Source organism: Pseudogemmobacter faecipullorum (assembly GCF_020539525.1).
GTDB lineage: Bacteria > Pseudomonadota > Alphaproteobacteria > Rhodobacterales > Rhodobacteraceae > Pseudogemmobacter > Pseudogemmobacter faecipullorum.
Map to the genome: position 1 here is coordinate 1 of NZ_JACDXX010000004.1, position 114,884 is coordinate 114,884.

102 protein-coding genes and 2 tRNA genes (1 of these 104 running past the window's edge) are annotated in these 114,884 nt (G+C 61.5%); 53 read left to right on the top strand and 51 right to left on the bottom strand.

Annotation, left to right across the window (positions count from 1 at the left end):
* Positions 1–168: 168 nt before the first annotated feature.
* The 15 genes from H0485_RS05230 to H0485_RS05300 all read right to left on the bottom strand — a co-directional run bounded on the left by H0485_RS05230 (position 169) and on the right by H0485_RS05300 (position 16,195).
* A complete protein-coding gene (locus H0485_RS05230) occupies positions 169–708 on the bottom strand; it encodes an ATP-binding protein (RefSeq protein ID WP_226934312.1) in 540 nt (179 codons plus the stop codon).
* A 501-nt stretch (positions 709–1,209) separates the two neighbouring features.
* Positions 1,210–1,286, bottom strand: a tRNA-Pro gene (locus H0485_RS05235).
* An 85-nt stretch (positions 1,287–1,371) separates the two neighbouring features.
* Positions 1,372–2,442, bottom strand: a complete 1,071-nt coding sequence (locus tag H0485_RS05240) for a glycosyltransferase family 87 protein (protein ID WP_226934313.1) — start codon at positions 2,440–2,442, stop codon at positions 1,372–1,374.
* Between the two features lie 15 nt (positions 2,443–2,457).
* Entirely contained in the window at positions 2,458–3,564 is a 1,107-nt protein-coding gene (gene leuB / locus H0485_RS05245) for a 3-isopropylmalate dehydrogenase (RefSeq protein WP_226934314.1), read from the bottom strand.
* Positions 3,565–3,645: 81 nt separating this feature from the next.
* Entirely contained in the window at positions 3,646–6,360 is a 2,715-nt protein-coding gene (gene metH, locus H0485_RS05250) for a methionine synthase (protein ID WP_226934315.1), read from the bottom strand.
* Entirely contained in the window at positions 6,357–7,397 is a 1,041-nt protein-coding gene (locus H0485_RS05255) for a homocysteine S-methyltransferase family protein (RefSeq protein ID WP_226934316.1), read from the bottom strand. The genes metH and H0485_RS05255 overlap by 4 nt, the downstream gene beginning before the upstream one ends.
* Before the next feature lie 99 nt (positions 7,398–7,496).
* A complete protein-coding gene (locus H0485_RS05260) occupies positions 7,497–8,606 on the bottom strand; it encodes a flagellar basal body P-ring protein FlgI (protein ID WP_226934317.1) in 1,110 nt (369 codons plus the stop codon).
* A complete protein-coding gene (locus tag H0485_RS05265; RefSeq protein WP_226934318.1) occupies positions 8,603–9,541 on the bottom strand; it encodes a flagellin family protein in 939 nt (312 codons plus the stop codon). Before H0485_RS05265 ends, H0485_RS05260 begins: the two co-directional genes overlap by 4 nt.
* A 62-nt stretch (positions 9,542–9,603) precedes the next feature.
* On the bottom strand, positions 9,604–11,058 hold the full coding sequence (gene flgK, locus H0485_RS05270) for a flagellar hook-associated protein FlgK (RefSeq protein WP_226934319.1): 1,455 nt from the start codon (positions 11,056–11,058) through the stop codon (positions 9,604–9,606).
* 6 nt (positions 11,059–11,064) lie between these two features.
* Positions 11,065–12,405: a flagellar hook protein FlgE gene (locus tag H0485_RS05275; protein ID WP_226934320.1), complete on the bottom strand. Its 1,341-nt coding sequence runs from the start codon at positions 12,403–12,405 to the stop codon at positions 11,065–11,067.
* A gap of 85 nt (positions 12,406–12,490) precedes the next feature.
* Positions 12,491–13,315, bottom strand: a complete 825-nt coding sequence (locus H0485_RS05280) for a flagellar motor protein MotB (RefSeq protein ID WP_226934321.1) — start codon at positions 13,313–13,315, stop codon at positions 12,491–12,493.
* 119 nt (positions 13,316–13,434) lie between these two features.
* Positions 13,435–14,133: a DNA polymerase III subunit epsilon gene (gene dnaQ, locus H0485_RS05285; protein ID WP_226934322.1), complete on the bottom strand. Its 699-nt coding sequence runs from the start codon at positions 14,131–14,133 to the stop codon at positions 13,435–13,437.
* A 3-nt stretch (positions 14,134–14,136) separates the two neighbouring features.
* Entirely contained in the window at positions 14,137–14,727 is a 591-nt protein-coding gene (coaE, locus tag H0485_RS05290; protein WP_226934323.1) for a dephospho-CoA kinase, read from the bottom strand.
* Positions 14,724–15,563 carry a shikimate dehydrogenase gene (locus H0485_RS05295; RefSeq protein WP_226934324.1) on the bottom strand — a complete coding sequence of 280 codons (840 nt, stop codon included), beginning with the start codon at positions 15,561–15,563 and terminating at the stop codon, positions 14,724–14,726. The genes coaE and H0485_RS05295 overlap by 4 nt, the downstream gene beginning before the upstream one ends.
* Positions 15,560–16,195 carry a Maf family protein gene (locus H0485_RS05300; protein WP_226934325.1) on the bottom strand — a complete coding sequence of 212 codons (636 nt, stop codon included), beginning with the start codon at positions 16,193–16,195 and terminating at the stop codon, positions 15,560–15,562. The genes H0485_RS05295 and H0485_RS05300 overlap by 4 nt, the downstream gene beginning before the upstream one ends.
* Positions 16,196–16,756: 561 nt before the next feature.
* On the opposite strand from H0485_RS05300, the gene rho reads away from it, so the two are divergent.
* The 6 genes from rho to H0485_RS05330 are packed head-to-tail and all read left to right on the top strand — an operon-like array spanning position 16,757 to position 23,561.
* The gene (gene rho / locus H0485_RS05305; RefSeq protein WP_226934326.1) at positions 16,757–18,025 is read left to right on the top strand and encodes a transcription termination factor Rho; all 1,269 of its coding nucleotides are present in this window, start codon (positions 16,757–16,759) and stop codon (positions 18,023–18,025) included.
* A 20-nt stretch (positions 18,026–18,045) separates the two neighbouring features.
* The gene (gene mnmE, locus H0485_RS05310; protein WP_226934327.1) at positions 18,046–19,323 is read left to right on the top strand and encodes a tRNA uridine-5-carboxymethylaminomethyl(34) synthesis GTPase MnmE; all 1,278 of its coding nucleotides are present in this window, start codon (positions 18,046–18,048) and stop codon (positions 19,321–19,323) included.
* An 11-nt stretch (positions 19,324–19,334) separates the two neighbouring features.
* Complete coding sequence (mnmG, locus tag H0485_RS05315; protein WP_226934328.1) at positions 19,335–21,197, top strand: tRNA uridine-5-carboxymethylaminomethyl(34) synthesis enzyme MnmG; 1,863 nt, start codon at positions 19,335–19,337, stop codon at positions 21,195–21,197.
* Positions 21,198–21,199: 2 nt separating this feature from the next.
* The gene (gene rsmG / locus H0485_RS05320) at positions 21,200–21,835 is read left to right on the top strand and encodes a 16S rRNA (guanine(527)-N(7))-methyltransferase RsmG (protein ID WP_226934329.1); all 636 of its coding nucleotides are present in this window, start codon (positions 21,200–21,202) and stop codon (positions 21,833–21,835) included.
* A complete protein-coding gene (locus tag H0485_RS05325) occupies positions 21,822–22,643 on the top strand; it encodes a ParA family protein (RefSeq protein WP_226934572.1) in 822 nt (273 codons plus the stop codon). Before rsmG ends, H0485_RS05325 begins: the two co-directional genes overlap by 14 nt.
* A 6-nt stretch (positions 22,644–22,649) precedes the next feature.
* Positions 22,650–23,561: a ParB/RepB/Spo0J family partition protein gene (locus tag H0485_RS05330; RefSeq protein ID WP_226934330.1), complete on the top strand. Its 912-nt coding sequence runs from the start codon at positions 22,650–22,652 to the stop codon at positions 23,559–23,561.
* 27 nt (positions 23,562–23,588) lie between these two features.
* On the opposite strand, the gene hemW is transcribed toward H0485_RS05330, so the two are convergent.
* The 3 genes from hemW to rph are packed head-to-tail and all read right to left on the bottom strand — an operon-like array spanning position 23,589 to position 26,073.
* Positions 23,589–24,752 (bottom strand): radical SAM family heme chaperone HemW, encoded by a 1,164-nt coding sequence (gene hemW / locus H0485_RS05335; RefSeq protein ID WP_226934331.1) that lies wholly within the window; start codon positions 24,750–24,752, stop codon positions 23,589–23,591.
* On the bottom strand, positions 24,749–25,360 hold the full coding sequence (gene rdgB, locus H0485_RS05340; protein WP_226934332.1) for an RdgB/HAM1 family non-canonical purine NTP pyrophosphatase: 612 nt from the start codon (positions 25,358–25,360) through the stop codon (positions 24,749–24,751). The genes hemW and rdgB overlap by 4 nt, the downstream gene beginning before the upstream one ends.
* The gene (rph, locus tag H0485_RS05345; RefSeq protein ID WP_226934333.1) at positions 25,357–26,073 is read right to left on the bottom strand and encodes a ribonuclease PH; all 717 of its coding nucleotides are present in this window, start codon (positions 26,071–26,073) and stop codon (positions 25,357–25,359) included. The genes rdgB and rph overlap by 4 nt, the downstream gene beginning before the upstream one ends.
* A gap of 141 nt (positions 26,074–26,214) precedes the next feature.
* On the opposite strand from rph, the gene hrcA reads away from it, so the two are divergent.
* Together hrcA and H0485_RS05355 are read left to right on the top strand one after the other, a co-directional pair.
* Positions 26,215–27,285 (top strand): heat-inducible transcriptional repressor HrcA, encoded by a 1,071-nt coding sequence (gene hrcA / locus H0485_RS05350; RefSeq protein ID WP_226934573.1) that lies wholly within the window; start codon positions 26,215–26,217, stop codon positions 27,283–27,285.
* Between the two features lie 23 nt (positions 27,286–27,308).
* Positions 27,309–27,851, top strand: coding sequence for a nucleotide exchange factor GrpE (locus H0485_RS05355; RefSeq protein ID WP_435531482.1), 543 nt, complete (start codon positions 27,309–27,311; stop codon positions 27,849–27,851).
* Positions 27,852–27,901: 50 nt separating this feature from the next.
* Here H0485_RS05355 and mutS read toward each other — a convergent pair whose 3' ends face one another.
* Positions 27,902–30,529: a DNA mismatch repair protein MutS gene (mutS, locus tag H0485_RS05360; RefSeq protein ID WP_226934334.1), complete on the bottom strand. Its 2,628-nt coding sequence runs from the start codon at positions 30,527–30,529 to the stop codon at positions 27,902–27,904.
* Between the two features lie 126 nt (positions 30,530–30,655).
* On the opposite strand from mutS, the gene H0485_RS05365 reads away from it, so the two are divergent.
* Positions 30,656–32,911: an NADP-dependent malic enzyme gene (locus H0485_RS05365; protein WP_226934335.1), complete on the top strand. Its 2,256-nt coding sequence runs from the start codon at positions 30,656–30,658 to the stop codon at positions 32,909–32,911.
* 246 nt (positions 32,912–33,157) lie between these two features.
* Here the strand turns inward: H0485_RS05365 and H0485_RS05370 are convergent, their stop codons facing one another.
* Positions 33,158–34,390, bottom strand: a complete 1,233-nt coding sequence (locus tag H0485_RS05370) for an argininosuccinate synthase (protein ID WP_226934336.1) — start codon at positions 34,388–34,390, stop codon at positions 33,158–33,160.
* 123 nt (positions 34,391–34,513) lie between these two features.
* Here H0485_RS05370 and ilvA point away from each other — a divergent pair, with 123 nt between their 5' ends.
* Positions 34,514–35,761, top strand: coding sequence for a threonine ammonia-lyase IlvA (gene ilvA / locus H0485_RS05375; protein WP_226934337.1), 1,248 nt, complete (start codon positions 34,514–34,516; stop codon positions 35,759–35,761).
* 9 nt (positions 35,762–35,770) lie between these two features.
* Here the strand turns inward: ilvA and H0485_RS05380 are convergent, their stop codons facing one another.
* Positions 35,771–36,373 carry an HD family hydrolase gene (locus H0485_RS05380; RefSeq protein WP_226934338.1) on the bottom strand — a complete coding sequence of 201 codons (603 nt, stop codon included), beginning with the start codon at positions 36,371–36,373 and terminating at the stop codon, positions 35,771–35,773.
* Between the two features lie 152 nt (positions 36,374–36,525).
* Between H0485_RS05380 and ahcY the strand changes: the two genes are divergently transcribed.
* From ahcY to H0485_RS05395, 3 genes are all read left to right on the top strand, one after another.
* Positions 36,526–37,914, top strand: coding sequence for an adenosylhomocysteinase (gene ahcY / locus H0485_RS05385; RefSeq protein ID WP_226934339.1), 1,389 nt, complete (start codon positions 36,526–36,528; stop codon positions 37,912–37,914).
* A 144-nt stretch (positions 37,915–38,058) separates the two neighbouring features.
* On the top strand, positions 38,059–38,400 hold the full coding sequence (locus H0485_RS05390) for a DUF2853 family protein (RefSeq protein ID WP_226934340.1): 342 nt from the start codon (positions 38,059–38,061) through the stop codon (positions 38,398–38,400).
* Positions 38,401–38,502: 102 nt separating this feature from the next.
* Positions 38,503–39,705: an MFS transporter gene (locus H0485_RS05395; protein WP_226934341.1), complete on the top strand. Its 1,203-nt coding sequence runs from the start codon at positions 38,503–38,505 to the stop codon at positions 39,703–39,705.
* Between the two features lie 68 nt (positions 39,706–39,773).
* Here H0485_RS05395 and H0485_RS05400 read toward each other — a convergent pair whose 3' ends face one another.
* Genes H0485_RS05400 through tsaD form a run of 4 tightly spaced genes read right to left on the bottom strand, consistent with a single transcriptional unit; the run spans position 39,774 to position 42,491 of the window.
* Entirely contained in the window at positions 39,774–40,187 is a 414-nt protein-coding gene (locus H0485_RS05400; RefSeq protein WP_226934342.1) for an EVE domain-containing protein, read from the bottom strand.
* On the bottom strand, positions 40,184–40,456 hold the full coding sequence (locus H0485_RS05405; protein WP_226934343.1) for a YciI family protein: 273 nt from the start codon (positions 40,454–40,456) through the stop codon (positions 40,184–40,186). Before H0485_RS05405 ends, H0485_RS05400 begins: the two co-directional genes overlap by 4 nt.
* Before the next feature lie 2 nt (positions 40,457–40,458).
* The gene (locus H0485_RS05410; protein ID WP_226934344.1) at positions 40,459–41,412 is read right to left on the bottom strand and encodes an NAD(P)H-dependent glycerol-3-phosphate dehydrogenase; all 954 of its coding nucleotides are present in this window, start codon (positions 41,410–41,412) and stop codon (positions 40,459–40,461) included.
* Complete coding sequence (gene tsaD / locus H0485_RS05415) at positions 41,409–42,491, bottom strand: tRNA (adenosine(37)-N6)-threonylcarbamoyltransferase complex transferase subunit TsaD (RefSeq protein ID WP_226934345.1); 1,083 nt, start codon at positions 42,489–42,491, stop codon at positions 41,409–41,411. The genes H0485_RS05410 and tsaD overlap by 4 nt, the downstream gene beginning before the upstream one ends.
* Before the next feature lie 150 nt (positions 42,492–42,641).
* Here tsaD and H0485_RS05420 point away from each other — a divergent pair, with 150 nt between their 5' ends.
* The 3 genes from H0485_RS05420 to H0485_RS05430 are packed head-to-tail and all read left to right on the top strand — an operon-like array spanning position 42,642 to position 46,170.
* Entirely contained in the window at positions 42,642–43,361 is a 720-nt protein-coding gene (locus tag H0485_RS05420) for a uroporphyrinogen-III synthase (protein WP_226934346.1), read from the top strand.
* Between the two features lie 56 nt (positions 43,362–43,417).
* Positions 43,418–44,635 carry a COG4223 family protein gene (locus tag H0485_RS05425; protein WP_226934347.1) on the top strand — a complete coding sequence of 406 codons (1,218 nt, stop codon included), beginning with the start codon at positions 43,418–43,420 and terminating at the stop codon, positions 44,633–44,635.
* Positions 44,636–44,646: 11 nt separating this feature from the next.
* Entirely contained in the window at positions 44,647–46,170 is a 1,524-nt protein-coding gene (locus tag H0485_RS05430; RefSeq protein ID WP_226934348.1) for a heme biosynthesis protein HemY, read from the top strand.
* Positions 46,171–46,219: 49 nt separating this feature from the next.
* Here the strand turns inward: H0485_RS05430 and H0485_RS05435 are convergent, their stop codons facing one another.
* Complete coding sequence (locus tag H0485_RS05435; protein ID WP_226934349.1) at positions 46,220–47,248, bottom strand: hypothetical protein; 1,029 nt, start codon at positions 47,246–47,248, stop codon at positions 46,220–46,222.
* Positions 47,249–47,925: 677 nt separating this feature from the next.
* Between H0485_RS05435 and H0485_RS05440 the strand changes: the two genes are divergently transcribed.
* From H0485_RS05440 to H0485_RS05500, 13 genes are all read left to right on the top strand, one after another.
* A complete protein-coding gene (locus H0485_RS05440) occupies positions 47,926–48,756 on the top strand; it encodes a DUF2971 domain-containing protein (protein WP_226934350.1) in 831 nt (276 codons plus the stop codon).
* A gap of 533 nt (positions 48,757–49,289) precedes the next feature.
* On the top strand, positions 49,290–50,534 hold the full coding sequence (locus tag H0485_RS05445) for a tyrosine-type recombinase/integrase (RefSeq protein ID WP_226934351.1): 1,245 nt from the start codon (positions 49,290–49,292) through the stop codon (positions 50,532–50,534).
* A complete protein-coding gene (locus tag H0485_RS05450; protein WP_226934352.1) occupies positions 50,534–51,226 on the top strand; it encodes a hypothetical protein in 693 nt (230 codons plus the stop codon). The genes H0485_RS05445 and H0485_RS05450 overlap by 1 nt, the downstream gene beginning before the upstream one ends.
* A 69-nt stretch (positions 51,227–51,295) precedes the next feature.
* Positions 51,296–51,484, top strand: a complete 189-nt coding sequence (locus tag H0485_RS05455; RefSeq protein ID WP_226934353.1) for a helix-turn-helix transcriptional regulator — start codon at positions 51,296–51,298, stop codon at positions 51,482–51,484.
* Positions 51,481–51,909, top strand: coding sequence for a hypothetical protein (locus H0485_RS05460; RefSeq protein ID WP_226934354.1), 429 nt, complete (start codon positions 51,481–51,483; stop codon positions 51,907–51,909). The genes H0485_RS05455 and H0485_RS05460 overlap by 4 nt, the downstream gene beginning before the upstream one ends.
* Positions 51,906–53,081, top strand: coding sequence for a helicase RepA family protein (locus H0485_RS05465; protein ID WP_226934355.1), 1,176 nt, complete (start codon positions 51,906–51,908; stop codon positions 53,079–53,081). The genes H0485_RS05460 and H0485_RS05465 overlap by 4 nt, the downstream gene beginning before the upstream one ends.
* A gap of 223 nt (positions 53,082–53,304) precedes the next feature.
* A complete protein-coding gene (locus H0485_RS05470) occupies positions 53,305–53,631 on the top strand; it encodes a hypothetical protein (protein WP_226934356.1) in 327 nt (108 codons plus the stop codon).
* Between the two features lie 56 nt (positions 53,632–53,687).
* Positions 53,688–55,283, top strand: coding sequence for a terminase large subunit domain-containing protein (locus H0485_RS05475; protein WP_226934357.1), 1,596 nt, complete (start codon positions 53,688–53,690; stop codon positions 55,281–55,283).
* Complete coding sequence (locus H0485_RS05480; RefSeq protein ID WP_226934358.1) at positions 55,274–55,600, top strand: HNH endonuclease; 327 nt, start codon at positions 55,274–55,276, stop codon at positions 55,598–55,600. The genes H0485_RS05475 and H0485_RS05480 overlap by 10 nt, the downstream gene beginning before the upstream one ends.
* Positions 55,593–56,861 carry a phage major capsid protein gene (locus tag H0485_RS05485; protein WP_226934359.1) on the top strand — a complete coding sequence of 423 codons (1,269 nt, stop codon included), beginning with the start codon at positions 55,593–55,595 and terminating at the stop codon, positions 56,859–56,861. The genes H0485_RS05480 and H0485_RS05485 overlap by 8 nt, the downstream gene beginning before the upstream one ends.
* Complete coding sequence (locus tag H0485_RS05490) at positions 56,861–57,475, top strand: HK97 family phage prohead protease (RefSeq protein ID WP_226934360.1); 615 nt, start codon at positions 56,861–56,863, stop codon at positions 57,473–57,475. The genes H0485_RS05485 and H0485_RS05490 overlap by 1 nt, the downstream gene beginning before the upstream one ends.
* Positions 57,472–58,005, top strand: a complete 534-nt coding sequence (locus H0485_RS05495; protein WP_226934361.1) for a hypothetical protein — start codon at positions 57,472–57,474, stop codon at positions 58,003–58,005. The genes H0485_RS05490 and H0485_RS05495 overlap by 4 nt, the downstream gene beginning before the upstream one ends.
* An 11-nt stretch (positions 58,006–58,016) precedes the next feature.
* Positions 58,017–59,087, top strand: a complete 1,071-nt coding sequence (locus H0485_RS05500) for a phage portal protein (protein ID WP_354002439.1) — start codon at positions 58,017–58,019, stop codon at positions 59,085–59,087.
* Between the two features lie 23 nt (positions 59,088–59,110).
* Here H0485_RS05500 and H0485_RS05505 read toward each other — a convergent pair whose 3' ends face one another.
* Together H0485_RS05505 and H0485_RS05510 are read right to left on the bottom strand one after the other, a co-directional pair.
* Positions 59,111–59,773 carry a hypothetical protein gene (locus H0485_RS05505; protein WP_226934363.1) on the bottom strand — a complete coding sequence of 221 codons (663 nt, stop codon included), beginning with the start codon at positions 59,771–59,773 and terminating at the stop codon, positions 59,111–59,113.
* Between the two features lie 201 nt (positions 59,774–59,974).
* A tRNA-Thr gene (locus tag H0485_RS05510) sits at positions 59,975–60,050 on the bottom strand.
* Between the two features lie 715 nt (positions 60,051–60,765).
* Here H0485_RS05510 and H0485_RS05515 point away from each other — a divergent pair.
* Positions 60,766–62,307 (top strand): TerC family protein, encoded by a 1,542-nt coding sequence (locus H0485_RS05515; protein WP_226934364.1) that lies wholly within the window; start codon positions 60,766–60,768, stop codon positions 62,305–62,307.
* A gap of 178 nt (positions 62,308–62,485) precedes the next feature.
* Positions 62,486–63,556 carry a GlxA family transcriptional regulator gene (locus H0485_RS05520; protein ID WP_226934365.1) on the top strand — a complete coding sequence of 357 codons (1,071 nt, stop codon included), beginning with the start codon at positions 62,486–62,488 and terminating at the stop codon, positions 63,554–63,556.
* Here the strand turns inward: H0485_RS05520 and H0485_RS05525 are convergent, their stop codons facing one another.
* Genes H0485_RS05525 through H0485_RS05535 form a run of 3 tightly spaced genes read right to left on the bottom strand, consistent with a single transcriptional unit; the run spans position 63,557 to position 66,572 of the window.
* Positions 63,557–64,330: a YdcF family protein gene (locus H0485_RS05525; RefSeq protein ID WP_226934366.1), complete on the bottom strand. Its 774-nt coding sequence runs from the start codon at positions 64,328–64,330 to the stop codon at positions 63,557–63,559. It abuts the gene before it with no gap.
* Between the two features lie 48 nt (positions 64,331–64,378).
* Positions 64,379–65,539, bottom strand: coding sequence for an ABC transporter substrate-binding protein (locus tag H0485_RS05530; protein WP_226934367.1), 1,161 nt, complete (start codon positions 65,537–65,539; stop codon positions 64,379–64,381).
* The gene (locus H0485_RS05535; RefSeq protein WP_226934368.1) at positions 65,532–66,572 is read right to left on the bottom strand and encodes a GntR family transcriptional regulator; all 1,041 of its coding nucleotides are present in this window, start codon (positions 66,570–66,572) and stop codon (positions 65,532–65,534) included. Before H0485_RS05535 ends, H0485_RS05530 begins: the two co-directional genes overlap by 8 nt.
* A gap of 246 nt (positions 66,573–66,818) precedes the next feature.
* On the opposite strand from H0485_RS05535, the gene H0485_RS05540 reads away from it, so the two are divergent.
* The 10 genes from H0485_RS05540 (at position 66,819) to H0485_RS05585 (ending at position 76,597) form a co-directional block, all read left to right on the top strand.
* A complete protein-coding gene (locus tag H0485_RS05540) occupies positions 66,819–68,114 on the top strand; it encodes an ABC transporter substrate-binding protein (RefSeq protein WP_226934369.1) in 1,296 nt (431 codons plus the stop codon).
* Between the two features lie 105 nt (positions 68,115–68,219).
* Positions 68,220–69,092 carry an ABC transporter permease gene (locus H0485_RS05545; protein ID WP_226934370.1) on the top strand — a complete coding sequence of 291 codons (873 nt, stop codon included), beginning with the start codon at positions 68,220–68,222 and terminating at the stop codon, positions 69,090–69,092.
* A gap of 9 nt (positions 69,093–69,101) precedes the next feature.
* Positions 69,102–69,938 carry an ABC transporter permease gene (locus H0485_RS05550; protein ID WP_226934371.1) on the top strand — a complete coding sequence of 279 codons (837 nt, stop codon included), beginning with the start codon at positions 69,102–69,104 and terminating at the stop codon, positions 69,936–69,938.
* Between the two features lie 3 nt (positions 69,939–69,941).
* A complete protein-coding gene (locus H0485_RS05555; protein ID WP_226934372.1) occupies positions 69,942–71,057 on the top strand; it encodes an ABC transporter ATP-binding protein in 1,116 nt (371 codons plus the stop codon).
* Positions 71,058–71,086: 29 nt separating this feature from the next.
* Positions 71,087–71,989 (top strand): polysaccharide deacetylase family protein, encoded by a 903-nt coding sequence (locus tag H0485_RS05560; protein ID WP_226934373.1) that lies wholly within the window; start codon positions 71,087–71,089, stop codon positions 71,987–71,989.
* A 4-nt stretch (positions 71,990–71,993) separates the two neighbouring features.
* Positions 71,994–72,287 carry a hypothetical protein gene (locus tag H0485_RS05565; protein WP_226934374.1) on the top strand — a complete coding sequence of 98 codons (294 nt, stop codon included), beginning with the start codon at positions 71,994–71,996 and terminating at the stop codon, positions 72,285–72,287.
* A complete protein-coding gene (locus tag H0485_RS05570; protein ID WP_226934375.1) occupies positions 72,280–73,227 on the top strand; it encodes a CobW family GTP-binding protein in 948 nt (315 codons plus the stop codon). The genes H0485_RS05565 and H0485_RS05570 overlap by 8 nt, the downstream gene beginning before the upstream one ends.
* A gap of 383 nt (positions 73,228–73,610) precedes the next feature.
* Positions 73,611–74,609, top strand: a complete 999-nt coding sequence (locus tag H0485_RS05575; RefSeq protein WP_226934376.1) for a glycine betaine ABC transporter substrate-binding protein — start codon at positions 73,611–73,613, stop codon at positions 74,607–74,609.
* A gap of 88 nt (positions 74,610–74,697) precedes the next feature.
* Positions 74,698–75,585 carry an ABC transporter permease gene (locus H0485_RS05580; protein ID WP_226934377.1) on the top strand — a complete coding sequence of 296 codons (888 nt, stop codon included), beginning with the start codon at positions 74,698–74,700 and terminating at the stop codon, positions 75,583–75,585.
* Positions 75,578–76,597: a quaternary amine ABC transporter ATP-binding protein gene (locus tag H0485_RS05585; RefSeq protein WP_226934378.1), complete on the top strand. Its 1,020-nt coding sequence runs from the start codon at positions 75,578–75,580 to the stop codon at positions 76,595–76,597. Before H0485_RS05580 ends, H0485_RS05585 begins: the two co-directional genes overlap by 8 nt.
* Before the next feature lie 76 nt (positions 76,598–76,673).
* Here H0485_RS05585 and H0485_RS05590 read toward each other — a convergent pair whose 3' ends face one another.
* Both H0485_RS05590 and H0485_RS05595 read right to left on the bottom strand, forming a co-directional pair.
* Positions 76,674–77,753, bottom strand: coding sequence for a DUF475 domain-containing protein (locus H0485_RS05590; protein WP_226934379.1), 1,080 nt, complete (start codon positions 77,751–77,753; stop codon positions 76,674–76,676).
* A gap of 311 nt (positions 77,754–78,064) precedes the next feature.
* Positions 78,065–79,258 (bottom strand): glycosyltransferase family 2 protein, encoded by a 1,194-nt coding sequence (locus H0485_RS05595; RefSeq protein ID WP_226934380.1) that lies wholly within the window; start codon positions 79,256–79,258, stop codon positions 78,065–78,067.
* 246 nt (positions 79,259–79,504) lie between these two features.
* On the opposite strand from H0485_RS05595, the gene H0485_RS05600 reads away from it, so the two are divergent.
* The 4 genes from H0485_RS05600 (at position 79,505) to H0485_RS05615 (ending at position 84,706) form a co-directional block, all read left to right on the top strand.
* Complete coding sequence (locus H0485_RS05600) at positions 79,505–81,310, top strand: hypothetical protein (RefSeq protein WP_226934381.1); 1,806 nt, start codon at positions 79,505–79,507, stop codon at positions 81,308–81,310.
* A complete protein-coding gene (locus H0485_RS05605; protein WP_226934382.1) occupies positions 81,307–81,708 on the top strand; it encodes a GtrA family protein in 402 nt (133 codons plus the stop codon). The genes H0485_RS05600 and H0485_RS05605 overlap by 4 nt, the downstream gene beginning before the upstream one ends.
* Positions 81,709–81,874: 166 nt before the next feature.
* Entirely contained in the window at positions 81,875–83,317 is a 1,443-nt protein-coding gene (locus H0485_RS05610; RefSeq protein ID WP_226934383.1) for a mannose-1-phosphate guanylyltransferase/mannose-6-phosphate isomerase, read from the top strand.
* A gap of 18 nt (positions 83,318–83,335) precedes the next feature.
* A complete protein-coding gene (locus H0485_RS05615; RefSeq protein ID WP_226934384.1) occupies positions 83,336–84,706 on the top strand; it encodes a phosphohexomutase domain-containing protein in 1,371 nt (456 codons plus the stop codon).
* A 4-nt stretch (positions 84,707–84,710) separates the two neighbouring features.
* Here the strand turns inward: H0485_RS05615 and H0485_RS05620 are convergent, their stop codons facing one another.
* From H0485_RS05620 to H0485_RS05655, 8 genes are all read right to left on the bottom strand, one after another.
* The gene (locus H0485_RS05620) at positions 84,711–85,739 is read right to left on the bottom strand and encodes a trans-3-hydroxy-L-proline dehydratase (RefSeq protein WP_226934385.1); all 1,029 of its coding nucleotides are present in this window, start codon (positions 85,737–85,739) and stop codon (positions 84,711–84,713) included.
* 2 nt (positions 85,740–85,741) lie between these two features.
* Positions 85,742–87,409 carry a cis-3-hydroxy-L-proline dehydratase gene (gene lhpI, locus H0485_RS05625; protein ID WP_226934386.1) on the bottom strand — a complete coding sequence of 556 codons (1,668 nt, stop codon included), beginning with the start codon at positions 87,407–87,409 and terminating at the stop codon, positions 85,742–85,744.
* Positions 87,406–88,410 carry a 4-hydroxyproline epimerase gene (locus H0485_RS05630; protein ID WP_226934387.1) on the bottom strand — a complete coding sequence of 335 codons (1,005 nt, stop codon included), beginning with the start codon at positions 88,408–88,410 and terminating at the stop codon, positions 87,406–87,408. Before H0485_RS05630 ends, lhpI begins: the two co-directional genes overlap by 4 nt.
* Before the next feature lie 11 nt (positions 88,411–88,421).
* The gene (locus H0485_RS05635; protein WP_226934575.1) at positions 88,422–89,660 is read right to left on the bottom strand and encodes an NAD(P)/FAD-dependent oxidoreductase; all 1,239 of its coding nucleotides are present in this window, start codon (positions 89,658–89,660) and stop codon (positions 88,422–88,424) included.
* Between the two features lie 19 nt (positions 89,661–89,679).
* On the bottom strand, positions 89,680–90,402 hold the full coding sequence (locus H0485_RS05640) for an amino acid ABC transporter ATP-binding protein (RefSeq protein ID WP_226934388.1): 723 nt from the start codon (positions 90,400–90,402) through the stop codon (positions 89,680–89,682).
* Positions 90,395–91,048 (bottom strand): amino acid ABC transporter permease, encoded by a 654-nt coding sequence (locus H0485_RS05645; RefSeq protein ID WP_226934389.1) that lies wholly within the window; start codon positions 91,046–91,048, stop codon positions 90,395–90,397. The genes H0485_RS05640 and H0485_RS05645 overlap by 8 nt, the downstream gene beginning before the upstream one ends.
* An 11-nt stretch (positions 91,049–91,059) precedes the next feature.
* Positions 91,060–91,725: an amino acid ABC transporter permease gene (locus H0485_RS05650; protein ID WP_226934390.1), complete on the bottom strand. Its 666-nt coding sequence runs from the start codon at positions 91,723–91,725 to the stop codon at positions 91,060–91,062.
* Positions 91,726–91,797: 72 nt separating this feature from the next.
* Complete coding sequence (locus H0485_RS05655) at positions 91,798–92,607, bottom strand: transporter substrate-binding domain-containing protein (RefSeq protein ID WP_226934391.1); 810 nt, start codon at positions 92,605–92,607, stop codon at positions 91,798–91,800.
* A gap of 407 nt (positions 92,608–93,014) precedes the next feature.
* On the opposite strand from H0485_RS05655, the gene H0485_RS05660 reads away from it, so the two are divergent.
* Complete coding sequence (locus H0485_RS05660; protein WP_226934392.1) at positions 93,015–94,046, top strand: Ldh family oxidoreductase; 1,032 nt, start codon at positions 93,015–93,017, stop codon at positions 94,044–94,046.
* A gap of 111 nt (positions 94,047–94,157) precedes the next feature.
* Here H0485_RS05660 and H0485_RS05665 read toward each other — a convergent pair whose 3' ends face one another.
* From H0485_RS05665 to H0485_RS05710, 10 genes are all read right to left on the bottom strand, one after another.
* The gene (locus tag H0485_RS05665; RefSeq protein WP_226934393.1) at positions 94,158–95,114 is read right to left on the bottom strand and encodes a dihydrodipicolinate synthase family protein; all 957 of its coding nucleotides are present in this window, start codon (positions 95,112–95,114) and stop codon (positions 94,158–94,160) included.
* 164 nt (positions 95,115–95,278) lie between these two features.
* Complete coding sequence (locus H0485_RS05670; RefSeq protein ID WP_255613367.1) at positions 95,279–95,929, bottom strand: GntR family transcriptional regulator; 651 nt, start codon at positions 95,927–95,929, stop codon at positions 95,279–95,281.
* A gap of 185 nt (positions 95,930–96,114) precedes the next feature.
* Positions 96,115–97,128, bottom strand: coding sequence for an ABC transporter ATP-binding protein (locus H0485_RS05675; protein ID WP_226934395.1), 1,014 nt, complete (start codon positions 97,126–97,128; stop codon positions 96,115–96,117).
* A 9-nt stretch (positions 97,129–97,137) separates the two neighbouring features.
* Complete coding sequence (locus H0485_RS05680; RefSeq protein ID WP_226934396.1) at positions 97,138–98,697, bottom strand: ABC transporter permease; 1,560 nt, start codon at positions 98,695–98,697, stop codon at positions 97,138–97,140.
* Positions 98,698–98,778: 81 nt separating this feature from the next.
* Positions 98,779–99,765 (bottom strand): iron ABC transporter substrate-binding protein, encoded by a 987-nt coding sequence (locus H0485_RS05685; protein WP_226934397.1) that lies wholly within the window; start codon positions 99,763–99,765, stop codon positions 98,779–98,781.
* A gap of 358 nt (positions 99,766–100,123) precedes the next feature.
* On the bottom strand, positions 100,124–100,795 hold the full coding sequence (locus tag H0485_RS05690) for a response regulator (RefSeq protein WP_226934398.1): 672 nt from the start codon (positions 100,793–100,795) through the stop codon (positions 100,124–100,126).
* Entirely contained in the window at positions 100,773–102,158 is a 1,386-nt protein-coding gene (locus H0485_RS05695; RefSeq protein ID WP_226934399.1) for a sensor histidine kinase, read from the bottom strand. The genes H0485_RS05690 and H0485_RS05695 overlap by 23 nt, the downstream gene beginning before the upstream one ends.
* Entirely contained in the window at positions 102,155–104,146 is a 1,992-nt protein-coding gene (locus tag H0485_RS05700; protein WP_226934400.1) for an amidase, read from the bottom strand. The genes H0485_RS05695 and H0485_RS05700 overlap by 4 nt, the downstream gene beginning before the upstream one ends.
* Positions 104,143–105,171 carry an agmatine deiminase family protein gene (locus H0485_RS05705; protein WP_226934401.1) on the bottom strand — a complete coding sequence of 343 codons (1,029 nt, stop codon included), beginning with the start codon at positions 105,169–105,171 and terminating at the stop codon, positions 104,143–104,145. Before H0485_RS05705 ends, H0485_RS05700 begins: the two co-directional genes overlap by 4 nt.
* A 93-nt stretch (positions 105,172–105,264) precedes the next feature.
* Positions 105,265–106,659 (bottom strand): amidase, encoded by a 1,395-nt coding sequence (locus tag H0485_RS05710; protein WP_226934402.1) that lies wholly within the window; start codon positions 106,657–106,659, stop codon positions 105,265–105,267.
* A gap of 936 nt (positions 106,660–107,595) precedes the next feature.
* On the opposite strand from H0485_RS05710, the gene H0485_RS05715 reads away from it, so the two are divergent.
* From H0485_RS05715 to H0485_RS05745, 7 genes are all read left to right on the top strand, one after another.
* A complete protein-coding gene (locus H0485_RS05715; RefSeq protein WP_226934403.1) occupies positions 107,596–108,360 on the top strand; it encodes a glucose 1-dehydrogenase in 765 nt (254 codons plus the stop codon).
* A 141-nt stretch (positions 108,361–108,501) separates the two neighbouring features.
* Entirely contained in the window at positions 108,502–109,620 is a 1,119-nt protein-coding gene (locus H0485_RS05720) for an ABC transporter ATP-binding protein (protein ID WP_226934404.1), read from the top strand.
* Positions 109,621–109,661: 41 nt separating this feature from the next.
* On the top strand, positions 109,662–110,771 hold the full coding sequence (locus H0485_RS05725) for an ABC transporter substrate-binding protein (protein ID WP_226934405.1): 1,110 nt from the start codon (positions 109,662–109,664) through the stop codon (positions 110,769–110,771).
* 95 nt (positions 110,772–110,866) lie between these two features.
* Positions 110,867–111,808 carry an ABC transporter permease gene (locus H0485_RS05730; protein ID WP_226934406.1) on the top strand — a complete coding sequence of 314 codons (942 nt, stop codon included), beginning with the start codon at positions 110,867–110,869 and terminating at the stop codon, positions 111,806–111,808.
* Complete coding sequence (locus H0485_RS05735) at positions 111,805–112,602, top strand: ABC transporter permease (protein ID WP_226934407.1); 798 nt, start codon at positions 111,805–111,807, stop codon at positions 112,600–112,602. The genes H0485_RS05730 and H0485_RS05735 overlap by 4 nt, the downstream gene beginning before the upstream one ends.
* Before the next feature lie 17 nt (positions 112,603–112,619).
* Positions 112,620–113,945: a histidinol dehydrogenase gene (gene hisD / locus H0485_RS05740; RefSeq protein ID WP_226934408.1), complete on the top strand. Its 1,326-nt coding sequence runs from the start codon at positions 112,620–112,622 to the stop codon at positions 113,943–113,945.
* A 4-nt stretch (positions 113,946–113,949) separates the two neighbouring features.
* Positions 113,950–114,884: the 5' portion of a zinc-dependent alcohol dehydrogenase gene (locus H0485_RS05745; RefSeq protein ID WP_226934409.1), read on the top strand. Its footprint extends 64 nt past the window's final position; 935 of the gene's 999 nt are visible here — the first part of the coding sequence; its start codon is at positions 113,950–113,952; the stop codon falls past the right edge of the window.

Sequence of the window (114,884 nt, forward strand, 5' to 3'; positions counted from 1 at the left end):
TAGCCCCGCTCCGTGATCTGAGCGACCGCATCGCGCTTGAAGTCGTCGCAGAAAGTCCCTGTGCCCATCATGGCCTCCTTGCCTCAAAATTAGCAAAGAAGGCGTCCACGAAACATGGGGCTATTCAAAGCCAACGCGACGCACGTCTGCTCGCCCTCGCTGAGCACATCATGGACCTTGGCGTTGGGGTTGGCATAGAGCTTCACCTCGTATTGCGGTGAACCAAATCTCCCCCCGAGCGCACGACCTCGACCCGCACCCGATTACCAGCCAGCGCGACGATCTCTTGTGGAAACCGGTCATGATCTCGCAGGCATGTCGTGAGCGACAGGCCTTCTTTAGAATTCGCGTATAGCCAGATTTTCCGGTGCCATTCTGCCCGTAAACTATGGTCAGTCCGGACTCTTCGAAGTTCAGGGTCTGGCCGGTTGCGAGCTGGTTGACACCAGAAACATTTGCGATGCCGGACAGGGAAATCGACTCGCCGGCACCAGGATCAGCTGGCAAATGGTCCTTCGAGAGTGGCTTGGCTGCCAGCGTCACCGTCTGATCGCCATGCTCTTTCTTGCAAAGCGCCAATAATTCCTCGAACGCCTCTTCGTCCGGATAGCCGTTCAGGACAATGCGGCGCAGCGCATCGCGTTGCCATAGCGGGCGGTTCTCCGACCATCCCAGAATTCGTTTAGGGACAGTGTCGTCGCTCTTCACAATATTCGTTCTGTCCGACAGCACCGTATTACCCTCTCTCGCAAAACATACTTATCAAAATCAAAAGACTACAAGCGCTGGGTCAATGACAGAAACCTATTCCTTAGTTGGCTGTTGAAAATGTCAAAGGCGCAAGAAGCCTTTGCGCGCGGATGTATGTGCGACGCTAATGTTAACTAACGTTCGAGGCGGCTCGATAGCTTGCGAGTGCCGCGAACGGCAGCTTTCCACCCTGTCGGTCGTTCCCAAGTCCACCTCGCCGCGGCCCACATAAGCGGCTGCTTGGACAAGGTTGCTGCGGTTGCCCTGCCGCACTCCCGCAAGTCCGCTTTCCGCCCATAGCCGTCATCTAGCCTGTACCGCAGAGGCAATTGCGAGGGAGTTAAGTTTGAGGCGCTAAGCATATAGCCAATAACGAAAAAAGCGCCCAAGGGCGCTTTATTTCGTTAGGGAATTCTGACTGAAAAGGCAGAACTATCTGCGTTTTTTCAAGAGATAAAATGGTCGGAGTGAGAGGATTCGAACCTCCGACCCCCTGCTCCCGAAGCAGGTGCGCTACCAGGCTGCGCTACACTCCGACCGTGAGGGGCGGGATAAAGCCAGCGCATTGTTTTGGCAAGAGGGGAAGGCAAGAAAATCGTTCCGGATAATGTAAATCCCCATTCAGTCTGCAATATCCGCTGTGGTGAGCATCCTACGCACCAGATAGAGCCAGGGCAGCAGCAGCATTAAAGGCGCAAGAGGCAAGCCAGCAGCGATCAGAGGCACAGACATAAGCGGTATAAGACAGGCAACCGCTGTCACAGAAGATTCTCCGGCCGGGCGGCTCAGAATGAAAAGCGCAAGGCCACCCGCCACTGGTCCGAAATCATAAACCAGCCAGTAGGGGGTCACAAGAAAAGTAGCCGTAAGCGTCAGGATGGCGCGCTGCCCCGGATCAGAGCCGCGCCAGAGGGCAAAGAGAGTGGCGGCAAAAACTGGCACTGCCAGCAGAAGATGTACCGTCAAAGCGGTGCTGCTGCCAGTTCCCAGCCCGCGCAGACTGCCGAAGACCGAAGGCATCATGCCAAGGAAATAGCCAGTGCCCTGGGTCATAACGGTCGACTGATAGCTCAGTGTCTCAGTCAGATAGCCCTGCCAGGTTGCCGGGCCAAAAATCAGAGCCGAAAGCGCGATCAGCGCTGTAGTCCAGAGCAGTGTCGACAGAATACAGCGGTAATTTCGCTCGGCCAGCAGCAGGAAGGGCAGGATCAGGCCAAGCTGAGGCTTTATCGTCAGCAGCGCAAAGCACAAGCCTGCCCCCCAGGGATGTTCCCGCCGGAATGCGAGGCCCGCGAGAAACAGGGAACCGGTCAGATAGCCATTCTGCGCATGTTCCAGATTGCTCAGCAGAAATGGCAAAACCGCGATTGCCGCAAGCCGGGACACAGAGGCAGCCGGGGCGCAGGCGCGCAAGAAAGCATGCAGCGCCAGAAGATAGAGGCAAAGGGTTGAGGCGAGAAAAAGCCCCATAGCAGGAAGATAGCTGATCAGGCCCAGAGGCCAGATCAGCAGGAGATAATGCGGTGGGTAGCTCCAGTTATGCCAGGGGTAATCCTGGCCAAAAGCAGCCTGCATGTGACGAAAGTAAGTGGCATGATCGGCAAAGAGATCCTGGACAGATCCGTCAAGCACAAGCCTGGCGGCAATCCAGTAATTCGCGAAATCCTTGTTAATCAGCCACTCCCAGTCCATAGAGGCCGACCTGGATCACAGGCTGGCGTCGAGGGCCGCGAGAATGGCATCGCCCATCGCCGAGGTGCTGATCGGGCTGCCGCCTTCAGGGCCCAGCAGATCGGCGGTGCGAACGCCGTCAGCCAGTACTTTCTCAACCGCGCTCTCAACCCGGGTCGCCTCGTCGCCGAGATCGAAGGAATAGCGCAGCGCCATAGCGAAGGAGAGGATGCAGGCGATCGGATTCGCTTTGCCCTGGCCCGCAATATCCGGAGCCGAGCCATGCACCGGCTCATACATGGCTTTCGGACGGCCATTGGCCATCGGCGCACCCAGCGAAGCCGAGGGCAGCATGCCCAGCGAACCGGTCAGCATCGCAGCCGCATCCGAGAGCAGATCGCCGAACAGGTTGTCGGTGACGATCACGTCAAACTGCTTCGGCCAGCGGCAGAGCTGCATCGCGCCCGCATCGGCATACATATGCGACAGCTCTACATCCTGATAGTCTTTCTGATGCACTTCGGTGACGACATCGCGCCACAGAATGCCCGATTCCATCACATTGGCCTTCTCCATCGAGCAGACCTTATTGTTGCGGCGACGGGCCAGCTCAAAGGCCGAACGGGCCACACGGGCAATCTCGCTTTCGGTGTAACGCTGGGTGTTGATGCCCACGCGCTCATTGCCTTCTTTGAAAATGCCGCGTGGCTCGCCGAAATAGACGCCCGAAGTCAGTTCGCGCACGATCATGATGTCGAGACCCGCCACCACATCGCGCTTCAGCGACGAGAAATCGGCCAGCGCGTCGAAGCACTGCGCCGGGCGCAGGTTCGAGAACAGGTCCATCTCTTTGCGCAGGCGCAACAGGCCGCGCTCAGGCTTTACCGAGAAATCCAGCACGTCGTATTTCGGGCCGCCAACCGCGCCGAGCAGAACCGCGTCAACCTCCTGGGCCTTTGCCAGGGTGGCATCGGTCAGCGGCGTGCCATGCGCATCATAGGCTGCGCCACCGACCAGATCTTCGGTGACATCAAAGGGCAGGCCGCGCTTGTCGCCCATCCAGGTGATGATTTTCTTCACCTCGGCCATAACTTCGGGACCAATGCCGTCGCCGGCGAGGATCAGCAGGGAAGGGTTGGCCATCTGGGCGCTCCGTATCGAAAAGGGTCGAGGCGGGACTAGCCCGCCCCGCTGAACGGGTCAAGATTATTGCGGGAATTCCGGCTATTCCGCAGCTTTCAGAACGGCGGAGGCAGGATTGTAGTTCAGAATCGGCGCCAGCCAGCGTTCAGCCTCTTCAGCGGCCATGCCTTTGCGGGCGGCATAATCCTCAACCTGATCGCGCTCGACCCGGGCAACACCAAAATAATAGCTGTCCGGGTGTCCGATATAGAGGCCCGAAACCGAAGAGCCGGGCCACATTGCCATGCTCTCGGTCAGCTCGACCCCGGCGGTGTTCCCGGCATCCAGCAGTTTAAACAGCGTCACCTTTTCGGTGTGATCGGGCTGGGCCGGATAGCCCGGGGCAGGGCGGATACCGGCATAGGGTTCGCCGATCAGCTCCTGCGGGGTGAAGCTCTCCTCCTTCGCATAGCCCCAGAACTCACGGCGCACCCGCATATGCAGCATCTCAGCCATGGCTTCGGCAAAGCGATCCGCCAGCGCCTTTACCATGATCGAGGCATAATCATCATTTGCCCGCTCAAACCTGGCGGCAATCTCAATCTCTTCAGGGCCTGCGGTAACCACAAAACCACCGAGGTAATCAGACTGTCCTTCAGGGGCAACGAAATCAGAGAGGGCGACATTCGGACGGCCCTCGCGCTTGGTGGTTTGCTGGCGCAATGTATGCATCACCGCCAGGGTTTCAGCCCGGTTTTCGCCGGTATAGAGACGAATATCATCCCCGACCGCATTGGCGGGCCAGAAGCCGAGCACCGCCCGCGGCCGGAACCATTTCTCGCCGATAATCTGCGCCAGCATAGCTTTGGCATCGGCAAACAGCTGGCGGGCAGCCGCGCCCTGCTTTTCATCCTCAAGGATGCGCGGATAGACCCCCTTCAGCTCCCAGGTCTGGAAGAAGGGGGTCCAGTCGATAAATCTGGCAATTTCGGCCAGATCCCAGTCGTCAATCACCCGATGGCCGGTGAATTCCGGGGCAGGCACCTGATAGGCGGACCAGTCAATTTTCAGCGCATTGGCCCGCGCCGCCGCCAGCGGCAGCCGCTTTTTCGCCAGCTCTGAGCGTTCATGGCGTTCCGCCACCTCGATATATTCAGCCTGGACAGAGGCGATATATTCGCCCTTGCGCTCGGGACTGAGCAGCTGACTGACCACGCCAACCGCGCGGCTGGCATCAAGCACATAGACCGCCTGGCCCTTGCTGTAGCGCGGCGCAATTTTAACCGCCGTATGCACTTTCGATGTCGTCGCCCCGCCAATCAGCAGCGGGATGTCAAAACCCTCCCGCTCCATCTCGGCAGCAAGATGCGCCATTTCATCCAGCGAGGGGGTGATCAGGCCAGAAAGCCCGATGATATCAACCTTTTCCTGCCGCGCGACCTCAAGGATCTTCTGCGGTGGCACCATCACGCCCAGATCAATAATCTCATAATTATTGCAGGCCAGAACCACGCCGACGATGTTCTTGCCAATGTCATGCACATCGCCCTTCACCGTCGCCATCAGAACCCGCCCGGCCGATTGCCGCGCCTCACCGCCACTGGCAGCCTTTTCAGCCTCCATCCAGGGCAAGAGAACCGCGACAGCCTGTTTCATCACCCGCGCCGATTTCACCACCTGGGGCAGGAACATTTTGCCGGCACCGAACAGATCGCCGACCACATTCATTCCCGCCATCAGCGGGCCCTCAATCACATGAAGGGGCCGCTCAGCGGCCAGGCGCGCCTCCTCGGTATCGGCCTCAATAAACTCGGTAATCCCGTTCACCAGGGCATGTTCGAGACGTTTTTCGATGGACCAGTCACGCCATTTCAGATCGCGCAGCTTTTCCTCTTTCGGGCCACTGCGGTATCTGTCAGCCAGGTCAAGCAAGCGCTCGGTCGCATCGCTGCGTCGGTTGAGAACGACATCCTCGCAGGCCTCGCGCAGCTCCGCATCGATCTGATCATAAACCGCCAGCTGCCCGGCGTTCACGATGCCCATATCCATACCGACCGCGATGGCGTGATAGAGGAAGACAGCATGCATGGCTTCGCGCACCGGCTCATTGCCGCGGAAGCTGAATGACAGGTTAGAGACACCACCCGAAACATGGGCATGCGGCAGGTTTTGCCGGATCCAGCGCGTCGCCTCGATGAAATCGACGCCGTAATTATTATGCTCCTCAATCCCCGTCGCGACAGCGAAGACATTGGGATCAAAGATAATATCTTCGGGCGGGAAGCCGATTTCCTCTGTCAGAATACGGTAGGCCCGGGCGCAGATCTCGGTCTTGCGCGCGAAACTATCCGCCTGGCCCTGCTCGTCAAAGGCCATTACCACCACGGCTGCGCCATAGGCGAGGCAAAGGCCGGCGTGATGGCGGAACTGCTCTTCCCCCTCTTTCAGGCTGATCGAATTCACGATCGGCTTACCCTGAACGCAGCGCAGACCCGCCTCAATCACCTCCCATTTTGAGCTGTCGATCATCACCGGAACCCGGGCAATATCCGGCTCAGAAGCGACAAGGTTCAGGAATTCCACCATCGCCGCTTTGGAATCGATCAGCCCCTCATCCATATTGATATCGATGATCTGGGCGCCATTCTCGACCTGATCACGCGCGACGGCCAGGGCAGCAGCATAGTCACGATTGGTGATCAGTTTACGGAATTTCGCCGAGCCGGTGACATTCGTCCGCTCTCCGACGTTCACGAAAGGAATGTCGGGGGTCAGAATAAAGGGCTCAAGACCTGAAAGGCGAAGATAGCGGCTCATTTGCGGACCTCACGGGGCGAAACACCAGCCACGGCGCTGGCAATGGCCCGGATGTGCTCAGGGGTCGTGCCGCAGCAGCCGCCGAGAATATTGACCAGCCCGGCGCGGGCAAAATCGGCGACCTGGGAAGCGGTCTCCTCCGGGCTTTCGTCATACTGGCCGAAAGCATTGGGCAGACCGGCATTTGGATAGGCGCAGATCAGCGTATCTGCGACGGCGGCAAGCTCGGCGATATGCGGGCGCATCGCCGCCGCGCCAAGCGCGCAGTTCAGACCAACCGAAACCGGCCGGGCATGGCGCACCGAATGCCAGAAGGCGGTGGGCGTCTGACCGGAAAGCGTGCGGCCGGAAGCATCGGTAATCGTGCCGGAAATCATCACCGGCAGCCGCAGTCCAAGCGCGCGAAAGGCCTCTTCACAGGCGAAGATAGCCGCTTTTGCATTCAGCGTGTCAAAGATGGTTTCGATCAGGATGATATCCGCGCCGCCCTGGATGAGGGCACCTATCTGCTGCAGATAGGCGAGGCGAAGATCCTCAAAACTGACGGCCCGGTAGCCCGGATCATTGACATCCGGGCTCATCGAAGCGGTGCGATTGGTGGGGCCGACCGCCCCGGCAACAAAACGCGGCCGCCCGTCGATACTGGTGGCACGGTCAAGGGCCCGCCGCACGATCCGCGCCCCCTCAAAGTTCAGATCATGAACCGCCGCCTCAAGCGCGTAATCAGCCTGTGCGATCGTTGTTGCCGAAAATGTATTGGTTTCAACGATATCAGCGCCGGCCATCGCATAGTTGAAATGAATATCCTCAATCGCCTGGGGCTGAGTCAGGATTAAAAGATCATTATTGCCCTTTTGCGGCCGCTCACTGTGATGACGGCAGGAGCAGCCCGGGCCGCGCCCGTTAAAATCCTCTTCAGCCAGTTCCAGGCTCTGGATCTGCGTCCCCATCGCGCCATCAAGGATGAGAATACGCTCACGCGCAGCCTTTGCCAGCGCGGCAAAGACCGGAGAGGGCGGCAGAATATAGTTTTGCATCACAGTACCACTGGCAGAAACCTGCCTTTCCCCTAGTGCAGGCGCCAGCTGAAGGGAAATTCATAAACATCACAGAGATTATGAATAAATTTGATAATCCTACTGGATTACAAATTCTGCATGCAGCGCCCCGGCAGCGTGGATACTTTTCAGAATATCGATCATGTCATGCGGACGCACCCCGAGCGCATTCAGCCCGCCGATCACTTCTGACAGGCTGGTGCCCCCTGAGACCTCGGCCAGCCTGGTGCCAGATGTCTCAATCTCAGCCGTGCTTCTTGGAACGATAATGGTCTCACCGGCAGAGAAAGGATCTGGCTGCACCACCAGCGGCAGCTCCTCCACCCGCAGGGTCAGGCTGCCCTGCGCCACCGCGACCCGGCTGATGCGTACATCTTCACCGATCACGATTGTGCCCGACCGCTGATCAACCACCACCCGGGCCCGGGTCGCCGGATCGATACGCAAAGTCTCAATCTGTGCCAGGGCATGGGCGGGCGAGCTGGCATTAAGCCGGTCAAGATCCAGCGCAACCGTGCCTGCATCCAGCATCGTGGCCGCGCGGCGGCCAGTCATTTTGTTGATCGCCTGTTCAATCCGGGAGGCGGTGGTGAAATCCGCCGTTTTCAGCGCCAGCCGGATGATCGTGACCTGAGTGAAATCAAAGGGAACCTCACGCTCAACCCTTGCGCCGGAAGGAATCGTCCCCGCGGTCGGAACCCCCTGCACGACGCGGGCGGCCTCCCCCTCGGCCTGTACGCCTCCGGCGATAATCGTTCCCTGGGCAACAGCATAGATCTGACCGTCGGCGCCATTCAGCGGGGTCATGATTAAGGTGCCGCCCAGCAGGCTTTTAGCATCGCCAATCGCCGATACCGTAACATCGATCCGCGCACCGGCCCTGGAAAAAGGCGGCAGGGCTGCGGTCACGAAAACAGCGGCGACATTTTTCGGCCGATATTGCTCGCCGACCACATTCACCCCGAGCCGCTCTAGCAGATTTGCCATAATTTCTTCGGTGAAGGGCGCGTTACGGATACCATCTCCGGTACCATTCAGGCCGACAACCAGGCCGTAACCCACCAGGTCATTGCCCCGAACGCCATCAATTTCGACCAGGTCTTTGATCCGGACCGGCTCAGCAAAGGCCATGCCGCCAGGCGCGAGAAAGAAGCTGAATACCAATGCGAAACCGGCCCGGAACCTCATCGCAGATAATCCGTCAGCGTAAGGCGGGAGAGCCGCGATGTCAGAGTATAGAAAGCGTTGAGCCGGCTTTCGAGATCTTTCAGCCGGACGGCCGTCTCATAGGGATCGGCGGCCAGGATCCCGTTGCGGCGGATCTCATGAGCCGATTTTTCAGCGCTGTTGCGGGCCTGTGCGCGCGACAACTGTTGTTCGATCATGCCTATGCCTGCCGCAATCTGCAACCTTTCCCCGGCAGAATCTACCAGATCACCGGCAGCCGAGAGGCCAACACTGGCACGCATCGCATGATCACCGGCAAAAAGGCCGCGGTCGAGCAGGGCCATCTTCATCAGGCCCGACAGGGTGCCCCTGAAGCCAGGATCAAGCGCAGTTACCGGCAAGGCCGCTGTCTCGCCTTCGGCAATGGCGATGGGCGGGCGTGGATCGCCGCCAAGATAGAGAGATGCATAGCCGCCGGGATCTGCAAGCCAGCTGTTCAGCTGATCAGAGAGCTGTTCCGCGGTCGTGGCACCCGAAACCGCCGTCTCTGCCGCAAGCAGCAAAGTTGCCGCATCGGGGAGGGGGAGAGATGCCGCCTGAACACCGCCGAACAGCGACTGGCCTGCCATCTGGCCATTGAGCATAGTGACAGTGGTCTGAAAATCCTGAGCGCCAGCCCGGGCCAATGTGCTCAGCTGACCGGCATTCAGACCAGCTGAAGCCTGCAGAACCGTGGTTGCCAGGTTTTGCGCCGCGTCATGCATAACTTTTAACGCTTTTTGCATTGCCGTCGCCGTCAGCGACAGGGCTTCGCTTGCCGCATTGAACCCTGACAGGCGCGCGAGAGCATGATCGGTGGCGGCGAGCAGGCTATAGTCCCCCCCGACGACACGCGTTGCATCAGCATGGCTGCCCGAGGTCAGCTCCTGCAACGCCGTCTGCAATTGCTGCCGCATCCCGGCGGCCTGGCGCAGCACTGAGGGCCCAGGGAATGAAAGGGGACTGAGCCGGTCCATCTTTATAATCCCAGCAAAGTTTTAAGCAGATCATCGACGACCTGCAGCACACGGGCATTCGCGGCATAGGCCTTTTCTATCGTGAGCAGCCTGGCCATTTCGTCATCTGTATCCACACCGCCCGCAGCTTCGAGATCGGTGAGCGCAATGAAACGGGCAGATTCGTAGCTTTGCTCGCGCTCAGCTGAGAGACGTTGTGAGCCGATTTCTGACAACACAGTTGCTGCCAGAACCGGCAGGCTGAAACTGCCGGGGAGAGAGGGAGATGAGGAATTGCGAGTTACACCGAGAACCTGCGCCAGGTCTGAAAGTAAAGCGCTGTCCCCGGCCTGGCCGGGAGATAATGCCCCCAGTCCGTCACGCAGGCGAAACGCCGAGCCACCGGCCGCATCATCAAGGGCGGCATTGATCCGGATCCGCGCGGACAGACCAGGTTCCTGCTGCGGATCAAAGACCGCGCTGACATCGGTAAAGAGGCCGGAATGGCCGGCGGGCAGCGTGGCATCGAGCCCCGGGGCACTGAAACGCTCAATCATGTCGCGCGCGAATGCATCCAGGAGCTGCTGCCCCTTTACCGCCATTTCATCGCGAATGGCGAATAGACCAGCAAGCTCACCACCGCGGACCGGCCCAGCCGCTGTGGACATATTGATTTCCCGGCCATTCAGCCGCAGCCCGGAAAGGGAGCCGCTTTCCAGGGACATATCGGCCACCACAAGATGCACTGGCGAAAACTCAAACTCGGCCGCCCGGCCGTCAAGCAGCATCCGGCCGCCCGGAGCAACCAGGGCGATGCGCATTCCTTCCCTGGGAATCTCACCGATCGGAATGATCTGAGAGATTTCGTCGGTAATTGCCTGTCGCTGATCAAGCAGGGCAGAGACATCCTGGCCTGCTGCTGCATATGAGGCGATATGGCTATTCAACGCCTCGACCTGTTTCAGCCCCTCATTCAGACGCTGCACCAGGCTGCCAATCTGACTGTCGGCCCGGCTGCGTTCCTGCTGCAGCGCGGCGCTGGCTATATTGAGGCCAGAGGCGAGATCCTTCGCGGCCAGGACTGCTGAGCTGAGCCTTGCCGCGGATTGCGGCTGGCTGGCCGCCTCAAGCAAAGCGGTATCGAGCTGCTGAACCAGCCTGACCAATGCTCCCGGGGTCTCGGTCGTGCCGATGATTTTCTCGGCCCGTGTCAGAAAGGATGCCCGCACCGAGCTTTCCGCCAGGGCAGCGCCTGCAGCGCGGCGGTCATTGAGCAAAAACAGATCACTGTGGCGCAGAATACCGGTGACACGAACCCCCTGACCCTGGCCACCGAGGCTGGCAGAGCTGAGCTGTACACTGCGCTTTGCATAGCCCGGCGTCGTCGCATTGGCGACATTCGATGCCAGCACCTCGGCCTGACGGGCGCTGGCATTCAGTCCGGAAAGGGCATTGCTCAGGGCGGCGGCGATGCTCATCGGGGATTACCGTTTGATATTGGTGGTTTCCTGAAGCATTTCATCAACGGTCTGGATGACCTTGGCATTTGAGGAATAGGCCCGCTGAGTCTGGATCAGTGAAGTCAACTCGGCTGCAACATCGGTGGTTGACCCCTCTCTCGCATAGCCTTCGACAGAGCCGGTTGGCCCGTCACCCGCATCCCAGAGAAAAAACGATCCCGATTGCGGTGAGACCTGATAGGTCTGATTGTGCAGCGAGAGCAGACCATTCGGGTTGGGCACATCGACCAGCGGGATCTGGTAGAGAACACGGGTAAAACCGGTATCGTAGGTTGCAATAATATAGCCATTGGGATTGACTTCGACGGTCGTGAGATTGCCCACCGGCGAGCCGTCTTTGGTGATCTGCACCGGAGCAAATTCATCGGACAATTGCGTCAGACCGTTCGGATCCCCCAGCCTGCCGATTGAGACATTCATTGGCCCGCCTGCCACGGTCAGCGGCAGAGTACCGGTAGCAGGATCATAGGGAGGCCAGGGCGCCCCTGGCGGCGGCACAATAGTCGCGGTGACATTCGCAAGAGTGCCGCCGGAACTGCGGGAATCGTCGAAGGTAAGACTATACTCGCCTATCACCGCATTATTGCTGGCCGAATCCCGGATCACCATGGTCCAGCTGTTGGAATTCGGCGCGCCGACTGCCGGAACCATGGGAGTAAAGCTGAAATCAAGGGATTCGAAAGTACCGAGATTACCGAAATATTCGACCGCAAAGGGCAGCATTTCCCCTGAGGCCCCAGGTTCGGTCGCCGTGGCCGGCAGGTTCACGCCAAGCGTCATCTGGGTGGTCGGATCCCCGGCTGTCTGGTTTGAATTGATGACCACCGGCACCAGGCCGGTGATGGTATCGCGGGGGAATACCGGAATTGTGCCATCGGATGTGGCAGGCCAGCCCAGCAGGACCAGACCAGATTCCGTCTTCAGCACGCCATTGGCATCGGTGCGGAAGGATCCGGTTGTTGTCATCAGCAAAGCGCCATCACTGCCGCTGCTGCCGGTACGAAGACTGACCTCAGGCATGACCGGCAGCATACCACGGCCGGAAACCGCAAGGTCCAGCGGATGGGAGGTACCAACCAGGGCGCCACGCTCCTCAATCAGGCGCAGGGTAGAGGCGCGCACCCCCCCGGCCGAATAGGTGCCAGCCCCGCGCGCATTGGTGATAACCATACTCGAAAATTCTGCATTGGCGCGCTTATAGCCATATGTCCCTGAATTCGCGATATTATCAGAAATCGTCGCCAGACGGGTGGCATTTGCACTAAGCCCGGCAACCCCGGCATTGAGTGCGGAGGAAATGGTCATCAGGAGCACCTTTCTGCTGCATGACTTTCCTCAAATTTTGCAGAAGGAAGCTAACGTTCCCCTAACAGCTCGGATTTTAGCGATTTCATCGATCGTGGCGCAGCAAAACAATCTCGATCCGGTTATTGCGCTGCACTGTCGGATCCAGCGCCACCGGGCGGCGATCTGCGAAACCTGTGACGCGCTGGAAGCGCAATTCCGCAAGCCCGGCGCTTTGCAGCAGGCCGCGCATCATCCCGGCCCGGGCAGAAGAGAGATCCCAGCCGGGCGGCAGGGCCATAGGCAATGGATAGCGGCGCAGATGGCCATTCACCGCAACCTGATTGCTGACGATCCCCAGCACCTCGGCCAGCATCTGCGCAAGAGCAATCGTCACCGGCTGCGGATGTGCTGTGTCTTCCTGAAACAAAGTCGCATCCGGCAGATCAAACAGCTCGATCACCAGCCCCTCATCGGTGACCCGCGTCACAACATGGCGCAGCATCTGCTGCATGGTACGACTTTCACCACCACGCTCAAACAGAGCCTGTTCAACCTTTTTAACCAGCTCAGCCTGCCCATTTTCCCCCTCTTCGCCCGCATTGGCGACACCGGCTCCACCGCGTTCATGCGCCGTGCCACCATAACCATTATGCGCCCGCTGCTCTTCGGCGAAGAGCGAGGCACCATCGAGGGTATCCTCACCGCCACCCGAGACACGGTTGATCGGAATCGAAGGGTTGAAATAATCAGACAATCCCTTTCGCTGCTTTTCGGTGGTCGCATTCATCAGCCACATCAGCAGGAAAAATGCCATCATCGCGGTGACGAAATCGGCATAGGCAACTTTCCAGGCCCCGCCATGCTGCGCCGCAGGCGACAGCTTTCGCTTCCGTTTCACAATGATCGTCGAATTTCCTGGTGTCGCCACAGCCGCCCCCCGAAGCCATCCGCAAAGAATGGCAAATCAGGGTGAACAGGGGCTTAAAACCGCGGTTTTTCGGGAAAAGTCAGATTGATGACACAATCCCGATCAGCATCCGCAGAGGCTCAGAGGCGTTTGAGCCAGAGCGCTGCGGGCCCCAGTTTGCCAATAAAGGCCTGATGCGCCGCCGCTTCAGCCTCGGTCAGCCGCGAGGGCAAGGCTTCGGCACGCGGCCGCGGCCGCCAGTCGTCCTGGGGTCTGTGCACCTCATCCTGACGGGCGGCAGGTTTTGGTGCCAGCACCAGATCAGGCTGCCGTCCGCCAATCAGTTCCAGATAGACTTCGGCGAGAATTTCGCTGTCGAGCAGAGCGCCGTGCTTTTCGCGTCGCGAATTATCAACCCCAAAGCGGCGGCACAGGGCATCGAGCGTAGCCGGCGAACCTGGGAAGCGCTGGCGCGCCATCATCAGCGTATCGATTGCCTGGCTCATCGGCATGGTCGCAAGCCCCATGCGTTTCAGCTCAAAGTTCAGGAATTTCATGTCGAAACTGGCATTATGAATCACCAGTTTTGACTCTCCGACAAAGCTCTGAAAATCGCGGCCGATCGCGGCAAAGACCGGCTTGTCGCGCAGGAAATCATCCCCGAGCCCGTGAACCTCGAAAGCCTCCCGCGGCATCGCCCGTTCCGGGTTAATATACTGATGATAGGTCTTTCCGGTCGGCATATGGTTGAACAGCTCAACCGCACCGATCTCGACAATCCGGTCACCCTGCTCGGGATCAAAGCCTGTGGTTTCGGTATCAAGAACGATTTCGCGCATATTTTAGCCTTTTCTGGCCCGGATATGGGCAATCAATGCCTCAACATAGGCGCGTGTGCTGTCATGCGACAGGGTCTCGACGATATGATCGGCACGGCGGCGCTTATCAGCATCGGCCATCTGCCGCGACAGGATCAGCCGGAACTGCTCCTCGGTCATTCCGGGGCGGGCCATCACCCGCGCACGCTGCAGTTCCGCTGGTGCGGTGACCAGCAAAACCGCATCGCATTCACTTTCGGTCCCTTTTTCGAACAGAAGCGGGATGTCGAGGACCAGCAGACCACTGCCCAGATTGCGGATAAACGCTGCCCGATCCTGGGCAACAAGCGGATGCACCAGGGAATCGAGCTGCGCAAAACGTGTCGGATCTGCGGCAAGCGCAGCCTTAAGCGCTTCACGTGAAACAGCTTCGTCACGGATCGCCTCGGGAAAATGCGGCTGCAAAGCTGCGACCCCCAGGCCGCCTCGGGCATAAAGCCGGTGCACCGCCGCATCGGCATCCCAGACCGGGATGCCCGCCGCGGCAAAAAAGCCCGCCGTGGTCGATTTGCCCATGCCGATAGAGCCGGTCAGGCCAAGGCGAAAAACCGTCATGCGGCCAGCACCGCCTGGCGCGTGGCATCATCCACCACCGGGCGCAGTCCGAACCAGCGCTCAAACCCGGGGACAGCCTGATGCAGCAGCATCCCCAGGCCATCGACCACCGTATTACCACGATCTTCGGCCTCGATCAGCAGCTGGGTTTTGAGCGGGGTATAGACAATATCAGTGACCAGGCAGGCCTGATTCAGCCGATCCAGGTTCAGGGGCAGATCCGCTTTGCCAGTCATACCAAGCGAGGTGGTATTCACCAGGGTCGCACAATCCTCGATCATCTCGCCGACATGGGTCCAGTCATAGACCACGACCTTCGCGCCAAAGTCCTGGCGCATGCTCTCGGCCCTGGGCCTAGTGCGGTTAACCAGCCGGACTTCGGGCACACCCACCTCTATCAGCGCGGCCACCACAGCTCGCGCCGCGCCCCCGGCCCCCAGAACCGCTGCCGGTCCGGCGGCAGGATCCCAATAGGGCGCGTTTTGCCGCAGATTGGCGATAAATCCCGATCCGTCGGTGTTATCCGCGTGGATTTTGCCATCCTTGCGGAAAATCAGCGTGTTTGCCGCACCGATCAGTGCTGCCCGATCGGTGATAACATCCGCGATCGACAGGATCGCCTCTTTATGTGGCAAAGTGATATTCGCACCAAAAAAACCCAGATCTGGCAGCGTGCGCAAAACACGTTCCAGATTTTGTGGCTCAACCGCCATGGGAATGTAATGGCCCTTCAGATCGTAACGTTTGAGCCAATAGCCATGCAAAGCCGGGCTGCGGCTATGCGCGACCGGATATCCGATCACACCGGCCAGAGGGATCTGCGAAAGTTCAGTCATGCGGGAATCGAGCCTCTGAGAGACAACCAGGATAAAAGTGGCACAAGCGGAAGGCCAAGGATGGTAAAATGGTCACCCTGAACCGCTGAAAACAGGCGCACGCCCTCTTCCTCGATCCGGTAGCCCCCGACGCTCTCGCAAAGAACATCCTGGTGTCGTGCAATATAGCCGTCCAGCCAGGTTTCTGTGAATTCACGCATGGTAAGCCGGGCCTCACCGACCTGGCGCCAGACCGGCCGGCCCGCTTCATAAACCACCACTGCGGAATAAAGCCGATGGGTTTTTCCGCGCAGTCGCAACAGCTGCGCCCGGGCCTGACCCAGGTCGCCAGGTTTTCCAAACACCTCATCCCCGAGCGCAAGGATCTGATCACTGCCGATCACCAGCGCTTCGGGATGCTTCTCCGCCAGCTTGCGCGCCTTCATTTCGGCCAGAGTATCCGCCATGTCGCGCGGCGGCGCACCCTCGGCCTGCAGAGACAGGCGAATCGATTCTTCATCAATCCGCGCCGGGCGCGCCTCAAAGGTGATCCCGGCCGCCTTCAGCATCGCAATACGGCTGGTCGAGGCCGAGGCAAGCAGCAGCGGCCTGGGATCAGGGTAATTTTTTTCCGTAATCAGGCCTGGGGTCACTCTGTGGATAATCCGGGTTTGTTCCTGCTAGCCCCCTCAGGACTAAACCGGGGAAAGGCGGTTGTGAAGCTCTCAGGGGTGGATAACGGCATTCTTTACCAGGTGTTATCCCAGGGCGCAGAACTCTTTCCACCGGATGAGGATAAGTAAACTTACCAGGGCCAGGATGGTTAACGGCCTGGGGAAAGAATCCACGCCAGGAAATTTCAGAATCAGCTGTTTTTCCGCAATATTTTACACTTTACAGGCCAAGTCGGACTCTTATCCACGACTTATCCACAACCAGGTAAGGGCTGGGATAACTGCCCCTGAACCTGGTTAATTCTTTTATCCACCGGGCCTACTACAACATCATTAAAATCTCTTTCTTTAATATTTTCTGAAGTAAGAAAGCCTGCGTGATTTTCGGCTGAGAAACCTGGCGCCTGGCCCAGGCCTGATTGACTTTTGCAGGCCGGGGTTCTATCTGCGCAGAGAGCTTGGTCGTCCGACCTGAGCACCTCCCATCCTTCAGTCCTACCGACCCACGCCGCTCAGCGTTAGTTTCGTACAGGTTTCATCATGATCGAACGTCTCAATCTCTCGGATCTTAAGGCGAAAACGCCGGCTGACCTCCTCGCCATGGCTGAGGAATGGGAGATCGAGAATGCGCCTTCGATGCGCAAAGGCGAAATGATGTTCCAGATCCTGAAGGAACATGCGGAAGAGGGCTATGAGATCGGTGGAGACGGCGTCCTGGAGGTTCTTCAGGACGGTTTTGGCTTCCTGCGCAGCCCAGAGGCCAACTATCTCCCAGGTCCGGATGATATCTATGTCTCGCCCGATATGATCCGGCAGTTTTCGCTGCGGACCGGGGATTCCATCGAGGGTGTGATCAAGGCACCTTTCGAGAATGAGCGCTATTTCAGCCTGGTGAAGGCCACCCGGATCAATTTCGACGATCCCGAAAAGGCCAAGCACAAGGTGCATTTCGACAACCTGACGCCGCTCTATCCGAATGAGCGGCTGAAGATGGAAGTCGAGGATCCGACCATCAAAGACCGTTCCGCGCGGATCATCGACCTGGTGGCTCCGATTGGTAAAGGCCAGCGGGCGCTGATCGTGGCGCCGCCGCGCACCGGGAAAACCGTGCTGCTGCAGAATATTGCCCGCTCGATCGCTGAGAACCATCCTGAGTGCTATCTGATCGTGCTGCTGATCGATGAGCGCCCCGAGGAGGTGACCGATATGCAGCGCTCGGTGAAGGGCGAGGTGATTTCCTCGACCTTCGACGAGCCTGCGACCCGTCACGTCGCGGTCTCGGAAATGGTGATCGAAAAGGCCAAGCGCCTGGTCGAGCATAAGCGAGATGTTGTGATCCTGCTCGACTCGATCACAAGACTTGGACGAGCCTTCAACACTGTGGTGCCGAGCTCGGGTAAAGTGCTTACCGGTGGTGTAGATGCCAATGCTTTGCAGCGCCCGAAGCGCTTCTTCGGTGCGGCGCGCAATATCGAGGAAGGTGGCTCGCTGACCATCATCGCCACCGCGCTGATCGATACCGGTTCGCGCATGGACGAGGTGATCTTTGAGGAATTCAAAGGCACCGGTAACAGCGAAATCGTGCTGGATCGTAAGGTTGCCGATAAACGCGTCTTCCCGGCCATGGATATTCTGAAATCGGGCACCCGGAAAGAAGATCTGCTGGTCGATAAGTCGGATCTGCAGAAGACCTATGTGCTGCGTCGTATTCTGAACCCGATGGGCACGACCGATGCGATTGAATTCCTGATCGGCAAGCTGAAACAAACCAAGTCGAACAGTGATTTCTTCGACTCGATGAACGCCTGACCTGGCGCGGCGAGGGTGCAATGGGGGAAACCATTTATGCCAGCGCGACCGCTCGCGGTCGGGCCGGGGTCGCAATAATTCGGGTTTCCGGAAGTAGTGCGCACCAGGTTTGCGCGCTGCTTTGTGGTTCTGTCCCTGCGCCTCGCCAGGCCGCTCTTCGCAACATCTCGTGGAACGGTGAGATTCTTGATCAATCACTGGTATTGATCTTTGGCGAAGGCGCCAGCTTTACCGGCGAAGATGTCGCTGAATTTCAGATCCATGGCGGTATCGCTGTTGTCTCAGCGGTGTTGCGGGCGATTTCCGAGACCGGCCTGGCGCGGCTGGCTGAACCTGGCGAGTTCACCCGCCGTGCTTTCGACAATGGTATGCTGGACCTGACCCAGGTAGAGGGGCTGGCCGATCTGATTGATGCTGAGACCGAGGCGCAGCGGAAACAGGCGCTGCGCACTTTGTCGGGCGAGATTGGCAAACGGGTTGAGCAATGGCGCGCCAGGCTGATCCGTGCGGCCGCGCTGATCGAGGCCACCATCGACTTTGCCGATGAGGATGTTCCGGTCGATGTCACCCCGGAAGTCAGCGAAATTCTGACCACTCTCCTGGCCGAACTGGAGCGGGAAGCGGCGGCGATAGGCGCGGCCGAGCGTATCCGCGAAGGCTTTGAGGTGGCGATTGTCGGCGCGCCCAATGCTGGAAAATCAACCCTGCTGAACCGCCTGGCCGGACGCGAGGCTGCGATTACTTCGGAAATTGCCGGTACCACGCGTGATGTGATTGAGGTTCGTATGGATCTCGCCGGCTATGCGGTGACCTTGCTTGATACAGCTGGGCTACGCCAGGGCGAAGACCCGATCGAGCGCGAAGGCATCCGCCGGGCAGTGGCCAGGGCCGAGGCTGCGGATTTGCGGATTTTCCTCGGTCCACCAGAGGGTTACCTGGATCCTGCGCCAGGTGATATCCTGGCGCAGGGCAAGGCTGACCTGGGAAATACCGGCGGGCTGGCGGTTTCTGGCCTGACGGGTCAGGGCATTGAGCAGCTTTTGCAGCAGCTTGCAGAGCAGCTCTCGGAAAAGGTTGCGGGCGCTGGTATCATGGTGCGCGAGCGGCATCGCCTGGCCCTGGGCCTGGGGATTGAGTCGATTCGCCAGGTTTTGCTGATGCTGCGCCAGGACTATCTGGCGGAAATCCTGGCGGAAGAGCTGCGCAATGCGCTGCGTGCCCTTGATGTTCTGGTGGGGCGCATCGATGTAGACGAGTTGCTGGGCGAAATTTTCTCCAGTTTCTGTATCGGGAAGTGATGGGGTTTCACGTGAAACATTTCGATGTCATCGTGGTGGGCGGCGGCCATGCCGGGGCCGATGCGGCTGCGGCTTCGGCGCGGATGGGGGCAAAGACCGCGCTCCTGACCATGCGCGCCGATACTGTGGGGGTGATGTCCTGTAATCCGGCGATCGGCGGCCTGGGCAAGGGTCATCTTGTTCGTGAAGTCGATGCGATGGACGGCATCATGGGCCGGGCCGGCGATATGGGCGGGATTCAGTTCCGGCTGTTGAACCGCCGCAAGGGCCCGGCGGTGCAGGGGCCACGGACCCAGGCCGACCGGCGTTTGTACCGCGAGGCTGTGCAGGGTCTGCTTGCCTCCCAGGTAAACCTGGAGATCCTCGAGGGCGAAGCCTCTGAGCTTATCCTTGAGGGCGATCGGGTAACGGGTCTGCGCCTGATCGACGGATCAGAGATTAAAGCCCTGGCCGTAGTGTTGACGACCGGAACTTTCCTCAACGGGTTGATTCACGTTGGGGATCAAAGCCGTCCTGGCGGGCGGGTGGGCGACAAGGCCTCGGTAGCGCTTGGCCAGCAGATCCGCAGTCTGAACCTGGCGACAGGGCGGCTGAAAACCGGAACGCCGCCGCGCCTCGACGGCAAGAGCATCGACTGGTCGCGGCTTGAAATGCAGCCGGCGGATGATGAGCCGGTGATGTTGTCTTTCCTGAACCGCAAGCCGATTGCGCGTCAGATCTCCTGTGGCATCACGCATACTTCACGTGAAACACATGATATCATCCGCAACAATCTCAGCCGTTCTGCGATGTATGGCGGCCATATTGACGGCGTGGGCCCGCGCTACTGCCCCTCAATCGAAGATAAAGTGGTGCGTTTCGCCGATAAAGACAGCCACCAGGTCTTTCTTGAGCCCGAGGGGCTGGATGATGACACGGTGTATCCCAATGGCATTTCGACCTCTCTGCCGGTGGATGTGCAGGAAGCCTATGTCCGCACCATGCTGGGGCTTGAGAATGTCGTCATCACCCAGCCGGGCTATGCTATTGAATATGACTACCTCGATCCACGCGGTCTGAGGCCAACGCTTGAAAGCCGGACACTGCATGGGTTGTATCTGGCAGGGCAGATCAATGGCACAACCGGATATGAGGAAGCCGCAGCCCAGGGTATGGTTGCGGGTCTGAACGCGGCGGCAGCGGCTCAAGGCAGGGATCCCGTTACTTTCTCGCGTAGTGACAGCTATATCGGGGTGATGATCGATGATCTGATCACCCGCGGTGTGACCGAGCCCTATCGGATGTTCACTTCGCGCGCCGAATATCGCCTCTCGCTGCGCGCTGATAATGCCGATCAGCGGCTTACGCCGAAAGCGATCGAGCTGGGCTGCGTTTCCGAAAGCCGTATCGCTGCTTTTGGCGCTAAGATGGAAGCTCTGTCCCAGGTCACTCAGCTGCTGCAGGAAGCGCGCTTTACCCCTAAGGAGCTGGCAGTGGTCGGTGTAACGGTTAGTCAGGATGGCGCACGCCGTTCGGCCTGGCAGCTGATGTCGATGCCGGAATATGACCCATCTGTGCTGGACAGGCTGGTGCCGGAGCTGGCAGATCATCCGGCCGAAGCAAGAGAGCAGGCCGGGATCGAGGCGCTTTATGCACAATATGCCTCTCGTCAGGCCGCCGATGCCGAGGATTTGCGCAAGCATGAGGCGATGATCATTCCGGAAGGTTTTGATTATGCTGCATTATCTGGGTTGTCCTCGGAACTGACCGGAAAGTTGCAGCGTGTTAAGCCTGACTCTATTCAGCGGGCCCGACAGATCGAAGGCATGACGCCCGCAGCTACAATGCTGCTGATCGCGGCGCTGCGCAAACCCTCTGCACGTAAGGCAGGCTGACTGTGAATACCGATCTTTGGAATGAGCTGGGGGCATCTGCCACCGCTCTGCAAAAGCTTCAGGACTTTGCAGCTTTGGCTGAAAAGTGGACGAAGAAGATCAACCTTGTTTCACGTGGAACAATCGCTGAGATCTGGACGCGCCATATCGAGGATTCAGCGCATATCATGAAGCTCTCTCCCGATGCGCCGCAAATCTGGGCTGATTTTGGCTCGGGCGGTGGTTTTCCAGGGATAGTGGTGGCAACGCTTTTACAGGACAGGGCGCTGCCGACGCAGGTCATTCTGGTTGAATCTGACCAGAGAAAATCGGCTTTCCTGCGTGAAGCTTCGCGTCAGCTTGGGCTTTCGGTACAGGTTCGGGCCGAGCGGGCGGAACAGATCGCCGGGTTGAACGCAGATGTTATCTCTGCCCGTGCCCTGGCCTCGCTGGATATGCTATGCACAATTGTTGAGCGCCATATCGCGCCCAAAGGGATTGCGCTTTTTCCAAAAGGCGAAACCTGGGAGGAAGAAGTTGCCCAGGCCCGGAAAAATTGGCTGTTCGATCTGGAGGCCGCCGCCGATCCGGGGCATAAAGGGTCAGCCATCCTGAAACTGAGGAAACTGCGCCGTGCAAGCAGCGATGCCCGTAGCTGATACCGCTCCATTGGCAGCAGATCATAAGCCAGCCCATGTTATTGCTATTGCTAATCAAAAGGGCGGCGTAGGCAAGACGACCACGTCAATCAACCTGGCGGCGGCGCTGGCAGAAGCCGGTAAACGGGTGCTGTTGGTTGATCTGGATCCCCAGGGAAATGCCTCGACCGGGCTGGGGGTTCCCAGCAGTGATCGGCAGCTGACAACCTATGACCTTATCCTTTCGGATGGGCGGCCAGAGGCTGTTATCCGTCCCAGCAATGTCGAAAATCTCTGGATCAGCCCGGCCAATTCAGATCTGGCCTCTGCAGATATCGAATTGATATCAAACGAGAAAAGAAGCTTCCTTCTGCATGATGCGCTGCGCCATCCTGAAATTGAGGCGATGGGTTTCGATATCATTCTGATTGATTGCCCGCCTTCGCTTTCGCTGCTGACCGTGAATGCTCTGGTCGCCTCGCATGCTATTCTGGTCCCGCTTCAGGCCGAGTTTTATGCGCTGGAAGGCTTGTCGCAGCTGTTGCTGACGGTTCGGGATGTGCGTCGCTCCGCCAATCCTAATCTGCGGATTGAGGGCGTTCTTCTCACTATGTATGATGGTCGCAATAACCTGGCACAACAGGTAGAGAGTGACGCGCGTGAAAACCTGGGTGACATGGTTTTCCGTACGGTGATCCCGCGCAATGTGCGGCTGTCCGAAGCGCCTTCCTATGCGAAGCCGGTGACAGAATATGATCCGACATCAAAAGGGGCTGAGGCCTATCGTGCCCTGGCCCTGGAAATTTCTGAGAAACTGCAGCGGCCATAATCAATCATGAGGCAGAATATGGAACGCAAAGGGCTGGGACGTGGCTTGTCGGCTTTGATGTCGGATGTGAATCTGCGTCCGGAGAGTGAAGGGCCGCGCCGGGCAGATACGAAACTGCCGGTCGCCCGGCTGAAGCCAAATCCCAACCAGCCGCGCAAAGATTTTGATCAGTCCGCGCTTGAGGCCCTGGCGGAATCGCTGAAACAAAAGGGCGTTATTCAGCCGCTGGTGGTGCGTGCCGTCGGTGATTTTTATGAAATTGTGGCTGGTGAGCGCCGCTGGCGTGCGGCTCAGCTGGCGCGTTTGCACGAAGTTCCGGTGGTGATCCGGGAGCTGGACGACACCGAAGTTCTGGAAATTGCGATTATCGAGAATATTCAGAGGGAAGATCTGAACGCGATTGAAGAGGCCCTGGGCATTCGCCAGCTGATCGAACGCTTTGGACATACCCAGGAAAAAATCGCTGAGGCTCTGTCAAAAAGCCGGAGTCATGTAGCTAACCTTTTGAGGCTATTGAATCTTCCTGGTCCTGTTCAGCAGATGGTTCGCGACAGTGAATTGACTGCCGGTCACGCCAGAGCGCTGATCAATGCGCCTGATCCGCTGGCGCTTGCCCGCACGGTTGCTGAGCGTGGCCTTTCGGTGCGCGAAACCGAAAGGCTGATGAAGGATGTGAACGATCCGGGCCGTAGCGGTCGCGAGGGATCGCGGAACGTGCGCGCCGGCAGTCCGGGTGGTGATAAAGATGCCGATACCCGTGCGCTTGAGGGCGATCTGACGGCTCAGCTTGGTATGAGTGTGCAGATTGATCATCGGGGAAATGGGGGCACGGTGACGATTTCCTATCGTGACCTGGAAGAGCTTGATCAGCTTTGTCAGCTGCTCTCTTCCGGCCCGGCAGGAATGGCGCGCGAATAATCGCGCGCTTTCAATTGCTTATCCTGTTCAGGACAGTTCCAGGATAAGGCGGTTCAGCAGCAGCCGTCCTGTGCTAGTGGTGGCAATTCTGTCATCCCGGCGCATCAGCAGCCCTTGCTGCACGAAGTCATCGACCAGATTTTCTGAGAGCTGGCCACCAAGGGCATGATAGCGTGACAGCTGCATCCCTTCGCTGAGGCGCAGCGACATCATCAGATATTCGAGCGCCTGTGCTTCACGTGAAACAATCTCGCGTGGCTTTTCACCGCTTCCGGCCTGGCTCACGGCCCCGAGCCAGAGCTCAGGGGAGCGGTGGGTGTCGGTTGCATAGCGCTGGCCGTCTAATGTCAGCCTGCCATGTGCGCCCGGGCCTATACCCAGGTAGTCACCCATGCGCCAATACACCAGGTTGTGGCGAGATTCTGAGCCTTCTTTGGCGTAATTCGACACTTCATAATCCCGCAAGCTGTAATCAGCCACGGTTTCGGCGGTCAGCTCATACATATCAGCCGCCAGGTCTTCATCGGGAAGGCCGCGTAGCTTTCCGGCGTCGAACAGCTTTGCAAAAGCCGTGCCTTGTTCAATCGTCAGCTGATAAAGTGAGATGTGATCGGGACCACGCGACAGAACAGAGATCAGTTCCTCACGCCAGGAGGTCAGATCCTGTTCCTGGCGGGCATAGATCAAATCACATGATGTGCGGTCGAACAGGCTGCACGCCAGATCCAGGGCGGCCAGGCCCTCGGTGGCAGAATGCTGACGACCGAGGCGTTTCAGATCCAGGTCATTCAGGGCCTGGATACCCAGAGAAACACGGTTTACACCTGCCTGACGATAGCCCGCGAAACGCGAGGCTTCGACCGATGTCGGATTGGCTTCCAGGGTAACTTCCAGATCATTTGCCAGGCGCCAGTGCCGGGCCACACGGTCGAGTATGGCTCCGGTCACCGAGGGGTCCATCAGCGAAGGCGTGCCACCGCCAAAGAAAACCGAACGCAGAATACGGCCGCCGGTTTCTTCAGCCGCCCGGTCAAGCTCGGCCAGATAGGCATTTTGCCAGGCCTGCTGGTCGACAGAGGCCCGGACATGGCTGTTAAAATCACAATAGGGGCATTTCGCTTTGCAAAATGGCCAGTGGATATAGAGGGCGAAGCCGCCCTCCTGCCAGTCTCCGGGCCCGCTGAGTTTCACGTGAAACACTTCTTCATCATAGCAGCAACCGCTTTGCCGCGATGGCTGATGGCATTTTTTGCTTCGGCTGACATTTCAGCGAAAGTGGTTGAGTGATTATCGGGCTGGAACATCGGATCATAGCCATGACCCTCTGCACCGCGGCGCGGCCAGACCAGCTCACCGGCGCAGACTCCCTCGACGAATTCGTCCTGACCATCGGGCCAGGCCAGCACGAGCGTGCAGCGGAACTGCGCCAAGTGGGGCAGGGGTGCTGCCTTAACTTCAAGCGCTGCATGAGTTTTTTCCATGGCCATGCCAAAATCACGGCCATGCTCTGTCTCGGCCCAGTCAGCCGTATAGACCCCCGGCGCACCATCCAGCGCATCAACCGTCAGGCCTGAATCATCCGCCAGGGCGGGCAGGCCGGTGGCCTTCGCCGCAGCATGGGCCTTGATGCGGCAATTGCCAAGGAAGGTGGACTCGGTCTCTGCCGGCTCGGGAAGGTTCAGCTCACCGGCCGAAATGCAGGTGATGCCGAGCGGAGCAAGCAGGGCGGAAAACTCCTCGAGCTTGCCCTTGTTATGGGTCGCGATCACAAGGCGATCGCCGGTGAACTTGCGGCTCATGCGCTGACGGCCTGTTTCTGCGCGGCGACGAGCAGTTCCGTGCCTTTCATACCCAGCGACATCAGGGTCAACAATTCGTCGGTCGAGAAGGGCGCGCCCTCAGCCGAGGCCTGAATTTCGACCAGTTTCCCTTTGCCGGTGATGACAAAATTGCCATCGGTCCCGGCAGCAGAATCCTCATCATAATCAAGATCCAGGAGGGGTTGACCTGCATATATACCACATGAGATCGCTGCAACATGGTCAAGCAGCGGATCGCCGGTGACGATGCCCTTCTGCATCAGCCGGTTCATCGCCAGGCGCAAAGCCACCCAGCCGCCGGTGATTGCCGCGCAGCGGGTGCCACCATCGGCCTGGATCACATCGCAATCGACGGTGATCTGACGCTCACCAAGCGCCTGGCGGTCGACAACTGCGCGCAGCGAGCGGCCAATCAGACGCTGAATTTCCTGGGTGCGGCCCGATTGCTTGCCAGCAGCCGCCTCGCGGCGCGAACGCGTATGGGTGGAACGTGGCAGCATACCATATTCAGCAGTGACCCAGCCCATGCCGGTATTGCGCAGGAATGATGGGGGCTTATCCTCGATCGAGGCGGTGCAGAGCACATGCGTATTGCCCATTTTGATCAGGCAGGAGCCTTCAGCATGCAGGGAGACGCCGGTCTCGATGGAAATCGTACGAAGCTGATCGAGCGCTCTTCCTGAGGGCCGCATAATCTGTCCTTTCAGTGGATTCAGGTCAGATATGCGCCTGAGAGGCTGTGATGCAAGCCCGGAAGGCATTGCACCTGCGAGGCCGATTGACGCCGCGCGGCAATAGCCTTCTATTCTGCACAGAAGCGGGTTGTGAAACAGATGCCAGACAGAGCCAAAATTCTTACCGAGATGAGCGATCGCTCGCGCGAGGTTTTTCGGAGCGTGGTCGAAGGCTATCTCGCAACCGGAGAGCCGGTGGGCTCGCGTACGCTGACCCGCAGCCTGTCCGAGCAGATTTCGGCCGCGACCATTCGCAATGTGATGCAGGATCTGGAATATCTCGGCCTGCTGGGCAGCCCGCATGTCTCGGCGGGCAGGGTGCCGACGCAGCAGGGTTTGCGTTTGTTTGTCGATGGTTTCATGGAAATGGGCCGCGTCGATGCGGCGGATCGGGAACGCATTGATGCCTCGCTGGAAAGCGAGGATCAGGATGTCGGCGCGCTGCTCGATCATGTCTCCTCGGCTTTGTCCATTCTGACGCGGGGCGCCTCTATCGTGCTGTCGCCCAAACATGAGCAGGCGGCGATCCGGCATATTGAATTCGTCTCGCTCTCGGCGGACCGGGCGCTGGTGGTGCTGGTCTTCTCGGATGGCCAGGTCGAGAACCGGTTGTTCACCCCGCCGCCAGGCCAGACACCCTCATCGATGCGCGAAGCGGCGAATTTTCTCAATGCCATGGCTGAGGGGCGCACCCTGGCTGAGCTGCGGCTGCGGATCCGCGATGAAATCACGCTGCGCCGGCAGGAAATTGATTCGCTCTCGCGCGAACTGGTCGAGAGCGGCCTTGCGGTGTGGCAGAATGCGGGCCTGTCTTCTGAGCGGCTGATCGTGCATGGGCGCTCAAATCTGCTGGAAGGCGCGGCCGGCGAGGATGTGGACCGCATCCGCAGCCTGTTTGATGACCTTGAACGCAAGCGCGATATCGCCGAATTCCTCGAACTTGCCGAAGATGGCGATGGTGTACGCATTTTCATCGGCTCTGAGAACAAACTCTTTTCACTTTCGGGTTCAAGTCTGGTGGTTTCTCCCTATATGAACGCCGAGCGAAAGATTATTGGCGCCGTGGGCGTGATTGGCCCGACGCGACTGAATTACGGTCGCGTGGTGCCAATTGTCGATTACACGGCGCAACTCGTGGGGCGGATGATCTCCGACCGCGGAAGAAGCTGAGACCTGAAAGACGAGGAGTGATCATGGCGCAGGACAACAACGCTGCCCAGGATGCTGAACTGAATGCCGGAATGCCGGAACCTGAAGAGTTCCTGGCAGATGGCGAGATCGAAGCCCTGAAGGCCGAACGCGACGAATATCGCGATAAATTCATGCGCGCGCTCGCAGATGCCGAGAATTCGCGCAAGCGGTCCGATCGTGACCGTCGTGAGGCCGAGCAATATGGCGGGACGCGTCTCGCCCGCGATCTGCTGCCGGTTTATGACAACCTGAACCGCGCTCTGGCAGCGATCCCCGATGACAGCCGTGCGGCCTCTGCCGCGCTGATCGAGGGGGTCGAGCTGACCCTGCGCGAGCTGACCACGGTGATGAAGAAGCATGGCGTTGTGCCGGTTTCGCCGGCGATTGGCGATGTGTTTGACGCCAATCATCATGAGGCGATGTTTGAGGCCCCGGTGCCGGGCACCAAAGCCGGACAGATCATCCAGGTGATGACCGAGGGCTTCTTGCTGCATGATCGCCTGCTGCGCCCGGCCCAGGTCGGCGTTTCCTCGACCCCGGCCTGATGTCACGGGGGCGGTGCCCCCATGACATGCGGCTCTGAAAAACCGGCGGATCAGGTTTTCAGAGCTTTCAGCTCATAGAGCAGAGACAGAGCCCCGATTGGCGTCAGCTGATCGGGGTCTATTTCGGCCAGCCGGGCCTCAACCTGGCTCGGAGCCGCGGGGGTTACCGCCGTCGGGGGCGGGGCTGCGCGGAACAGCGGCAGATCATCAATCAGCGCCGTTGACTTTTTGCCCTGGCGATCGCCGCTTTCCAGCGCCTCCAGGATCACCCTCGCGCGCTCAATAACCGAGACCGGCAGACCGGCCAGCCGGGCCACCTGCACGCCGTAGCTGCGATCTGCGGCACCACGTTTCACCTCGTGCAGGAAGATCACCTCTCCTTGCCATTCCTTCACGCTGACGGTCGCATTCTCGACCCCGTCGAGCCGGGCCGAGAGCTGCGTCATCTCATGGTAATGGGTGGCGAACAGCGCCCGGCAGCGGTTGACATCATGCAGGTGCTCAAGCGTGGCCCAGGCGATAGAGAGCCCATCCCAGGTCGCGGTGCCGCGGCCGATCTCATCGAGGATGACCAGCGCCCGGTCATCGGCCTGGTTCAGGATGGCGGCGGTCTCAACCATCTCCACCATGAAGGTTGACCGGCCGCGCGCCAGGTCGTCTGAGGCACCAACACGGCTGAACAGCTGGCTGACAAGACCGATCCTGGCCGAGCTTGCCGGAACGAAACTTCCGGCCTGGGCCAGCAAGGCGATCAGCGCATTCTGGCGCAGGAAGGTGGATTTACCGGCCATATTCGGGCCGGTCAGCATCCAGATCGCCGGCGAGGCGCCGGTGGTCAGATCGCAGTCATTGGCGACAAAACTCTGGCCACCCTGGCGGCGCAGCGCGCGCTCAACCACAGGATGGCGGCCGCCGCGAATATCAAAGGCGCGGCTGTCGTCGACCACAGGGGCAACCCAGTCGCCTTCGGCCGCGAGGTCGGCGAAGGCTGCGCAGAGATCAATCTCGGCCAGAGCGCGGGCGGTGACGCCGATTGGCCCCGCCAGGTCCAGAATGGCGCGTTTCAGGCCTTCATAGTGACGCTTTTCCAGCTCCAGCGCATGGTTGGCGGCATTGAGAATTTTGCTTTCCAGCTCATTCAGCGCGAGGGTGGTAAAGCGGATCTGACTGGCGGTGCTCTGCCGGTGGATGAACAGATCCGGCCTCGCGCGCAGTTTTTCCTCATGGGTGGTGGTCACTTCGATGAAATAACCAAGCACGTTGTTATGTTTGATCTTCAGCGCCGGAACCCCGGCCAGTCCGGCATATTCCGCCTGCATCCCGGCGATAACACCGCGGCCCTCATCGCGCAGGCGGCGGGTTTCATCCAACTCGTCATCATAGCCAGCGGCGATAAACCCGCCATCGCGCGCCAGCAGCGGCGGCTCTGCCACCAGGGCCTGGTCGAGCTGATCGACCAGGGTTTCATGGCCGGTCAGCCCCTGCGCGGCCTGGCTGAGCAGCCTGGGAACCCCGCTTAGCCTGGCCGAGAGGCTGAGCGCCTGGGCCAGGCCATTGCGGATTGCCGCGAGATCGCGCGGCCCGCCCCGGTCAAGGGCCAGGCGGGACAAAGCGCGGTCAATATCGGGCACACGGCGCAGGCTGTCGCGCAGATCCTCGCGCAGGCGGCTTTCATCCAGCAGATGGGCCAGGGCCTCATGGCGCAGCCGGATCGTGGTCAGATCGCGTGAGGGGGAAGAGATCCTGCGCTCCAGCAGTCTGGCCCCGGCCGCGGTGGCCGTGCGGTCAATCGCCGCCAGCAGCGAGCCCTCGCGGCCGCCGGACAGGGCCTGGGTGATCTCGAGATTGCGCCGGGTCGAGGCATCGATCTGCACCGTGCCGCCGGCCATTTCCTTTACCGGGGCGCGCAGCAGCGGCAGATTTCCGCGCTGGGTCAGGTGCAGATAATCGACCAGCCCGCCCATAGCCGAAAGCTCGGCGCGGGAAAAACTGCCAAAACCTTCCAGCGAACCAACCTGCCAGAGCGCGGTGAGCCGCTTTTCGGCACCGCTGCTGTCGAAACTTGCCCGGGCCAGCGGGGTGGTTGCAGCCCCTGCCTCGGATCCCAGTTCGGCCAGCTCTGTCTCCAGATGATCGGGCACCAGCAATTCGCGCGGTGACAGCCGGGCCAGTTCTGGCCCCAGCCGCGACAGCGGGCAGGGCATGACCCGCAGCTCTCCGGTTGAGATATCGGTCCAGGCGAGCGCGCCCTCCTCGCGCAGCTCACTATAGGCGGCGAGGAAATTATGCCGCCGCGCTTCCAGCAGACTGTCCTCGGTCAGGGTGCCAGGCGTCACCAGCCGGACAACATCGCGCTTCACCACCGATTTATAGCCGCGCTTTTTCGCCTCGGCCGGATCTTCCAGCTGTTCGGCAATCGCCACCCGGAACCCCTTGCGGATCAGGGTCAGCAGATAGCCTTCGGCGGCATGAACCGGCACGCCACACATCGGGATCGGCTCGCCCTGATGAAAGCCGCGTTTGGTCAGCGCAATATCCAGCGCCTCGGCAGCATTCAGCGCATCCTGGAAGAACATCTCATAAAAGTCGCCCATCCGGTAAAACAGCAGCGCACCGGGATTGCGGTCCCTGATTTCAAGATATTGCGCCATCATCGGCGTGACGGTTTCGTCAGACATAACACCCCCGGATCAGAGGCCTGACCCTACAAAAGCCGGCGCATGACGGAAAGCCCGTCAAACGGGCTTTTATCGTCACAGGCAAGGGTCTATGACCCCTTTGCTTGCAAACAGGATGGCCCCCTGATGACCCGTTCGAAGACTACGCCTGAAGAGGCGCTTGCCTATCATTACGAGCCGCGCCCCGGTAAATATGACATTGTTGCCTCAAAACCGATGGCGACACAGCGCGATCTGTCGCTGGCTTATAGCCCTGGCGTGGCGGTGCCGGTTCAGGCGATCGCTGATGCCCCCGAGACCGCTTATGATTACACGGTCAAAGGCAATATGGTCGCGGTGATCTCGAACGGCACCGCCATTCTCGGCATGGGCAATCTTGGCGCGCTGGCATCAAAGCCGGTGATGGAAGGCAAGGCGGTTCTGTTCAAACGCTTCGCCGATGTGAATGCGATTGATATCGAACTCGACACTGAAGATGCCGATGAGATCATCAAAGCCGTCAAGCTGATGAGCCCGACCTTCGGCGGCATCAATCTCGAAGATATCAAGGCGCCTGAATGCTTTATCATTGAGCAGCGTCTGAAAGAGATCTGCGATATCCCGGTTTTCCATGATGACCAGCATGGCACGGCAGTGATCTGCGCCGCGGGTCTGCTGAACGCGCTCGAGATTTCGGGCAAGAAAATTCAGGATGTGAAAATCGTTCTGAATGGCGCCGGTGCCGCAGGGATCGCCTGTCTCGAGCTGATCAAATCGATGGGCGCGAAACATGACAATTGCATCATGTGCGATACTAAGGGTGTGATCTATCAGGGCCGCACCGAGGGGATGAACCAGTGGAAATCGGCCCATGCGGCAAAGACCACGGCGCGCAGCCTTGAAGAGGCGATGGCCGGCGCGGATGTCTTCCTCGGGGTTTCGGCCCGGGGCGCCCTGACCCAGGCGATGGTCGCGTCGATGGCGGATAATCCGGTGATTTTCGCTATGGCGAACCCCGACCCCGAGATCACCCCGGAAGAGGCACATGCGGTGCGCCCGGATGCGATCGTGGCCACCGGCCGTTCGGATTATCCGAACCAGGTCAATAATGTTCTGTGCTTCCCCTATCTGTTCCGCGGTGCGCTCGACATCAATGCCCGTGCGATCAATGAAGAGATGAAGATCGCCTGCGCCGAGGCCCTGGCCCAGCTGGCGCGCGAGGATGTGCCCGATGAGGTGGCGATGGTCTATGGCCGCAAGCTGTCCTTTGGCCGTGACTATATCATTCCGACGCCCTTCGATCCGCGTCTGATCTACCGCATCCCGGCTGCCGTGGCCAAAGCGGGGATGGATACCGGCGCGGCACGGCGGCCGATCATTGATATGAAGGCCTATGAGGCCAGCCTGAAAGCCCGGATGGATCCGACCGCTTCGGTGCTGGAGGGGCTGCATGCCCGTGCCCGCCAGGCCCAGGCCCGGATGATCTTCGCCGAAGGCGATGATCCGCGGGTGCTGCGGGCCGCCGTGACCTGGCAGCGCAGTGGCCTTGGCAAGGCGCTGGTGGTCGGGCGTGAGGCCGAGGTGAAGGAAAAGCTCGAGGCCGTCGGCCTCTCAGATGCGGTGCGCGAGCTGGAGGTGGTGAATGCCGCCAATACCCGACATCTCGACAGCTATAAAGACTTCCTCTACCAGCGCCTGCAGCGCCGGGGCCAGGACCGCCAGGACATTCATCGTCTCGCGGCGCGCGACCGTCATGTCTTTGCCTCGCTGATGCTGGCGCATGGCCATGGCGATGGTCTGGTGACCGGGGCAACCCGCAAATCGGCACATGTGCTTTCGGCGATCAATAATGTCTTTGATGCCACGGCGACCGATGGCGCGGTGGGGGTTACCGGTCTGCTGCATAATGGCCGGATCGTTTTCATCACCGATACCCTGGTGCATGAATGGCCCGAGCAGGAAGACCTGGCGACCATCGCCATCCGCGCAGCCGGTGTGGCGCGGAATATGGGGCTGGAGCCGCGGGTGGCCTTTGTCAGCTTCTCGACCTTTGGCTATCCGGTTTCGGAGCGGGCGACGAAGATGCATGAGGCGGTCACGGTCCTTGATAAGCGCGGCGTCGATTTCGAATATGATGGCGAGATGACCGTCGATGTGGCGCTCAACCCGGATCAGATGGCGGCCTATCCCTTCTGCCGCCTGACCGGCCCGGCGAATATCCTGGTGGTTCCGGCCCGGCATTCGGCCTCGATTTCGGTCAAGCTGATGCAGGAAATGGCCGGGGCAACGGTTATTGGCCCGATCCTTGCCGGGGTGAAAAAACCGATCCAGATCTGCTCCACCTCGGCTTCGGTGAATGACATTCTGAATATGGCGGTGATGGCGGCCTGCAAAGTGGGCTGATCCGGGCCATGCGCCAGGGTATCAATGATGAGAGGGGCGGCATTCCTGCCGCCCCTTTTTTCATAACGACTGCCACGCTGTCTTTGCCAGGGCAGAGGTAAACCGGCGCCAGGTCAGCGGATGACCGGCGGATGTTTCACGATAATCATGGGAAGAATTAGGGTCGATCTGCTGCAGCCATGGGGCGCGCGATCAGGGGGAGAAAACCTGGCGATCAGCGATCTGACCGCCAGGTTTTGATCAGTTTCAGCCTTTATCGGCAACGCGGGCGTTACGGGCTGCAATCAGCCGCAGACGCAGGGCGTTCAGACGGATGAAGCCTGCCGCGTCTTTCTGATCATAGGCGCCGGCATCTTCCTCAAAGGTGACGTGCTTTTCGCTGTAGAGCGAGTGAGCCGACCAGCGGGCCACGGTGCGGGCTCTGCCTTTGTAAAGCTTCAGCTTCACAGTGCCCGAAACATGCTCCTGGGTCTTGTCGATCAGGGCCTGCAGGGCCTCACGCTCGGGCGAGAACCAGAAGCCGTTATAGATCAGCTCGGCATAGCGCGGCATGATCGAGTCTTTCAGATGGCCCGCGCCGGAATCGAGGGTGATCTGTTCGATGCCCCGATGCGCTTCCAGCAGGATATCGCCGCCGGGGGTTTCGTAAACGCCGCGCGATTTCATCCCGACAAAGCGGTTCTCGACGAAGTCCAGCAGTCCGATCCCATGTTTGCCGCCCAGCTCGTTCAGGCGGGTCAGGATGGTTGCGGGCGACATCGGCTCGCCATTGATGGCGACGGCATCACCTTTCTCAAAGGTGATCTCGATGAATTCCGGCTGATCCGGGGCCTGTTCCACCGGCACAACGCGCTGGGTGACATAATCCGGGGCCTCAACCGCCGGATCTTCCAGCACGGTGCCTTCCGAGGAAGTGTGCAGCAGGTTGGCATCGACCGAGAAGGGCGCTTCGCCGCGCTTGTTCTTGGCAACCGGGATCTGGTTCTGCTCGGCAAACTCCAGCAGGCGGGTGCGCGAGGTCAGATCCCATTCACGCCAGGGCGCGATGACCTGGAGGTTCGGCTCAAGCGCGGCGACGCCCAGCTCAAAGCGAACCTGGTCATTGCCCTTGCCGGTCGCACCATGGGCCACGGCATCGGCGCCGCTTTCACGGGCGATATCGGCGAGGTATTTCGCGATCAGCGGGCGGGCGATCGAGGTGCCCAGCAGGTAGAGACCCTCATATTGCGCATTGGCACGGAACATCGGGAAGACGAAGTCACGTACGAATTCCTCGCGCAGGTCGAGGATGTGGATGTTTTCCTCTTTGATCCCCAGCATCACTGCTTTGGCCCGCGCCGGCTCAAGCTCTTCGCCCTGGCCCAGGTCGGCGGTGAAGGTCACGACTTCGCAGTCATATTCCGTCTGCAGCCATTTCAGGATGATCGAGGTGTCGAGGCCGCCCGAATAGGCAAGCACAACTTTCTTCGGCTTTTTCATGGAAAGGCTCCGTCACGGTTTCGCTGGCGATTAGCGCCAAACGGGTGAACAAGCAAGCGAAGCAGGGGTTTTTGGCGCGGCAGATCTTGCGAATTCCGCAGCTTTAGGCCAGGGCTTCGGATCATGAGCGATTTCATCCAGGCCGCGAAAGCCGCTACGCGCGAGTTGCGCCAGCTGTTCCCTGAAACCCCGCTGCAGCGGAACGCGCATCTGTCGGCGCGCTTTGACGCCGATATCTGGCTGAAGCGCGAGGATCTGACGCCGGTGCGCAGCTATAAATTGCGCGGTGCTTTCAATGCGATGCGCAAGGTTCGGGTGGTAAAACCTGATCAGACCAGCTTCGTTTGTGCCAGTGCCGGCAACCATGCCCAGGGCATGGCCTTTGCCTGCCGTCATTTCGATGTGCAGGGGAAGATCTTCATGCCGGTCACCACACCGCAGCAGAAGATCGACAAAACCCGGGCCTTTGGCGGCCCGAATGTGACAATTGAACTCACTGGCGATTATTTCGATCAGACCCTCGCGGCGGCCCAGGCCTGGTGCCAGGCTGAGGGGGCGCATTTCCTCGCGCCTTTCGATGATGAGGATGTAATCGAGGGCCAGGCTTCGGTCGGGGTTGAGCTGCTCGAGCAGCTGGGCCGTATGCCGGATCTGGTGGTGCTGCCGGTCGGCGGTGGCGGTCTTGCGGCGGGCGTGACCACCTATCTGCGCGATGCCTCGTTCCAGACCGAATACCGCTTTGTTGAACCCATGGGCGGCGCCTGTCTGAAACAGGCACTTCTGAAGGGCGGGCCGGAAAAGCTGGCGAAGGTGAACAGCTTTGTCGATGGTGCGGCAGTGGCCCGGCTGGGCGCGCTGACCTGGGAACGTCTGAAAGGTTTTTCGCCCGATCAGGTTCTGCTCGCGCCCGAGGATCGGGTCTGCATCACTATGCTGGAAATGCTGAATGGCGAGGGCATCGTGCTTGAGCCGGCGGGCGCGCTTTCGATTGATGTGCTGGCCGGGCTGGCCGATGAAATCCGGGGCAAGACCGTGGTCTGTGTCACCTCGGGCGGCAATTTCGATTTTGAGCGCCTGCCGGAAGTGCGCGAGCGGGCGCAGCGCTATGCGGGACTGAAAAAGTATTTCATCCTGCGGATGCCGCAGCGACCCGGCGCTTTGCGGGAATTCCTGTCGATGCTCGGCCCCGAGGATGACATCGCCAGGTTTGAATATATGAAGAAATCGGCGCGCAATTTCGGCTCGATCCTGATCGGCATCGAGACCCGCGCCGAGGACGGCTTTGCCGTTTTCACCGCCAAGATGGATGAGGCGGGATTTGCCTATCGTGACATCACCGATGATGAGGCCCTGGCCGAGTTTCTGATCTGACCCGCCAGGTCACATTGCGCAGAGACTGAGCAGTTCCTCATGCTTTGCCACAAATTCCGCCCGCACCGCTGCGGGCGGGCGCAGCCTGATCTCAATATCTTTCAGCAAAAGCGGATCGGGCCTGCCAAAGAATTTATTGGCCTCAGCCGGGCTGAAACCGGCAATCTGCACCGCCTCGGCCCAGGCCGAGATGTTATCGGCCGCCTTGATCTGGCGTTTGACGGCGGCGGGCAGGGTGGCGGGCAGGCCAAAGCGCAGATGCACGGCCGCTGCCAGCCGCGCATCCAGCTCGCCATAGCCCGGGCCCACGGCGGCTTTCACCGGGCTGATCATATCACCGATCACATATTCCGGTGCATCATGCAGCAAAGCGGCCAGCCGCCAGCGCACCGCCACGCCAGGATTGGCCCGGGTGAACAGCTCTTCCACCAGCAGCGAATGCTCGGCCACTGAATAGGCCTGATCGCCCCGGGTCTGGCCATTCCAGCGCGCGACAAAGGCCAGACCATGGGCTATGTCGCTGATTTCAATATCGAGCGGCGTCGGATCCAGCAGATCGAGGCGACGGCCGGACAGCATTCTTTGCCAGGCGCGGGGCTGCTTTGCGGCCATCTGCGATTTACTCCCTGCTAACCTGCCTGTCATAACATCGGCCCCGGGGGGATCGCCAGCACCGGCACCGGCCGCAGCAGCTTCATGCCGCCTTGTTGTCGCGCGCCCCCCCGGATGGTAAGGGGATACTCCCCGCCTTTCAGGAGCGTCGCATGGCCGCCGACTATATTGTAAAAGACATCGCGCTTGCCGGCTTTGGCCGCAAGGAACTGACCATCGCCGAGACCGAGATGCCGGGCCTGATGGCCTGCCGCGAGGAATTCGGCGCCTCGCAGCCGCTGAAAGGCGCGCGGATCGTCGGCTCGCTGCATATGACGATTCAGACCGGCGTGCTGATTGAAACCCTGGTGGCGCTCGGCGCGGATGTCCGCTGGGCCTCGTGCAATATCTTCTCGACCCAGGATCATGCGGCGGCCGCTATCGCTGAATCCGGAGTTCCGGTCTTTGCGATCAAGGGCCAGAGCCTGGAAGAGCACTGGGATTATCTCGACCGCTCTTTCCAGTTCGGGGAAGGCGCGAATATGATCCTCGATGATGGCGGCGATGCCACGCTCTACGTGCTGTTCGGCGCGCGTATGGAAGCGGGCGAGGATGTGATCGCGGTGCCGCAATCCGAGGAAGAGGCTGTCATCAAGGCGCAGATCCTCAAGCGTATGGCGCAAAGCCCGGGCTGGTTCACCAGGACCCGCGACGCGATTAAAGGGGTCTCGGAAGAAACCACCACCGGCGTGCACCGCCTCTATGATCTGCACAAAAAGGGCCAGCTGCCCTTCCCGGCGATCAACGTCAATGACTCGGTCACCAAATCGAAATTCGACAATAAATACGGCTGCAAGGAATCGCTGGTTGATGGCATCCGCCGCGCCACCGATACGATGATGGCTGGCAAAGTGGCTGTGGTCTGCGGCTATGGCGATGTGGGCAAAGGCTCGGCCGCCTCGCTGCAGGGGGCTGGCGCCCGGGTGAAAGTGACCGAGGTTGATCCGATCTGCGCGCTGCAGGCGGCGATGGACGGGTTCGAGGTGGTGACGCTGGAGGATGCGGTTGAAACTGCCGATATCTTCATCACCACCACCGGCAACCGCGACATCATCCGTATCGAGCATATGCACCGCATGAAGGATATGGCGATTGTCGGCAATATCGGCCATTTCGATAATGAAATTCAGGTGGCAAATCTGAAGAACCACAAATGGACCAATATCAAGGACCAGGTGGATATGATCGAGATGCCCTCGGGCGCGCGGATCATTCTGCTGTCGCAGGGCCGTCTGCTGAACCTCGGCAATGCCACCGGCCACCCTTCCTTCGTGATGTCGGCCAGCTTCACCAACCAGACGCTGGCGCAGATTGAGCTCTGGACCAAGGGCGAGGAGTATCAGCCGGGCGTCTATATCCTGCCGAAGGCGCTGGATGAGAAAGTTGCGCGTCTGCATCTGAAGAAAATCGGCGTGAAACTGACCGAGCTGAGCCCGGCCCAGGCCGAATATATCGGCGTGACCGTCGAGGGCCCGTTCAAGCCCGAGCATTACCGCTACTGATTATCGCAGGCTCAGCCAGAGCTGCCGCCTCGTCCCGTTTACCGGGGCGAGGCATTTTTATGCGGATTTTCATTGCCGTTTGAGGGCCAGTGCCTAAACTCGGCCTGCCCTGAGGGGCATTTCAACAGAGAAACGAGGGGAATAATGGGCAAGCGCGACGATCTGATTGCAAAATATGCCGAGGATCTGCAGGCGAAATGCAAGGTTACTCCGGATATGGATCTGCTGACGAAGGTCACCATCGGGTGTGGCCCGACCATTTACAGCGATGATGCCTCGACCGTTGCCGCATCGGACAGTGAAGAGCTGGCGCGGGTTAAGGCTAATTTTCTGATCAAAAAACTGGGGCTTCCCGACGGCCCTGCGCTGGATGCAGGCATTAATGCGGCAATCGAGACCTATGGCCGCTCTGAGCGCAACAAATATCGTGCGGTCTTTTACTACCTGCTGGTGAAGCATTTCGGCAAAGAAAGCGTATACGCCTGAACCAGGCCAGGCTGCGCCGGATTGTACCCGGTGCAATCGCGCAGATTGTCTTTCCCGGAGAGCCGCGCCATGGTTGCGCGGCTTTCTGCTTTTCAGGTTGCTATGTCTGCCGATACCCAAAAGATGCAAACCGTCGAGACCACGGTTCTGCCCATCGTCATGGCTGTCTCTTTCGGCCATTTCCTCAATGATCTGATGCAGAGCCTGATCCCTGCCTCATATCCTTTGCTTCAGACCAACCTCACGCTCAGCTTTACCCAGATCGGGCTGATCACCCTGGTGTTTCAGGGCACGGCCTCGATGCTGCAGCCGCTGATCGGGCTTTATACCGACCGGCGCCCAATGCCCTGGGCTCTGCCGGCCGGGATGCTGCTCAGCGGGGCCGGGCTGATCATGCTGGCCCATGCCGCAAGTTTCGCGATGGTTCTGCTCTCGGTAGCACTGACCGGGCTTGGCTCGGCGATTTTTCACCCGGAAAGCTCGCGCATTGCGCGGCTGGCGGCCGGAATGCGGCCCGGCTTTGCCCAGAGCCTGTTCCAGGTTGGCGGCAATGCCGGCACGGCGCTCGGCCCGCTGGCGGCGGCCTGGGTGGTGATGGCGCGCGGGCAGCTCTCGATCCAGCTGTTTGCGGCTGTGGCCCTGGTGGGGATGATTTTGCTGATGGCGGTGGGGCACTGGTATAACCAGGTCGGCGCGGCCAGGCTGCAGGCCCGTAAATCCCGGCTGAAGGCCGCAGTGCCGCTGCCTGCTGCAGTGGTCCGCCGTGGCATGGGGCTTCTGATCGTGCTGATGATGTCGAAATTCATCTATTCGGTCAGCTTCTCCAGCTATTACACCTTCTATCTGATGGAAAAATTCGCGCTTAAGACCGAGGAGGCCCAGGTCTGCCTGTTCATCTTCCTGGCGTCCGTGGCGGCTGGCACCATTATCGGCGGGCCGATTGGTGACAGGATCGGGCGGCGCCGGGTGATCCTCTGGTCGATCTTTGGCATTCTGCCGCTGACACTGGCGATGCCCTGGCTGCCACTGATCCCGACGGTGATCGTCTCGGCGATTTCAGGCCTGGTGCTGGCCTCGGCCTTCCCGGCAATGGTGGTCTATGCCCAGGATCTGATGCCGAAAAACACCGGTATGGTGGCGGGGCTTCTGTTCGGCCTTGCCTTTGGCACTGCCGCCATTGGTGCTGCGGGTCTGGGCGTGCTGGCCGATCATATCGGCATTATCGCCGTCTATAAGATCTGCGCCTTCCTGCCGGCGATCGGGATTGTGGCCTTCTTCCTGCCAAACCCCCGCATTACCCATTAAGGGATCCGGCCTTCCGGATCAGCAACAGGCCCCCGGAATCCCGGGGGCCTTTTCTTTATGCGATAAGGTCAGAGACCGCCTTCGCGGCGAATGATCTCCCATTCCTCTTTCGTCACCGGCTGGACCGAGAGGCGGGTGTTATTGACCAGAACCATTTGCTCAAGCCCGGGCATGACCTTCGCATCTTCCAGCGTGAAAGGGCGTTTCATCGGCTCAACCGCTTTGATCCAGACGCAGTCCCAGCGGGGGTCGTCGGTGGTCGAATCCGGGCTGCTCTCGCGGCAGACCTCAACGATGCCCACCACTTCCTTGCCGATATTGGAATGGTAGAAAAAGCCGAGATCGCCGATCTTCATCGCCCGCATATTGTTGCGCGCCTGATAATTGCGCACGCCATGCCATTCCTCGCCCTCTTCGCCTTTGGCGACCTGCTGATCCCAGGACCAGGCATCGGGTTCGGATTTGAACAGCCAGTAATTCATCCCACCACCTTTTTCCATTCCTGGATGGTAACAGTCTCGAACAGGCCTGCTTTTGCGTAGGGGTCGGCCGCAGCCCAGGCCTCGGCCCCGGCCAGGCTGTCCACCGTCAGGATCACCAGCGAGCCGGTCATACCGCCTTCGGCATCGAGAAAGGGCCCCGCCATTTCGACGATGCCGGTCGAGGCGATATAGGCAAGATGCGCCTCACGATTGGCTTTGCGGATCGCGATGTGATCCTTCTTGTCGATGCAGATAAGGGCGGCGCGCATGTCTACTCCTGTTTCAGCGGGCGCGACATCAGCTCTCGCACTGCCTCGCCCAAAGTGATGTCATTCTCTGCCAGCCTTGCGACCATAGAGGTGACCGGCATGTCAATGCCCCGCTCGCGCGCCAGCCTGGTGGCGGCGCGGGCTGTGGCCAGGCCCTCAACCGTTGCCTCGGGAGCGGGGGTGCCGGCGCCAAGCGCCAGGCCATGGGTGAAATTGCGCGACTGGCCCGAGGTGCAGGTCAGGATCAGATCGCCAAGACCCGAAAGCCCGGCGAGGGTTTCGGGCTTTGCGCCAAGGCTGCTGGCGAGGCGGCTCATTTCGGCATAGCCGCGGGTGATCAGGGCGGCGCGGGCGCTGTCGCCAAAACCCGCGCCGATCACAATACCGGCGGCAATGGCGATGACGTTTTTCAGCGCTCCGCCCAGCTCGGCCCCGATCACATCCTCGCTGCGATAAAGCCGCAAAGTGGCGGTTGAGAGCAGATGTTGCAGCGCCTCGAGCCTTGGGCAGGCACAGGCCAGGGTCAGCGCGGTGGGCAGGCCCCGGGCAATATCCGAGGCGAAACTGGGGCCGGTGAGCATTGCCCGGGCCCCGGTGGCGCCGGCCGCGGCCATGACCGAGCCGGGGCCCTGAAGCGTGGTCAGATCAATGCCTTTGGAACAGGCCACCAGGTCTTTTTGCAACAGGTCCGGCGGCGCACTGGCCAGAAACGCCCGCATCGCCTGCATCGGCATCGCGAGCAAAACAGTCTCTGTAATGGCCAGATCGGCCAGATTTCCGGTCAGATGCAGCTTTTGGGGCAGTGTGATGCCGGGGAGTTTCGGATTGATCCGGCGGTGCTGCATTTCCTGCAGCTGCGCCGGATCGCGGGCATAGAGCCAGACCTCGCGGCCGTCATGGGCCAGGGCGACGGCCAGCGCCGTGCCAAATGCGCCAGCCCCTGCAATTCCGATCATGCTTTCGCTCCTCGTTTGCCAGAGCCGAGCATCGGCGCGGCGCTCTGATCCAGCGGCCATCGCGACCGGGCCGCAAGTCCGGCATCATCGGTTTCACCGGCCAGGAAACGCTCGATCCCGGCCCAGGCGATCATGGCGCCATTATCGGTGCAAAGCCGCAGGGGCGGGGCGAGGAATGTCGCGCCCGCTTCGGCTGCAACAGTCTCTAACTTGGCCCGAATGGCCTGATTGGCCGCAACGCCTCCGGCGACCGCCAGCAGTGGCACGGGGAAGGCAGCCAAAGCGCGGCGGGTTTTTTCAGCCAGCACATCGGCAACCGCCAGCTGGAAACCGGCGCAGAGGTCGCGCCGGTCCTGCAGCGTCAGCCCGCCTTTTGCGGCAATCACCTCATCTCGGGCGCGCAGCACTGCGGTTTTCAGACCCGAGAAAGACAGATCACAGCCGGGCCGGTCCAGCAGCGGGCGCGGGAAACGGAAGCGCCTGGCATCGCCAGACGCTGCCTCGCGTTCAACGAAAGGCCCGCCAGGCTGGGGCAGGCCCAGCAGTTTGGCGATTTTGTCAAAAGCCTCACCCGGCGCGTCATCAATGGTTGAGCCAAGGCGGCGATAGCTCTCGGGGCCTTCCACCGCCAGGAACTGGCAATGCCCGCCCGATACCAGCAGCATCAGATAGGGCCAGGCGCAGGCATCGGTCAGGCGTGGCGTCAGCGCGTGACCGGCCAGATGGTTCACGCCCACCATGGGCAGGCCGGTGGCCGCCGACAGCCCCTTGGCCAGCATCAGCCCCGAGAGCAGCCCGCCAATCAGCCCGGGGCCTGCCGTCACCGCGATACCATCCAGATCCCCCAGCCCGAGGCCCGCCTGGCTCAGCGCGGCTTCGACGGCATGGTCGAGCCGTTCGGCATGGGCGCGGGCGGCGATTTCCGGCACCACCCCGCCAAAGGGCGCATGCAGGCTGACCTGGCCCTCGACCACCGAGGCAAGGATCACTGCGGAACCATCGGCTTCACGGCGCACCACGGCGGCGGCGGTGTCATCGCAGCTCGATTCAATTCCGAGGAAGGTGATCCTGTCCGCCACTTGCGCCCCCATCTGCTCTCTGTCTGCTGTCAATCGGCTGCCAGTCTGCGGCCGCGTGGCTTGCGGCGACCTGCCTCCCGCAGGTAACATTCGCAAAGGGGTGAAACAATGCCGCTTTCCCCGGCACAACAGCCATGAGGGCCCCAGTCTATGTCCGTTCTGCCGGTTCTCAATACCCGCCCCATGCCCCAGGCCGCCCGTTTCAGCGCCGAGCTGCGCACCCGTTTCGGGGCCGGGCTGCAGATCCTCAGCACGCCGCTGATGCAGGCCGAATATCTGAGCCCCGAGCTGCCACCTGGCCCTTTCGGCGGTCTGGTCCTGACCTCGGAAACCGGGGCCGAGGCTGCGGCTCGCCTTGGGGCTGCGCGTCTGGCACGACGGGCCTGGTGCGTTGGTGACCGCACGGCAGAGGCTGCTAAAATCCGTGGTTTCAGCGCCATTTCCGCCTCGGGTGATGCCCGCGACCTGAGCCGTCTTCTGGCCGAAGCGCCGGATCAGAGCCGGGTTTTATACCTGCATGGCGAGGACCGGGCCGCAGATCTTGGCCTGGTGCTGGCCCCGACCGGGCGCGAGGTGGTGTCGCTGGTGGTCTACCGTCAGGTCGCGCTGCCGCTGTCTGCAGAGGCTGGGGCAAGAATTGCCTCCGGGGCGGGCCTGATCGTGCCGCTGTTCTCGCCGCGCAGCAGCCGGCTCTTTGCTGCGGCGGTGGCAGGGCTGTCGACCGCAGCGGTTCATCCGGTTGTGATCAGCGAGAATGCCCGGCGGGCTTTGCCGGAACCACTGGCGGGCCGGGCCATTGTCTCTGCGCATCCTGACGGCCCGGGGATGCTTGCGGCGATAGGTCGCTGCATCGCAGAGGGGCCGGGTTGAACCCGGGGCGCGCAAGGGATTACCTTGGATCACGGGCGCTAGCGGTGGAGTTTCTGATGACCGACGACGATAAAAAGCCAGAGGACGGGCTGCCCCCGACCGCGCGCAGTGCCAGTGAGGATCCCGCGCCGGCAGAGCTGGCGGCGCAGACCGGGCCGGAATACCTGGATACGCCCGAGCCATCAGGGCCCGCGCCGGATCTGCGCTCAGATCCGGGCATTGCCGGGCCTGTCCCCGCACCGGCTGATATGGCATCAGCGCCCGCCCCGCGGCGCGGTGGTGGTTTTGTCGCGCCCCTGCTGGGCGGTGCCCTGGCCCTGGCAGCCGGTTTCGCGCTTTCACATTACAATATTTTCGAGCTGCGCTCAGATGCTTCCCAGACAGAAGCCCGCTTCGCTGCACTAGAAAGCGCGCTGAAGAATGCTCAGGCCGAGACGGGTGCAGCTGCCAGTGCCGCGGGGCAGAAAGCTGAGAAGGCGCTCTCGCTCGCACAAGAGCTGTCTGAGAGGGCGGGCCAGGGCGCTGCGGCTGAAATTGACGCCCTTCAGGCCCGTCTTGCTGCGGCTGAGACGGCACTCAGCGCGCTGGCAGAAACGGCCCCCGATGGTTCGGTTCCCGCCGCAGCTTTCGCCAGTCTGAAAGCCGAGGTCGACAGTCTGAAATCCGCGGGTTCCGGCGGCCAGGCAGCCGCAGATCCTGAGGCAATCCGAGCCCTGATCGGCAGTGAGCTCGACGCCCGCGCGGCAGAAATTACGGCTAAGGCCGAAGAAGAAGCGACCGCTCTGCGTGAAACCGCCCGGCGAGAGGCGGCGTTTAATGCTCTGGCTGAGGCGGTGAACAATGGCCAGCCCTATGCGGCGGCGCTGGCTGCGCTTGAGCTGGACAGCCCGCCTGAGGCGCTGAGCAGCCATGCTGAAAGCGGAATTATCAGTCTTGCGGGCCTGGTGGCGGGCTTCCCCGATGCGGCACGGCGCGCGCTCGAGGCCTCGCTTCGCGGTGAGGGGGGGCAGAGCCTGAGTGAACGGGCCTGGTCGATGCTGCGGATTGGCACCGGCGCCCGCTCGCTCAGCCCGCAGCAGGGCACTGATCCTGACGCGGTTCTGTCCCGGGCCGAGGCTGCGGCGCAGGCCGGTGATCTGGCGACCGCGCTCAGCGAGCTGGAGGCTCTGCCTGCGCCTGGCAAAGCCGCGATGGCGGACTGGAGCCGGTCTGCCCGCGCCAGACTTGACGCCGCCGCTGCCCTGGCGGCTTTGCCCGCTCAACACCCACAGTAAGGAGGGCAGGAATGCTTTGGTCCCTTGCCAAAATCGCCGTCTTCCTCGCCCTGATCGCCGCACTGGCGGTCGGCTCGGGCCTGCTTGCCGAACAGGGCGGCTCAGTCAGGATCTGGGTCTTTGACCAGGAATTCACTTTTTCGCCGCTGATGGCCCTGCTTGGCGTGATCGTTTTGCTGGTGCTGGTCTGGCTGAGCTTCAGGGTGATCAGCTTTGTCCTTGCCTGCCTGCGCTTCCTCAATGGCGATGAAACCGCGATCAGCCGTTATTTTGATCGCAATCGCGAGCGCCGGGGCTATGCTGCATTGTCCGAGGGGATGATCGCGCTGGCTTCGGGCGAGCCTGTTCTGGCGATGGCCCGGGCGCGTACTGCCGAAAGATTGCTGAACCAGCCCGAGCTGACCCGGCTGCTGACCGCCCAGGCGGCGGAAGCGGCCGGGGATAACCGGGCGGCAACCGAGGCCTGGAAGAGCCTGCTCGGCGATGAGCAGACCCGCTTTGTTGCCGTGCGGGGCCTGCTGCGGCAGAAACTGGCCAAAGGCGATACGGCCACCGCGCTGAAGCTGGCCGAGCAGGCCTTTGCGCTTAAGCCAAAACATGGTGAGACCCAGGACCTGCTGCTGAAGCTGCAGGCCGAGGGCGGCGACTGGGCCGGAGCGCGCGGGACCCTGTCGCAAAAGCTGCGTTCGGGCGAATTGCCGCGTTCGGTCTATCGCCGCCGCGACGCGCTTCTGGCGCTGCAGGAGGCCAAAACCGTGCTGGATGAGGGCAGCTCGATCGAGGCGCGCGAGGCGGCGATTGAGGCCAATAAGCTCTCGCCCGATCTGATCCCGGCAGCGGTGATTGCCGCCCGGGCGCTGGTTGAGAAAGAGGATCGCAAAGGCGCGACGCGGGTGCTGAAAAAGGCCTGGGAGGCGCAGCCGCATCCGGAACTGGCCACCGCTTTTGCCGGGGTTGAGCCGGATGAGACCCCGGCGCAGCGCCTGAAGCGCTTTCGCATCCTGTTCCAGGCCCGCCCCGATCATGAGGAAAGCCGGCTGACCGAGGCTGAGCTGAACCTGGCGAATGAGGATTTCCTGGCGGCGAAGACGGTGCTCGGCGATCTGCCGCAAAGCCATCCGACGCAGCGCTCGCTGGCCATCCTGGCCGCAGTAGAGCGTGGCATGGTCGCGCCCGATGACGAGGTGCGCGCGGTTCTGGCCCGGGCGCTGAGCGCATCGCGTGGCGCGGAATGGCTTTGCGAGAAATGCGGTGCGATCCATGCGCAATGGGTGCCGGTCTGCGCCTCCTGCAGCGGTTTCGACACCCTCGCCTGGCGCGAGCCGGAAGGGGTTCAGGCGCATCGGCCGGCCAGCGGCGCCGGGCTGGAGCCACTGCTCTTTGCCGCCACCCGCCCGGCGCCGGCGGTGCCAGAGCCTGCAGCGCTGCCCCTGGCCGAACTGGCTGAGGCTGATCCGCCAGAACCGGCTCTGGACGATCCCGGGATCCTGCTGCCGCATGCAACCCCGGATGAGATCCTGCGCCGTGTGACCTGACGGCAGGAAAGGGCGCCTGCAGGCGCCCTTTTTGACTCTGCAGGCGGGGCTATTGGTCTTTTTGCAGCGCCGCGAGCACCGAGCTGGCCCCGCCAAAGCCAAGCCCGGCGAGGTAATGCAGATAGTCCCTGGCTGTATCGCTGCGGATCGCCGCTCGGGCCAGCGGCAGGGTCTCCTGGTTGATATCGGCATAGGATGAGACAAAGAAATAGCGCGGCGAGAGCATATGCTCACCACAATGCAGCATCGCTGAATTGGTGATCAGCACATCGCCAGGGTCAGTTGCGACCCAGACCACATGGCGGTCGATCTCATCTATCGGCGCAAAGTTCCTGCTGGTCCGCAATTTCGCAAGCTCATCACGATGAGTGTCAAACCAGGCGATGGGTTTTTTCAGACCGATACGCTGTGACTGCTCGGCAAAGGCGCGTTCATCGTGACTGAAGGGGATGATGCCCAGCATGCCGCCCTGCATATGTTCCGGCGCACAATAATGCAGAACCCTGACGATGCGCTTTTCGGGCTTGCTGATATTATAGGCCGAGCCCTCTTTTTCACAGAGCAGGCGGTAATCGCGGTGAATGCCCCTGGCGCTGTAATGCGCCGCAACAGAGCTGCCAAACTCGATGGCATGTGCGCCAAGGATTTTCTGTACCGCTGCGGTGACATGGCGGTTGGTGGCATAGGGCCAGAACCTTTTGTCATTCAGCACCGGAGCTCCTCCGGCGAATCCTTTCTTATCGCCACGGAACACAGCGCTGAAGTCGCGCGGCGGAAGTCCTGAAAATTCGGCACAGAGCCGGCTCAGCGCCGCACTTTCTGCCGGCGTATAGACACCACGGACTTTTACAATCGAGAAGCGGTCAAAGAGCGCGGCGATTGCCTCGGGCCCGGCGCTGGCATCGGCGACACCAAAGGTCGGGATAAAGCCAAAGGGGTTCATGCCCCGCGAGAATTCATCGAAATAATTCCCCATCCTGCGGGCCGCGCGGGCCGAAGGCACAATAGCCGGGGCCGGAACGGCGGGCGCAGGGGAGGGCGGGGCGGAAGTCTTCAGGAAAAGATTGAACAGTGCCAAAGGATGCTCCCTCTTTAAGGGTGAAGTCCTTCATTCGTAGGGGCCGTGCCGGCCAGCAGTCAAGCGATCAGAAACAGCGGGCCACCTGGTGGGTGACGGGCCAGACCTTCCTGCCGGTTAACAACGGGACTCAGGCTGGCCTTGGAACAATCAACAAATCCGCGACAGGGCCACAGGAGCTGAGCGCGGTAGCGGCGATAATCGCGAGCGGCCATTCCCTGAGTATGAGGTTAAGGCGTTACTTAATTCGCCCTGCCCTGCGGGTATGGTCGGGTGTTGAGGTTCTGGCGTAGCCAAATCAGCATCTGGGCAATCTCCGCAAGGTGTCTCGCAATGTTTTAGACGCGATATGCAACGCTGCCCCAAATCTTCAACACCACTCTTGCGGGACAACTTTATCTGCGACTGGGGCGCCTTGTTAGACCGTGACCTGTGAGACACGCGAACGGAGGAACACGCCCCGTATGCCGGAAGATCGCTGCTTAGCTTCGCAAGAGCGGCAATGTCCGGGTAGCCTGTGGGGTGGGTTAGACGGTGCCAAGGGGGGAAGGGGCGTCCAGAAATGTGGAGTTCGGGGTCTCAGATTTTTGCCAGAAAACTTGGGGCTATTCACGCGGCTTCCGCGTTGTCGGCATTTAGCTTAGGCTTCGCTAAAGCATTTTCACCGGAGAAACGCATTGTACGAGGATCGCCCAGTTGACCAACTTTTTCACTACTGCTCGCCCTCAACCTTCTGGTCGATCATCAAATACAGGCAGCTTTGGCTGACCTCATTAACTCAATCTAACGACACGGCGGAGGGGAAATGGATTCTGCAACGCTGGCTAGATGCCTTTGATTCCAATAACGAGTGCAAAAGAGTTCAACGCAACGGCGCATTTCACTCGGTAGATATGACGCTGCACGAGGTAGTAGCTCTCGGCGCTTGTTTCTCAGAAGCAGGGGATCAACTCAGCCAGTGGAGAGGCTATGCTGCGGACGGAGCCGGATTCGCCATTGGTTTTGATCACTCTGAACTAGAGGCCGTAGTGACAAAACATGCCCAGCCGTCTGTCAGTCTATCTAAGATTATCTACGGTTGGGACGATCACGAGCGCCGATCCGATCTTTTCAAGTCGTTACACGGCGCATTCTCCCCAGATTTTACACGCTACAGCCAGTCAGGCGGCTACGGCAGCATGTCAATCGATAACTCAGCTGAAGCACGGGATGCGAAGCTCAGCGCCGCAGGAAAACTATTCTCGTTCAAAAACCCTGCCTTCTCGGAAGAGAAAGAGTGGCGCTTACTTATCGTGGGCTACTTATCCCAGTTAGAAAAAGTGGACTATCGCGAGTCGAGCGGAGTGATTTCTCCGTTCCTTAAAATGGACTTTTCTACGGATTCCATCAGAACTGTAAGGCTAGGCCCTACAAATCGAACGCCAGAACGAGTCGTAGAGGCCTTTTTAGAACACTCGAATATTACAGCAAACGTTTTGAAGAGTTCGGCTTCGTATTCTTCGAGATAAGCGCCTCACATTCCCCACTTTATTCGGTTGGTTCGCAACTGGTCGATCAGGCAGCCAACTGTTTGCCTCGACAATGCATTTGTCTGCCCAAGTGTCTCGACATTACCAGCGTCAAAGCTGCCCGCCCTAGGCGGTCATACGCAGTCGCTGTCATCACGCAACTTGCTTACTAGTTAGACTTCTGAATTACTGAAGATATTTTGCCCCAACCTTGCCACATAAAAACTGGTCAGAATGGCTGGTCAGGAAGCAACAAAAAAGCGCCAGAGATTTCCCTCTAAGCGCTTGTTCTTGCTGGTATCTTTTCCCTATTGGGGAAAAGTGGTGCCGCTGAAGGGACTCGAACCCCCGACCCCATCATTACGAATGATATTATTTATCATATCGCTGCCTCTCATTATCTCTCGTGGTGACGTGAAATTCCCTTAAAAATAAGGATTTATTGACTTCATTGCCTAACGTCAGCTATCAATGCGGAACGCAAGTTATCTGCAATTCTGTTCCCCAGATTGTTCCCCAGAATGGATGCCGCGATGAAGTTGACCGCAGTCAGTGTGGAGCGCCTGCAAGCCGCTAGCAGCCGCCAAGAAATTCCGGATAGCCTTTGCACAGGCCTCTATCTCGTGGTCCAGCCAACTGGAAAAAAGTCTTGGCAAGTGCGCTACCGGCACGGAGGGACACACCGCCGGATGACCTTAGCAACTTATCCGCTGCTCTCTTTGGCCGAAGCGAGGCAGCGGGCACGGGAGGCTCTGGGGGCTGCCAGTGAAGGACGTGACCCATCTGCTGAAGTGAAGGCAGCCAAGGCCCCAAAACCCGAAGATGACAGAAACAGGATCGGAACGCTTGTTGAGCAGTTCGCAAAGCGCCACCTAGATAAGCTCAAAAGCGGTACGGAGGTTCGCAGGGCGTTCGATCTGCACGTTTTACCTAAGTGGGGTGACAGGCCAGTTCACACCATTGGCAAGCGGGATGTGGTGGATTTGCTTGACGGGCTGGTTGACGGGGGGAAGCCTGCCGCTGCCAATAAAGTTCGAGCGCACCTTTCAAAATTCTTTAACTGGTGCACCGAGAGAGACATCATCGCTACGCCACCGACTCTTTCGGTAAAGGCTCCCGCAAAGAATACGGTTCGTGAACGTGTGTTGAACGACGACGAGTTGCGATGGCTTTGGCGGGCAAGTGAGGAAGAGCCATTCCCATGGGGGCCTATGGCTCAAATGCTGCTGCTGACAGGTCAGCGCCTGAATGAGGTGGCACAGATGGCAGATACTGAGATCGAGGGCCTTGTTTGGCGCTTGGCTCCTGAGCGGACAAAGAACGGGCGCAGCCATGACGTGCCTTTGTCAAAGCAGGTGCAGGAAATCCTCTCGAAAATTGAGCGCGTTTTTGATGCTAGTGGTCGAATTCGGTTCGTCTTTACCACAACCGGAACAACTCCTGTTTCCGGCTTCTCAAAAGGCTTGGATCATATCCAGCGGCGCATGGGGGCTATAGGCTTTGCCGAGCGCGGTGAGCCGGTAGAAATCCCTCGCTGGACTTGGCACGATCTGCGCCGAACCGCTGCGACTGGAATGGCAAGGATTGGCACACCCGTTCGGGTGACTGAGGCCGTGCTGAACCACGTTAGCGGCACGGGCGGCGGGATTGTGGCCGTCTATCAGCGCCACGACTATGCCGATGAAAAGCGGCAGGCGCTGGACGCATGGGCGGGGTTCGTTATGCAGCTTGTGCAGGGCAATCCGGATAATGTCGTGCGACTGGCGGGGGGGCGGTGATGGATGCCGCAATAGAGTGGGGTTTGCCAGATTGGACCCAGCCGCAGGCATATGGTGCAACCAAAAATTGGAGTTACATGAAGTGGCGGTGGGAATTCTGTCGCCGAAGGAAAGATCTAAGATCGGCCTTTGATGAGCGCGCAGAGGACGCATATAAAGAGTATCTTGAGATATTTGATCTTGAAGGCTCAAAAACTAGGGTATTAAAGCCTCACGAGGCGGGGTTTACGGCAACGTCATATATCGGTGATGATTTTGGATACGCCGGAATTCCAAATCCAAGAATATCAGATCAGCCAGATCATGTAATATTTTCCGTTCTGGATTATCCAGGGTCTGGGCTTGTCCCATATGATGGCGAAGACGCATTGAGACAAGGTAGGGAAAGCATATGCTTGGGATCCCACAAAGATTTTTTAGTTGTGGGGGTTGATCTGAGGAAGCCTTTATCTGAGTTGATTACGTCGCTGACAGGGAAAATATCTTCCATGCAGAAAAGGAAGTATGGAAAGAAAATAGAGAAAAGGCGTCAGCCCACAAAGTGGCTGACTTATCTACGCGTCTTGGATGGGCGTGAGTGCGGTGCATCTTGGTCGCAACTGTCAGAAATTATTCCAAACTCAACGGCGAGAACCGAGCAAACGGCGCGGGACACATGGAAGCAAGCTAAGGCCTTGTGTTTTAATTTTTGAAATTCTTCCGCAATACCAAATCACCATGACGTGCCAATAATGGGAGACCTCATCACACGAGGTAACCCGATGGAACGAAAGCTAATCTCTGCGGCAACCGTGCGCCAACTTTGCGGCGGCATTTCCGACATGACTTTGTGGCGCTGGCTTGATGACGCTGCGCTGGCGTTTCCGAAGCCGGTCTATATCCAGCGGCGCAGGTTCTGGCGCGAGGCGGATCTGATGGCGTGGCTGGATGCCCGCGAGGTCGCGGCATGAGTTTGGAAAATGATAACCCCGGCGCGGCGGCAACCGCAACCGGGGCAGAAATCGACTTGGCTCTTACCCCAGAATACCGCTTGCGGCGCGAATGGGCAACCTCGGCGTGGTTTGCGCTTGACCATTGCGACCGGCAGGATGTTTTGCACATCTGCGCGACCTATCTGGCTGATCTGGAAACCGGCGGTCCGGTTATGGGCGACCTTCTAGGCACCTTGACCGGGGATGCGCTTTTCTGGGCAGACTGTGCCCCGGCGCATGAGTTGGTGGCCTATGGAACTGCTGCGCTTGATCGGCTGCGCCGCATTCCGCTTGGGATCAACACGCGCAAGAGGCTGTTTGCCGATCTTTGGAAAGCGTTCGCGCCGGACCATCGGCAGGCATTTCTTGCAAGCATCGAGAAAAGCGGAAAGGGGTCGGCATGAACATGCACGATGATCCCTTTGCCGGTCTGCCCCCGCCGGATGATATGCCTTCTGATGATCGCTTCGGCCCGCCGCATGGAGATCCCCGCGAAAAGCCAATGAAGCCATTCAGGTTCGTTGCTGTGGGTGATTTGGAATATCGCCCGCCCGAATTCCTGGTGGAAGGTTTGATCGAGACGGAAACGCTTGGCCTTGTGTTTGGGGAGCCGGGATGCGGCAAGTCGTTCTTCGCTGTTGATCTTGCCCTTAGCGTTGCCAGTGGGGTGAAATTCCACGGCCGGGCGGTGAGGACTGGGCCTGTATTCTATATCGCGGGCGAAGGGCACAACGGGTTGGTTCGGCGTTTTGCTGCGTGGAGCAAGCACCACGGGAAGGACTGGCCTATGAAAAGCGTTCCCCTGTTCAAGTCCGAAAGGGCTGCGCAGTTTCTGGATAGTGCCTCTGCGCTCTCTGTGGCGCAAGCTGTGCAAGCGCTGGCGGTGAAAAATGGAGCGCCTTCCCTAATCATTGTGGATACGCTTGCGCGGAACTTCGGGCCGGGGGATGAAAACAGCACGGCGGAAATGAGCCAGTTTGTCGCGGCGATGGATAATCTGCGGGACAACTGGCCCAACTGCACGTTGCTGATTATTCATCACTCAGGCCATGATGCGCAGCATCGTGCACGCGGGGCAATTGCTTTGAAAGGCGCTCTGGATTTTGAGTTTCGTCTTTCAAAGGATGGTGCTGCAATGACATTGGCCAATACCAAAATGAAGGATGCAGATCCGCCTGCCGATATGCACTTCGACCTGACAAGTGTTGATTTGGGTGAGGATGTATCCTCTGCGGTTCTAGTTGAAGGGGAGGTATCATCGAGGCCCGCACAAAAGAAAGAAACCAATGACGAGAAGCTGGCAAGGCAGACATATATTGCTGCGGCAAAAGATCATGGCATCTGGGATGGTGATACTTTTAAGGGCGTTCATCTGAATGACTGGCGGCCAGTATTTTACACGAAACACACTGGCGACAAAGAGGACACGAAGAGAAAAGCATTCCAGCGGGGACGCAATCACTTGGTTGATGGCGGGAAGATGGACGCCAGTGATGATGTGTATCTGACGACAGAACCGCATGTGTTCATGTGTGTGAATAATGAGCGGGACAAGCGGGACAGGACAGGACATTAGCGGGACACGTCCCGGACCCATTTAGCGGGACGGACAGGACACACCCCTTAAGGGGTGTCCCTTGTCCCGGTGGGTGAGCATAGAAACAAAGAATCCCTATCTTTACGCATTAACCGTTGAGCGTTAGCCATTGTTATAACGTGATAATCTATGCCGATGCGGTGCGGCTTGCTATATTGGCAGCATGGCAATTCACCGCTTCCAGACTGTTAATGATCGGCTCATGTCCCGTTATGGCGGCACGGTAAAGCTATCGCGCTTTACGCCGGGCGTGCCTGTTCCCGGACACGAGCACATCCCGGTGGCCCCGGTGGAAACCTCCGAGGATCTGGCATTCATTGTCACCGCTGCCGGTGCTGAATGGGTATCGCAAGGCGTGGTGCAGGTTGGCGATCTGGTCGGGGTTCTGGCTGTTCCGCTGACGCTCAATCCGCCGCTGCCTGGTGACAGGATCACGGCAAGCGGCAAGGGCTATATCCTGCTGCGGGCCGAGCCTGTCGATAGCGATCCCTGCAGCGCCATTCACTATGCCATTCAGGGGCGCGTGTGATGGCGGGCGCGACCGTTCAGCCGAAGCGTGGACGCGGGCGACCGCGTAAGGTCCCAATGCCCGAGCAACAGGGGGGCCAGACCTACGGGGGGTCTTCCTCTTCCTTTCTCTCTCCCGAAAAAATCCGGGGAAATATCGACCCTGAAACCGTCATCGGTTTTCTGCAATCCCTGAAAATCCCCGAGGGTCCGAAGGCGGGCGAACCTCTCCGGCTTGCGGAATATCAAAAGCGGTTCGTGCGCGGTGCTATGGCCGAGGGCGTCATGGTCGGGCTTTTGTCGATCGGTCGCGGCAATGCAAAGACGGCGCTGGCGGCTGGCATCGCGCTTGGCAGCCTCATGGGCGTTTGGGACGATCAGCCCCGGCGTGAAATCCTCATGGCGGCACGAAACCGCGATCAGGCGAAAACCGCGTTTCAATTCATCTGCGGCTTTATCGGCGGGCTTTCCGAGGCCGAACAGGAACTGTTCACGATACGGCACGGCAGCAAGCTGGAAGTCGAATATACCGCAAACGGCGGCGGGCTGGCCCGTTGTATCGCGGCAGATGGCAAGTCCATTCTCGGCGGCGCTCCGACCCTTGCAATCCTTGATGAGCGGGCGGCATGGGAAAAGGACAAGGGCGACACGCTGGAAAATGCGATCCTGTCCGGCCTCGGCAAACGTGACGGGCGGGCGCTGATTATCTCGACCTCGGCCCCGGATGATGCCAACACCTTTTCCCGCTGGATGGATGAGCCACCGCCGGGCTGCTACGTCCAGGAACATCGCCCGGCCTTTGGTCTGGCGGCGGATGATCCCGAAAGCCTGCTGATTGCCAATCCCGGCGCGTCCGAGGGCATCGGGGCAAGTCTTGAATGGCTGGTGGCGCAGGCACGGCGGGCGATTGCACGGGGCGGCTCTGCCCTGTCCAGCTTCCGCAACCTCAACCGCAATGAACGGGTGAGCATCGAAAACCGCTCTGTTGTTTTGACGGTTGATGAATGGATGAGTGCCGAAGTCACGCCAGAGGCTCTGCCCGAGCGGCGCGGGGCCTGCATTCTGGGCATCGACCTTGGCGGCAGTCGGTCCATGTCGGCAGCGGCCTATTTCTGGCCCGAGACAGGGCGGCTTGAGGTTCTGGGCACCTTCCCGAGCAAGCCCGGCCTTGAGGACCGGGGCGCAGCGGATGGCGTCTCCGGGCGCTATGTCGAAATGCACGGGCGCGGCGAACTTATCACGATGGGCGAAAATACGGTGCCCGCTGGCCCGTGGCTGGCCGAGGTGGTGCGGCGTCTCGATGGTGTGGCCCCGGCCTGCATCTGCGGCGACCGTTTCCGCCATGCCGAATTTGCCGAGGCGATGGGCAAGGCCGGTCTGGCGCGGGTTCCGTTCATCTGGCGGGGGTTCGGCTGGAAAGACGGCTCCGAGGATATTGAACGGTTTCGGCGGGCGGTCTTTGACGGTGAGGTGAAAACCCTGCCTTCGCTGCTGCTGCGCTCTGCCTTTGCCGAGGCGGTCACGCTGATTGACCCGGCGGGGAATGCCAAGCTGGCGAAAGCCCGTTCTCTGGGCCGGATTGACGCGGCGGCGGCAGCTATCCTTGCGGTGGCTGAAGGTGCCCGCCGGATAGCGCGGCCCGAGCGCAAGGCGCGGGTGCCGACATGGGTGTGAAGTATCAGCGGCACGGTGCCAGCCTCTACAAAACCCGCGAGTGGAAGGCGCTGCGCTTCATGGCCCGGCGGCGTGACGGTTTCGCCTGCATCACCTGCGGCGCGACCGGCAGGCTTGAGGTGGACCATATCAAGCCGCTGCGGACGCATCCCGAATTGGCGCTGGATCTTGGCAATCTGCAATGCCTCTGCATCGCCTGCCATGCGCGAAAGACCCGGCTGGAAATCGGCATGGGTGAACTTCCCCCCGAGCGCCAGGCATGGCGCGACCTGCTGCTGAACATGCAGCGCAACCATAAGGAAACGAAACATGCTTGATAGCGTGAAGATCCAGCGGCGGCAGTCGGAGATCCGGCAATCGCTGTCTGAACTGGCCGGAAAGGCTGACCCTTCGGCGGATGAACTCCGTTCGATGGAGAGCCTCGATACAGAATATCGCAGCAATGAAACCCGCTATCGGGCGGCTTTGATTGCCGAGGATACCGAACGGCGCGAAGCCGGGGCCGAGTTGGAAACCCGCTCTGACCGGCAGTTTGCCGAACTGGTCGCCGGGTTCGAGCTGCGGCAGGTTGCACTGCATCTGGATGAGGGGCGAAACCTCGATGGCCGCACGGCAGAGGTGGTGCAGGAATTGCGCTCTGCCGGTGGTTATCGCGGGGTGCCGATCCCGCTCATGGCGCTGGAACAGCGGGCCGGTGAAACCGTGGCGGCGGGCGTTCCCGATCCGATCCAGACCCGGCCCATTATCGACCGCTTGTTCCCCGGCTCTGTCGCGGCGCAGATGGGCGCGCAAATGATCCAGATCGGTAGCGGTGCTGTGGAATGGCCCGTCACGACCTCGGCTGTCACGGCAGGCTGGGCTGCGACCGAAACCGGCAATGTCGCTGGCCCGACCGAATACACCACGACCGACAAGGCGCTGAAACCCGAGCATAACCTTGGCATTCATATGCGGATCACCCGCAAGGCGCTGAAACAATCGGGCGATGCGCTGGAACAGGCGATCCGGCGCGATATGTCGGGCACGATGGCGGCGGAACTGGACAAGGCGATTTTCCTTGGCACCGGCACGGGCGGGCAGCCTCTGGGCGTTATTCCCGGCGCGGCAACCTATGGCATCACCTCGACCCCGGCGGGCGTTGCGGCTTCGTGGGCGGCGCTGCGGGCGGCTGTGGTGCGCTTCATGACCGCCAATGCGGCAAGCGGTCCCTCGGCTGTGCGGGCGCTTGTGCGGCCTGAACTCTGGGGGTTCCTCGACGGCGTGGAAGCCTTCGCCGGTTCGGGCGTCACCGAATGGTCGCGCATCACTTCGCAGCTTGGCAGCGTGGTGCAGACCACGAATGCCCTTGCGGCCCCGGCATCGGATGCGACCTCTGTTCTGCTGACCACGAATGCCGGTGGCGTGGCCCCGATCTTTGTCGGGCTGTGGGGCGCTGTTGACCTGATCCGCGATCCCTTCAGTGATGCGCAATCCGGGGGCTTGCGCCTGACCGCCTTGACCACGGCTGACGTGACTGTTGCGCGGGGTTCGCAGCTTCAGCTTGTCACCGGGCTTGGCCTGACTGCCGGGGGTGAATGATGGAAAGCCCCGTTTTCTCGGCGGGGCTGGAACTGCGGGCTGCCGGGGATGGTTCCCGGCGGCTCTCGGGCCGGTTCCCCTATAATAAACGCGCTGTTCTTGACGCGGGCGGCAAGGGGCGGCGTCCAAAGAAAGAGCAATTCGCACCGAAGGCTTTCAGCTTCGCGGTGGAAGATCCCGACCGGGATATTCACCTGCTGTCAGGTCATACCTTCGACAAGCCGCTTGCCAGCAAGAAAGCGAAAACCCTGATCCTGACCGACAGTGCCGATGCTCTGACCTTCGAGGCCATTCTGACGCAAGAAATTCAGCAAGCGTCATGGGTGCGCGATTTTCTTGCGGCCTTTGCTGCCGGGCTGGTCGGCGGCATTTCCCCCGGCTTTCGGGTGGCCCCGCCCGAGGTGGTGGCAAAGCCCGAGGAAACGACCGAGGAAGATCTGCGCGAAGGGGATGCGCTGATCCGCACAATCTTCGCGGCGATCCTGTTTGAATTGTCGCTGGTCACGCGACCTGCATACCACGAAACGGACGTTTCGCTCCGCTCATGGCAAACGCATCAGGACCGGCTGCCGGTGCGCGGTCTGATCCATCCTATGAACAGGTGGCGGGCATGATCGAGATTGCGCAGATCCATCAGGCCGAGGGCGTTCCTGTGGAATGGCCCGCTGTCATCGGGGTGACGGGCGATCTGCTGGCGACATGCTGGGCGCGGATCGAGCATTACATATCGCGGCGGTTCGTGGCGCGTCCGGTGGTCTGGACGCTGACAGCCTCGGGCGGTGACTGGCAGCCGCCTTTGGGGCCGGTGAACGGCGGGGCCGCTCCGGCGTGGTTCCTCTGGCGCGATGGCGAATGGCAGGAAATCACGGTGCAGCGTGGCCCGTTCGGCTATCTGCTGCCTGCTGGCACTGTCATGGCGGAATTGAACGTGGGGCAAGGCCCGGTGCCTGCGCCCGTCTCCGAGGCGATCCGGCGGCTTGCGGGCTATCTCTCTGCCGAGGTGGAAGGGCCTGCGGGGGCGCGGTCCTATAGCGCCAATGTCGGGCAACTGGCCGAAAGCTGGACCCGTGACCCTGCGGCGGCTGCACGGGCGCTGCAAAATTCTGGGGCGGCTGATCTGCTGCGCCCGTATCGGAGGGCCTGACAATGGGCATCATGGATATTTTCCGGCGCAAGCCCGAGGTTGAAACCCGTTCCAGCGGCACGGGATACACGGCGCAACTGATCGGGGCGCGGCAGGCATATATTGCGGGCGTCTCCGGCATCGGGGAACTCACTGCCACGGTGCAGGGCTGTGTGAGCCTCTGGGAAGGGGGCTTGTCGCTGGCTGACGTGCAGGGGGCACCGCTGCTGGATCGGCGCTCTATGGCCGTCTGCGCCCGCTCTCTGGCGCTTCGGGGCGAATGTGTGTTCCTGATCGGTGATGCCCTTATCCCGGCTGTCGATTGGGAAGTGACAACCCGCCACGGGGTGCCGAGGGCTTACCGGCTGTCATTGCCCGAGGCAGGCGGCAACACCACGACCACGGCACTTGCTGCCGAGGTGCTGCATTTCCGGGTGGCCCCCGATCCGGCTCAGCCCTGGACCGGGCAGGCCCCTTTGCGCCGATCCAGTCTGACGGCGGGCCTGTTGCAGACCATCGAGGCGGGTCTGGCTGAGGTTTACAGCAATGCGCCGATGGGTTCGCAGGTGGTGCCATTCCCCGAATCGCAGGACGTGGACCTGCACGAATTGGGCCGGGGCTTTCGCGGGCAGCGTGGCCGGGTGCTGGTGCGCGAGAGCGTCAACGTCTCGGCGGCTGGTGGCCCGACCCCGGCACAGGACTGGAAACCGCAGGACGTGACGCCGGACCTGCGGGGCATGCAGCCGCTTGAGCATCTGGCCTCGGCCCGTCACGCGATCTGCAATGCGTTCGGCGTCCTGCCCGGCCTGTTCGTGGGTGAGGCGCAGGGGCCTCTGGTGCGGGAAGCGCAGCGGCATCTGGCGCAGTGGACCCTGCAACCGCTGGCAATGCAGATGGCCGAGGAAGCGGCGGCAAAGCTGGGCGGGCCGGTGATGATTGACGTGATGCGGCCCTTGCAAGCGTTTGATTCTGGCAACCGTGCCCGATCCGCCGGGGCAATCATTTCCGCGCTGGCCGAAGCCAAGGCAGCAGGGCTGGACCCGGCGCAGGTAGATCTTGCCCTGTCGCTGGTCAACTGGGGCAAGGATGATGGGGCGGCTTAGTATGTGCTATCAGGCGAAGGCCTCTAGGCCTTTGCAGCTTTAGTGGCTTTGAGGAGTTTCTTCTCTATGCGGGCAATGTGCTTGGGCCAGTCATCTTCCCAGCCTGTTCTTTGTGCGGTCAAGCACAGTTCTAGGGCCTTATCGAAATCACCTTTCTTCTCGGCGACAATACGCAGCCGCGTAAATCCTGGGTGCCTCGGGATATGATTGTATTCTTTTGAAAATGCTTGAGCAGTTTCTTCGTGAAAGCTGACGGCCATCTCGGCGCATTTTACACTGTTATCAAGTGCTCCCGAGACAGTCTCGCGCCAGCGATAAAAGGTTTCACTAAGATTGTAGAGCGCAAAGTGTCGGTCGATGATGTTCATGTCATCCCCCAAGTGCTCCATTGCTTTGTTCAGGAATGCGATTGCACAATGTTCATGCCCCGGCTTGCTGAACCACGTGGCCGCATTAGAAAGGTAGCTGAACCGATTAGGGCTATGTGAAAATGGGCCACCTTCAACAAGTGGCCGGGGCCGCCCACCGAGTGGGGCGTATGTGTCCGCCATCCATTCTCTATCTGATTCTGAGAAGGTCGAAAGCCACCAGTCTTCAAGGCCCATCGCAGCAATATCACCCATGACCTTGGGCACATGAGGCGGGGGATTTGATTTGGAAGCCTTGTTGATGAACCATCGGAGCATGAGTCTCCCTCCTCCTTGCGCTTTACCTGATTAGAATGGCTTCAGCTTAGTTGCTGGGGTTCAACGTGTCGCCAGGAAGTTCATGGGTTTGCTGCCGGAACTAGCTTAGCCAGCTTGTTCCCCTGGCGTTCCCCAGAACTACCAAAAGCAAAAGGCCGCCCCGAAGGGCGGCCTTTTTTTGCTGGTATTCCAGTAAGATACTGGTGCCGCTGAAGGGACTCGAACCCCCGACCCCATCATTACGAATGACGTGCTCTACCAGCTGAGCTACAGCGGCGCCTTTTCCTTGCGGGCCGGGGTGATCCCGGTCCTGTCTCCTGCGCGAAAGCCACCGGGCTGTCGCGACCGGTTGAATTTCCGGGGATAATTCCCCCGGGAAGCGCAACCCGGATACAGGTCGAGGCCTTAGCCTTTCGCTTTTGGGAATGCAAGAGCGGAAAACGGGGCGGATGTGCCGCCGGACTGCCCCGGCACTGCTCTGCTGCGAGGGCGCAACCGGAAAATCACTGCAGATCGCCTCGCGCGCCTGAATCAAGTGCTTGCAGCGCGGCGGGACATCAGAAATATAATTGTCGGGTGATGTGAACCCATGCGGCAGGTGCGAAGACCTGCCCTGCGGGAGCACAGGGCCAGAACAGGAAAACGTGTGCGAAGGGACATAATGTCCAGGGCAGAAGCCCGCAGTCTGAGGAAAGTGGCCCGGATGCTTCCGGTGTCACCTGAACCGGGCTGTGAAACACGGCGCCAGACGACAGAGACAGGCGATGCGGCTGGCGGTGAGGATTGCCCTGAGGGGGCAGCCCCGGTCGACCGATGTAGCTCGCTGCGTCGCGCCGGCCCGGGCGCAAAACTTCGATGGACCACTGATCTCGTTCTGACGGCGCATCGCCTCTGCGCCCCATCTTTCTTTGTGCAAAATAACCATGGCCGTGCGGGCAGCAGTCCCGCGCGGCTTTCTCTTTTCGGAGCAAACGCCCGTGTTATTTGAATGGATGTCTGACCCCGCTGCCTGGGCCGGTCTTGCCACTCTCATCGTTCTCGAGATTGTCCTCGGGATCGACAACCTAGTTTTCATTGCCGTACTGGCAGAAAAACTGCCACCGCATCAGCGTGACAGGGCACGGGTGATCGGCCTTGGCCTCGCGCTTGGCATGCGTTTCGTCCTGCTGGCCTCGATCGCCTGGATTGTCACCCTGCAGGCGAATCTGTTCACTTTGTTCGGACATGGCTTCTCGGGGCGCGACCTGATCCTGATTTTCGGCGGTCTGTTCCTGCTGTTTAAAGGCACGATGGAACTGCATGAGCGGCTGGAGGGCCATCAGAGCGCGAAGGCGCAGAATGTGGTCTATGCCTCTTTCGCCCAGGTGCTGATCCAGATCGTGGTGCTGGATGCGGTGTTCTCGCTGGATTCGGTGATCACGGCGGTGGGCATGGTTGAGCATCTGTCGATCATGTATATCGCGGTGATCGTGGCAATGTCGGTGATGCTGCTGATGGCCAAGCCGCTGATGAATTTCGTCTCGAAACATCCGACCGTGGTCATTCTCTGCCTCGGCTTCCTGATGATGATTGGCTTCTCGCTGATTGTTGAAGGGTTCGAGTTCCATATCCCCAAGGGCTATCTCTATGCCGCGATCGGCTTCTCGGTCGGGATCGAGGCGCTGAACCAGATCGGCCGGCGCAACCGCGAGCGGTTTATCACCTCGGGCGATCTGCGCGACCGCACCGCCGAGGCGGTGCTGCGTCTGCTGGGCGGGCGCAAGGGCGAGGAGCTGGGCGGAACCGCGGATGTGATCGCGGTGCAATCCGCCGAACAGTCGCTGTTTGCGCCGGAAGAGAAAGAGATGATCCAGGGCGTGCTGGGGCTGAATGAGCGCCCGGCCACTTCGGTCATGACGCCGCGCAATGAGATCGACTGGATCGACCTCAATGCGGGTGAGGCCAGAATCCGCGAGCAGATCCTCGAGCAGAAACATTCCCGTTTCCTGATCGCGCGCGGCAGCCTGGATGATTTCATCGGCGTGGCGCTGGCGCGGGATCTGATGCGCGATCTGCTGACCGATGGTGAAATCCAGGTCGAACGTTCGGTGCGTGAACCGCTGGTGCTGCATGAAAGCGTATCGGTGCTGAAACTGATGGAGCAGCTGCGCCGTGCGCCGGTGCAGCTGGCGGTGATCGTCGATGAATTCGGCTCGCTCGAGGGGATCGTCACGCCCACGGATATGCTGGAGGCGATTGCCGGTGATTTCCCCGATGAGGATGAGGCCCCGGCGACCGAGGAACGCGGCGATGATGGCTCCTGGCTGGTAGATGGCTGGATGGATATCCGCCGGGCCTCGCAGCTTCTGGAGGCTGATCTTGAGGATGAGACCGAGCGCTATTCGACCCTGGCCGGCTATCTGCTCTGGCGTCTCGGACATATGCCTGTCGTGGGGGAGCAGATGGAGTTTGACAATCTGCGCTTTGAGATTGTCGCGATGAATGGCCGGGCGATTGATAAGATCCGCGTTGCCCGCAAACCATCGCTGTTCTGAACCTGCCTCGTGCAGGGCTGAAACTTCCAGGGCCCGGATCGCAGGATCCGGGCCTTTTCTGTCTGCCGCCCGCTTCGGCCAGGGACAGAGCGGTAGCCCATATTCTTTTCTCGGCCGACAGCGTAATGTTGTGAAAATTCAGCCGGGCCAACCGGCGGACAGGCAGAGAGGGGGAGCTATGCGGGAACCAGGTGTCAGGCGCTTTGTCGCCCGTGGAGTGGCGCATATCGACGTGCTCTATGATGGCGCGCCGGTCGCGGTTTCTTTCGTTCTGGTGCCGCAGTTTACCATGCTGGCCTTCACCTCGGCGGTGGAGCCTTTCCGGGTGGCCAATCAGCTTTCAGGCAAGACCCTGTTCGAATGGGCGGTCTGGTCGGCCGAGGGGGAGCCGGTCAGCGCGTCAAACGGCATGACCATGGTGGTTGATGGCGCTTTGCCGGCCGAGGCACCGCCCGGCTATGTCCTGGTCTGTGCCGGGGTTGAGCCTGAGCGCCATCTCAGCCGCAAACTGGCTGACTGGATCCGGGTGCAATGGCGGCGCGGGCGCACGGTGGGCAGCCTGTGTACCGGCGCCTATACCCTTGCTAGGGCGGGAATCCTGAAGAACCGCCAGTTTACCCTGCATTGGGAGAATATTCCCGGGTTCCGTGAATCCTGGCCCGATCTGGAGCCGGAGCGGCGGCTCTATTGTATCGACAACCGGGTGATCACCAGTGCCGGTGGCGTGGCGGCGGCCGAGCTGGCGCTGCGGCTGATCTCGGATCACTATGGGCCCGAGCTGGGCCAGGCCGTGATGAATATGTGCCTGCTCTCCAATCTGCGTCTGCCCAATGATGACCAGATGCCCTCGCTCGCGGCACGTCTTGGCACGCGAAATGAGCATGTGGTCCGCGCGGTGGCCTGGCTGGAAAGCCGGATCGCGGATGAGTTTCGCCTTGATGACTGTGCCGAACATGTCGGGGTGACGCCGCGTCAGATCCAGCGGCTGTTCCGCCGCTATCTGGGGGTGACGCCGGTGCAATATCTCAACAGCCTGCGGCTGTCGCATGGACGGATGCTGCTCTCTGAGACCAATATGACGGTGATGGAGGTGGCGGTGGCCTGCGGTTATGTCTCGGCCTCGCATTTTGCCAAGAGCTTCCGGCGCAAATATGGCGTGGCGCCCGGAAAATATACCCATTTCCCGGGCCATGCGCAGACCCTCGCTAAAGCGCCGCGAGCGGTGCGGCGCGAAGCGATTGCCAGCTGATCAGGGTTTCAGCAGCCTGTAGGCCAGCAGCCCGACAAATTCGCGGATTGCCGTGGTGGTGAGGCGCAGATTGCGCGGCGCATCGCTGGTAAAAATCGCATTGGGCGAGGCCCGGTAATCGACGGGCCAGGGCAGAATGCCCTGCCAGCCGGCCTCGGCAAAGCTGTCGGCCGAGCGGGTCATATGGAAGGCGCTGGTCACCAGAAGCCAGGTCTCGCCAGGTTTCGGCTGGATCAGCTCACGCGTCAGCCGCGCATTTTCGGCGGTGTTGCGGGCAGAGGTTTCCATCACCAAACGCTCAGGCGCGATGCCGAGCTCGCGGTAAAACCGCAGCGCCGCCGGTTCACCCTCTCTGCCATGGCGGCTGGTCAGATCGGAATAACCGCCGGTGAAAATCAGCTTCGCCCCAGGGAACAGCTGTGCCAGCCGCAGGCCTTCGGTAAAGCGCTCGGCGCTGTCATTGAGGCGGACCGGATCGCCCTCCGGCAGGAAAACCGCCTCCTCTGCGCCGCCCAGAACGATGATCCCGGTCACGCTGGCGGGCAGTTCGGGATAGGGCCAGTGTTTTTCCAGCTGCCAGATCAGCCGGTCGCCAATGGCGATATAGCTGAAGCACAGGGTCAGCAGCAGCGAGGTGAACCCGGCCCAGAGCGCCAATCGCCGCCGGTTCAGCAGCAGGCCGGCCAGAACCAGGCTGGCGGCGATAATCGCCCAGCTGACCGGCTGGATCAGCAGCCAGGTCAGTTTGGAAATAACAAAAAACAGATTGTCCATGCGGCAGTTCTGGCGGCTTCCGCTTGGTCGGGCAAGGCCGAACCTGGATCAGCCGTCAATAAATTCGCGCCAGCGTCGGATCAGGTAATTATGCTCGGGCATGATGGTTGACCAGACTGTGACCCGCGCCTCGCGTTCGCGCCAGGAGCCGCCCTCGCGCCGCTCGCCTTTGCGCACCACCACCGGCAGATCAAGCCCGGGCAGATCCTCAGCCGCGGGCAGGCCAGCATACCAGTAGTCCCATTCCGCGGGCGTCAGGGTCTGTTTCAGCGGCTCGGGTACCGACATGTAATAGCCCTGGCGGGCCATGATCGCCCCGGGCGTGCCGTCGAGCCACCAGTTCAGATAGCTATAGGCCATGTCGAGACGCGCCCCTTCGGTCGCGGCAGAGATCGACAGGCCCGAATGCCAGCCGCGATAGCCTTCCTTCGGGGCGGCATAGCTGAGCTTTTGACCGGCGGCGCGCAGCCGGTACCAGGCCGGTGACCAGATCGCACCCATTGCCGTGCCCGGACCGGCCATCATCTTCACGGAATCCTCGGCCGAGGCCCAGAAGCGCCCGAAATGGCCCGAGCGTTTCAGCCGCATCAGATGGCTGAACAGCTCGTCAATTTCCTCGACCGACAGATCGCCGGGATCCCCGATCTCCATCAGCCCGGCCGCGCGCGCGGCCAGGGCCAGCTCTACCGCGCTTGCCGCCGGATCCTGTGCCATTGCACAGCGGCCATGCCAGCGCTCATCGAGGAGCCAGGCCCAGGATTCGGCCTCGCCGGCGTGGCGCAGCGCCTCGACCTCGGGCCCCCAGGCAAAACTGTCGAGGTTATAGGTGGTGGGCAGCATGGCGATCCGGGCCGCAGCGCCTGGCGCGGGCAGGGGGCCGAGACTGCGGTCATGCTGGACATAGAGCAGATCGCCAGGCCTGGCTCCGGTGCCCTGGCCCGATCCGGCGATGCGGATTTCACCCCAGCGCCGGATCCGGGCCGTGTCGATCGCCTGGATGGCAACGGCGGTCCAGAGCAGGTCGAGCGAGTGAAACCACTGATCGTAAACATCATAGCTGCCAGGGCTCATGATGCCGCGGCGCTGGCAGGGCAGGCCGTCGAGAATGTCGAATTCCACGGCAAAAGGCAGCTGTTCTTTTGCCGCGCGGCAAAGCCCGGGGGTCAGGGTCGCCGAGGTGCCCAGCACCCGCAAAGGCCTCTCATCCATTCTGCCCGCCTCCATCAACCGGGGTCAGATAGCCGACCTGGCGCGGCACCGGCAAAGCCGAGAGCACGCGCAGCCGCGCGAGGAGCAGCTTCTCGACCCGGCTCAGGTGGTTTTGCAGCAGGATCCGCGCCACCTCGCCGGTTCCCATGCGCAGATGATGCAGGATCTGCGCATAATCCTGCAGGCTGCTCAGATCGTCGACCATCGGGAAATGCTGGCGAAACAGCTGTGAAACGATGAGGGAAATCTGATTGCGCCGAATTGAGGTCAGCATGCGTTTATTGCGTAAACCGTCACTAAGATGGCGGAAAAGCGCAGTTTCCACTTCATTCACCCGTTCGGCACTGCAATCGGGGAACCGGGTGATCAGCTGGTCAACCCTTTGCGCCAGCTCTTCGAGAGCGGCCGGATCCATCGCCGGAGCCAGCCGCGCCAGCGCCTCCGGCTCGAGCAACCGGCGCATTTCCAGGGTCTCGCGCAGATCGCGGGCGGTCAGCTGCCCGACGATCCAGTGCGATTTATGATCCTTTTCGATCAGGCGCCGGTCGGTCAGCCGCCAGAGCACCTCACGCGCTACGGTGCGGCTGACATGATAATGATCACCAAGGGCTGCCTCCTGGATCCGCCAGGAGCCGAAGGGCATGCAGGCGGTGATTTCCTCGCGCACCTGGGCAAAGATCCGCTCCCAGCTGGGCGAGCGGTCAATCTCCTCGGCGCGGCCGCCGGGATGATCGGTCAGAATATCATGCAGCTCGCGGCTGCTGATGCGCACCGGCCCGGCCGTGCCGGTGATATAACCCTGGCCAAGGGCGGCGCGGATCAGGCCGGCCTCGGCCAGCAGGGCCAGCGCCCGGCGCACCGGGGCACGCGACACACCAAGATGCAGGGCGATGACAGCCTCTTTCAGCACCGTGCCGGGGCCGATTTCGCCGCGCAGGATCCGGTCCGCCAGCAGGTCGCGCACCGAGGCATAGAGGAAAGCCTGGGCCGGGGCTGCGGGCAGATCGGGCGGGGGGGGGAGCTGTATCGCCATAATAAATGTACTTTGAATACAAAGTTAGCAGAGTAAAGCCGAAGATCTCGCTATTTTGCGCGATCGAGCATGGATATGCGGAATTTATCAGACAGAATGCGACATTTTATAAGTCTAAATGTTTATTGCATCCTTGAAACACTTTGTTAGCCTGTTGTCAGAAGGTCCACTGCTTTCGCAGAATGAAGAGGCCCGGCCTCGGGAATCACCCGGTGACAGGGCCCAATAAACACAGGGAGAAAGACGATGACGACCACTGAGAAGAAGGCGGGCGACTTCAGCCGTCGCGGATTTCTGAAGGCCTCGGCCGGGGCGGCGGGGGCCGCTGCCGGAGCGGGGGTTCTTGGCACCCCGATGATCTGGGCCCAGACCATCAAGGACATCACGCTGAACCAGGTCGGCCCCTCTTATTCGGTGATTGCCGATATCTGCGAGAAGGCCTCGGCGGATCTGGGCTTTAAGATCATGCCGCAGACCGCGGACAGCACCTCGCTGATGGCAAAAGTGGTCAATCAGCCCGAAACTATCGATATTGCCGATCTCGAATTCTGGGCGATGCAGAAGGTCTGGCGCTCGGGCCAGCTGCAGCCGGTTGAGGTCGCAAAGATCGCGAAATGGAACGACATCACCCCGGTGATGAAGGACGGCAAGAATTTCGATGGCTCGCCCCAGTCGATGCAGGGCACCACGCCGGTGAAGGTGATGTATACCGGCGGGCCCGGGGATAAGGAATTTTCGGCGGCGCCGACCGAATATGCCACCACCATGCCGACGATCTTTAACGCAGATACGCTTGGCATCCGCCCTGATCTGATCGGCCGTCCGGTGGACAGCTGGGCCGAGCTGTTCAATCCGGAATTCCGCGGCAAGGTCGCGCTGATGAACATCCCGCAGATCGGCATCATGGATGCTGCTATGGCCATCGAGGCGCTTGGCGAGCGCACCTATGCCGATAAAGGCAATATGAGCAAAGAAGAGATCGATTTCACCATCGATCGGCTGATCGGCCTCAAGAAAGAGGGCCATTTCCGCGCCTTCTGGACCACCTTTGACGAAAGCGTCAACCTGATGGCCGGGGGGGAGGTGGTGATCCAGTCGATGTGGTCGCCGGCGGTCACCGCGGTGAAATCGCGCGGCACCGCCTGTATCTATCAGGGGATGAAAGAGGGCTATCGCGGCTGGGGCCTCGGTATGGGGCTCATGAGCCATCTGGAAGGTATCAGGCTTGAAGCCGCCTATGAATATCTGAACTGGTATCTCACCGGCTGGCAGGGTGCCTTTATCGCACGCCAGGGCTATTACTCCTCGGTTCCCTCGACGGCGAAAGAGAATATGACCGCCGATGAATGGGGCTACTGGTATGAGGGTAAGCCCGCGGTTGCCGATATTCTCGACCCCTATGGTGCGGTGATGGACAAGGCCGGTGCCAGCCGTGATGGCGGCTCGTTCGAGGCGCGGATCGGTAATATCGCCTGCTGGAACACCGTGATGGACGAAGAGCGCTATATGGTCAGCCGCTGGAATGAGTTTGTCTCGGCCTGATCGCGACAAAGGCTGATACGGGGCGCGGGCCCCATAACGGGCCTGCCAGCTTCTTCCCGCGCCGCGACCGGCGCGGGCCTTCTCTTCTGAGCTCTGAGGTTTCCCATGTCGCGCTCGTCGGGCCGGTCATCGCCGCTGACGCCCTATCTGCAGATTACACCGCTTGCTCTGATCATGCTGGCCATGGTGGGCATCCCGCTGATCACGGTTGTGCTGCTGAGTTTCTGGCAATCGGATGGTATTGCCATCTATCCTGAATTCACCCTGGCCAATTACGCCCAGGTGCTGACCTCTCCGGTCACGCTGACCTTGTTTCTGAACACGCTGAAATATGCCGCCATCACTCTGGTGGCGACGACGCTGATCGGCTTCACCTGTTCCTATTTCCTGGTGTTCTATGTCCGCAGTCTGAAATGGCAGATCGGGCTGTTTCTGCTCTGCACCATCCCGTTCTGGACCTCAAACGTGATCCGCATGGTCAGCTGGATCCCCTTCCTTGGACGTGAGGGGGTGTTCAATCAGATGCTGATCAATGCCGGGGTGATCGATGCGCCGCTCGACATGCTGCTCTATTCAGATTTCGCGGTGGTGCTGACCTATATCCACCTCTTCACTTTGTTCATGATTGTGCCGGTCTTCAACTCGATGGCCAAGATCAATCCCAGTCTGATTGAGGCGGCGCGCGATGCCGGGGCCAGCCCTTGGCAGATCCTCTGGACCGTGATCGTGCCTTTGTCACGCACCGGGATCGCGCTTGGCTCGATCTTTGTCGTCACCCTGGTGATGGGCGATTTCTTTGTCGTGCGGGTGATGAGCGGCGGACAGAGCGCCTCGGTGGTTTCAGCGATGAAGAACCAGATCGACCAGCTGTTTTACCCCGAGGCGGCCGCCATGGCGGTGCTGCTGATCGTTGTCGTGCTGCTGATGGTCTCGGCCATTCTGCGCATCGTCGACATCCGCTCGGAACTGGCAAAGTAGGGGGCGGGCATGTCACAGGCGACACAAAAACGCGGGCTGGCCTTCTATCTGCTGGCCGCATTCTTCGCGACTTTCGTTCTGTTCCTCTATGGCCCGATGCTGGTGATCTTCATCCTCAGCTTCCAGGGGCCGACCGGCGGGCTGACCTTCCCGATGCGCGGCGTCTCGACCCACTGGTTCCAGGATCTCTGGGGCGCGACCCGCTACGGCGATCTGGGCGGGGCTTTCAAACGCTCGATGCTGCTGGGGCTGATGTCGCTGACGGTGACCGGCGTGGTCTGCCTCTTTGCCGGCCTTGCCTTCCGCAGGCGCTTTTTCGGCGCGGGGCCGCTGTTCTATCTCGCCATCACCAGCCTCGTCGTGCCGGGGATCCTGCTTGGTCTTGGCATCAGCCAGCTGTTCCAGCTGCTTGGCTTCCGCCTGAACTGGTGGCTCTCGGGCCTTGGCGCGCATCTCAGCTGGACGTTGCCCTTTGGCCTCCTGATCATGTTCGCGGTGCTGAACCGCTTTGACAGTTCCTGGGAGGAGGCGGCGCGCGATGCCGGGGCCAGCCCCTGGCAGACCCTGCGCTGGGTGACGGTGCCGATCCTGTTCCCGGGCCTGATCGCGGTGGCTTTGTTTGGCTTTACCCTCTCTTACGATGAAATGCCGCGTTCGCTGCTCACTGTCGGCGGCAAGAATACCCTGCCGATTGAAATCTCCAACATGACCACAAACGTCACGACGCCTGCGCTTTACGCGATTGGCACCGTGACCTCGGTCATCAGCTTTGCCGTGATTGCGCTGGCCTTCCTCGGTATCGCTCTCATCCAGAAACGCCGTGCCCGCGCCAAGCGAGGAGCCTGATCTATGTCTGAAGCAAGCCGCATTGATATTCGCGGAGTGAGCAAACTCTACGGCCCGGTGAAGGCTGTGAATAATGTCGACCTGGTGATTGAGGGGGGCAGCTATTGCTGCATGATCGGCCCCTCGGGTTGTGGCAAGACCACGCTTCTGCGCATGATCGCCGGGCATGAGGAGCCCTCTTCCGGGGTGATCAGCATCGGCGGCCAGGATGTGACCCATGCCAGAACCGGCAATCGTGGCACGGCGCTGATGTTCCAGAATTATGCGCTTTTCCCGCATCTGTCGCTGACCGATAACGTCGCCTTCTCGCTGCGGGTCAAGGGAGAGGCCAGCGACAGCCGCCGCGCAAAAGCGCGCGAGATGCTGGAGCGGGTGCAGCTGGGCCATCTGGCCGACCGCCTGCCTTCTGAGCTTTCGGGCGGGCAGCAGCAAAGGGTCGCCCTCGCCCGGGCGCTGATCACCAATCCCAAAGTGCTGCTGCTCGATGAGCCGCTCTCGGCGCTGGATGAATTTTTGCGGCTGCGGATGCGGGTTGAGCTGAAGCGGCTGCAAAATGAGCTGGGCATCACCTTCATTCACGTCACCCATACCCAGCCCGAGGCGATTGCCCTCGCCGACCAGGTGGTGGTGATGGATCACGGGCTGATCGAACAGGCGGCCAGCCCGCGTGAGATCTATAACCATCCGCACAGCCCCTATGTGGCGCGCTTCATGGGCGGTCAGAACGTCATTTCGGGCCGGGTTGAAAGCACCTCGGGCGAGGCGGCGGTGGTGCTGGGCGCGGATGGGCACCGTCATGCGCTGAACGGCATTTCCGGTCAGAAACCTGGCGCCGAGGTCAAATTCTCGGTGCGGCGCGACCGGATTCAGGTGGTTGATCAGCCGGCGGCGATGAACGGGCTGACCGGCAAGGTGATCAATACCGAATATCAGGGCACTTTCGTCAAACTCGCCCTCGATACCGGCACGCGTGAGGAATTCATCATCTATCTGCCGGATGAAGCCTGGTTCGCCCGCCCGATTGAGGTGGGCCAGACCGTGCATGCGGCCTGGGATATGGCGGCGACGCATTACCTCAGGGGCAGCAATAATTCCGCGGGCATGCCGCTCGAAGACTGAGCAGCTGCCGGACCAACAGGAGAGTGAAAATGGCTAAGAAAATCTACTGCGCCTTCGGCACGGATATCGACTCGGTCGCGGGCTGGATCGGCTCATATGGCGGCGGCGACAGCCCCTCGGATATTCAGCGCGGCATCTTTGCGACCGAGGTCGGTATTCCGCGTCTGCTGCGTCTGTTCAAAAAATACGATCTGCAGACCAGCTTCTTCATCCCAGGTCATTCGCTGGAAACCTTCCCGAAGGAAATGCAGATGATCGTCGATGCCGGCCATGAGGTCGGCGCGCATGGCTATCTGCATGAAAACCCGATCGCCATGACACCGCAGCAGGAAGAAGATGTGCTGGTGAAGTCGATTGAGCTGATCGACAAACTGACCGGCAAGGCCCCGCGCGGCTATGTGGCGCCCTGGTGGGAAATGTCGAATTCGACCGCGGCTTTGCTGCAGAAATATAATTTCAGCTATGATCACAGCCAGGGCTACCGCGACTTCCAGCCCTTCTATGCCCGGGTCGGCGATGAGTGGAACACCATCGACTATACGAAACAGGCCAAAGACTGGATGCATCCGCTGAAGCACGGCAAAGAGATCGACCTCGTCGATATTGCCGCCAACTGGTATGTCGATGACCTGCCGCCGATGATGTTCATGAAGAAATCGCCGAATTCGCATGGCTTCGTGAATCCGCGCGATATCGAGGAAATGTGGCGCGATCAGTTTGACTGGGTCTACCGCGAGATGGATTACGCGGTCTTTGCCTTTACCATTCACCCCGATGTGGCGGGCCGCCCCCAGGTTCTGCTGATGCTCGAGCGGCTGATCGAATATATCAGCGGCCATGAGGGCGTCGAATGGGCGACGTTTGAGCAGATCACTGATGATTTCCGCAAGCGTTACCCCTTCGCCTCCGGCAAACGCCCGGAAGTGATCTGACCTCATGTGCTCGGCCTGCGGCTTTCCGGCAAAACCCGGCCACTGGACCGATGCCGGGGGGGCAACCCCCGGCGACCGGCTGCGCCTGCGCTTTATCCGGCTGGCCGCGGTCAATCGCCTGCTCGCGCCCTATGGGCTGAAAGCGCATGACGACGGGGTGACACCAGGTCTGCAGCTCTTCGCCCCCGGCGGGCAGCGTGAGCTGGTGGCGGATCTTGAGGCTTTGTGGCTGGCGGCGGCAGGCATGGCAGGCATGCCGATTGACCCTTTGTCCGAGCGCGCGCTGAACCATGGCTGAACCTGGCGAGGGCAGGCTGGGCCTGACCATTCTTGGCGGTTTTCTCGGCGCGGGCAAAAGCACCTGGGCCAGGCATCAGCTGCATGAGGGGCAGTTTGCCCGGCACCATCTGATCGTGAATGAAGCCGCCGGAACCCCGGTCGACAATCTGCTGCTTGGCGGGGCGGCCCGGCTTTCCGTCCTGGCGGGGGGCTGCGCCTGCTGCGAGGGGCTACCGGCGCTGATCAGCCTTTTACGCCATGTTTGTGACGAAAATACCGGGGCGGCGGGGCGGCAGATCGACGGCATACTTCTGGAAACCAGCGGTTTGGCCGATCCTGGCGCCATTGCCCGCGCCATTGCCGCAGATCCGGTGCTGGCGCGGCATCTGCGCATCACCACGACCCTGGTGCTGATTGATGCTCTGCATGGCCTCGCGCAGCTCTCTGCCGAGCCGCTGGCGCGGGCACAGGCTGAGGCGGCGGACAGGCTGATCCTGACGAAAGCAATGCGGGCAGAGCCAGGGGCGGCGGGCGATCTGCTGGCCACATTGCGCCTGCTGAACCCTGCGGCTGATATCAGCGGCGCAGAACTGGGCCTTGCCGTGGCTTTGCCAGAGCCCGGAACCGCCCGGCTTCTGGCCGGGCCTGAGCGCCAGGCGCCGATCCGGCCCTGGCGGCTGGATGTGGGCGCCGAGGGGGCCTGGGTTGCGCTCTCGACCTGGCTTTCGGCGCTGCTGGCGGCCAGGGGTGAGGATGTGGTGCGGGTCAAGGGGGTGGTTCGCACCCCGGCCGGGCGGCTTTTGCTGCAATCGGTGCGCCGGGTGGTGCAGCCCCCCGAAATTCTGCCCGAAACCGAGCTGGCCGGACCCGCCCCGGAAGAGGGGGTGATCGTGCTGATCGGCCGTAACTTTGATGCTGCGATGCTTGAACGCTCCTGGAGGCTGTTCGGGCCAGGCTGATCCATGCTTTCTCCGGGTTAAACCCCTGGAATAGATGATGACTTAGCGCCTAAAGCGCATCTGCGGCTGCCCTGGGAAACGCGGGACTGGCGGTAGGGTGACCTTGCGTCAGACCCGCGGCCAGGGCGGCTGCGCAATTCGGAACCTGGGGCGTAAAAAGACTGATTGCGTCGCAATTACTGCCATGAGTGACCGGGTTTGCCTTGATCCTGAAATGAACAGGGTCCACGATCAGCGGACCAGGATGACCCCTTTATGCCTGGATCCGGCCTTAAGATCCGGGCGTCTGACGTTATCCTGCCCTGACCCTAAGGCCCTGCTGTGCCGCAGGCAAAGGCGGTGACGCCTGCGGAGCAATTCATATCCGCCCCAGGGAGATCAGAATGAAGAAACATGTTTCAACCCTTGCGCTCACCGTCGGGCTGAGTTTCGGTGCTTCGGCTGCTTTCGCTGAATGTGGCGAGGTCAGCATCGTGGCGATGAACTGGCAGAGCGCGGAAGTGCTGGCGGCGCTGGACGCGCTGATCCTGAAAGAAGGCTATGGCTGTGATGCCAGCATCATTTCCGGCGATACCGTCCCCTCGATCACCTCGATGGTGGAAACCGGCAAGCCCGATGTTGCACCGGAAGGCTGGGTCGATCTGGTGCCGGAGGTGATCAGCCGCGGTATGGCAGAGGGTCGGCTGGTGAAAGGTGCGCTGGCGCTGGCTGACGGGGCGGTTCAGGGCTGGTGGATCCCGAAATATATCGCTGATGCCAATCCCGATATCAAAACCATCGATGATGCCCTGGCCCGTCCGGATCTGTTCCCCGATGCCGAGGACCCGTCGAAAGGGGCGGTTCACAATGGCCCGCAGGGCTGGGGTGGCACGCTGGTAACCGGCCAGTTCTACGTCGCATATGATGCCGAAGCTAAAGGCTTCAAGCTGATCGATACCGGTTCTGCGGCGGGGCTCGATGGCTCGATTGCACGGGCCTATGAGAATAAGCAGGGCTGGATGGGCTATTACTGGTCGCCGACCGCGCTGCTGGGCAAATATGAAATGGTCAAGCTTGACCATGGCGCGGAGTTCAATGCCGAAGCCTGGACCAGCTGCAATTCGAATGCCGAATGCGCCGATCCGCAAAAAAATGACTGGCCGGGTGATACGGTTCAGACCGTTATGACCTCGGCTTTCGCCGAGCGTGCTCCGGCAGAGGTGAAAGCCTATTTCGACACCCGCTCCTGGTCGAATGCCACGGTGAACAGCCTGATGGCCTGGATGACCGACAATCAGGCCACGGGTGAGGATGGCGCGCGTTATTTCCTTGAGAATAACCCGGAAATCTGGACGCCCTGGGTCACTCCGGAAGCTGCAGAAAAGATCAAAGCCGCGCTCTGAGCGCCCGATCTGAGCTCTGGTCCGGGGGTTCCCGGGCCGGAGTATCCCCAGCGGTCGCCAGGACCTGCCACTGCCAACCGGAGCATCTATGAGCTGGTTTACTGAATTTCCGCATCTGAGTGATGCGACCCTTCGTGATCTGCGAAAACTCGTGGACGAGAGCTTTCGCGAATTTACCCGTGCCTGGGGCGGTACTTTTGAGACCGTGTTCGAGCCACTGCGCCTGTTTCTGATCTGGTCCGAAAATCTGATGCTGAATACGCCCTGGCCCGTGGTGATCACGGTGATCGGGCTGATCTCCTGGTTCGCCAGCCGCAGCTGGCAGATTACCGCTTTTACCATCCTGACCCTGCTGCTGATCGGCTGGTTCGATATGTGGGATGACACGATGCGGACCGTGTCGATGATCTTTGTCTGTACCCTGGTGGCGATTGCGGTCGGGATACCAATTGGCATCCTTATGGCGCGCTCGAACCGGATGCAGGCCTTTGTCAATCCGATCCTCGATGTGATGCAGACCATGCCGAGTTTCGTCTATCTGATTCCGGTGGTGATGCTGCTTGGCATTGGCCGGGTGCCGGGGGTGATCGCGGTGGTGATCTATGCCATTCCGCCGATGATCCGCCTGACCAACCTGGGGATTCGTCTGGTGGATAAAGATGTGCTGGAGGCAGCAGATGCTTTCGGCTCCTCCTCCTGGCAGAAGCTGAAGAATGTGCAGATGCCGCTGGCGCTGCCGACCATCATGGCCGGCATCAACCAGACCATTATGATGGCGCTCGCCATGGTGGTGATTGCCTCGATGATCGGGGTGCAGGGCCTGGGGCAGCCGGTGCTGCGCGCGATCAATAACCAGTATTTCACCATGGGGATGCTGAACGGCCTCGCCATTGTCGGCATTGCCATCATCTTTGACCGCGTCAGCCAGGCCTATGGTCGCCGGTTGCAAAAGCACCTGGAGATCTCGCATGGCTGAGGGGATCGGAATCGAGATCCGCAATCTCTATAAAATCTTTGGTCCGGATGCGGCCCGGCTTGTCACCCAGGTGCAGCAGGGCATGACCAAAGCCGAGCTGAATGAAAGACATGCCCATGTGCTGGGCCTGCGCGACATCAGTATCTCGATGCCGGCCGGTGGCATTCAGGTGATTATGGGCCTGTCCGGTTCGGGAAAATCGACGCTGATCCGCCATATCAACCGGCTGATTGATCCCACCGCGGGCGAGGTGCTGGTCGGGGGCGAGGATGTGGTGAAAATGGCCCCCGAGGCTCTGCGCCAGTTCCGTCGCCATAAAACCGCGATGGTTTTCCAGAAATTCGCGCTGCTGCCGCATCGCAATGTACTGGAAAACACCGTCTATGGCCTCGAGGTTCAGGGCGTTTCCCGCGCGAAACAGGTTGAAGCGGCGATGACCTGGATCGAGCGGGTCGGGCTGAAAGGCTATGAGACTAAATATCCGAACCAGCTGTCGGGCGGGATGCAGCAGCGCGTCGGCCTGGCGCGGGCGCTGACCAATGATGCACCGATCCTGCTGATGGATGAGGCTTTCTCGGCGCTCGATCCGCTGATCCGCGTCGATATGCAGACCATCCTGCTGGATCTGCAGAAAGACATCCGCAAGACCATTGTTTTCATCACCCATGACCTGGATGAGGCGCTGCGTCTTGGCGATCAGATCGCCATTCTGCGCGACGGCTGCATGGTGCAGCAGGGCAGCGGCCAGGAGATCGTGCTGAAGCCGGCCGATAGCTATATTGAAAGCTTTGTCGAGCATGTGAACCGCGGCAAGGTGCTGCGGCTGGGCTCGGTGATGGAGCCTGGCGGAAGCGAGCCTGACCTGCCGCAACTCTCGGATCAGCTGCTGCTGGCCGATGCCGCCAGGGCGATGATGCACAGCGGTGCAGCGCGTTTCGCAGTGACCAATGCCGCCGGACAGCCGGTCGGGCAGATCTCTGTGGCGCAGGTCAATCAGGCACTTTACGGCTGACAGAGCTGCTGATGCAGACTGAAAAACGCCCGGAGCGACTGCTCCGGGCGTTTTGCTCTGCTCTGCCTCCAGGCCGTCAGCCCTCGGGATGCAGCCGGTTCCAGCGCAGCGATGACCAGAAAGAAATTCCGATCAGAATTGCACCGCCGAGGCCGGTGATGACTTCAGGGATATGCACCAGGGCCTGAAGATACATGATGACCGAAAGGATCATGATCGCCCAGAACGCGCCATGTTCAAGGAAACGGTATTCGGCCAGCGTACCTTTCTCGACCAGCATGATGGTCATCGAGCGCACATACATCGCGCCGATGCCAAGGCCGATGGCGATGATGAACAGGTTCTGCGACAGGGCAAAAGCACCGATCACCCCGTCAAACGAGAAGCTGGCATCGAGCACTTCCAGATAGAGGAAGGCGCCGACGCCGCCCTTGGCCGCGCCCTCCAGCATCTGCTGGCTGCGGTCGAGGATACCACCCAGAACCTCGACCAGCAGGAAGGTCAGCAGGCCCCAGATCGCGGAATGGAAGAAGGTATTCGCGGCAACCGGCCCCAGCTCCGGATCGGTGCTGTTCTGAATGATATGCGAGAAGATCAGCATGATGACCAGCACAACGGCGATTTCGATGCCTTTCACGGTCGAATAGGCCGCGGCTTTCGATTCGATCCAGCGGATCCAGTGCACGTCTTTTTCATGGTCGAAGAAGAAGCTCAGGCCGACCATCATCAGGAAGGTGCCGCCGAAAGCGGCGATCGGCAGATGCGCCTCATTCATGATGCGGCTGTATTCTTCCGGCTGGCTGGCGGCCATGACAATGGCGCTCCAGGGGCCGACATTGGCCGCGATCACCACGATCAGCAGCGGGAAGACGATCCGCATGCCGAAGACGGCGATAATGATGCCCCAGGTCAGAAAGCGATGCTGCCATTCCGGCGTCATATCTTTCAGCTTATTGGCATTCACGATGGCATTGTCGAAAGACAGTGAAATCTCCAGCACTGCCAGAACGCAGACAATGAAGAAAATCGAGGCAGTGCCGCCTGCGGTGCCGGTGGTTTCCCAGCCGAGCCAGAGGCCGAGTGCGAGGCCGAGCGCGGTAACAATAAACGCGGCGGTAAAGTAGGAGAGTACGGAGCGTTCGGAAGGGGCTGACATTGCCGCTTTCATCCTGTGCTGTGAAAGACAGGGAACAATTAGCGCGCTGGCCGCTGTGCGGCCAGAGGAGATTCGATCCGCGACGGGTTACGGGCGCTGTCCTGACGTAAAGTCCTGCCTGCGCGCTGCTCAGATCCGTCCGCTGCTGACCAGGGCCGTTGCAATATCCCGGCCCTCGTCCGCAGGCTTCAGAGCAAAGCCGTTCCAGTGTAGCCCCCAGGCTGTGCCGCCGGTCCGGGGAAAACAGTAAAAAAACCCCCGGCGCAGCAGAGCGCAGGGGGCTGGTTCTGCCGGAACATCCTGAACCCGGGTCAGGCCTGCAGCTGATGCAGCGCTTCGGGCTCACCGGCGGCAACCGGGCTGGTGTTGCGCTGGCTGAGCAGACCCCAGAGGAAGCCATTGGTCACCGATTGCACGCCGAGCGACGAGAGCACAGCCACCAGAGCGGCCGAACGGGTGATCGCTCCGGGCTCCAGTGCCCCGAAGCCGGCAAAGGCCCAGAAACCGACCGAGATCAGCGTGGCGACAAAGGCGAGGAACAGGAAGGCGGCCCCGGTCTGGCAGGCGCTTTCGACACTGATACGGCGGCGCAAGGCCTCAAACTGCGGGCTGGTGGGCAAAAGGCCCGACCGTACCGCAAACAGCCTGGCCAGGCCATGACAGCAGATCAGCTGGAAGCCGGTCATCAGGAAGGCCGCGGCAAAGATCAGCGCCCCGGTGTCGAGCGTCAGCCCACCCAGTGTCAGCGGGCCGAACATCAGCGGCAGGAACAGCGCCGCGCCGAGTCCAAGCAGGCTGAGGCCCGGGTAAAGAAACAGGCTGAAGGGGGCGAAGGTCAGCAGCAGCTTCAGATGGCGCCAGCCATCATGCCAGGTGCGCAGATGCGGCTTACGCGAGCGGCCGTCCGGTTGCAGCGTGGTTGGCACTTCGACGATTTTCAGACCGCAAAGCGCCGCGCGGATCACCATCTCGGGGCAGAATTCCAGCTGCTCAGTGATCAGGTTCAGCTCGATGATGGCCTCGCGGGAAAAACCGCGCAGGCCGCATTGAAAATCGCCGACGGGCGCGCCGTAAAGCGTGCGGCCGATGAAGGACAGCACTGGATTGCCGAGATATTTGTGCAAAAAGGGCATGGCCCCGGGCGCAATCCCGCCGCGGAAGCGGTTGCCCATCACGAGATCAGCGCCTTTGCGCAACTCATCGATAAAGGCATCGAGGCGCGAAAAATCATAGCTGTCATCGCTGTCACCCATGATGACAAAGCGGCCCCTGGCGGCAGCGATGCCGGTCGAAAGGGCGATGCCATTGCCGCGCCGCGGCGCAAGCACCACCCTTGCCCCCAGCCGCTCGGCAATCTCGCGGCTGCCATCGGTCGAGCCATTGTCCGAGATCAGAACCTCGCCATCGATGCCGCTGCGCTGCAGGAAATTCTGCGCTTTGGTGATGCAGGCCTCCAGGGTTTCAGCTTCATTCAGGCAGGGCATGAGAATGGTCAGTTCGGTCATAGCGGCTCCGGCGATACTGGCGCAGAGCAGATGCTCCGGGCAAATGGCGGGGCAGGGAAAATGTCCTGCTGTTCTCGCCATCAGGCCTGTGGAATGTGCCCAAATCTGGGCCGCTTCTCGACGCATCCAGGGTATTCTCAGCCCGCTGCCTCGCCATAGAACCACCAGGGTCACAAAGCTGACTGTTTCTGATTTCATAGCCAAGCAACATTTGCGCTCCATTATATTTGTCGCTGGAAACAAAGAATGCTGAAGCTTCCGACCGCGCGTCCGACCATTGGCATGATCTGTCTGATCGCGATCGCCATTGTGCTGCTGAACGCTGTAACGGGCTATTTCACCGTCGGTGAGACGATGCGCGAGGCCGATAATGACGATCTGATGCGCCTCGTCGCGGTACGCGACTGGCTGGGGGGGCAGGGCTGGTTTGATTATCAGCAATATCGTCTGCTGCCGCCCGAGGGTGTGGCAATGCACTGGTCGCGCTATATTGATCTGGGGATAGCGGCGCTGCTGGTGCCGGGCAGCTGGCTTCTGGGCCAGGCAGGCGGCGAGGCGCTGGCGCTGGTCTTCTGGCCGGGCCTGCTGGCGGTGATCATGGTCCTGGTCACTGGCTATGGTGCGGGGCGTATCCTCGGCCTGGCCGGCGCGGCGGGCGCGCTGATTTTCGCCATGACCTGGGGGAAGCTGATCGGAGAGTTTTCGCCGGGGCGGATCGATCACCATAATGTTCAGCTGCTGCTGTCCTCGGCGGTGCTGTACCTGACCCTCATGCCAGAGCGGCGCGGCTTTAACGGCATGCTTGCCGGAACTCTCTCGGCCCTCTCTATGGCTGTTGGTCTGGAGATGCTGCCGTTTCTTTTGCTGCTGCATGGCCTCGCGGCTTTGCGTTTTGCTTTCGGACTGCAGGGCAGCGGGCGGTTTCTGTTCAGCTTCGGCCTCTCCCAGGTCATTGCCGCGCCGCTGTTTCTGGCCGGTCAGGTGCCGGTGCAGACCTGGGGAATGCGATATTGCGATGTGCTGGCGTTGCCGCTCCTGTCACTGATTGCCATTGGAGCGCTGGCATCGGTTTTGCCCGTGCTGGCCGGATCCTTTCTGCGCTCTGCTCCGGCGCGTCTGGCGCTGATGCTGGCCCTGGGGATTGTGGGTCTCTGGCTGGCCAGCCCGATGCTCCTGCCCTGCCTCGCCGGGCCCTATGCTGATGTCACTCCCGAAGCGCGGCACATTATCGATACGGTGATTTCCGAGGCGCGCAGCATTCCCGATCTGCTGATCAACCGCCCGCTGGTGGTGCTGAGCATCATGCTTCCTGCCCTCGCCGTGGCCGGGCTGGGGGCCGGATATGCTGTCGCTTTCCGGCAGCGCCTGACGGGGCTGCAGTGTGAAGCGCTGATCTTCGCCCTGATCCTTTCCTGCACCGGCTTTGTCTTTGCGCTGGGCCAGATCCGCGCCATCAACATTGCGGTGCCGGCCCTGCCGCTGCTGGCCGGATTTACCGGCTGGGGCTTTTTGCAGCACCGGGCCGGCTCGGTCTGGCGCGCGCCGATGGCGCTGGTGATCTTGCTGACCCTGCCGCCGTTTGTCGATCTGATGGGGCCAAAGCTGCGGCTCTGGATCTCGGGTCCGTCAGGCAGCTGGTCGGGCCAGAGCGCTGCCTGCCGGGATGTGGATTCGATGGCACAGATTGCGGCGCTGCCGCCTGGAACCATCGTGTTCAGCAATATGAATCTTGGTGCGGCGATTCTGGCCTATACCTCGCAAAGCGCCACTTCGGCTCCCTATCACCGCAGCAGCGATGCTTTCTGGAATGGCTATGGCGCGCTGGGCAGTGCTGAGGCCTTGCAGAAAGCGCTGGAAAAATCGGGGGCGACAGTGCTTGCACTTTGCACCAAATCGCCGATGGAGGCGCGACAGGACTGGCTGCAGCAGCTTCATGGCGGGGTGGTGCCGGACTGGCTGACCGCGCTGCCCGCTGCAGCCGGGGATCTGTCGCTCTATCAGGTGAACCATGCCGCCCTGCCGGGCGCCGGGCGGCAAGAGGACAGACCATGACCCGCTTACAGCTTGTGGCCGCCCATCCATTGCCGCGGTTTTTGTGTGTAGGCGGGGCCCTGGCGGCGATTTATGCCTTTCTGACCGCGCTTGCGACCAGCTGTCTCGACATGCCCCGGCCCCTGATTGCGGCTCTGGTCTGGCTGGGGCTGATCGGGCCGGGCTACTGGTGCCAGCACCGGTTCAGTTTTCGCAGTGCCCGGGCCCATCGCTTTGGCATCTGGCTCTACGCGGGCTGCCAGCTCGCGGGTATGGGCATTGCCGCGCTTCTGGCCTGGCGCTTTGCGCAGGGAAGGTTCTGGCCCGATCTGCTGCTGTTTCTGACGGCCTCGGCGCTATCGGCTCTGCTGAGCTATCTGGTCACCCGCCTGATGATTTTCCCGAAATCCCGGCAGTAAGCCGCTTTCTGGCAGCGGGCCGCGGGAAACAGCAGGCGAGGAGGGGCTCTGCCAGCGGCGGAACTTGTTAAAACGCGATTTTTGCCTAAGCTTCTGCCTTAGCCCCCGATGCGTGGCGGGGCCCCTGGCATTTGCTATTAAAGGGCTTTCAATGACGCAGGCGCAAATGATCTATCCGGTTATCCTTTGTGGCGGATCGGGCACAAGGCTCTGGCCGCTGTCGCGCAAAAGCTATCCCAAGCAATTCGCGCTGAAAGTGAATGGCGAGAGCCTGTTTCAGGCCTCGGCCCGCAGATTTTCCGAACCGCCGCCGGGGCTGCAGTTCGCCGCGCCGACGGTCGTGACCGGCAATGATTTCCGGTTCATCGTCACCGAACAGCTGCTCGCGGCGGGGGTCGAGCCCGGGCCGGTGCTGATCGAGCCCGCGCCGCGCAATACCGCCCCGGCGATCCTGGCCGCCGCCCTGTTTTTATGCGAGCGCGACCCGGATGCGGTGCTGCTGGTGGCGCCTTCGGATCATGTGATCCCGGATGCGGCGGCCTTCGGCCAGGCCATTGCCCGCGGCCTGCCCGCCCTGGCCGAAGCCAGGCTGGTGACCTTTGGCATTCAGCCTGACCGGCCGGAAACCGGCTATGGCTATCTTGAGCTGGAGCGCGCCAGCCCGGACGGCGCGCCGGTGGCGCTGCGTGCCTTTGTGGAAAAGCCAGATGCTGAGCGCGCCGCCCGGATGCTGGAGCAGGGCGGATTTCTGTGGAATGCCGGGATCTTCCTGTTCCGCGCCGCCGATCTGATTGCTGCCTGCCAGCAGCATTGCCCGGCCCTGCTGCCGCCGGTTGAGGCCGCGATCAACCAGGGCGCGCCGGATCTTGGTTTCTTCCGCCTCGCCTCGGGGCCCTGGAGCCAGGCCGAAGATATTTCGGTCGATTATGCGGTGATGGAGCGCGCGCCCAATCTGACGGTGGTGCCCTATCAGGGCGGCTGGTCGGATCTGGGCGGCTGGGATGCGGTCTGGCGCGAAAGTGGCCCTGACCGTGACGGGGTGGTGACCTCGGATCATGCTACGGCGATTGATTGCCGCAATAGCCTTTTGCGCTCAGAGGCGCCGGGCCAGGAGCTGGTGGGCATCGGGCTGGAGAATATCATCGCCATCGCCATGCCCGATGCGGTGCTGATCGCGGACCGGGACCGGGCGCAGGATGTGAAACTGGCGGTCAGCAGTCTCAAAAGCCGCGACATCGCCCAGGCCGAAACCCTGCCGCGCGATTTCCGGCCCTGGGGCTGGTATGAAAGCCTGGTGGTTGGACAGCGCTTCCAGGTGAAGCGCATCCATGTCCATCCCGGCGCGGCTTTGTCACTGCAGTCGCATCACCATCGCTCGGAACACTGGATCGTGGTCAGCGGCACGGCAAAGGTCACGGTGGATGGCGTGGTGAAACTCGTGACAGAAAATGAATCGGTTTATATCCCGCTCGGGGCGGTGCACCGGATGGAAAACCCCGGCAAGGTGGCCATGGTGCTGATCGAGGTGCAGACCGGGGCCTATCTGGGCGAGGATGACATCATTCGTTATGAAGATGTCTATGCGCGCGGCCAGGGGGCCCGGGGGTGATGGGGGCAAAAGGCTGATATGGCACCGAAATTTGGCACGAGCGGTTTGCGCGGCCTGGTCAGTGAGCTGACGCCGGATCTGGTGGCGGATTACATCCGGGCCTTCATTGCCGCCTGTCCGATGGGAAACGGGCTTTATCTTGGCCGGGATCTTCGCGCCTCTTCGCCGGGTCTGGCGCAGGTGGTTGCAGAGGCGGCGCGGGGCGAGGGTATCGCCGTCACCGATTGCGGTGCGGTGCCGACCCCGGCACTGGCGCTGGTGGCGATGCAGGCGGGGGCGGCGGCGGTGATGGTCACCGGCAGCCATATTCCGGCTGATCGCAACGGGCTGAAATTTTACCGACCGGATGGTGAAATCACCAAGCGGGATGAGGCTGCGATCCTCGAGCATCTGGGGCGTAACGGGGCGGGGAAATCTGCCCTCTTGCAGCCCGGGCCGGATACAGGGGGTGCCTGGCTCGAGCGCGCTGCCCGGGGCTGGGGGGCGGATGCCCTCAGCGGGATGAAGGTCGGCCTCTGGAGCCATTCGGCGGTCAGCCGCGATCTGCTGCTGCAGGGCCTCGCGGGTCTGGGGGCCGAAACGGTCGAACTCGGCCGCTCAGAAACCTTCGTTCCGGTCGATACCGAGGCCGTGCCGGATCATGTTTGCGCCGCTTTCCGCAGCTGGGCGGCGGAACACGGGCTTGATGCGATTGTCTCGACCGATGGCGATGGTGACCGGCCCTTGCTGGCGGATGCCCAGGGCCGCCTTGTGCCGGGCGATGTGCTGGGTCAGATCACCGCCCGGGCGCTGCAGGCCCAACATGTGGTGACCACGGTCAGCGCCAATAGTGGCGTGGCCGCGCCGGGGCGGTTTGCCACAGTAACCCGTACCAAAATCGGCTCGCCCTATGTCATTGCTGCTATGGCAGAGGCGGGGGCGGCAAAAGTTGTCGGATATGAGCCGAATGGTGGCTTCCTGCTTGGTTTCACCGCCAGAGGCCCGGCCGGAGAGATTGCCCCGCTCGCCACGCGCGACTCGCTTTTGCCCCTGATCGCGGTCCTGGCCGAGGCAAAGCGGGCGGGCAGTGTCGCGGCGTGTGTCGCCGCGGAACCGGCCTGTTTCACGGCGACTGACCGGCTGGAAGACATCCCGGCCGCGCGGTCTCAGGCCTTCCTGGAGACGCTTTCGGCCAGCCCGCAGGATTTTCTGGGCAGCCTTGGCGAAGAGCTGCAGGCTACAGACCGCATGGATGGTCTGCGCCTGTCGCTGCATTCAGGCCGGGTTCTGCATCTGCGTCCCTCGGGCAATGCGCCCGAGTTTCGCCTTTATACCGAGGCCGAAAGCCCGGCCATGGCCGGGGATCTGCTGCGCCGCGCCCGCTCGCGCGTGGCGGCGCGGTTGCGCTGAAAGATCAGCGCGCGCCCCAGGTATCTGAGAGGCGATAGCCTTCCGGCCAGGGATCGGAGGGGTCGAGCATGTGCTGATGAATGCCGGTGATCCAGCCGCGCCCGGAAATCTCGGGCCGGATCGCCGCTGTTCCCTCCAGATCCAGCGTGCCGAGGATACGGCCACGGAATTCCGAACCGATCAGCGAGACGGCGGTCAGATGATCGGCCTCGGACATCTGACCGCGTGCATGCAGCACCGCCATCCGCGCCGAAAGCGCGGTGCCGGTGGGCGAGCGGTCAACCTTGCCCGGGCGAATCGCGACCGCAGCCCCGGCCCGCAGCTCATTGCCCTGGCGCTGCAGCTCACCGGCAAAGAGGGTGAAGGAATAATGCTTCCAGTCCGGATTGGTCGGATGGCGGAAGCCGAGCTGCTCGGTGCCGGCATCCGAGAGTCTCACCCCCAGTTTCGCAATGTCATGCGCCTCATCCGGGGTCAAAGCAAAGCCCAGCTTTTTCGCATCAACCATAACAAAACTATCGCCGCCCCAGGCGGTGTCGACCGTCACACTGCCCAGACCCTCAACCTCAATCACCGCATTGAGGCGTTCGGCGAAAGAGGGCAGGTTTTCGACGAAGATCCGCTCGGCCTTGCCGTTGCGGCATTCCGCGCGCACCTGGACCAGACCGCCCGGCGCCTCCAGCACCATGCGGGTTTCCGGCTCGACCATCGGGATAATGCCGCTGTCGAGCAGCACGGTCGAGACGCAGATCGAATTGGAACCCGACATCATCGGCGTGTCCTCGGGCTCCATGATGATCCAGGCAGCATCGGCGCGCGGATCTTTCGGCGGCACCAGCAGGTTCACATGGCGAAACACCCCGCCGCGCGGCTCATTCAGCACGAAATTGCGCAGGCTCTGGTCCTGATGGATCCATTGCGACTGGGCTTTGATCGTATCGCCCGGCGGCGGACGCACGCCACCGACGATGACATCGCCGACTTCGCCTTCGGCATGGGCCGAGATCACATGAATGGTTTTGCTTGAGCGCATGGTCAGATCATCCAGGAGGGCAGGGTCTTGGGGGCCTGGCCGGTTGTCGCAGCGCGGGCACAGGTGGCGAGGCTGTCAAAGCGGATCTGCCGCCCTGAAAGGCCAGGCCCGTAATGGGCATATTTGCCGGAATTGGTCAGCAGCGTCCTTGTGGCGCTGGGGAAGACCGGTTCCGAGATCGAGCACCAGCACAGATCCGGCAGAACCTGCACACCCGAGGCTTCGAGCCGTGCCAGAATGCCGTTCCGGGTGATGTCAGAAATGACATTGCGCCCGGCGGTGATGATGGTCGGAATCGTCACTGTTGCGGCGGAAAGCGCCTCGGCAAAGGCACTGCATTCCTCGACCCCGGCATGGGGAGAGCCGATGGCGACCAGGCTGATATCCTCGCCGCCCTGGTTCAGATCGGCCCAGGCGGCGGCGAAATCGGCTTTGGTCAGGGTGAGGTGATCGGCATCTTCAGCGATCAGATGCGCCTCGGGGGTGATATTTTCAACATGTAGCATCGGGCTGGCCGAAGTGGTGCCAAATGCGGCACAAAGCGCCTGAAGCTGGCGCTCAGAGGCCGCGCTTAAACCGCGGATCAGCGGGATGCGGTCGGGCGAGGCGCGGCCTGCAAGCCAGCCCAGCAAAGGCCAGAACAGATCATCCGCGCCGGGGATCGCCGCCAGGTTGATAATGCGCTGCGCCTTGCGGTTCTCTTCGAGATAGACCCCCGACAAGGGCGCGCGTCCGGTCAGCGCAATGCAGAGATCGAGGAAATCGGGATGTTTCGCGCTGCGCGCACCCAGCACCGAATTGGCATAGATCACGGCATTGGATTCCGCCCAGCCGATATTCTCGCCCTCGCCCGGCCGGTCCTCCAGCAGATAGGGCGAGCAGGTGAAGGTGTTCTGGCAGCCCATCCGCAGATAGGCATCGGCCAGTCTTGCCGCGGGGCCGCCAAATTGCGGCGGTGTGCCCTGGCTCTGCCAGTTCTGCCGGTCGACGGAAATCGCGTTCATTGTGCTGGGCACGCGCACTTTCGCGCCCATATCCGCCATGGTCTCGGCAAAGGTCAGATTGGCCGGGCTGGCATAGATGCAGCCGTCAATATGCACCCGGGTCACGTCGATCAGCCGGGTCGCGCCCTGTTCCGCCGCCATTTTAAGGATCATCCGCATGGCGAGCGCCACGGCCTCGCCATCGCGGCCGGCAAGCATGGCCTGATCCTCAGGGCTCAGCTCCGGCGCGGGCGCGCAGTCAGGCGAGAGCGGCAGCGTCACTCCCGGGGCCTCGATGGCGCCGGGGGTGACGGCGATCTCACGGCAGGAGGCGAGTTGCAGCCGCTCAGCTTCGCTCACGCGCAGCACCGGCAGGCCCTTGCCGAACATTTCGCCCGCGATCAGCGCGCCAAGGGTGACCACATCCTCGGGCTGCGAAAAAATCACCGCCGCCGGGGCCTTGCCGTTCAGCGCCATGTCGAGCAGCACGCCCGATCCGGTGCAGGAGCCGCGGGTGCCGGGCATGACCAGCACCCGCCCGGCCAGGCTCTGCCCGTGCCAGGGGTGATGCGCATCGATCACCCGGCCCGAGGCGGGATCAACCCCGCCCCAGAAGCTGATCGGCTCATCCGTGGCGAGCACCTCTCCCGCCGCTTCGCCGCTCAGAATGAACCGCGCCTGCATCATTTCACCACAAAACCATGTGCATAGGGATCGCGGCTGTCGATATAGATCGTGTTGATCCCGGTCTGCCGCGCCCAGCCGCCGATCGAGGGGATGATGGCCGATTTGCCCGGCACTGCATCCGAGCTGGCCTCAACCCGGCCCTTGAAGATCGAGCCGATAATCGATTCATGCCAGAATTCATCGCCGACCTGCAGTTTGCCTTTGGCGGCCAGCTGTGCCATCCGCGCCGAGGTGCCGGTGCCACAGGGGCTGCGATCGATGGCTTTATCGCCATAGAACACGGCATTGCGGCCATGTGCGCCCTCAACCGTCGGCTGACCGGTCCACAGGATATGGCTCAGCCCGTTGATCCGCGCGTCACCCGGATGGATGAATTCATATTTCTCGTTCAGCGCTTTGCGCAGTTTCGGCGAGAAGCCGATCAGCTCACCGGCGGTGAAATCGGCCATATCGCGGAAATTCTTCTGCGGCTCGACAATGGCGTAGAAATTGCCGCCATAGGCCACATCCACCACGATCTCACCCAGGCCCTCAACCTCGGCCGTCAGCCCCTCGGCATAGAGGAAGCCCGGCACATTGGTCAGGCGGACCTCCTCGACGAAGCGACCCTCCTGGCGATAGGTGACATCGACGCGGCCTGCGGGCGCATCGACGGCAATTTTGCCGGGCTCACGCGGCTGGATCAGCCCGTTCTCAATGCCCATGGTGATGGTGCCGATCAGCCCGTGCCCGCACATCGGCAGACAGCCCGAGGTCTCGATGAACAGCACCGCCACATCGCAGTCGGGGCGGGTCGGCGGATAGAGGATCGAGCCCGACATCATGTCATGGCCGCGCGGCTCAAACATCAGCCCGGTGCGGATCCAGTCGAAATCGCGCAGAAAATGCGCCCGGCGCTCCAGCATATCCTGGCCCGCAAGGCGCGGGCCGCCGCCCGAGACAAGACGCACGGGATTGCCGCAGGTATGGCCGTCCAGACAAGAGAAAGTGTGATTGCTCATTGGTTTAACACTCAGAAGCGTTGCGGCGAGAAGGGCGAGAGATCGATTTGCGGGTCGCGGTCCTGGATCAGATCGCTGACGAGGCGGGCGGTGCCTGCCGATTGGGTCAGGCCCAGATGGCCATGGCCAAAAGCATAGACCACGCGGTGGCTGCTGCGGGCATGGCCGATGGCGGGCAGGCTGTCGGGCAGCGAGGGGCGAAAGCCCATCCATTGCGTGCCGCCCTGATCCTTAAGGCACGGCAAAAAGGCTTTGGCTTTTTTCAGCATCGCTTCCGAGCGTCTGAAATTCGCCGGGCGTTTCAGGCCGCCCAGCTCAACCGCGCCACCGACGCGGATCCCGGTCGACAGGCGGGAGATGACAAAGCCATGGCCACCAAAGGTGATCTGGGTCTTCAGATCAAAGGCATCGGGGGGCAAAGTGGTATTATAGCCGCGCTCGGTTTCCAGCGGGATTTTATCGCCGAGGCTGCGGGCGATCTGATGCGAGAAAGCGCCTGCCGCCAGCACGACTTTGTCGGCCCGCCAGCTGGCACTGGCATGGCCCAGCAGTTTGACGCCGTCGCTGAGATGTTCCAGCGCGGTGACCTCGCCGCGCTCGATCCGCCCGCCTTTTGCGCGGAAACGATCGGCCAGCGCGAGGGTGTAGAGCTTCGGATCGGCGATCGAATACCAGCCCGGGGTAAAGGTGCCATGGCTGAAGCGCGGCGCGAGGCCAGGCTGCAGCGTGGCCATTTCCGCCGCATCCATATGCCGGAAGTCGATGCCATGCTCTGCGCGGGCCTGCCAGCCGGGCAGGCTGGCCTCCAGCTCGGCCTTTGATTCATAGACCTGCAGGTTACCCTTCTTTTCCAACATCCCGAGGGTGCCGGTTTCGGTCAGGAAAGGCTCCAGCGCCGCTTTGGAATAATCCATCAGCGCGGTCTGGGCGAGGGTTGACTGGCGGACCCGGGCGGGCGAGCAGGCGCGCCAGAAGCGGAACATCCAGGGCGCGATCTGCAAGGCATATCCCGGCGGCACCGACAAAGGTCCCAGCGGATCCAGCAGCCATTTCGGCGCTTTCTTCAGGATGCCGGGCGAGGCCAGCGGCAGGATATCGGTAAAGGCAAAGGCCCCGGCATTGCCGGCACTTGCCCCGGCAGCCGGGCCTTCACGGTCCAGCACCAGCACATCAAAGCCCCGGCCCTGCAAAGAGAGGGCGGTGGAGAGACCCACCACACCGGCTCCGATGACGATCACATCGGCATTCAGCTGCATTTTATCTTTGCCTTCAGTGCGTGGCGGCCAGGAATTTCTGCAGCTCGGGGTCTTTCGGGGCACCGAACAAGGCTTCCGGCGGGGCGATTTCTGCCATCACCCCTTTGTGGAAGAAGGCCACCCGGTCCGAGACCTCGCGCGCGAATTTCATCTCATGGGTGACGCAGATCATCGTCATCCCCTCCGAGGCCAGCATGCGAAGCGTGTCGAGCACCTCGCCCACCAGCTGCGGATCCAGCGCCGAGGTGACCTCGTCAAACAGCATATAGGTCGGGTTCATCGCCAGCGCGCGGGCAATGGCCATACGCTGCTGCTGCCCGCCGGAAAGCCGGGTCGGATAGACATCGAGCTTTTCGCCAAGGCCCACATGTTTGAGCTGCTTTTCAGCCTCGGCAGCCGCTTCGGCTTTCGAGCGTTTCAGCACCTTTTGCTGCGCCAGCATCACATTCTGCTGCACGGTCAGATGCGGGAAGGCATTCCACTGCTGGAACACGATGCCGATCTTCTGGCGCAGGCTGTTGAGATTGGTCGATCTGGCGTGAACCTCGGTGCCATCGACCAGGATCCTGCCGCTGTCGATCGGCTCCAGCCCGTTGATACAGGTCAGCAGCGTCGATTTCCCCGAGCCCGAGCCGCCGATAATGGTCAGCACTTCGCCTTTGGGAACGGTGAGGTTGATCCCTTTGAGAACTTCCAGCGGGCCGAAAGATTTGCGGACGTTTTCGATCTCAATCATTGGACCACCGTTTTTCCAGATAGCCGCCGAAACGGGCAATGGGGAAGGAGATAAGGAAGTAGAACAGCCCGCAGATGATCAGCAGGAACAAAGGCTCCTGCAGGCGGGTGATCAGGGTCTGGGTGTTTTTCAGCAGTTCCGGCACCTGGACGATATAGACCAGCGCCGAATCCTTCATCACGCCAAGCGCGAGGCCGATCCAGGAGGGCAGCGCCACCCGGGTCGCCAGAGGCATGACGATATTCCACATGTCCTGGCCCCAGCTCATGCCGAGCGAGCGCGAGGCGCGGCGCAGGTTTGCCGGCACCGCCTCAATGCCGCCCCTGACGATCTCGCAGCAATAGGCCGCAGTGTAGAGCGCCAGCACGCCGCAGGCGACGGTAAAGCCCGACACTTTTATCTTCAGGACGGCGGTGATGAAAGCATTGGCCAGAACCAGCTGGATCAGCAGCGGAATCGAGCGGAAGATGTCGAGGAAGAAGGTCAGCGGCGCCGACCAGATGGCGCCCAGCTGATAGCGGACCACCCCGAAGATAATCCCCAGAATGGTGCCGATCCCCACGGCAATCGCGGTGACCAGCAGTGTCATTCCGGCGCCGCGGGCGAGGAACAGCAGATCATTGGTGGTGAGTGCAGTTTCAAACATCGCAGGCCCCCTCAGTAACGGAACAGACGGGACGCCACGAGGCGCGCCGAGAGGGTGATGGCTTTGGTGATGACATAGAAGATCACGGCGGCGATGGCGAAAAGCTCAAACGTGCGGAAGCTGATCGAGTTCAGATGGCTGGTGACGCCAAAGAGGTCGGTGGTCATGGCGACGACCGCGCCAAGCGAGGTCATCAGAATGGCCCAGACCATCTGATTGGTCATCGGCAGGAAGGCGATGCGCAGCATCTGTGGCATCACCACATGGCCGAAGGCCTGGCCGGCGGACATGCCCAGCGAACGGGCGGCGCGGGTCTGGGTCTCGGGAATGGCTTTCAGCGCGCCGCGGAAGTTCTCAGCCAGATAGCCGGCATTGTTGAAGGCAATACCAAACAGCAGCGAGAAATAGGGCGAGATATGGATGCCAAAGCCGCCAAGACCGAAATGGACCATATAAATCTGGAACAGAGCAGGGGTGTTGCGGGCGATTTCGACCCAGGAGGTCGCTATCGCTGCCAGCAGCTTGTTTCCTGACAGGCGGAACACGGTCAGGATGATGGCAATGCCGATGCCGATCGCCATCGACAAAAGCGCGATCTGAATGGTGACCAGGGCGCCTTCAAGCATCTGCGGAAGCGATGCGAGGGCCTGATTCCACCGGAAATTATAATTGAACATTACCGCCTCACTTCTCGGAACGGAGAAGCGGCGCGGGGAATTCCGGTCCCCGCGCCGCCCGTAAAGCGGAGATCAGCGATAGACGCCGGGGATGGTCAGATTGGCCGGCTCACCCTCGCCAACCCATTTGGTGTAGAGTTCGGCGTAACGGCCGGTGCGGACCTGCTGGTTGATGAAAAGGTTCATGAAGTTCAGCAGGCCATATTCTTCCCGCAGGGTGACGAGAGCCACATAATCGGGAACCATATCTGCCTTGGCGACGATCGAAATGCCGGGGAAATTGCCGGTTTTCACGTTGGCCTGGGCGACTTCCATGGTCGAGACAGTGGCGTCGAGCTGGCCCTGCGACAGAGCAAGGAAGACGTCAGCCTGGTTCTGATAGGGACGGAACTCGCCTGCACCCCATTCCTTGACCTTGCCTTCCAGCCAGATCGCCTCATAGGTGCCGGCGGTGGCGCCGACCACTTTGCCCTTCATGCCGGCTTCGTCGGTGATACCCGACTTTTCGCCAACCACGACGGCATTTTCGAAGGCGTAATAGGGCATGGTCATGCCGACGGTTTTGGCGCGCTCCAGCGTGTCGGAGGTCGAGCCGACCACGACATCAACCGCGCCCGACATCAGCGAGGGGATGCGCTCAGGGAAAGCGGTTTCCACGATTTCAGCGGTGACGCCCAGAGCGGCTGCGAGATCGTTGCAGTAATCCACGTCAAAGCCGACGGGGTTATTATCGGCATCGCGCGAGCCCATCGGCGGGAAATCGAGAACCACTGCGCAACGCAGGGTGCCCGCACCGATGATGTCGTCAAGCTTGTCTGCCGCCGCCGGACCGGCAATGGCCGTTGCAGCCGTCAGCCCGAAGGCAAGAACTTTCGATTTCATGTATACTCTCCCTGAAGTTTGTTTTGGTCGATTCAGTCCATTGCAGTATCGGGTCTCGCGTGGCTGGACGCAAATTAAAAATACAATTAGTATACAACAGTCCCGAAACTGGGGTCGATAAAAGGCATATTGACTGCAACATAAGGCATATCGGGCGAACTTCCTGCTATTTTTCCGATTTAATCAGGGAAGACGGCGGGAATTCCCTGGCTGGCAGGCGAATAGCCTGCCAGTTCTTGGTGTTTTCCGGCGAAAAGTTCGCCAAGCCGCCTCAAAAGGGCGAATCGGCCCGAAAGGGGACAAAAGGCAGCAGGGTTCTCCGCTGCTTTCCCCGTCTATTACTGAAATTCTGCAGGGGCGCCCGGCGATGCTTTTGGCGACCTGAAACTGCGCAGAGGGAGAAGATTATGTCCGTCACCAGGGTCACAACGGAAGCGCTGCAGCAGCAGATCGAGGCGATTTTCGCCGCTGCCGGTTTCAATGCCGCACAGGGCGGCGCGATGGCGCGGGTGCTGACTGCGGGCGAGCGCGACCATTGCAAATCGCATGGCATTTACCGCATCGAGGGCACTTTGCGCACCGCCATGGCGGGCAAGGTGAATGTCAGCGCCGAGCCGGTGGTCGCGCCCGATGATGGCAGCGCTCTGGTGCGCGCCGATGCAAAGGGCGGTTTCGCCAATGCGGCCTTTGAACTGGCGCTGCCCGCGCTGGTGGAAAAAGCCCGGCGCCTCGGCATGGCGGCGCTGGTGATCAATGACTGCACCCATCTGGCCGCGCTCTGGCCCGAGGTCGAGGCGATCACCGCCCATGGTCTGGCCGCGATGGTGATGTGCCCGAGCTATGCGACCGTCGCCCCGACCGGCGGCACGAAACCCTTCCTTGGCACCAATCCCTTCGCCTTTGGCTGGCCGCGCCAGGACAGCGATCCCTATGTCTTCGACTTTGCCACTTCGGTGGCGGCGCGGGGCGAGGTTGAGCTGCATCGCCGCGCCGGCAAGCAGCTGCCCGAAGGCTGGGCGCTGGATGCAGAAGGCAATCCGACCACCGATCCCGAAGCCGCGCTGCAAGGCGCGATGCTGCCCTTCGGGGGGCATAAAGGCTCGGCCATCTCGACGATGATCGAGCTGATGGCGGCGATTATGATCGGCGATATGACCAGCCCGGAAGTGCTGGATTATCTCGGCACGACCACCCTGGCGCCCAGACATGGCGAGCTGATCCTCGCCTTCTCGCCCGAGGCCTTTGCCCGCGGCCGCGCCGGTGATCCCTTTGCCCGGGCCGAGGCGCTGTTTGAGGCGATTATTGGCCAGGGCGCGCGTCTGCCCTCGCAGCGCCGGTTCAGGGCCCGGGCGGAATCGGCCGCCGAAGGCATCAGCCTGACCGAATCCGAAACCGCTCAGCTGGAGCGCTTCCTGACCCAGGGCTTTGCTGCGCTGTGAACCGAACTGCGGCTGGCCTGATCCCGTTTCAGGCCAGCTCCGTGAAACGAAAAGACCCTGCATGTAAATGCAGGGTCGCTCCGGTGAAGCCGTGCTGACAGGGAGGGAGTGTCAGGCCAGATAGGGCTTCACGCCATCCTGTTTCGACCATTCGCCATACCAGGTGTCGAACAAAGCCAGCTGGGCCTCGATGAAGCCGGCCTGCGAGGGCGAGAGCTTGTCGTCTTCGTTGAAATGCAGCGCGTATTCTGCATTCCCCTTCAGCACCATCATATGCTTGAAATACAGCACCAGATCCGGGCCGCCATCGACGCGGGCCAGTTCAAACAGCGCCTCATCCAGCTCTTTGCCCAGGCGGCGGGCCGCCACATCGCCTTTGGCAGCGGCTTTGCACAGATTGCCGAGGGTGATCAGCTCACGCGGCAGGACGCAGCCGATGCCGGTGATCGCGCCGACAGCGCCCGCATTCACATAGCCATGGAAGACCGAGGTATCGATACCGATCATCAGGGTCACATTATCTGCGGCCGAGGTGATATGCTCTGCCGCATAGGTCATGGCATTATTGCCGCCGAATTCCTTGAAGCCGATCAGATTCGGATGCTCGGCGCGCAGGGCGAAGAACAGATCTGCCTTGGTTTCAAAGCCATAATAGGGGCTGTTATAGATCACGGCCGGCAGCGAGGGGGCTGCGGCGAGGATCGCTTTGAAGTGGTTTTTCTGGGCTGCCGGCACCGAGGCGCGCGACAAAAGGCGCGGAATGACCATCAGGCCATGGGCACCGACCTTTTCGGCGTGACGGGCCAGCGCGACCGAGGCTGCGGTATTGACCGCGCCGGTGCCGACAATGACGCGGATCCCGGCCTGAACCAGGCGCTCAACGCCTTCCATGCGCTCGGCATCGGTCAGCAGGGGCCAGTCACCCATCGAGCCGCAATAGACCACCGCGGACATGCCATAGCCGATCAGCTCTTTGGCCTTGGCAACGAGCGCATCAAAATCCGGGCTGCGGTCAGCTTTGCAGGGCGTCATCAGCGCGGGGATCGTGCCGGTGAAGATATCGCTCATTGAGAGGCTCCTCCTGTAGGGCAGGTGATATCTGCCCGAATCCTAAATCTCTGAGCTGATCATAGGATCTGTATTTTATTTGTCGACAAGAAAAATGCGAATAAAATAAAACCCGCCGGTCAGGCGGGTTCAGGGCTTGGCAGCGGGGCCGAACCTGGGCCGGATCAGATATCAATATCCTGACGCCGGTCGCGGGTGATCGCGGCCTGGATCTGGCTGACGATCTGATTGGCATGCTGGCGCGCAATCCGGTCGGCGGCCTCAATATCGCGTGCGGCGACAGCGGCGACGATGGCTTCGTGTTCATCGAACCAGATCTGCGGATAATCGCCGGTGCCGCTGCCGTAATAATATAGCCGCAGGATACGGCGGCCCTCATCCAGCAGCCGCCCGAACAGGGCGAGATAATAGCGGTTCCGCCCCGCTTCGGCGATGGCATAGTGGAACTCGCGATTGGCCGCGACAAGGCCAATCTCATCCCCGTCCTTCACGGCCAGCTCATAGGCTTTCTGATACTGGCGGATGGCCACCAGATCCTCGGGCTGATGATATTCAGCGGCGAGGCGGGTGGTGACGCGATACATCAGCGTCAGCGCGTCAAAGAAAGTGTGCAGATTGGGGAAGTCGATATTCGACACCATGGTCGAACGGTTCGGCAGGGTATCGATCAGCCCCTCAGCCGCCAGCCGCACCAGCGCCTCGCGGATCGGAGTGCGCGACATGCCAAAGCGCTCGGCCAGCTGGTTTTCGTCGACGATCGCCCCAGGCGGCAGTTCCAGATCCAGAATCTGGTCACGCAGTAATTCGTAAACCATTCTGACGCCGGAACCGCGTTTGCGGTCAGTAGCGGCAGGATTCGCACTGGAACTCATGGCTGATCCCTTCTTGTCGACAAAAGGAATACTTCATGGATATCCTGTGATCAACTGCTGGCGCGGCCCCTATGGGCAGCTGAGACATTATGCCAGGGCTTTGGCGCGCTGCGGTGCCTGGCGGCGGATCAGCCCAGCGGGACGAGGCGGCCCTCAATCTGCAGCAGAACCGGTGCACCTTCGCAGAGCCGCGGGCCGCCCATCGCATCGACCTGCAGCTCGAGGCCGGAACAATCCACCCAATAGGTCACATCATGGCCGCGAAACTCGACGCTGGTAATACGGCCATTGGCCTCGGCTTCCGGGGCGGGGGTGAGGCGGATCATCTCGGGGCGCAGCGACAGCTGCACCTCTCCCTCGGCCGGGCGCGCAAGTGGCAGCGCCCCGAGCGGGGTCTGGCACAGATCGCCCCGGGCCGCGCCTTTCAGCAGATTGGTGCGACCAAGAAAGCCTGCCACAAAGGCGTTCACCGGCCGGTCATAGACCTCGGCAGCGGTGCCGATCTGCTGCAGCACACCGCCCTGCATCACCGCGATCCGGTCGGCAAAGCTCATCGCTTCTTCCTGGTCATGGGTGACCAGCAGGATACCGATGCCGGTGGATTTGAGCAGGCGGCGGATCTCGCGGCGGGTCTGGGCGCGCAGGGCGGCATCGAGGTTGGAAAACGGCTCATCAAGCAGGATCAGCCCCGGCTCGGCGGCGAAGCTGCGGGCCAGGGCCACGCGCTGCTGCTGACCGCCGGAAAGCTCATCGGGGTAGCGGTCGGCATAATCCTGCAATCCGACCAGTTCCAGCCAGTGCCCGAGCCAGCGTGCCGAAGCGGCCCGCGCACCGAACATGACATTCTCCCCCACGGTCATATGCGGGAACAGCGCATAATCCTGAAACACCATGCCGATGCCGCGCTTCTCGGGCGCAACCCGGGTGATGTCGCGGCCCGAGAGCAGGATCCTGCCCTCATCCGGGATCTGAAATCCGGCAATCATCCGCAGGCTGGTGGTCTTGCCGCAGCCCGAGGGGCCGATCAGCGCCAGGATTTCGCCGGGGGCAATCTCAAAGCTGAGATTGCTGACCGCCGGGCGCGGGCTGCCGGGAAACTGCCGGGTCAGATGGCGGATCGAGAGGAGCGGCTGGTCAGTCATGGCACTCACTTAACGCGGCGCGGCGCGACGCTGGCTGTCGCGCGGGCTGCGGCCTTCATATTTCAGGATCAGCCCGACAAAGAGGGCGGAAAACAGGATGATCGTCAAAGCGAAAGGCGCGGCCTCGGCCATCATCCCCTCCACCGTGCGGGCAAAGACGCTGGTCGAAAGGCTGCGCCAGCCGGTCGGGGCCAGCAGCCAGGCGATCGGCAGCTCTTTTACCGTGGCAATGAACACCAGCAGCCCGGCGGCAATCATCGGTGATCTGAGCTGCGGCAGCGTCACCTGGGTGAAAGCGCGGCCCGGGGAGGAGCCGAGCGCGCGGGCCGCCTCCTCCTGCTTCGGTCCCAGCTGCAGCAGCGCGAGGCGCAGTGGGCCGAGGGCAAGGGCAAGGAAGCTCATCACCCAGGCGAAGATCAGCAGGGCATAGCTCTGATAGAGCGCCGGAAAGGTGCCGAGCGAAAAGACCACCATCGCCAGACCAAAGGCGAGCGGCGGGGTGGCATAGCCAAGCCAGGCCAGCCGGTCGATCAGCGCCGCCAGCGGCCCGGGCCAGCGGGTGGTCAGCAGCACCACCGGCAAAGCCAGCAGGGTGGCGCAAACGGCCACCACCGCCCCGGCCAGCGCCGAGGAGAGCATGGCCTCTCCGAGAGCCCGCCAGTCCATTTCGGGCAAGCCGCGCGCCATCCAGTGTCCGAGCACCAGCAGCGGCAGGCCGAGCGCGGCGAAACTGACCAGGGTGATCGCGGCCCGGGCCAGCCAGACCCTGCGGCCAAGCGGCAGCAGCAGCGGCAGTCGCGGGCTGCCGGTGCCGGTCCGGGCAAAGCGGCGGTTGCGGCTCAGCGCGCTCTGCGCCAGCAGCGCGGCCACGGTGATCGCCAGCAGCATCAGCGACAGCCAGGCCGCATAGCTGCGGTCAAAGGCGCCGCTGTACTGGGTGTAGATGGCGTAAGAGAAAACCTCATAGCGCATCAGGGCAATCGCGCCGAAATCGCCGATGACATAAAGGCCGGTGATCAGCCAGCTGGCCAGCAGCGCGGGCCAGAGCTGGGGCAATGTGATCTGGCGAAAGATCTGCCAGGGAGAGCGGCCAAGGCTGAGCGCGGTTTCTTCCTGGCCCGGGTCAATGCCGAGGAAGGCCGCCCGCAGATTGAGGAAAATATAGGGGAAAGTGTAAAGCGCCAGCGACAGAGCCGCGCCCCAGAGCCCGTGCAGCGGCGGCAGGCTGAGACCGAACCATTGCCGCATAAAGCCGTAATAGCCCGAAAGGCCGAGCAGGGCATAGGCCATCACATAGCCGGGCACCGCCAGCGGCAGGGCCATCAGGAAGGTGACCAGTTTTTTGTGGCGCAGATCGCTGCGGGTCACCAGCCAGGCCATGGGCAGAGCAATGGCCGTGCCAATCGCCAGCACCAGCGCCACCAGCTTCAGCGTGTTGAGCAGCAGCCAGAAATTGCGGGCGCGGAAGACGATTTCCAGGATGCCCGCGCCATCAGCCTCAAAGGCGCGCAACAGCAGATAGGCGGCGGGCAGACAGGTGCCGATCCCGACGATCAGCGCCGGCAGCACAAGAAGGAGCGGAGGGCGGGGCCTGCGCCCCGCCCTCCGCTGAGAGCCATGATGATCGCTCTGGACTGTCACCGGATCAGCTCAGAGCAGGCCGACATCACGCAGCAGCGCCAGCGTGCCCTCCAGATCGCCGATCTGGTTCACATCCACCTGCGGGCTGATCTCGCTGACGGTTTCCATCGATTCCAGCGTTGCATGCGGAATAACGCCTGCGGTCACCGGATATTCATTGCCCTGCAGGGTGATGAACTGCTGCGCCGCCGGCGAGAGCAGGTAATCGAGGAATTTCTGCGCCGCCTCTTTATTCTCCGAGGCCCCGACGATGCCAGCCCCGGCGACCAGCACCAGATTGCCGATATCGCCCTTTTCGAAATGGCTCTGCGCCACCGGGAAGGCCTCATCCTTGGCGATATAGCGGCCAAGATAGTAGTTGTTCACCAGGCCGAAATCGACTTCGCCATTGGCAATGGCCTCGATCTGGGTGCCGTTGTTTTTGTAAACTTTCGCATCATTGGCGATCATGGCTTCCAGCCAGGCTTTGGCAGCATCATCGCCATGCACCAGACGGAAAGCGGTGACGAAGGCCTGGAAAGAGCCATTGGTCGGCGCCCAGGCCACCCGGCCTTTATATTTCGCATCGGTAAGATCGGTCAGCTTTTCCGGCAGATCGGCTTCGGCCACGCGCTCGGTCGAATAGGCCATAACCCGGGTCCGGCCCGAAGTGGCCACCCATTTGTTCGAGGGGGTGCGGAACACTTCCAGCACCTGGCCATTCACTTCGGCGGGCAGTTCGGCAAAGACGCCGGCCAGAGCGCCAAGTGCGCCCGCATCCTGGGCCCAGAACACATCGGCCGGGGATTTATCGCCCTCTTCCAGCAGCAGGGTCGCCAGTTCAGACGTGCCGGCATAGCGCACTTCGGCCTCGATACCGGTGGCGGCCTCAAACTGGGCAATCAGCGGCGCGACCAGGGCTTCGCCGCGCCCCGAGTAAATCGTCAGCACCTCGGCGCTGGCGGTGGTGCTGAGGCCGAGTGCAAGCGTCAGCCCGGCAAGCAGTGTGGTTTTCATTCCTCTGTCCTCTCAGCTGGCCCGAAACCGGGACCGGTCACTCCTGGTGCGGGCCTCTCCGGGGGAGGGGGACCGCAGAACTGTCAGGCGTGGCTCCGTCTGGCGTGGCAGTAACACCCGGGGGCGCAGAGACCGGCTGCGGAGAGAGCCTTTTCCGGCTGCGGGCGCGCCCCGCAAACCGGTCTTCCCCTGAGAGGATCGGGGCAATTCTGCGAAGATATTCCGCTTCGGCAAAATTACCTGAGTAAATCCATTCAGGTCTGCAGGCGGCATAAGGAAAATTCCTGACTGATGCTATCAGCCTGGGACCTTTGCGTAAACAGATCAGACTAAAGTCCGATGGGGGTCCGGGAAGAGCTTACTCCGGCCGGCCGCCGTTCTCGCCGCGCAGAAACAGCGCGGCTTCGGTGCGGTTGCGCAGCTTCAGTTTCTGCAGGATGCGCGTCATATGATGTTTGACGGTCTTTTCCTGCATCTTGGCCTCGCGCGCGATTTCCTTGTTGGACCAGCCACTTGCCACCAGCTGCAGAACCTCACCCTCGCGCGGGGTCAGTTGCTGCAGCATTTTTGCGGCATCGTTCAGGGTCTGAGAGGGCGGTGCCGGCTCTGCCGGAGCACTGGCCGAGGCGCTGAGAATACGGGCGGCCAGCGCGGGTGCGACATAGGATTCACCTCGCAGAATGCCGCGCAGGGCTTCGATCAGGGCCGGGCTGCCGATGCCTTTGACGATATAGCCCGCCGCACCGGCGCGCAGGCTGTCCATCAGATCCTCGCGCTGCTCGGAAGCGGTCAGAATCACTACCCGCAGCGCGGGCCAGCGCTCGCGCAGCGCCGTCAGCGCCGCCAGCCCGCCCCCGGGCATGGAAAGGTCGAGCAGCACCAGATCCGGGGCGGCAGAGGCAGCCAGCGCCAGCGCGGTTTCGGCCGAAGCGCCCTCGCCACAGATCGTGAACCCGCCGGCCTCGCTCAGCGTTGCGGCGAGGCCACGGCGAAAGATCGGGTGGTCGTCAATGATCAGAAGGCGGCTCATCGGGGCGGATCTCGCTTTGCTCGGTGCTGCCGTTCAGCCAGAGCGAAAGAAGCGTGCCCTGGCCCGGCGCCGTCTGCAGTATAAACCGCCCCTGCAGCGCCGCCACCCTTTCGCGCAGCCCGGAGAGGCCGAGGCCGGGGCCAGGCTGACTGGCGGCAAAGCCTGGCCCGTTATCGCGGATCTCGGCCAGCAGTCCGGTGCCCTCGTTTTTCAGGCTGAGCTGAACCTTCGCGCCCGCCGCATGACGGGCGGCATTGGCCAGGCCTTCCTGGACAAAACGATAGAGGCAGTTCTTTGCCTCCAGATCCAGCGCGGGCAGATCAGAGCTGCAGTCTGTCTCAATTTTTTGCCCGCTGCGCGCCTGCTGCGCCTCGGCAAGGCGTCCGGCGATACTGGCGGGGGTCCAGCGGTGCAGCTCGGGCAGAGCCATGCCCTGGCAGAGCTGGCGCAGCTCGGTCAGGGCCTCCTCCAGGGCGGCCTGAACCTGGTTTTCATCGCCGGGCTGGCCGTGGCGCAAAGCAGCATAGGCCAGCAGCTGGGCCGGGCCGTCATGGATATCTGCTGAAAGACGGCGCAGCATCCGCTCATTCAGCCCTGCCAGCCGGGCATTGGCCTGCCGGACCGAATCTGACAGGCGCGCATTCTCAGAAACAGTCTCTGATAAGGCTGAAATCTTCTCGCGCAGCGCCTGTCTCTGGCCGGCAATGATCCGGTCACCACGGGCGACCACCCCATAGATCAAAGCCCCCATGACCAGGGTTGCGGCTGCGACCAGCAGCCAGCTGCGCAGCCGGACAAGGTGCAGTTCTTCCAGCAAAGGGGCAGCGCGGGAATAAAACTCAGCGACACCGATCACCTGGCCGGTGCTGGCCGAACGGATCGGGCTATAGACCTCAAGCACCGGGGTCAGGGCCTCGCCGGTGCCACCAATGGCCTGGGGCGGAACCTGGCGCAGCTCGGCATAGACCCGGCCCCCCATCGCGGTCTGAAACCGCGGATTTTCCGGGTTGATCCGGCCCTCGAGACCGCTGCGGGTGCTGAAAGTGACCTGACCTTCGGGATCCCAGAGTTTGAAGGCCAGCACTTCAAGGCCAAGGGCGCCCTGGTTCAGGAGTTGGTTCAGTTCGGCCCGCGCCTCGCTGGCCTCAGCCTTGTAAATGGCGGGATCCTGGATTGCGGGGGTCAGGGTCGCATCGACATAAAGCGCGGTCACGGCCCCGGCATTGGTGGTGACGATGCGCTCGATCGTGTGAATCATCCACCAGCCGGTGCCCGCCATGCCGCAGATCAGTACGAAGCCGGTGGCCAGCAGCAGGCGGAGCCGCAGGTTAAAGCCGGAACGCTCAGGTCCTGGCCCGCTCACGTTTCGCCGCCTGCGACGGCGAAGGCGGCGTGGCCAGCGGCAAGGGCAATCACCAGATGGCCCCAGGGCTGCTGCCAGGGGCTGTGGCGGGTCGTGTTCTTTGGCACTGTCAGCGCGGCGCAAAACCGCCTGCCGTCGCGCTGCGCCGCAAGCCCGGCCCCGTTGACCGTAAGCCAGAGGTCAGTATCGGCGGCGCTGCCGCTGATGCGGATCATATCCTCCTGGTCATTCAGCGCCTCAATCGTAACCGAGAGCGTGACGGGCACGGCCTCCGGCCCTGGCTTTGTCACCGGCGGCAGCGGCAGATCCGGCGTGCGGGGGGCGGTTGCGGTGAAGGGGCTGATGCGTTCAAAAGCTGCGGCAAGCGCCAGCAATGCGCTGTCCTGCCAGGCCCGCCCGGCGAAGGTCAGCCCGCCTGGCATGCCGATATCCTCCATGATGCCCATCGGCAGGGTGACGGTCGGAATGCCGAGATGGCGGATCGTCAGATTGCCATTCGCCACCCAGGTGCCGTTGCGCCAGGCCAGATCGGCGCTGGCCGGATTCACATCGGCATCGGCCGGGCCGACATCTGCGACAGCAGGGAAGAGCACTGCATCCAGCCCCAATGCGTCCATCCAGGCCTCAAAATCCAGCTTTCTGGTATGTTCGAGACCTTTCAGACCTGCTTCCAGCTGAGGGATGGCCCGAAAATCGGTGATCGGATGATCCCGCATCCATTGCGGATAGAGCGCGATCCGGTCGTCAAAGCCGGTATAGCGATCCTGCAGCGCCGCCGCAGGACGGGGGAAAATCTGCGTACCATCGACATCCGCCAGCCGGTTCAGCGCCGGATTATTATTCGCGGCAAGGAAATCATCCCAGGCCCAGGCCGAAAGATCGGTGATCTCGCGCTGCAGATATCCGGCGGGGACCAGCCCGCGCGTGGCAATATCCGGCGCGCCAGGGCGATCACCCTCATAATTGCTGACCACCGGAAAATCGGTAACGACGACCTCCGCCCCTGCCGCCTCCAGCGCTGTCCTGGCTTTTTGCCAGAGCGCCAGCATCGCGGCGCGGGTTTCGATCCTCTGCCCGGTCGGCCCGCCAATCCCCGGCGATGCGGCGGTTCCGGCGAGGGGATCTGCATTGATATACATCGCCGGAATGCCAAAGCGTTTGCCCTGGAGCGAGGCCCCTGCCAGCGCGGGATATGAGGGCGGGCGGATCTTGGAGGGCGGGGGGATCGCGATCCAGGGCTGGGAGCGCCAGAAATCACCGCGCGTCTCGGGATCATCGGCGACGATCACCTCCAGCAGCGCCAGCATATCGGCCATATTGCGGCTATGCGGCACGACGACATCCATCGTCGGTACCAGCGGCCAGTTGCCCCGGACCGAAATTACCCCGCGTGACGGCGTATAGGCGCAAAGCCCGTTATTGGCGGCAGGGGCGCGGCCCGAGGACCAGGTTTCCTCACCAAGGCCAAAGGCGGCAAAGCTGGCAGCGGTTGCCGTGCCCGAGCCATTCGATGAGCCCGAGCCGAAAGCGGCGGTCAGGTAATCTGCATTCCAGGGGCTTTCGGCCCGGCCATAAAGGCCGCGCTGCATACCGCCATTGGCCATGGGGGGCATATTGGTCAGGCCGATCAGCACTGCCCCGCCGGCGCGCAGCCGGGCAATGGCAAAGGCATCCTCCTGCGCGATCAGATCACGGAAGGCGGGGGATCCGGCTGCGACACTCAGCCCGCGCACTTTATAGCTGTTCTTGGCGGTATAGGGGATGCCGTCGAGCGGCCCGAGCAGCCGCCCTTCGGCCCGGCGCTGGTCAGAGGCGCGCGCCTCGTCAAACAGTGCCGGATTGAGCACCGGCACCGCGTTGAGGCGAATGCCGTGCCGGTCGAAATGCGCAATGCGGTTCAGATAGGCTGCAGTCAGGGCGACCGAGGTGATCTCTCCGGCCGCCAGCGCCGCCTGAAGGTCTGCGATCCGGGCGGCGGTCAGCTTCATTTCCGGGCGCATGGCTGATGCTGGGTGATGCAATGCACGCCACCGCCACGGGCGAAAATCTCGCGCGCGTCTACGGTGACGACCCGACGGCCTGGATAGGCGGCGCCGAGAATGTCGGCGGCGCGGGCATCGGCTTTCGCCTCACCAAAACCGCAGGCAATGACGCCGCCATTCACCACCAGATGGTTGATATAGCTCCAGTCGTTAAAGCCGCCCTGATCATGGATCGCTTCGGGCGCCGGAACCGGGATCAGCTCAAGCCTGCGGCCTTTGGCATCGGTTTCAGTCTCTAATATGGCCCGGATACGCGCCATGACCGCATGGTCAGGGTGTCCCGCATTCGGCTGATCATGGATCAGCACCCTGCCAGGGCTGGCGAAAGTGGCGACGATATCGACATGGCCACGGGTGCCAAAGCTGTCGTAATCGCGGGTCAGGCCCTGGGGCAGCCAGATCACCTTTTTCGCGCCGAGTGTGCGGGCAAATTCGGCCTCGATCCGGGCCTTATCGGCCAGGGGGTTGCGGTCGGGATCGAGCTGCACGGTTTCGGTGGCAAAGACTGTGCCATCGCCATCGGTATGAATGCCGCCGCCCTCATTCACCAGCAGCGACGAGACCACCGGCACCCCGGCGATCCCGGCGATGAAGCGGGCCAGCCCCCGGTCATTCTGCCATTCCGCCGGATCCGGCGCGCCCCAGGCGTTAAAGATCCAGTCGACGGCGGCAAGGCTGCCATCACCGGCCTGAACAAAGGTCGGACCGGAATCACGGGTCCAGAAATGCTCGATCGGGCGTTCGATCACCTCGATGCCCGAGCCGAGCATGTTTTTCGCCCGGGAGATTTCGGTCGGATCGGCGATCATGGTGACCGGCTCAAATTCGGCCACGGCATGGGCGACAGCCGTCCAGGCCTGATAGCCCGCCTCGCGCGCGGCGCTGCTCTCGCCAAGCGTGGCGCTTTCGCGCGGGAAAGCCATCCAGACCCGATCCTGTGGCGCAGTCTCGGGGGGCATATACCAGGACATCGGGCGCTCTCCATGCCGATTTGATTTGATCAAACCATGGCAGAAGCCCGGGCAGAGGCAATCCCTGATCTGCGGGCCCCCGGCGCTGTCTGCTCAGCCCTGCAGCGCCGCCTCAACCGCCAGGGCGAGCGAGAGCAGGCGCCCGTCGCCCTGACGCTGGCCGACCAGCTGCAATCCCACCGGCAGGCCATCGGCAAAGCCGGCGGGCAGGCTGATCGCCGGGCAGGGGGCAAAGAGGTTAAAGGGCGAGGTCATATCGAGGCCGTGATAACGCCCCTCCGGGCCGGTCAGATCGTGAAGCGCATCGCTGTCAGTGGCGGGGGGCGCCGGTTTGGCGCAGCTCGGGCAGAGCAGCACATCATAGCGGTTCAGCACATCGGCCAGCGGGTGCCAGAAGCGGCTGCGCTCCTCTTCAAGCTGTTTGTAGCGGATCGCGCCCATATCGCGCGCGCTTTCCATCAGCGCGACCAGGTGCGGATCCATCTGATCGCGGTGATCGCGCAGCGCATCCCCCCAGGCGGCGGCCAGGGTTACCCCCCAGATCTCGCCCCAGAGATCATTGATGCGCCGGGTCCAGGGCAGGGTGAGTTCCTCGACCAGGGCGCCCGCTTCGCGCAGCTTTGCGGCTGCCTCATCGAGCCGCGCCCTCACGCCCGGATGCAGCGCATAATAGCCAAGATCGGGCGAGTATGCGATGCGTTTGCCCCTGAGGCCGGCCCGCTCCATGCACAGCGGTTCGGGCCGGGTCTGCGATAGGATATCGGCATTATCCGGCCCCTCGCTGACCTGCAGAAACAGCATTGCCTCGGCGACGCTGCCGGCCAGCGGGCCAAAATGCGAAATATCGTCGAAACAGCCAGGCAGGATATCCATCGGGATCCGCCCGAGCGATGGCTTCAGCCCCACCACGCCGCAAAGCGCCGCCGGAATGCGCACCGAGCCGCCCATATCCGTGCCCTCGGCCAGCGGCACGCAATGGCTGGCCACCGCGACCGCCGCCCCGCCGGAGGATCCGCCAGGGCTGCGGCTGGCATCATGCGGATTGCGGGTCACACCGTAGCGCGGGCTTTGGGTAAAGCCGGAATAGGCAAATTCCGGCGTCGTGGTCTTGCCGATGATGATGGCCCCGGCCGCCCTGAGCCGCGCTATGATCACCGGATCCCGCTCACCGGGCAGATCAGGCTGCGACCATGAACCCCGCGTCGCCGGATGGCCGCGCGACGGGGTGAAATCCTTGATCGCCACCGGCACCCCGGCGAGCGGGCCCGGGGCCTCTCCTGCCGCCAGCCGGCGATCGAGATCACGGGCGATGCTGAGGGCCTCATCCTGGAAAATACGGGTAAAGGGGTTGAGCACCGCCTGGACCTCGCAGGCGCGTTCGAGGCTGGCGCGGATCCGGTCTTCTGCGCTGAAATGGCCTGAACAGAGCCGCTTTACCGTTTCACTTGCGGATAGCCGGGCCAGATCAGAGGCAGGAGAAAGCGTCATGGTGCAGCCTTTCATCGTGGGCCCTGGCGCAGTCCGCCGGGCAGTGGATCGGGAAGAGCCTGGAACGGAAAGGGCAGGCTGGCGCGCGTAAAACAGACCGGAGCGGAGCCGGAGGCGAAGCGCAAGCGCCCCCTGACCGGCAGCGGCTGGAAAATCTGGCGGTGATGCAGCCCCCGGCCGCAGCTTTCGCAGGCCGCGCAGCAGGGCGCTGCGGGGCCCTGGCTTTCCCGCAGCATATTCCAGGCCCCTGGCAGCAGCCCGGCGAGAGTGGCGCTTTCCGCCATCAGGGCTGCATCCGCAGCGCTGGTCTGCTCCGGTTGATTTTCCGGGAGCGCAGCAGAGCGGCAGGCGAGCGCCGCACCGCCCGACCAGGACATTTGTTTTGTATGAAGTCTGAGCGGCAGCTACCGGAATGGGGCGCTGATAAAACGGCTCTGATCAGGCTGAAATGATCGAAATGCCCTGACAAAAACGGTCGACTGCAGCCCCCATCGGCCTGACATGGGCGGTTTCAAGACCGGGGATCACCACTTCGGCGATAGAGGCTGCGGCGCGCTCCGAAATAACCGGCTGGCAGGGCATGGCCCGCCAGCCAGGTGGTGCGGCCCCTGCTGCCAGTGTTTTATGCCATGGCGGTTTCAGCCCTCTGCCCGCAGCTCCGGCGCAATGCCGCTTTTTTCCATGTTCCTGAGGGCAGAACAGCGAGGCCAGGACTGATCGCCGGATCCCTGGCCGGGATCTGCAGCTTTGCGGGATCTGGCGCGCGCGGGGGGGCCTGTCGCTCGTGACCGGGCCGGGCGGGGCGATGGGACAGGGCTCCGCGCGCTGTTCTTTGCCGCCGGGGAACCGCTTTGCAGCCCCAGGGTGCAGAATGACGGTTCTCGTTTCCGGGGAAGAAGGTTAATCAGGTGGCACTGACCTGAAGGACTGCTGCCGATGACCCATGCCTCGCCGCTCTCGCTGTTCTCGCTTGCCGGAAAACACGCGCTTGTCACCGGGGCCAGCCGCGGGCTTGGCCAGGCGATTGCCCGGGGGTTGGCCGGAGCAGGGGCCGAGGTCACCGTCACCGCCCGCAGCCTCGCGGCGCTGGAAGAGACGCTGGCGCTGATCGGCCGCGCGGGGGGCACCGCCCGGGGCCTTGTGCTTGATCAGCGCGATACGGCCGGGATCAGCCGGGCGCTGGGGCCGGGCCGGTTTGACATCCTGGTCAATAATGCCGGGGTTGAAGAGATCTGCCCCTCGGCTGAGGTCAGGGAAGAGCTCTGGGATAAAATCATCGACACCAATCTGAAGGGCGCCTTCTTCACCACCCAGGCGGTGGCGCGGGGCATGCTGGCGCGGCGGCAGGGCGCGATCATCAATCTGTGCTCGCTGACTTCATATGTCGGCGTTCCGACCGCCACGCCCTATGGCAGCTCAAAATCGGGTCTGCTCGGGATGACGCGGGCGCTGGCGGCGGAATGGGCGGGCCAGGGGCTGCGGGTCAATGCCATTGCCCCGGGATATTTCCGCACCGAAATGACCGAGGTGTTTTACCAGGATGAGGCCTGGGCCAGAAATATGGAGGCAAAGATCCCCCAGGGCCGCTTTGGCCAGGGTGAAGATCTGACCGGCGCGGTAATCTTCCTTGCATCCGACGCTTCGGGCTATATCACCGGCCAGTGTCTGGGCATCGACGGTGGCTATCTGGCGGCGATCTGAGGCATAGCCGCGCGTAATCGGGCCGCTCCGCCTCCGGGCTGGAACTGTCCGTATCTAACTATATATATCGATGGGCAGAATGGCCAGGATTGCAGCACAGATCACGCGCAGGCATTGCGCATTCCTCGGGGGGAAGCCGCAGTGAGCACGAAACCGGCCCGCGCGCCCGCTGATACAGCGCCCGCCGTTCTGGTGCGTGGCGTCGATATGGATTTCGGCACTGGTGCGCTGGCGGTGAAAAATGCCGGTTTTGCGCTGGAGCAGGGACGGTTTCTGACCATTCTTGGCCCCTCTGGCTCGGGCAAGACCACGCTTTTGCGCATGATTGCCGGATTTGAGGCCCCAAGCCGGGGCGAGATCCTGATCGGGGGCAAACGCTCGGATGCTGTGGCACCGCATCGCCGCTCGATCGGCATGGTGTTCCAGAAGCTCGCGCTTTTCCCGCATATGACAGTGGCCGAAAACGTGGCCTTCCCGCTGAAAATGCGCCGCTTTGACCCGAAGACCATTCCGGCCCGGGTGGAGCGTTATCTTGATCTGGTGCGGCTTTCAGGCTTTGGCAATCGCCGGGTGCATGAGCTGTCCGGGGGCCAGCAGCAGCGCGTGGCGATTGCCCGGGCGCTGGTATTTGAACCCGATCTGCTCTTGCTCGATGAGCCGCTGGCGGCGCTGGACCGCAAGCTGCGCGAGGAAATGCAGCTGGAGTTCCGCCGCATCCAGAAAGAACTCGGCGTGACCACGATCAACGTCACCCATGATCAGCGCGAGGCTCTGGTGGTCTCGGATGAGATCATCGTCATGGATCAGGGGCAGATCCGCCAGCATGCTGCCCCGGTCGAGATGTACCGCCGCCCGGCCAATCCCTTCGTGGCGCATTTCATCGGCGTGACCTCATTCCTCGAGGGGCGGCGCAGTGCGCGCGGGCTTGAGGTGAATGGCATTGACTGCGCCGGAGCGGCGCCAGCTGATCTGGCCCCGGGCCTGCCCGCGCTGGGCGCGATCCGCGCCGAGCAGATCCGCCTCGCGCATAAAGCCGGGGCGCTGGCGGGCTGCGATACCATTCTTGAGGGCCGCATCCGCGATGTGGTGTTCGAGGGCGAACGGCTTTTGTGTTTCGTAACGGTGCCGGCGCCTGGCGTCGAAGTGCAGATCTATCATCACGACCCGGAAGGCCAGGCCCCGTTTGAGCCCGGGGCCCAGGTTGTACTGGGCTGGAAGGCAGCCGATCTGCTGCTTTTCCCGCGCGACAGCCAGCACTGAGCAATCTGGCTTTGCGTCAAACCCAACAGGAGAGCTGAGACATGACCCAATCCTTTTTCCGTCCGACCCGTCGCTCTTTGCTGCGCGGCTCGGCCGCTGCGGCAGGCGCTGCGCTGATCTCTGGCCTGCCCGCCAGCCGGCTGCTGGCCCAGGATGCGCCGGCGAAACCGGCTGAAATCATCGTCCGCGCCTGGGGCGGCTCCTGGGTGGCGGCGCTGCAGAAGGGGGTGTCGGATCCCTTCACCGCCGCAACCGGCATTCAGGTGCGCCATGACCTGACCGAAGATAATGAAATCCAGCCGAAAGTCTGGGCGGCCGTGGCCCAGGGCCGGATGCCGCCGATCCATGTGAACTGGGACACCACCGTCAATGCCACCAAATCGGCGTTGCGCGGCGTGACCGAGGATCTGTCGGGTCTGCCGAATCTGGCCAATACCACCGAACTGGCAAAGCCGGTCGGGCTGGAGGGCTATCCGATCGTCAATACCTATGGCTATGTCTATGTGCTGGCCTATCGTCCCGAGGCTTTCCCGGATGGTGCGCCGACCTCGTGGAATGTGCTGCTTGATCCGAAGTTCAAAGGCCGGATCGCGCTTTATAACGACGGCATCGGCTTCCACTTCCCGGCTCAGGTCGCGGGTGGTGGCAAGCTCGAGGATATTCCCGGCGATATGACCGCCGCCTGGGAATTCATCGCCAAGGTGAAAGAACAGCAGCCGCTGCTGGGCGAGGATCCTGATTTCACCAACTGGTTCCAGAATGGTGAGATCGATCTGGCCTGCACCATCTCGACCAATGCGATTGAGGCAAAGAAGAACGGCGTCGATATCGCCTGGACCGTGCCGGAAGAAGGCGCGAAATTTGACACCGATGGTCTGTGGATCCCCAAAGGCCTGCCGGAGAATGAGCTCTACTGGGCGAAGGAATACATCAATTTTGCCTTGTCGCAGGAAGCGCAGCAGGTCTGGTGTGATGGCCTTGGCCTGCCGGGCGTGGTGCCGGGCCTGACCCCGCCCGAAGGCCTGGCCGGGGATGCCTCTTATCCGACCACCCCGGAAGAGATTGCAAAGCTGATCCGCATCCCGACCCCGGTTCAGGTCGAGAATGAGAGCGCATGGTTCGGCAGGTTTAAAGAGATCATGCAGGGCTGAGGGCAGCCCGGGGGGAGAAGCGCTCTCCCCGGACCCCCGCGCTCTGTCGCTTCTGCCGTCCGGCATCGCCCGGGCGGCTGTTTCAGGAAGACAAGATGCCCCCCTCTGATTTCCGATATCCGCTGCACTGGCGTCTGATGGACGCGGTTGAGCGCCTGTCCGAGCTGGTCTGGCCGCGCAGATGGGCGCATCTGACCGGCTGGCTGTTTATCATGCCCGCGCTTTTGCTGGTGGGGCTGCTGGTGCTGGGGCTGGTGCAGATGGCGGATCAGTCGCTGCGCGTGCTCGATACCGCGACCTTCCTGCCCTCTGAGCACTGGTCACTGGAAAATTATGAAAAAGCGCTGGGGACGAAGGTCTATCTGACCGTTGCCTGGCGGTCGGTCTCGGCGGCGCTGCTGACCACTTTCTTCACGCTGCTGCTGGCTTTCCCCTATGCCTGGGCGCTGGTCCGGACCCGAAAACCCTGGATCCGCAAGGCGCTGCTGATCGTTTTGTTCCTGCCCTTCTTCATTGGTCAGGTGGTGCGGGCCTATGGCTGGCTGATCATTCTCGGCAATTCCGGCATGGTGAATGAGGCTTTATCGCTGGTTGGCGTCGCGCCGGTCCGGCTGCTCTTCAACTATTGCGCCGTTATCTTTGGCCTCGTGCAATATATGCTGCCCTTTGCGGTGCTGCTGCTGGTGCCGGCGCTGGCGCAGATCCCCGAGGAAAGCGAAACCGCGGCCGCCTCGCTTGGCGCTTCCTGGCCGCGTATCTTCTGGCATGTTCTGCTGCCGATGGCGAAAAGCGGGCTGATCGGGGCGGGGCTGGTGGTCTTTACCCTGACCCTGACCGATTTTGCCGTGCCTGCGATGCTGGGCGGCGGCAGCCAGGATTTCATCGCCAATGCGATCTATGATCAGTTCTTCCGCACCGCTGACCAGGGCCTCGGCTCGGCGCTGGCGCTGATGCTGGTGGCGGCGGGCTCGGTCCTTGTTGGCCTTGTCTTCCTGATCTTCGGCGCCGGCACTTTGTCGATGGGGGGGCGCAAATGATTTCGGCCTCGCAGAAATGGGTGATCGGCCTCATGGTCGGCTTCACCATCCTGACCCTGTCGCTGCCAACCCTGGTGGTGCTGGGGGCAAGTTTTACCGCCGGCAATATCATCGCCTTCCCGCCCCAGGGCCTGTCGCTGCAATGGTATGAGAAAATCGCCCTCGCGCGCGATCTGCAGCAGGCCTTCCTGCGCTCGCTGATCGTGGCCGGGATCTGCACGGCGGTGGCTTTGCCGGTGGGCACCCTGGCCGGGATTGCGCTTTCGCGGCTGCGGCTGCGCTTTACCGCCGCGATCCAGGTCTATCTGCTGTTGCCCTTTACCATTCCGCTGATCGGATCGGGGATCGGGCTGATGCTGGTCTTCGGGGAATGGCGCGTGCTTGGCAGCCTCTGGCCGGTCGGCATGGCCTGTGCGGTGATCAACCTGCCCTTTATCATCTGGTCGGTCTCCTCCTCGGCGGTGCTGCTCGACCCCGATCTGGAGCTGGCGGCGCAGAATTGTGGCGCCGGGCGGGTGCAGACCTTTGTCCATGTCACCCTGCCTGCGGTCATGCCTGGCGTGATCACCGGCAGCCTGCTGATGTTCATCCTGGCGATGAATGAATTCCTCGTCAGCCTGCTTCTGACCGATGCCCGCATCGTCACCCTGCCGGTGCTGATCTATAATTCGATCCGGTCGATCATCACCCCTGACCTTGCGGCGGTGTCGGTGGTGTTCATCGTGATCGCCCTCGCTGCGATCTGGCTGCTTGACAGGCTGGTCGGGCTTGAAATCTTCCTGAAATCTAAATGACAACCGGGGTGCCAGCTATGGCTGAGGTGAATTTTAAAGTTCTGTCCGAGCTGACGACTGAGGGGCGTGCAGAGCTGCTGAAGCGCTCGGAAACCGATCTTTCTTTCTTCCTTGAGCGCGTTCCGGCGATCATTGAGGCGGTGAGGACCGAAGGCGATGCGGCGCTTGTCCGCTTTGGTATCGAACTCGACAAAGCCGAAGGCCTGACAGCCGGGACGCTGAAAGCCTCAGAAGCCGAGTTTGATGAGGCTTTCGCCACCCTTGATCCCAAAGTCACCGAGGCGATCCGCTACGGTATCGAAAATATCCGCTCATTCCATGAAGAGCAGCGTCCCGAGCCGATGTTCCTGAAGGAAATCCGCCCCGGTGCTTTCGCGGGCGACCGTTTCCTGCCGATCGATTCGGTCGCGCTTTATGTGCCGCGCGGTAAGGGCTCTTTCCCTTCGGTGACCATGATGACCTCGGTGCCTGCCGTGGTGGCGGGTGTGCCGAACCTGGCGATTTTCACCCCGCCGATCCCGGGCGGTAAGGTCGATGCCGCCACCCTGGTTGCCGCGCGCCTGGCGGGCGTTGAGACGGTTTATAAAGCGGGCGGTGCCCAGGCGGTGGCGGCCGCAACTTTTGGCACCCAGACCATTAAGGCTGCGCATAAGATCGTCGGTCCGGGCAGCCCCTGGGTGGTGGCGGCCAAGCGGCTGCTGGCAGGGCATATTGATCCCGGCCTGCCGGCTGGCCCCTCGGAATCGATCATTTTCGCCGATGAGACCGTGCATGGCGGCCTCGCGGCAATGGATCTGCTGATCGAGGCCGAACACGGCCCCGACAGCTCGGCCTGGCTGGTCACCAATTCGCGCCGCGTCGCCGAAGAGGCGCTGGCAGCCCTGCCGGGGCACTGGGCGAATATGACGCCGCAGCGGGTCGAATTCTCGCGCGCGGTGCTGACTGGCCAGACCGGTGGCATCTTGCTGGTTGAGACGCTCGACGAGGCCTATGCCTTCATCAATGATTACGCGCCCGAGCATCTGCAGCTGCTCTCGGAAGTGCCGTTTGAGCATCTGGGCAAAATCACCGCCGCGGCTGAGGTGCTGATGGGGCCGCATACCCCGGTGTCGATCGGTAATTTCTGCCTTGGCCCGAACTGCGTTCTGCCGACTTCGCGCGGGGCACGCACCTATGGCCCGCTGGCGGTGAGTGATTTCCTGCGCCGCTCGTCGGTCGGTTATGTGACCCGCCCGGCCTATGCTGAACTGGCGGCTGCGGCCAAAACGCTCGCCGATTACGAAGGCTTCTCCAGCCATGCCAATGCGGTCTCGCCTTTGCGCGACCAGTATCTGAAAGGCTGAGGCGATGCGTGCGGTCCGGCTCTGGGGTGTCCGGGATCTGCGGGTAGAGGATATCCCTCTGCCCGCGCCGCCCGGAAAGGGTGAGGTGACGCTGCGGGTGACGGCGGCGGGGATCTGCGGCTCGGATCTGCATAATTTCGCCACCGGGGCCTGGATCTCGCGCAGCCCTTCGGTGGCCGGACATGAATTTGCCGGGGTGGTGACAGGGATCGGGCCAGAGGTCGGCAATGTCACCCCCGGAGACACTGTCGCCGTCGACAGCCGGGTGATCTGCGGCAGCTGCCAGAACTGCCGCGAGGGGCTGGGCCAGATCTGCGAAAAACTCGGCTTCCTCGGCGAGGTGATCGACGGCGGTTTTGCCGAATATGTCACTCTTCCGGCCCGAAACGTGGTAAAGGCCCCCGCGCGCATCCCGGCGCGCCATCTTGCCATGGCCGAGCCGCTGGCGGTGGCGCTGCATGCGGTGACGCGGCTGAATGCGCCGCAAGGCGCGCCGGTACTGGTCACCGGCGCAGGGGCAATCGGCGCGCTCTCGGCCCTGGTTCTCGCCTCGCGCGGTCACCCGGTTCAGGTTGCTGACCGCAATCAGATCCGCGCCACACGCGCCGCCAGTGCCGCAGATGGCCAGGTGGTCAGCCTTGACGCCCTGGCCCATCCCGCGCCGCGCTATGCGCTGGATGCCACCGGCAGCCCGGAGGTGATCGCTCAGCTGCTGCAGTCTTTGCGCGGCGGCGGGGCGATTGCACTTGTTGGCATCGGCTCGCGCGATCTGAGCTTTAACCCGACCCTGCTGGTCGAGCGTGAGATTGCCCTGATCGGCTGCCATGCCTTTGGCGATGAGCTGGCTGAGGCGGTGGCGCTGCTGCCGGCGCTGGAAGCGCGGCTTGATCAGGTGATCGATGCGCAGATCCCGCTGGAAGCCGTGCCCGCCGCCTATGA

What these genes read in the sequence shown, in the direction of transcription:
- H0485_RS05240 (WP_226934313.1), bottom strand. Translation starts at nt 2,442, where the DNA reads ATGGACTGGGAGTGGCTGATTAACAAGGATTTCGCGAATTACTGGATT.
- leuB (WP_226934314.1), bottom strand. Translation starts at nt 3,564, where the DNA reads ATGGCCAACCCTTCCCTGCTGATCCTCGCCGGCGACGGCATTGGTCCC.
- metH (WP_226934315.1), bottom strand. Translation starts at nt 6,360, where the DNA reads ATGAGCCGCTATCTTCGCCTTTCAGGTCTTGAGCCCTTTATTCTGACC.
- H0485_RS05255 (WP_226934316.1), bottom strand. Translation starts at nt 7,397, where the DNA reads ATGCAAAACTATATTCTGCCGCCCTCTCCGGTCTTTGCCGCGCTGGCA.
- H0485_RS05260 (WP_226934317.1), bottom strand. Translation starts at nt 8,606, where the DNA reads ATGAGGTTCCGGGCCGGTTTCGCATTGGTATTCAGCTTCTTTCTCGCG.
- H0485_RS05265 (WP_226934318.1), bottom strand. Translation starts at nt 9,541, where the DNA reads ATGCGGCAGCAATTGCAGACGGCGTTGCAGGAGCTGACCTCGGGCAGC.
- flgK (WP_226934319.1), bottom strand. Translation starts at nt 11,058, where the DNA reads ATGAGCATCGCCGCCGCCCTGAGCAATGCCCTTTCCGGACTGAATGCC.
- H0485_RS05275 (WP_226934320.1), bottom strand. Translation starts at nt 12,405, where the DNA reads ATGACCATTTCCTCCGCACTCAATGCCGGGGTTGCCGGGCTTAGTGCA.
- dnaQ (WP_226934322.1), bottom strand. Translation starts at nt 14,133, where the DNA reads ATGCGCGAAATCGTTCTTGATACCGAAACCACAGGCTTTGATCCCGAG.
- coaE (WP_226934323.1), bottom strand. Translation starts at nt 14,727, where the DNA reads ATGACGGTTTTTCGCCTTGGCCTGACCGGCTCTATCGGCATGGGCAAA.
- H0485_RS05295 (WP_226934324.1), bottom strand. Translation starts at nt 15,563, where the DNA reads ATGACTGAACTTTCGCAGATCCCTCTGGCCGGTGTGATCGGATATCCG.
- rho (WP_226934326.1), top strand. Translation starts at nt 16,757, where the DNA reads ATGATCGAACGTCTCAATCTCTCGGATCTTAAGGCGAAAACGCCGGCT.
- mnmE (WP_226934327.1), top strand. Translation starts at nt 18,046, where the DNA reads ATGGGGGAAACCATTTATGCCAGCGCGACCGCTCGCGGTCGGGCCGGG.
- H0485_RS05325 (WP_226934572.1), top strand. Translation starts at nt 21,822, where the DNA reads ATGCCCGTAGCTGATACCGCTCCATTGGCAGCAGATCATAAGCCAGCC.
- H0485_RS05330 (WP_226934330.1), top strand. Translation starts at nt 22,650, where the DNA reads ATGAGGCAGAATATGGAACGCAAAGGGCTGGGACGTGGCTTGTCGGCT.
- rdgB (WP_226934332.1), bottom strand. Translation starts at nt 25,360, where the DNA reads ATGAGCCGCAAGTTCACCGGCGATCGCCTTGTGATCGCGACCCATAAC.
- rph (WP_226934333.1), bottom strand. Translation starts at nt 26,073, where the DNA reads ATGCGGCCCTCAGGAAGAGCGCTCGATCAGCTTCGTACGATTTCCATC.
- hrcA (WP_226934573.1), top strand. Translation starts at nt 26,215, where the DNA reads ATGCCAGACAGAGCCAAAATTCTTACCGAGATGAGCGATCGCTCGCGC.
- H0485_RS05355 (WP_435531482.1), top strand. Translation starts at nt 27,309, where the DNA reads ATGGCGCAGGACAACAACGCTGCCCAGGATGCTGAACTGAATGCCGGA.
- mutS (WP_226934334.1), bottom strand. Translation starts at nt 30,529, where the DNA reads ATGTCTGACGAAACCGTCACGCCGATGATGGCGCAATATCTTGAAATC.
- H0485_RS05365 (WP_226934335.1), top strand. Translation starts at nt 30,656, where the DNA reads ATGACCCGTTCGAAGACTACGCCTGAAGAGGCGCTTGCCTATCATTAC.
- H0485_RS05370 (WP_226934336.1), bottom strand. Translation starts at nt 34,390, where the DNA reads ATGAAAAAGCCGAAGAAAGTTGTGCTTGCCTATTCGGGCGGCCTCGAC.
- ilvA (WP_226934337.1), top strand. Translation starts at nt 34,514, where the DNA reads ATGAGCGATTTCATCCAGGCCGCGAAAGCCGCTACGCGCGAGTTGCGC.
- H0485_RS05380 (WP_226934338.1), bottom strand. Translation starts at nt 36,373, where the DNA reads ATGGCCGCAAAGCAGCCCCGCGCCTGGCAAAGAATGCTGTCCGGCCGT.
- ahcY (WP_226934339.1), top strand. Translation starts at nt 36,526, where the DNA reads ATGGCCGCCGACTATATTGTAAAAGACATCGCGCTTGCCGGCTTTGGC.
- H0485_RS05390 (WP_226934340.1), top strand. Translation starts at nt 38,059, where the DNA reads ATGGGCAAGCGCGACGATCTGATTGCAAAATATGCCGAGGATCTGCAG.
- H0485_RS05395 (WP_226934341.1), top strand. Translation starts at nt 38,503, where the DNA reads ATGTCTGCCGATACCCAAAAGATGCAAACCGTCGAGACCACGGTTCTG.
- H0485_RS05400 (WP_226934342.1), bottom strand. Translation starts at nt 40,187, where the DNA reads ATGAATTACTGGCTGTTCAAATCCGAACCCGATGCCTGGTCCTGGGAT.
- H0485_RS05405 (WP_226934343.1), bottom strand. Translation starts at nt 40,456, where the DNA reads ATGCGCGCCGCCCTTATCTGCATCGACAAGAAGGATCACATCGCGATC.
- H0485_RS05410 (WP_226934344.1), bottom strand. Translation starts at nt 41,412, where the DNA reads ATGATCGGAATTGCAGGGGCTGGCGCATTTGGCACGGCGCTGGCCGTC.
- H0485_RS05420 (WP_226934346.1), top strand. Translation starts at nt 42,642, where the DNA reads ATGTCCGTTCTGCCGGTTCTCAATACCCGCCCCATGCCCCAGGCCGCC.
- H0485_RS05425 (WP_226934347.1), top strand. Translation starts at nt 43,418, where the DNA reads ATGACCGACGACGATAAAAAGCCAGAGGACGGGCTGCCCCCGACCGCG.
- H0485_RS05430 (WP_226934348.1), top strand. Translation starts at nt 44,647, where the DNA reads ATGCTTTGGTCCCTTGCCAAAATCGCCGTCTTCCTCGCCCTGATCGCC.
- H0485_RS05445 (WP_226934351.1), top strand. Translation starts at nt 49,290, where the DNA reads ATGAAGTTGACCGCAGTCAGTGTGGAGCGCCTGCAAGCCGCTAGCAGC.
- H0485_RS05450 (WP_226934352.1), top strand. Translation starts at nt 50,534, where the DNA reads ATGGATGCCGCAATAGAGTGGGGTTTGCCAGATTGGACCCAGCCGCAG.
- H0485_RS05455 (WP_226934353.1), top strand. Translation starts at nt 51,296, where the DNA reads ATGGAACGAAAGCTAATCTCTGCGGCAACCGTGCGCCAACTTTGCGGC.
- H0485_RS05460 (WP_226934354.1), top strand. Translation starts at nt 51,481, where the DNA reads ATGAGTTTGGAAAATGATAACCCCGGCGCGGCGGCAACCGCAACCGGG.
- H0485_RS05465 (WP_226934355.1), top strand. Translation starts at nt 51,906, where the DNA reads ATGAACATGCACGATGATCCCTTTGCCGGTCTGCCCCCGCCGGATGAT.
- H0485_RS05470 (WP_226934356.1), top strand. Translation starts at nt 53,305, where the DNA reads ATGTCCCGTTATGGCGGCACGGTAAAGCTATCGCGCTTTACGCCGGGC.
- H0485_RS05475 (WP_226934357.1), top strand. Translation starts at nt 53,688, where the DNA reads ATGCCCGAGCAACAGGGGGGCCAGACCTACGGGGGGTCTTCCTCTTCC.
- H0485_RS05480 (WP_226934358.1), top strand. Translation starts at nt 55,274, where the DNA reads ATGGGTGTGAAGTATCAGCGGCACGGTGCCAGCCTCTACAAAACCCGC.
- H0485_RS05485 (WP_226934359.1), top strand. Translation starts at nt 55,593, where the DNA reads ATGCTTGATAGCGTGAAGATCCAGCGGCGGCAGTCGGAGATCCGGCAA.
- H0485_RS05490 (WP_226934360.1), top strand. Translation starts at nt 56,861, where the DNA reads ATGGAAAGCCCCGTTTTCTCGGCGGGGCTGGAACTGCGGGCTGCCGGG.
- H0485_RS05495 (WP_226934361.1), top strand. Translation starts at nt 57,472, where the DNA reads ATGATCGAGATTGCGCAGATCCATCAGGCCGAGGGCGTTCCTGTGGAA.
- H0485_RS05500 (WP_354002439.1), top strand. Translation starts at nt 58,017, where the DNA reads ATGGATATTTTCCGGCGCAAGCCCGAGGTTGAAACCCGTTCCAGCGGC.
- H0485_RS05505 (WP_226934363.1), bottom strand. Translation starts at nt 59,773, where the DNA reads ATGCTCCGATGGTTCATCAACAAGGCTTCCAAATCAAATCCCCCGCCT.
- H0485_RS05515 (WP_226934364.1), top strand. Translation starts at nt 60,766, where the DNA reads ATGTCTGACCCCGCTGCCTGGGCCGGTCTTGCCACTCTCATCGTTCTC.
- H0485_RS05520 (WP_226934365.1), top strand. Translation starts at nt 62,486, where the DNA reads ATGCGGGAACCAGGTGTCAGGCGCTTTGTCGCCCGTGGAGTGGCGCAT.
- H0485_RS05525 (WP_226934366.1), bottom strand. Translation starts at nt 64,330, where the DNA reads ATGGACAATCTGTTTTTTGTTATTTCCAAACTGACCTGGCTGCTGATC.
- H0485_RS05530 (WP_226934367.1), bottom strand. Translation starts at nt 65,539, where the DNA reads ATGGATGAGAGGCCTTTGCGGGTGCTGGGCACCTCGGCGACCCTGACC.
- H0485_RS05535 (WP_226934368.1), bottom strand. Translation starts at nt 66,572, where the DNA reads ATGGCGATACAGCTCCCCCCCCCGCCCGATCTGCCCGCAGCCCCGGCC.
- H0485_RS05540 (WP_226934369.1), top strand. Translation starts at nt 66,819, where the DNA reads ATGACGACCACTGAGAAGAAGGCGGGCGACTTCAGCCGTCGCGGATTT.
- H0485_RS05545 (WP_226934370.1), top strand. Translation starts at nt 68,220, where the DNA reads ATGTCGCGCTCGTCGGGCCGGTCATCGCCGCTGACGCCCTATCTGCAG.
- H0485_RS05550 (WP_226934371.1), top strand. Translation starts at nt 69,102, where the DNA reads ATGTCACAGGCGACACAAAAACGCGGGCTGGCCTTCTATCTGCTGGCC.
- H0485_RS05555 (WP_226934372.1), top strand. Translation starts at nt 69,942, where the DNA reads ATGTCTGAAGCAAGCCGCATTGATATTCGCGGAGTGAGCAAACTCTAC.
- H0485_RS05560 (WP_226934373.1), top strand. Translation starts at nt 71,087, where the DNA reads ATGGCTAAGAAAATCTACTGCGCCTTCGGCACGGATATCGACTCGGTC.
- H0485_RS05565 (WP_226934374.1), top strand. Translation starts at nt 71,994, where the DNA reads ATGTGCTCGGCCTGCGGCTTTCCGGCAAAACCCGGCCACTGGACCGAT.
- H0485_RS05570 (WP_226934375.1), top strand. Translation starts at nt 72,280, where the DNA reads ATGGCTGAACCTGGCGAGGGCAGGCTGGGCCTGACCATTCTTGGCGGT.
- H0485_RS05575 (WP_226934376.1), top strand. Translation starts at nt 73,611, where the DNA reads ATGAAGAAACATGTTTCAACCCTTGCGCTCACCGTCGGGCTGAGTTTC.
- H0485_RS05580 (WP_226934377.1), top strand. Translation starts at nt 74,698, where the DNA reads ATGAGCTGGTTTACTGAATTTCCGCATCTGAGTGATGCGACCCTTCGT.
- H0485_RS05585 (WP_226934378.1), top strand. Translation starts at nt 75,578, where the DNA reads ATGGCTGAGGGGATCGGAATCGAGATCCGCAATCTCTATAAAATCTTT.
- H0485_RS05590 (WP_226934379.1), bottom strand. Translation starts at nt 77,753, where the DNA reads ATGTCAGCCCCTTCCGAACGCTCCGTACTCTCCTACTTTACCGCCGCG.
- H0485_RS05595 (WP_226934380.1), bottom strand. Translation starts at nt 79,258, where the DNA reads ATGACCGAACTGACCATTCTCATGCCCTGCCTGAATGAAGCTGAAACC.
- H0485_RS05600 (WP_226934381.1), top strand. Translation starts at nt 79,505, where the DNA reads ATGCTGAAGCTTCCGACCGCGCGTCCGACCATTGGCATGATCTGTCTG.
- H0485_RS05605 (WP_226934382.1), top strand. Translation starts at nt 81,307, where the DNA reads ATGACCCGCTTACAGCTTGTGGCCGCCCATCCATTGCCGCGGTTTTTG.
- H0485_RS05610 (WP_226934383.1), top strand. Translation starts at nt 81,875, where the DNA reads ATGATCTATCCGGTTATCCTTTGTGGCGGATCGGGCACAAGGCTCTGG.
- H0485_RS05615 (WP_226934384.1), top strand. Translation starts at nt 83,336, where the DNA reads ATGGCACCGAAATTTGGCACGAGCGGTTTGCGCGGCCTGGTCAGTGAG.
- H0485_RS05620 (WP_226934385.1), bottom strand. Translation starts at nt 85,739, where the DNA reads ATGCGCTCAAGCAAAACCATTCATGTGATCTCGGCCCATGCCGAAGGC.
- lhpI (WP_226934386.1), bottom strand. Translation starts at nt 87,409, where the DNA reads ATGATGCAGGCGCGGTTCATTCTGAGCGGCGAAGCGGCGGGAGAGGTG.
- H0485_RS05630 (WP_226934387.1), bottom strand. Translation starts at nt 88,410, where the DNA reads ATGAGCAATCACACTTTCTCTTGTCTGGACGGCCATACCTGCGGCAAT.
- H0485_RS05640 (WP_226934388.1), bottom strand. Translation starts at nt 90,402, where the DNA reads ATGATTGAGATCGAAAACGTCCGCAAATCTTTCGGCCCGCTGGAAGTT.
- H0485_RS05645 (WP_226934389.1), bottom strand. Translation starts at nt 91,048, where the DNA reads ATGTTTGAAACTGCACTCACCACCAATGATCTGCTGTTCCTCGCCCGC.
- H0485_RS05650 (WP_226934390.1), bottom strand. Translation starts at nt 91,725, where the DNA reads ATGTTCAATTATAATTTCCGGTGGAATCAGGCCCTCGCATCGCTTCCG.
- H0485_RS05655 (WP_226934391.1), bottom strand. Translation starts at nt 92,607, where the DNA reads ATGAAATCGAAAGTTCTTGCCTTCGGGCTGACGGCTGCAACGGCCATT.
- H0485_RS05660 (WP_226934392.1), top strand. Translation starts at nt 93,015, where the DNA reads ATGTCCGTCACCAGGGTCACAACGGAAGCGCTGCAGCAGCAGATCGAG.
- H0485_RS05665 (WP_226934393.1), bottom strand. Translation starts at nt 95,114, where the DNA reads ATGAGCGATATCTTCACCGGCACGATCCCCGCGCTGATGACGCCCTGC.
- H0485_RS05670 (WP_255613367.1), bottom strand. Translation starts at nt 95,929, where the DNA reads ATGGTTTACGAATTACTGCGTGACCAGATTCTGGATCTGGAACTGCCG.
- H0485_RS05675 (WP_226934395.1), bottom strand. Translation starts at nt 97,128, where the DNA reads ATGACTGACCAGCCGCTCCTCTCGATCCGCCATCTGACCCGGCAGTTT.
- H0485_RS05685 (WP_226934397.1), bottom strand. Translation starts at nt 99,765, where the DNA reads ATGAAAACCACACTGCTTGCCGGGCTGACGCTTGCACTCGGCCTCAGC.
- H0485_RS05690 (WP_226934398.1), bottom strand. Translation starts at nt 100,795, where the DNA reads ATGAGCCGCCTTCTGATCATTGACGACCACCCGATCTTTCGCCGTGGC.
- H0485_RS05700 (WP_226934400.1), bottom strand. Translation starts at nt 104,146, where the DNA reads ATGAAGCTGACCGCCGCCCGGATCGCAGACCTTCAGGCGGCGCTGGCG.
- H0485_RS05705 (WP_226934401.1), bottom strand. Translation starts at nt 105,171, where the DNA reads ATGTCCTGGTATATGCCCCCCGAGACTGCGCCACAGGATCGGGTCTGG.
- H0485_RS05710 (WP_226934402.1), bottom strand. Translation starts at nt 106,659, where the DNA reads ATGACGCTTTCTCCTGCCTCTGATCTGGCCCGGCTATCCGCAAGTGAA.
- H0485_RS05715 (WP_226934403.1), top strand. Translation starts at nt 107,596, where the DNA reads ATGACCCATGCCTCGCCGCTCTCGCTGTTCTCGCTTGCCGGAAAACAC.
- H0485_RS05725 (WP_226934405.1), top strand. Translation starts at nt 109,662, where the DNA reads ATGACCCAATCCTTTTTCCGTCCGACCCGTCGCTCTTTGCTGCGCGGC.
- H0485_RS05730 (WP_226934406.1), top strand. Translation starts at nt 110,867, where the DNA reads ATGCCCCCCTCTGATTTCCGATATCCGCTGCACTGGCGTCTGATGGAC.
- H0485_RS05735 (WP_226934407.1), top strand. Translation starts at nt 111,805, where the DNA reads ATGATTTCGGCCTCGCAGAAATGGGTGATCGGCCTCATGGTCGGCTTC.
- hisD (WP_226934408.1), top strand. Translation starts at nt 112,620, where the DNA reads ATGGCTGAGGTGAATTTTAAAGTTCTGTCCGAGCTGACGACTGAGGGG.